A 113,064-nucleotide genomic window follows, 5' to 3' on the forward strand; every position below is an offset into this window, starting at 1 on the left:
CGTCCTGCGCCCCCGGCGCCAGGGCCGGCGACGGGAAGACGTGCCGCGCCTCACCGCCGGACCACCAGACGCCGACCGCGAACACGGCCGCTGCCTCCAGCAGTCCGGCCCGGTCCAACCCGCCGCAGTCCACCGGTGTACACCCCATCGAGACCACCAGCCCGGCCACCACCGCACCGGCCTCCGGACCGTCCGCGCAGTACGGAACGCCGAGCGGCGCACCCTCGAAGCCCGGCCGCGGCATCGTCCAGATGCTCTCGTGGCAGATCCCGAACACCTTGGCCACCCGGGCGTCCGGCGCCACCGCGGCCAGCCGCCGGGCCACCGAGTCACCGGCCCCCGCCGTGGTCAGCGCCGGCCCGTGCGCTCCGGGGGCCATCGGCACCGTGCAGTCCAGCAGGGTCCGTCCGGCCAGTTCGCCCGCCAGCGGCGCGACCGACGACAGCGCCGCCTCCGCCGGCACCGCGACCAGCACGGCCTGCCCGAACCGCGCCGCCTCCGCCGGCCCGCCACCGCCCGACGCCCCGATCGACGCAGCGACCTGCCGAGCCGCGGCCTCGTCCCGCCCGCCCACCAGAACCTCGTGTCCGGCCCGCACCCAGGCCCCGCCCAGCGCCGTCGCCATGGCGCCCGTACCGAGAATGCCGATCCGCATGGTCCACTCCTCGTGTCGTCCTGCCCGTCACCGGCGGCCGCCCTCCGCGTACCGCCGTGCCCCGGACGCTAGCCGGGCCGATGCACACCGCCCGGTACGCAACGGGTCCGGCAGGATGAGCACATGAGGAGCGAAGGGGACACCGGGGACGGGACGGTCGACGACCTCGGCGGCGGCGTGTTCGCCGCGGACTGCCGAGCCCGGCTGGCCTTCGAGGTGATCGCCAATCGCTGGGACAGCGTGGTGGTGTACGTCCTCGGCGAGCGCGGGCCGATGCGCCCCCGGGCCCTGCTCGACCGGATCGGCGGGATCAGCCCCAAGGTGCTCAACGAGACGCTGCGCCGCTTGGAGTACAACGGACTGGTGGAGCATCGCCGTTACGCGGAGGCCCCACCCCGCGTCGACTACTCGCTCACCGAGGCGGGCGCCGCCCTGATCGGCCCGATCCGCGCCCTCGGCGTCTGGGCCGCCGACCACGGCGACGCCGTCCTCGCCTCCCAGGAGCGGCACACCGGCACAAGGAGCTGACGCACTGACTGACTGACTGTCACGCATGCCACCCTCGCCTTACGCACACGACGATCCGGAGGGTGGCCCCATGGACACGGAACTGGACGAACTGGAAGTCATCACCCTCTTCGTGGCGGACGTCCCCGCCGCGAAGGCCTTCTACCGGGAGGTCTTCGGCCTCCCGGTGGTCTACGAGGACGACGCCTCGGCGGTCGTCCGGCTGCGGAACCTGCTGGTGAACCTGCTGGCGGCGGAGCAGGCGCCGGAGCTGGTCAAGCCCGCGCCGGTGGCGGCGCCCGCCACGGGGGTGCGGGCGCTGCTCACCGTCCGGGTCCCGGACGTGGACACGGTCTGCGCCCAACTGGCCGAGCGTGGCGTCGCGTTGCTGAACGGTCCGGTGGACCGGCCGTGGGGCCGGCGGACGGCGGCCTTCGCCGACCCGGCCGGCCACGTGTGGGAGGTGGCCCAGGACCTCGGCTGAGCCGTGCGAACCGGAGCACCACGACACGGACCACCTGCAGACGCGACGACGGGGACGACGGTGGTCCGCACACCGTCGTCCCCGTCGTCAACCCGGCCGGCGGGCACCCACCCGCGGCCGGGCCACTCGGACGTACCCCGGGCCGGTCCTGCCCAACTCAGGCCCGACCCGGCTCAGGCCCGAGCTAGTTGACGTTGACCGCGGTCCAGGTGGCCGCGACCGCGTTGTACTCCGTGCTGTTCGCGCCGTACAGGTCCGAGGCCGCGCTGAGGGTCGCCGCACGCGCGCCCGCGTAGTCCGTGGTGGACGTGAAGTACGTGGTCAGTGCGCGGTACCAGATCTGCGCGGCCTTGTCCCGGCCGATGCCCGCGAGCGTCGAACCGTCCGCCGTCGGGCTGTTGTAGTTGAACCCGTTGATCGTCTTCGCGCCGCTGCCCTCGGACAGCAGGTAGAAGAAGTGGTTCGCCACACCGGACGAGTAGTGCACGTCCAGGTTGCCGACGTTCGGGTCCCAGCTGTCGGCGGACTGGCCGTCCTTGCTCGGCTGGTCCATGTAGCGCAGCGGGCTGCCGTCGCCGCGCAGGTTGATCAGCTCGCCGATCCAGTAGTTCGGCGGGTTCGAGGGCAGGTTGGCGTACCACTCGACCATGGTGCCCATGATGTCCGAGGTGGCCTCGTTGAGGCCGCCGGACTCACCCGAGTAGTTGAGCGCGGCCGTGGCGGCGGTGACGCCGTGGGTCATCTCGTGGCCGGCCACGTCGATCTCGGTCAGCGGGGCGGCGTCGCCGTTGCCGTCACCGTACGACATGCAGAAACAGTCGTCGCTCCAGAACGCGTTCACGTAGTTGGAGCCGTAGTGCACCCGGCTGAGGGCGCCGACGCCGTCGTTGCGGATGCCGTTGCGGTTGAAGGTGTTCTTGTAGAAGTCCCAGGTGGTGGCGGCACCGAACTGGGCGTCCACAGCGGCGGATTCACGGTTGGCCGCGGTGCCGTCACCGAAGCTGTTGCTGGTGTTGGCGAACAACGAGCCGCTGCCCGTGGTCCCGTTGCTCATATCGGTGGTGGACTGGCCACCGCGGCCGGCGTCCTTGAGCTCGAACTGCGAGCCGTTCTGGTTGGTGTTGAGCTGGACCTGGCCGACGAAGACGCCGTTGCCGGTGCCGGCCGCGGTCTCGATCTTCTCGTGCGTGGAGAGGACCTGACCGCTGGCGGCGTCGGTGATCAGGATCTGGCTGCTCGGGGTGCCGTCGGAGCGCATGCCCTCGACCGTGGTCCGGTACGCCAGGCGCGGGTTGCCGTCGGTGGCCCAGACGACCAGCTCGGGCTTGCCGGTCTGGTGGACGTCGGAGATCGGGGCCTCGTCGGAGTCGACGGTGACGCCGACGGTGGCCTTGACCGCGCCGGTGGCCTGGTCGGCGGCCTTGTCCGCGGGGATCTGCGGGGTCAGGCTCGGCAGCGTGATCTGGGCGGAGACCGCCTTGTTCACCGACTTCACGGCGCCGTCGGCCTTCTGGTGGACGACCAGGTCGCCGCCGATCACCGGAAGGCCGGCGTAGGTGCGCTCGAAGCGCAGGTGCCGGGTGCCGTCCTTGTCGACGACGGCGTCCTTCGCGACCAGCTTCTCCTGGTCACCGAGCGCGAGCGCCTTGGCGATCGGGCCGGACTGGCCGTTCGCCACCGCGAGGACGGCGGCGTGCTGCTGGACGGCCTGGGCCTGGAGCGACGGAGCAGCCGGCGACGCCTCGGCGACGGAGGTGCTCACCTGGATCACACCGGTCAACATGGCCGTGGCCGACAGAACGGCGACAGCTGCGAGCTTTCGCTTCACGTACGAGTCCTTCCGGGAAACCGCGTGTGGGCGCGGTCGCACCGCGTCCCGGGGGCCGGGGTCGGCACCTGTGGGGCGGAACGGGCGCTGACGTGCTGAATCCCCGTGCGGTCGAGCGGCTCGCCACCGAGGGGTGGGGGTGGGGGCTACCGCTGAGGGATGACCAGAAGCATGACAATCCAGCAGGTGAAATGACAGGTCTGCCTCAGTTATTGGCCAGGTCCCGCCAGTTGGTAAAGCAGGTCAAGTGGCAGTCAAATCGGGGCAATTCACCCCACTGAATGATGGGTTCCGACCCGAACAACGGCCGACCGCCTGCACCGAAGGCCAACCGATCGTCAAACGCGAGCCAAGTGATCATCTTCGATCATCAACCGGTCGACTTTTACAAGTGTGTAGATGTTTCCATACATATCCTTGACCATCGGGTGGCGAGGTCTCGCCACCGGCGCCCCTTGTCCCGCCGGGCGGGCGTCTGCTACCAGGGGTATCGCGGGCCCCACCCCTCGGACGGCGGCCGAGTAATCGCCCGACTACCGTACGGTGTAACGCAGTTGGCGCATGACGGCGCGGTCCTGCGTCACTGCTGGAACCGCCACTCCTGCGCCGGGTTGCCGGGTGTGCAGGTGACCATGGTGATCTCGTTGCCCGGGCCGTTGTTGGTCATGCAGGACTGGTTCTGGTAGTCGCCCAAGGTGTACGAGCCCGCTGAACTGCCGTTGCGGACCGTCCACCTGGTGAGGAAGCTGAACCCGTTGTTCAGCACCACCTTGCCGTCCATGGTCTGGACGAGCATCGGGCCGCCGTTGTTGCAGGCGTTGAACACGATCCAGGCGCCGGGGTCGGTGGAGCGCACCCAGCCGTACTGTGCGGCGCCGCCGAGCACGATCGGGTTGTCGCCGCTCAGGTTGTCGTTGCGCAGCCCGATCGGGCGGCCCTCCCTGGCGCTGACGATGGTGCTCCAGTCACTGCCGCCGCAGGACGCGGGCCGGGTCGGAGCCTGCGGGGCGGGCGGATTACCGCCGCTGGTGGTCTGGCTCGGCGGTTGCGGCTTGGGATCGGCGGGCGGGTTGGCCGGGCCTCCCCCGCTGCCTCCTCCACTGCCGGAGCCGGCGGGCGGGTTGACCTGGCCGCCCGAGGAGCCGCCGGAGGCCGAACCGCCGCCGGAATTGGAGTTGGAGCCGGAGTTGTAACCGGAGTTGGAGCCGCCGGCAGCGGAGTTGACGCCCCCGCCACCGCTCCGGCCCGGCTGGACGCCCCCTCCCCCGCTCACCGCGCCGCCGTTCCCGCCCTGGGCCTGGGCCGGGACGGGAACGTTCGGCTGTCCGCCGGGCGGCGGCTGGTCGGCGGCCGGGGCGGCCGACGGGGTGTCGGTCGGCTGCGGGGTGACGGGCGCGGTGGTGGCGACCGCGGGAGACGTGGTGGTCTGGGCCGCCGGGACGGTCACCACCACGGTCGGCTGGGCGGCGGGCGGCACGGCCGTGTCGGAGGCGCCGGGGCTGCGGTCGATCAGCAGGGCGGTCGCCGTACCCATCGAGATGACGATCGGGATGATGATCGGCACCAGCAGGGTCCGCCGCGAGCGGCGCTTGCCCGGTTCGGTCTCCGCCTGCGGATCGACCTTCACCACCTGGTCCGCCCCGGCGACCCCGGCCCCGGCCACCGCAGCCCCGACCGGCGCCGCCCGCAGGTCGATCGTCCCGCTGTCCGCCGCCTTCCACGGCGCCGCAGGTGCGCCGATCGCCGCCCGGGCCGCGGCCGCCATCTCCGCGGCGCTCGCGTACCGGTCCTCGGGGTTCTTGGCCAGCGCGGTGGCGACCAGCTCCCGCACGGCCGACGGGAAGGTCTCCGGAAGCTCGGGCACCGGCTGGTTGACGTGCTTGAGCGCGACCTGCAGCGGCCCCTCGCCCAGGTACGGCACCTGACCGACCAGCAGCTCGTAGCAGACCACGCCGATCGAGTAGAGGTCCGAGGCCGGCCCGGTGCCGGCCGACGCCGCCTGTTCGGGGGACATGTAGGCCGCCGTGCCGATGATCGCGTACGGGGCGGTGAGCTTGGTGCTGGCGATCGCTCGGGCGATGCCGAAGTCGGTGATCACGACCCGGTCGTCGTCGCGCAGCATCAGGTTGGAGGGCTTGATGTCCCGGTGCACGATCCCCCGCCGGTGGGCGGCATGCAGCGCGTCCAGGGCGTCGGCGAGCAGGCCGAGGGCGCGCTCGGCGCTCATCGGCCCGCTCTCCGTGAGCGCCTGGTTGAGCGGACGGCCCTCGATCAGGTCCATCACGATGTAGGCGCAGCGCTCGTTGCCGTCCCCGTCGCTCTCCCCGTAGTCGTGGACGTCCACGATGCCCGGGTGGTCGATCGCGGCGACCAGCTGGGCCTCCCGGCGGAAGCGTTGGACGGCGGTGCCGTCCTCGAACAGATCGGCGCGCAGGATCTTGATCGCGACCTGCCGTGCGAGTACCTGGTCGTCGGCCCGCCAGACCGCGCCCATGCCCCCGCCGCCGAGCTTTTCGACCAGCGTGTACCGACCGCCGAGCACGGTGCCCGCGCTAATCATCGGCCCTGTCCCCCCAGGTGTCGTGACCCGCCCCGACGGGTCGTCGGCACACAGTGTGCCAGAGTGTGCCGCGAGCCCAGCAGGCGCTGCACGTAAGAAGATTGGGCACTTCTCTCAGGCCTACCGGACGTTTCGGGCGTGGTCGGACACCTCCAGGACGGCCGCGTTGACGGCATGCGGCTTGTCGGCGTGGACGGCGTGCCCGGCGCCGCGCACCACGATGTGGTTGCCCCGGACCGCATCGGCCGCGATCCGGGACTGCATGGCGGTCCAGCGGGCGCGCAGGGCGCGCGGCAGTCCCTCGGTCGCACTCAGCACGGCCACCGGCACCTCCGGCAGCCGTCCGGCGGAGCGCCGTCGGCGCAGTTCGGGGACGGCGACACCGGTCAGCCGGTTCTCGGCGAGGACGGTGCGCCGCTGGTGCGGGTGGGCGACGACGGCCGCCTCGGCCCGGGCGAGCGCGTCCTCGCCGCCCGGCCCGGCGGGGGTGAGCGCCATCCGGAGCAGCCAGAGCCGGTTCAGCACCACCTCGGCGGCGCAGATGGCCGGCGGCCGGAACTCCTCGTGGGCCGGGTCCACCAGCACCAGGCCCGCCACCAGCTCCGGCCGCTGCCAGGCGAGGAGTTGGGCCAGCTGACCGCCCCAGCTGTGCCCGACCAGCACGGCCGGGCCGGCGTCCAGGTGCCGCACCAGGGCGGCCAGGTCCCCGGTCTGCGCCTCCAGGGTCAGGCCGTGGGCACGGTCGGGCTCGCTGGCGCCGAGCCCGGGCCGGTCGTACGCCACGACCCGGACGTGCTCGGCGAGTTCGGGCAGCACCGGGGCCCAGGTGAGCGAGGAGGTGCCGCAGCCGGCGATCAGCACCACCGGCGCGCCGGCGCCCGTTCCGGCCTCCACCCAGCGCAACGCCCTCCCGTCGCGGTCGAGTTCGCCCGGCCGCAGCTCGACCGGGGTGCGCTCGGCCATGGCCCGGGCGATGGCTTCCTGGACGTCCCGCAGGCCCCCCGGCCCGGCTGGCGCTTGCCACTTGGTCTGCACGTTCGGTCCCCCTGGATCCGTCGGTGTCGCTCCCGCCGTATCATGGCGGGAATCCGACGCTGGCTGCCCGACGGTACCGGCGTTCAAACCTCGTCTGGACGGCGGGCAAACGGAGGACCAACAAACCGGCGGACGTCAGGCGGGCAGGGTGCGCTTCAGCAGGGAGAGCAACGCCTTCCAGTGCCGGGCGTCGGCGGCCGCGTCGTAGCGGGTGGTGTCGGCCTGGGTATAGCCGTGCGGGGCGCCCACGTAGACCTCCGTCGTGTGGCGCACCCCGGCCGCGGTGAGGGCCTGGTCGAGCCGGGAGATCTGCTCGGGCGGCAGCGACTCGTCCTGATCGGCGTGGCCGAAGTACAGCTCGGCCGTGATCCGGTGGGCGCCCGGGTGGGGGCTGTCCGGGCGCTCGGTGGCGAGGTTGCCGCCGTGGAAGCCGGCCGCGACGGCGATCCGGTCCGGGTGGCTGGCGGCCGTACGCAGCGCCAGCAGGGCACCCCGGCAGTAGCCGGTGAGGCCGATCGGGCCGTCCTGGACCAGCGGGGACTCGGCGAACCAGCGCAGGAAGGCGTCGGCGTCGCGGGCGGTCGCCTCCGGGGTGAGGGTGGCCAGCAGCGGGACGATCCGGTCGAAGATCTCGTCGCACTTCTCGATGTCGATCAGCTCCGGCAGCTCGACCAGTGGCGCGCAACCGTTGCGGTAGAAGGCGTTGGGGACGAGGACGGTGTACCCGGCCGCGGCGAGCCGATCGGCCATGCCCTTCAGGTGCGGGCGGAGCCCGAAGGCATCCATGTAGAGCAGGACTCCGGGGTGGGGCCGGTCGTCGTCGGGGTGGGCGAGGTAGGCGTCCGCGGTGCCGTCCGCCGTCGGGATGTCCACGAGGGTTCCGCGCACGGTCATGGTGAGGGCTCTCTCTCCTGAGGGTTCGCGGGCAGCGTATCCGGTGCGCCCTTCGGGAGGCCGACGTCGCCCGGCCGGCCGCTCGGGAACGCCCGTACGGCGGTGCGGCGTTGACCGGGCATGGGGTGGATCGTGAGCGTGGCGTGCGTGGTGGCCGTGGCGGTCGGGCTGGCGGTGCTCTCGGCCTGTCAGATGCGGGGCGAGTCCTCGCGACGCCGTCGACCGCGCGCACCCGGGGTGGGAGTGGGCGGCGGCGGTGGCCTGGAGGAGCTGCACGCGCTGTTCAGCCCGGGCAAGCGGATACAGATCGAGCAGCGGCGGGAGCAGCTGGCACTCCGGGACGACGCGGAGGCGGGGGCGCCGCCGCACTTCGGGGTGGACCTGGAGCGGGGTGTGGCGGTGCTGCCTCGCGCCAGGGGCGACGAAGGGGACGGGCGGTAGGACCGCACACCTGGCGGCGGGCCCGCGGACGGGCCGTCAGAGTCGGCGTAGCCGCTCCTCGTCGCTGGTGCGCGGGCAGGTCAGGCAGGCGACGGCCTCGGGCTTGACCGCGTAGTAGAGGCAGCAGCCGAGCCGGGTACGGGTGTGGTGTTCGCGGCCGTCGGGGGTGCGCAGCCGACGGAAGTCGGCGGCGCCCGGGAGCGGCAGGGTGCCGCCGGGCAGCAGGGCCCCGGCGGCGGCGACGGCGTCGTCCTCCACGGTCGCGTCCCCGACGGTCGCGTCGCGGGCGCCGAGCATCCGGCCGAGGTACCAGACGGCCGAGGCGAGGTCGTCGGTGACCATGCCCCAGAGGGCGCGGTCGCGACGCCGGGTCGGTCGGGCGAAGGCGGCGAGCACCGGTTCGAGGTGGGCGACCACGGCGGCCCGCAGTTCGGCGCGCAGTTCATCGTCGCCGGGGAGGTCTCCGTGGAGGTCGCCGGCGAGGGCTGCATGTCCGCCCGGGCGCAGTGCGAGCCGGCCGGTGGGGGCGTGCAGCCAGAGGTCGGCGGGATCGACGGCGGGGACCCGCCGGGCGAGGTGCCAGGGGCCGGCGATGAGCAGGCAGGCCGACCAGACGTAGTGGTGGAGCAGCCGGGAGGCGGTGACGTGCGGGCGGGGGGCGCGGCCGTGCTCGGCGGCGATGCGGTCCTCCGCTCCGGCCAGGACGGCGGCCAGCGCCCTTTCGTCGGTGGCTAGTTGGGCCCCGGAGTACCAGCCGTCGGCGGCCGAGGGGTCGGGCTCGACGGGGTCGAGCAGGCGCAGCTCCAGCACCGGGCAGAGCTCGCGCAGCCGCTCGTAGTCGCCGACCAGGGCGGACGGCCGCGCTTGGGCGAGTACGGGCAGGGGTGTTCCGGGGACCATCGGCACTCCCGAGATCGACTTCGAAAGATCGATTAAGGTGAGCCTCACCTTACAATGCCTCAGTAGACCCGCCCGACCACCTCACGTCACGGTCGAGCGGTCCACCTGAGCGGGCGACTCGACCTTGACGAAGTTAGGTAAACCTAACCTAATATGTCGACTCGTGTTGAGAACCGACCCGTCGGCCACCCCGGCCCCGGCGACGCCACGTTCCTCGGCGGCACAGCGATCGTTGCTGCTGCTCGTCGGCGTGTGCGCGCTCGTGCTGTGCACGGCCCTGAGCCTCACGCTGGGCTCCCGATCCATCCCGCTGTCGACCGTCGTCGACGCCCTCACCGGCGCCGCCCACGGCGGTGACGCCGATGTGGTGACGGGCCTTCGCGTCCCGCGCACGCTCATCGGGCTGGCCGTCGGGGCCGCGCTCGGCGTCGCCGGGGCGGTCGCCCAAGGCGTCACCCGCAACCCGCTGGCCTCGCCGATCACCCTCGGCATCAACGCCGGCGCGAGCCTCGCCGTGGTCGCCGCGATCTACACGCTGGACCTCTCCCGCCCGGTCGAGTACGTCTGGTTCGCCTTCGCGGGGGCGGCGGTCGCCGCCGTCGCCGCGTACACGATGTCCCGGCGCGGCGGGGACCTCGACCCGGTTCGGCTCGCACTCGGCGGCACCGTGCTCACCGTGGTGCTCACCTCCTGGACCTCCGCGCTGATGCTGGCCAGTCACCGCACCCTGGACGAAGCCCGGTTCTGGCTGGCCGGCTCGATCGCCGGGCGGCACCTGGACACCCTCACCCCCGTGCTGCCGTTCCTGGCACTCGGACTGCTGGGCGCCTTCGCCGTCTCGCCCGCGCTCAACGCGCTGGCCCTGGGCGACGAGACCGCGCAGTCGCTGGGCGTGCCGGTGGCCCGGATCCGGGTGGTGGGCGGACTGGCCGTCGTGCTGCTCGCGGGCAGCGCGGTCGCCGTCGCCGGGCCGGTGGCGTTCATCGGACTGGCCGCGCCGCACCTGGTCCGCCCGCTCCTCGGCAACGACCACCGCTGGCTGCTGCCCGGCTGTCTGATCGCCGGTCCGCTGCTGCTGCTCAGCGCCGATGTGCTCGGCCGGCTCGTGGTGCGGCCCTCCGAGATCGAGGTCGGCATCGTGACCGCCTTCCTCGGCGCTCCGCTGCTCGCGGTGCTGGCCCGGAAGGTGGCCAAGTGACGACGCTCGCCGTTCCGATGGGCACCATCGCGCGCCGCCGGGCCCGCACCGCCGCCTGGTCGCTGGTGGCCGTCGCCCTGCTGGTGCTGCTCACCGGCATCGCGCTCGGCACCGGTCAGGTGAGCATCTCCGTCTGGGACGCGCTGCGCGCCCTGGTCGGGCAGGGCGAGCCCGGGAACGTCCTGGTGGTGCAGCAGTTCCGGGCGCCGCGCGTGGTGTCCGCGCTGATCGCGGGCGCCGGCCTGGCGATGGCCGGCTCGATGCTGCAGCGGCTGTTCCGCAACCCGCTGGCCGCCCCCGACACCATCGGCATCACCGGCGGCGCCTCCTTCGGCGCGGTGCTGATGCTCGCCACCGGCGCCTCGCAGCAGCTGATCCCACTGGCCGCCGTCGGCGGCGGACTGCTCGCCGCGCTGCTGCTCGGCGGCTTCGCCTGGCGCTCGAAGATGGCCGTCACCCGGCTGGTGCTGGTCGGCCTGGCGGTACAGCAGGGCCTGGCCGCCGCCGTGAACCTGATGATCGTACGGTTCCCGGCCGAGCTGGCCTCCTCCGCGATGCAGTGGACCACCGGCTCGCTGTACGGACGCAACTGGACCGAGGTGTGGATCGGAGGCACCGCCATCGCGCTGACCGCCGGGGCCGTCCTGCTCTGCCAGCGGCGGGTCTCCGTCCTCGACCTCGGCGACGACTCGGCCGGCGGTCTCGGCCTCCACCCCGCCCGGGACCGGCTCTGGCTGCTGCTGCTCACCATCACGCTCGCCTCGCTGGCCGCCGCCCTCACCGGACCGGTCGCCTTCGTCGCACTCGCCGTCCCGCACCTGGTGCGGCTGCTCACCGGACCGCCCACCCTCGGCACGCTCGGCCTCACCGCGCTCACCGGCGCCGTGCTGCTGCTCTCGGCCGACCTCCTCGTGCTGCACGTGATCCCCGTCCACGGCCTGCCGGTCGGTGCCGTCACCGCCACCCTCGGCGCGCCCTGGCTCCTGGTGCTGATGATCCGCCAGAGCCGGCTTCCCCAGAGGAGCAGCTGATGACCAGCTCGGCCACCGACCAGGCCGCCACCGCCACCCCGGCCGCCACCGACCAGGCCGCCACCGCCAGCCAGGTCGGCGCCACCCGGGTCAGCGCCAACCGGCTCGCCGCCCACGGCCTCGGGCTGCGCTACGGCGATCGGACCATCGTCGACGGGCTCGACCTCGAACTGCCCGGCGGCGCCGTCACCGCGATCGTCGGACCGAACGCCTGCGGCAAGTCCACCCTGCTGCGCGGACTGGTCCGGTTGCTCGACCCGGCCGCCGGCACCGTCACCCTGGACGGCGCCGACATCCACCGCATGCCCGCGCGGACCCTCGCCAAGCGGATGGGCCTGCTGCCGCAGCAGCCGGTCACACCCGAGGCGGTCACCGTCGAGGCGCTGGTGCGGCTCGGGCGCTACCCGCACCAGCGGATGCTCAGCCCGTGGTCCAAGGCCGACCAGGCGGCGGTCGAGGACGCACTGGAGCGCACCGGCACCGCCGAACTGCGCGACCGGCAGGTCGACCGGCTCTCCGGCGGGCAGCGCCAGCGGGTGTGGATCGCGCTGGCGCTCGCCCAGGAGACCGACCTGCTGCTGCTCGACGAGCCGACCACCTTCCTCGACCTGCGGCACCAGCTCGACGTGCTCGACCTGGTCGCCGACCTCCACGCCGAGGCCGGGCGCACCGTGGTCATGGTGCTGCACGACCTCGGGCAGGCCGCCCGGTACGCCGACCACCTGGTGGTGCTCAAGGACGGGCGGCTCGCCGCGGCCGGTCCGCCCGCCGAGGTGCTGACGGCCGAACTTGTGGAGGCGGTGTTCGGGGTGCCGTGCCTGGTCGTGCCCGACCCGGAGACCGGCACTCCGCTGGTCGTGCCACGGGCCCGGAGGCGGGCCGTCGCCGCCTCCGCCTGAACTTCCCGCCCCCGAACTTCCCACTCCCGAACCCCCAGCCCCGAACTCCCGTCCCCGTCCCCCTGCTCGACCCGATCCAAGGAATCCCCGATGAACCGCCGACTCCCCGTCGCCGTCCTCGCCGTCACGCTGTCCGCCACGCTCCTCGCCGCCTGCGGCAGCAACGGGGACGCCACCAAGTCCGGCGACCCCGCGTCCTCCGCCTCGGCCGGCACCGCCGCCGGGTTCCCGCGCAGCGTCAAGCACGCCGCCGGAACCGCCGAGATCAAGTCGCAGCCCAAGCGCGTCGTGGTGCTGGACAGTGGCGAGCTGGACGACGTCACGCTGCTCGGCATCACGCCGGTTGGCGCGGTGTCCCCGCACATGAAGACCGAGGGCGGGTTCCCGAACTACCTCAAGGACAAGATCAAGGACACCAAGGACGTCGGCCCGATGAACGAGCCGAACCTCGAACTGATCGCCTCCCTCAAGCCCGACCTGATCCTGTCCTCCAAGGTCCGCCACGCCAAGGTGTACGACCAGCTGAACGCGATCGCGCCGACCGTGCTGGCCGAGACCACCGGGTTCCCGTGGAAGGAGAACCTGGCGCTGTACGCCCAGGCGCTCGGCAAGGAGGACGAGGCGAAGAAGGCGCTGGCCGACTACGAGGAGCGGGCGCACAAGCTGGGCGAGGCGATCAAGGCGAAGTACAACGGGACGATGCCGACCGCCTCGGTGGTCCGCTTCGTAGCCGGCCCGACCCGCCTGTACGCCAAGGCCTCGTACAGCGGTGTGGTGCTCAAGGACGTGGGCCTGGCCCGCCCGGCCTCGCAGGACGTGGACAAGAACATCATCGAGGTCAGCGCCGAGCAGATCAGCCAGGCCGACGCCGACCTGGTGTTCGTCACCACCGCGGACGACCCGACCAAGACCAAGGAGAGCGAGGTCCAGCAGACCCCGGTCTGGCAGGGCCTGAACGCCGTCAAGAACGGCAAGGTCTTCAACGTTCCGGACGAGACCTGGATGTCCGGCATCGGTGTCCAGGCCGCGGACGCGATGCTCGTGGACATCGCCAAGGCGGCGGGCGTGGACGCACCCAAGTAACCGCCGACAGATCACTGATGACAGATGACAGATGACGGCGAACAGATAACAGATTTCAACATCTGTCATCCGTCATCCGTTCGCCGTCCTCCGTCCGTCACCACGCCCCCAAGGACAACCCCATGCGGCTCTACCTGCTCGCCCTCAACCCCACCGACTCGGTCACCCACGGCTTCCTGCCCGCCGCCGCCCGGCTCGGCCTCGACGTCACCGTCCTCACCGACCACGTCGAGGACCACCAACGCGCCTACACCGAAGCCGGGTTCCCGTACGAGTTGCTGGAGTGCGACGTCCAGGACTTCCGCGAGGTGATCGGGGCGATATCCCAACACCACGCGCCCGACGTGGTGTTCAGCAACAGCGACCACCTGCAGACCCAGACCGCCCTGGTCGCCGACTACTTCGACCTGCCCGCCAAGGCCTGGAAGGCCGCGCTGCGGGCCAAGAACAAGGGCGAGCTGCGCCGCCACCTCGCCGAGACCGGCCTGGACCGGGTCTGGTCCGCCGAGCTGGCGCCCGGCCAGGACCCGGCCGGGCTCACCCCACCGTTCCCCTGCATCCTCAAGCCCCGCGAGGGCGTCGCCAGCGAGGACGTCACGCTGGTCGCCGACACCGACGAACTCGCCCTGCGGGTCAAGGAGATCCGGCGGCGCCGCCCGGGCGCCACGCTGGTGGTCGAGGAGTTCCTGGCCGGCGAGCTGTGCACCCTGGAGACCCTCGGCGACGGCCGCGCCCGCCACGTCCTCGGCGGCTTCCGCACCCGGCTCTCCCCGCCGCCGGACTTCATCGAGGAGGTGCTGACCTTCACCCCGGCGCACCCCCGATCCGTGGTCGACCAGGTGCTCGCCCAGCTCGACGCCCTCGGCGTCGGACTCGGCGCCTGCCACACCGAGTTCGTCCTCCAGCCGGACGGCCGCGCCCGCCTCATCGAGGTCAACTACCGTGCCATCGGCGACCAGTGCGACCTGATGCTCGCCGAGATCCTCGACCTCCCGTACTTCGAGCTGGTGCTGCGCGCCCACCTCGGCGAGGACCTGCCCACCGACCTCGGCGCGCGCACCGGCCGGCGGGCCCGCCACGAACGTGTCTGCGCGGACCGGGCCGGCACCCTGACCGTCGCGCCGGAGCCGCTGTTCGAGCGGCGGGCCGACGGGGTCACGCTCTCCTACCGCCCGGTGCGCGAACTCGGTGCCCGGCACGAGCTCTACCGCACCAACCGCGACTACCTGGGGATCGTCTGGGCGGTCGGTCCGGACCAGGACGCGGTGGACACCGCCGTGGCGGAGTTCATCACCGCCAACCGCTGGGAGATCGCCTCATGACTCCAGCCGACAGGACGCCCGCCCGCCCAGCGCCCGCCCACACCGCACCCGCCCACACCGCGCCCGCCGGCCGCACACCCGCCGACACCAGCACGCCCCTCGGCGGAACCTCCGCCGACCGGCTGACCCTGCGCGTGCTGTCCGCCCTGCTGCGCGAGGACGTGCTCGGCCTGCGCTCGGACGGCGTCCTGGAACAGCGGGCCGACGGGCCCTGGCTGCGCAACGCGACGCTCGCCCTGCCGGTCGCCCCCGAGGGCTTCCAGGGCGACCACGCGGCCCGGCTGCCGGAGTTGGAGGCGGACGGCGTCCGGCTCACCGAGCTGCCCGCCATCCTCGCCCACCTGGCCGACCGCGCCGATCCGCTGGACCGGCCCGGCCACCTGGCCTTCGCCGAGGAGTGCCGCCAGACCCTGGCCACCATGCGGCTGCACGACCAGGTCCGCCCCGGGGTGCACGCCGCACTCGCCGAGCGCTACGGCAAGGACACGGCCGACTGGACGGGCCCGCGTGCCTCGCTCGGCTTCGAGGCCCTCGCCGCCTTCCTCGACCACCCGGTCTACCCGACCGCCCGCGGCCGCTCCGGTCTGACCGAGCCGCAACTTCGCTCCTACGCACCGGAGTTCCACCCGAGCTTCGAACTTCGCTGGCTCGCCGTCCCGGCCGAGCGGCTGACCGCACGCGGCGACGGGCCGCTGCCCGCCTGGTGGCCGAGCGCCGAACAGCTGGGCGTCCCGGGCAAGTTCCTCACCGTCCCGGTCCACCCGCTCACCGCGGGCGAGGACTTCGAGCGGATCGCGCCTGGCGCGGTGCTCACCCCGGACCCGTACCTCACCGTGCTGCCGACGCTGTCCATGCGCACCGTCGCCGTCGCCCAGGACCCGACCTGCCACCTCAAACTCCCGCTGGCCACGGCGACCCTGGGCCTGCGCAACCGGCGCACCATCAAGCCGGTCGCCCTCGTCAACGGGGCGGTCGGACAGCGCCTGGTGGAGGCCGTGATCGCCCGCGAGCCGCGCTTCGCCGGGCGGGTGCTGCACGTCGACGAGCAGTGCTACGCGCACGCCGACGACGAACTGCTGGCCGTACTGCTGCGCCGCTACCCGGTCGGCCTCGACGACGCCGTCACCGTGCCGCTGGCCGCCCTGCTCGCCGAGGCCCCCGACGGACGGCTGGTCATCGACCACCTGGCCGACCGCTTCCACGGCGGCTCCGTCCCCGCCCTGTACGAGGAGCTGCTGCGCCTGCTGGTCGACTGGCAGACCGCCCTGTTCGGCCACGGCATCGCCCTGGAGTCGCACCAGCAGAACACCTCGCTCGTCCTGGACGACACCGGCCTGCGACTGCTCTACAAGGACAACGACGGGCCCCGGATCAACACCGCCAGGATCGGCGAACTCGCGCCGCTGGCCGCCGAGTTCCGTGACCCGAGGATCCTCGGCGAGCAGGACCGCGCGCTCACCGACCTGTTCACCACGATCACCGGCCACCTGTGCGCCGCCTCGCTCGCGTTCGGCCTCGCCGCGCACGACCGGGTACCGCTGGAGCTGAGCCTGCAGCTCCTGCGCGACCTCCTCGGCGAGGCGGTCGACCGCCTCGGCCCCGCCGGGCGACCGCTGCGCACCGAGCTGCTGGACGCCGAACGGCTGCCCGTCAAGGCCATGGTGAGCGCCGGCACCCTGCTCAGCAAGGAGCGCAGCGGCGCCGCCGACATCAACAAGCACTACACAGACGGCCCCAACTACCTGCTGCCGAGGGACGGTTCACGATGACCGTCGAACCGCTGGCGCGGCCGGCCGGGGCGGTCGGACTGGACCGGCGCCAGGTTCACGCCGTCGCGGCCTGCTACTTCGTCGCCTCCTTCGCCGCCCTCGGCCTGCCGCCCTTCCTCGCCGAGATCCTCCCGGGCCTCGGCGACCAGGACGGCCGGTGGGCGGGCCTGCTCTACATCGTGCCGACCGTCTTCACCGCCCTCGGCGCGCCGCTGTGGGGCCGACTGGCCGACCGCTTCGGCCAGAAGCGGCTGCTGCTGCGCGCCCAACTCGGCCTCACCGTCTCCTTCCTGCTCGCGGGGGCGGCCGACAGCCTGCCCGCGTTCACCATCGCGCTGGTGCTCCAGGGATTCCTCGGCGGCACCTTCTCCGCCACCAACGGCTACCTCGCCTCGGCCCTGGACGGTTCCCAGCTGTCCAAGGCGCTGACCCTGATGCAGGGCAGCGCCCGGGCCGCCCTGGTCGCGGCGCCGATCCTGGTCGGCGCGCTCTCGCCGTGGATCGACCCGCACCGGCAGTACCTGCTGATGGCACTGCTGCCGATGACCGCCGCCGTCCTGCTCGGCTTCCTGCCCGAGCCGGCCCGCCCCCGCGCCGTCCGGGCGGTCGGGGACGCGAGCCAGGCCGCCCCGCCGGGCTCGCTCAAGCTGCTCTACACCTTCGAGTTCGCCTTCGTCTTCGCCACCATCATCTCCTTCCCCTACCTGATCACCCTGGTGCAGCAGCGGCTGCCGGGCGTCAACGGCACGGTCGCGGGCTTCCTGTTCGCGCTGCCGCACCTGGTCTACCTGGTCGCCGCCGGACGGGTGCACGCCGCCGTCGAGGCGCGGCCCCGTACCGGGCTGGCGGTGGGCTTCGCCCTGGTCGCCCTCGGGCTGGCCGGACACGCCCCGGCCCACTCGCTGCTCACCTTCGCCCTGACCCGGGCGGTGCTCGGGCTCGGCATGACCTTCGGCCTGGTCTGCCTCGCCGTCCTCGCCGCCGAAGCCGCCCGGGGCCGCGCACCGGGCCGGATGTTCGGCACCCGCGAGACCGTCTCCAAGTGCGGTGCCGTCGCCGCCGGACTCGCCGCCGCGCTGGCCAACGGCAGCGGCGGACCGGCCGCCCCCGTCGTCACCGGCACCGCCGCCGCACTGACCGCCGCCCTGCTCGCCCTCCTGACCCGTAGGAGCCCCCGATGACCGCCCGTACGGCCCACCCGCAGTCGGCCGCCGCCACGACCGGCCTCCCCACCGCCCGACCGGCCACTCCTCCCACCATGCTTCCCACCGCGCTCCCCACCGCCGAGGAGGCAGTGGTCCACACCCTGCTCAACTGCCTGCTGCGCGAGGTCTCCGCGCCCGAGCACCAGACCGCCGTCGACGAGGGACACCTACTGCTGCGCCTGCCCCGCCGCGGCACCCTGCTGCGAGTCGCCCTGCGCCGCACCTCCCTGCTCGGCGCGCACCGCTTCGCCGGGCCGGTCTTCGAGGAAGTCGCGGACGGCTGGCGGGAGTTGGGCTGGCGCGAGCTGGCCGAGTACGCCCAGGACGAGCTGGAGCTGCGCACCGGCACGGTGAACGAGGAGTTCCTCGACCAGGTGGCGTCCAGCCACCACGGCGTGCGCCAGGGCCTGGACGGGCGCCCGGCCGCCGGGGACGACCGCTACCTGGAGTCCGAGCAGGCCCTGCTCTTCGGCCACCGCTTCCACCCGGCCCCCAAGTCCCGCTCCGCCGCCCGGGGCGACTGGAACCGGTACGCGCCCGAGTCCCGCGCGGAGTTCCAGCTGCGCCACCTCGCCGTCCGCGCCGAGTTGCTCGCGGAGGAGTCCCTGGACGAGGACGCGAGCGCCCGGCTGGACGGCCTCGGTGACGTCCCGGACGGCTACCGGCTGCTGCCCGCCCACCCCTGGCAGTACCAACTCATAGGCGACCACCCGCTGTTGCGCGCGGCCATGGCCCGCGGCGACGTCCTGGACCTCGGCCCGCGCGGCGAGCGCTTCGCCGCCACCGCCTCGGTGCGCACCCTGCACGGCGCGGACGCCTTCCTCAAGTTCAGCCTCAACGTCCGCATCACCAACTGCCTGCGCAAGAACGCCGCTTACGAGCTCACCGGCGCCGTCGCGCTCACCCGACTGCTGGCCCCCGCGCTCACCGACCTCGCCCGGAGCTTTCCCGACGCGGCGATGCTGCGCGAGCCCGCCTTCCGCACCCTCGCCCTGCCGGGCGCCGACGGCCGCCCCGACCGGGCACTGTACGAGGGCTTCGGCCTGATCCTGCGCGAGGGCTTCGGCGGCCTGCTGCGGCCCGGCGTCACCCCGCTGCTCGCCGCCGCCGTCGCGGACGAGCACCCGACCGGCTCGGCGCACATCTCCCGGCTGCTGGGCGACGGTTCGGACGGCGCGGCCGCCCTCGACTGGTGGCGCGCCTACCTGCGTCTGCTCCTCCCCCCGGTGCTGGCCGCCTACTTCGACCACGGCGTGGTGCTGGAGCCGCACCTGCAGAACGTGCTGATCGGCGTCGACGCCGACGGCCGCCCGGCCCAGGTGCTCTTCCGCGACCTGGAGGGGACGAAGCTGGTGCCCGAGCACAACGCCGACATCCTGGCCGCCCTCCCGCCCGAGGTGGCCGGCCCGATGACGTACGACGCCGAGCGCGGCTGGGACCGGGTGGTCTACTGCCTGCTGGTCAACCACGTCGCCGAACTGCTCGCCGCCCTCGCCGACCGGCACCCCGAGCTGGAGGGCGCGCTCTGGCAGGCCGTCCGGGACACCCTGGAGGAGTACGCCGCCGCGCACGGCCGCCCGCCCCGGCTGCGGGCCCTGCTGGCCGGCGTCCCGCTGCCCGCCAAGGCCAACCTGCTGACCCGCTGGGAGCGCAAGGCCGACCGCGAGGCCGGGTACGTCCGGCTGCCCTCCCCGCTGGCCGGCTCGGTGCTCGCCGAGGCCGCCCGCATGACCGCCCACCTTCCCGCCGGGAGCACCCTCCGATGAGCAGCACCGTCCACGGCCACGTCGCCTCCCTCGCGGCCGACCGGCTGCCCGCTTACGTCTACGACCTGGCCGCGCTGCGCGCGCACGCCGCCGCCGTCCGGGCCGCGCTGCCCGCGCGGGTCGAGCTGTACTACGCGGCCAAGGCCAATCCGGAGGCGCCGCTACTGACCGCGCTGCGCGACGCCGTCGACGGCTACGAGGTCTCCAGCGGCGGGGAGTTGGCGCACGTGCGGGCCGCCGTGCCGGACGCGCCGCTGGCCTTCGGCGGGCCCGGCAAGACCCCGGACGAGATCGCCGCCGCCGTCGGCGCCGGGGTGCACCGCTGGCACGTCGAGAGCGAGCAGGAGCTGCACCGGCTCGCCGCCGTGCTCGCCGACCGGCCGGAGACGGTCGTGGACGTGCTGCTCCGGGTCAACCTGCCGGTGGTCACCGACGCCCTGGACGCGGTGCCGCTCGCGATGGGCGGACGCCCGACGCCGTTCGGGCTCGACCCGGACCGGGCGGAGGAGTGCGTCCGGCTGCTCACCGGCGGCGGACCGCTCGGACGTCGGCTGCGCCTGCGCGGGGTGCACGCCCATCTGGCCAGCGGGCTGGCGGCGGCGGAGCAGCTGTCGGTCGCCGAGCAGATCGTCGCCTGGTCGGCCGAACTCGCCGAGCGGCACGGCTTCCCGCTGGCCGAGGTCAACATCGGCGGCGGAATGGCAGTGGACTACGACGACCCGACGCAGCGCTTCGACTGGACGGCCTTCGGCGAGGGCCTGGCCAAGCTGCTCGACGCCCACCCCGGGCTCACCCTGCGGATAGAGCCGGGCCGGGCGCTGACCGCCTACTGCGGCTGGTACGCGACCGAGGTGCTGGACGTGAAGCAGAGCCACGGCGAGGACTTCGCGGTGGTCCGCGGCGGCACCCACCACCTGCGCACCCCCGCCACCCGCGGACACTCCCAGCCCTTCGTGGTGCTCCCGGTGGACGGCTGGCCGCACCCCTGGCCGCGCCCCGCCGTCACCACCGGGCGGGCGACCCTGGCCGGGCAGCTCTGCACCCCGAAGGACGTCCTCGCCCGGGCGGCGAGCGGCGCGGACGGCCTGCGGGCGGCGGACCGGGTGCTGTTCGCGATGGCGGGCGCGTACGCGTGGAACATCTCGCACCACGAGTTCCTGATGCACCCGCGCCCGGGGTTCCACTACCTTGGCGCGTGACGGCGCGCGGGCGACCGCTGACCGCCGAGAGTGACGTCCGACAGCTGACGGCTGACAGCTGACAGAGTTCAGATGACAGATTTCAATATCTGTCATCTGTCAGCTGTTCGCCGCCCCCGTCCGCCGCAATCCCCTCCGCGCACTCGTGCGACAGTGGTAGACAGCGAAGGGAGCGCGAACGTGCTGATGGACAAGGTGGCGGAGATACTCGCCGAGGCGTCGGCCGAGGCGGTGGAGCCGCGCTTCCGGGCACTGGCCGCCGGCGAGGTGATGGAGAAGGCTCCCGGCGAGGTCGTCACGATCGCCGACCGCGAGGCCGAGGCGATCATCGCCCGTCGTCTGACCGAGCTGCTCCCCGTCCCGGTCGTCGGCGAGGAGGCGGTCGCCGCCGACCCCTCGCTCGCCCAGGCCATCCACGACGAGCCCGCCGTCTGGCTGGTGGACCCGGTGGACGGCACCTCCAACTTCGTCGCCGGCCGCCCCGACTACGCCGTGATGTGCTCCCTCGTCCGCTCCGGCCGGACCGTCGCCTCCTGGATCTGGCAGCCCGCCACCGCCACCGCCTACCGCGCCGAACTCGGCGCCGGCGCCTGGCGCGACGGCGAACGCCTGACCCGCACACCGGCACCGGCCGGCGCCGCCGAGCTGACCGGTGTCCTGAAGAGCCGCTTCCTCGCTCCGGAGCAGCGCCGCCACCTGGAAGCCAACTGCTCGGCCTTCGGCGAGATCTCCCCCGGCCGGAGCGCCGCCGGGGTCGAGTACCCGGACGTCGCCGAGGGCCGGTTCGACTTCATCTTCTACTGGCGCACCCTCCCCTGGGACCACGCCCCTGGCTCCCTGCTGCTCACCGAGGCGGGCGGCGTCGCCGCCCGCCTGGACGGCAGCCCCTACCGCCCCGAGGCCCCCGGCTGCGAGGACGGCCTCCTGGTCGCCGCCGATCCCCACACCTGGGAACTCACCCGCGGCATCCTGCTGAGCGACTGACCTCACCCGGACGAGCCCACTACCCCGCCCGTTCCCCCGCGACCTTGCGCCCCGCGCCGACCACTTCCCGCAGCAGCGCGCCCACCTCACCCGCCGTCGTGTGCGGGTTGAGCAGGGTGAGCTTCAGCCGCAGCCGCCCCGGCCCCTCGCCCGGCAGCTCGGTGCGCCCGACCACCGCCCGCCCGGTGCGCAGCAGCAGCCGGCGCAGCTGCCCGTTCAGCTCGTCGACGGCCGCCTCGTCCGTCATCCCCGGTGGCCGGTAGCGGAACAGCAGCACGGTGAGCACCGGCTCGGCGTGGAGTTCGAGCGAGGGCTCGGCGCGGACCGCCGAGGCGGCGGCGAGCGCCAGTTCGTGGCAGGCGTCCACCAGTCGGCCGAGCCCCTCGCGGCCGAGGGCGCGCAGGGTGACGGCCAGTTTGAAGGCGTCGGCCCGGCGGGTGGTGCGCAGCGAGCGGCCGAGCAGGCTGGGGTAGCCGGCCTGCTCGTCGTCCACCGGGTTGAGGTACTCGGCGCGCCGGGCGAGCGACACGTACGTCTCCGCCCGGCGGACCAGGAAGGTCCCGGCGGCGGCCGGCTGCCAGCCGAGCTTGTGCCAGTCGAGGGAGACCGAGTCGGCGCGGGCGATGCCGTCCAGCAGTGGGGCGAGCCGGTCGGAGAGCAGCGCGCCGCCGCCGTACGCGGCGTCGACGTGCAGCCAGGCGCCGTAGCGGCCGGCCAGGTCGGCGGCGGCGGCCAGCGGGTCGATCGCGCCGGTGTCGGTGGTGCCCGCCGTGGCGACGACGGCGATCGGGGTCCGTCCGGCCCAGCTGACCTCGGCCAGTGCGCGTTCCAACTCCTCCGGCCGCATCCGGAGTTGGCGGTCGACCGGGACGCCGACCACGGCCCGTTCACCGAGTCCGAGCAGGGCGGCGGAGCGCTGGACGGAGAAGTGCGCGGCCTCGGAGGCGAGGATGCAGGGTCGTACGCCGGCCGGGATCCCGTCCAACTCGACGATGCCGTCGAGCTTCTGGTCGCGCGCCAGCATGAGCCCCATCAGGTTGGACTCGGTGCCACCCGAGGTGAGGACGCCCGCCGAGCGCGCCGGGTCGTAGCCGACCAGCGCGGCGAGTTCGGCGAGCAGCGCGGTTTCGAGGGCCGTCGCGGCGGGGGCCTGGTCCCAGGAGTCCTGCGAGGGGTTGAGCGCACTGACGGCGAGGTCGGCGGCGGTGGCCACGGCGAGCGGCGGGCAGTGCAGGTGGGCGGCGCAGGCGGGGTCGGCCGGGTCGGCGGCGCCGTAGGCGAGCAGCTCGGTGAGCCTGGCCAGCGCGCCGCGCCCGCCGGCCCCGGCCAGACCGTCGGCGACCAGGGCGGCGATCTCGGCGGGGCTGCCCGCGGGCAGCGGGCCGGAGCGCAGCGCGGTGCCGGTGTCGAGCGCGTCGAGGACGGTGGCCAGCAGCGGCCCGAGCGCGCCGGGCCCGTCGGCCCCGCCCGCGAGCGCGTCCAACGGGACGTCCTCGCCCGGGAGTTCGGGTACCGCGCCGGGCTCGGCGGTCACGCGCCACCTCGGGGGGACGCGGCGGCCGCGATCGCCTCCGCCAGCCGGTCGAGCACCGCGGCCACCTGCTCGTCGGTGATGGTGAGCGGGGGCAGCAGCCGCAGCACCGCGTCGTGCCGTCCGCCGAGTTCCACGATCAGGCCCCGCGCCAGGCACGCCTCCCGTACCCGCACGGCGAGCGCCGGATCCGCCGGATGCGCCCCGCAGGCGTCGGCCTCGGCCGCCGGGTCGACCAGCTCGACGCCGAGCATCAGCCCGCGCCCGCGCACATCACCGATCACCGGCAGTTCGGCGGCGAGCTCCCGCAGCCGGGAGGCCATCCGGGCGCCGACCACGGCGGCCCGCTCGGCCAGCCCGTGCGCGGCGACGTACCGCAGGGTGGCGGCCCCGGCGGCCATGGCGAGGGTGTTGCCGCGGAAGGTGCCGGTGTGGGCGCCCGGCCGCCAGCCGTCGTAGTCCTCGCGGTAGACGACGACGGCGAGCGGCAGGCTGCCGCCGATGGCCTTGGAGAGCACCATGGCGTCCGGGACGATGCCGCTGTGCTCGACCGCCCACATCGCGCCGGTGCGCCCGACGCCGGTCTGCACCTCGTCGACGATCAGCGGAATGCCGCGTTCGGCGGTGATCCGGCGCATCTCGCGCAGCCAGCCGTCGGGCGCGGGGACGACCCCACCCTCACCCTGGACGGCCTCCAGGATCATCGCGGCGGGCGGCACGACCCCGCCCGAAGGGTCGTCCAGCAACCGTTCCACATAGGTCGCGGCGAGTTCGGTACCCGTGTCCCCGCCGACCCCGAACGGGCAGCGGTAGCCGTACGGGTAGGGCAGCCGGACCACTTCGCCGCCGCTCGGCAGCGGCTCCTTGACGGCGACGTTGCCGGTGAGCGCGAGGGCCCCGGCGGTCATGCCGTGGTAGGCGCCGGTGAAGGCGAGGGCGCCGGGGCGACCGGTGGCGGTCTGCATCAGTTTGAGCGCGGCCTCGACGGCGTCCGTCCCGGCCGGTCCGCAGAAGTGGACCCGAGCGCGGGCGGCGAACTCGGTGGGCAGGCTCTCGAACAGCGCGCTGGTGAAGTCGTCCTTCTCGGCGGTGGCGAGGTCGAGCAGGTGCAGCGGGGCGCCGCTGTCGAGGGTGCGGCGGATCGCCTCCAGCACCACGGGGTGGTTGTGACCGAGGGCGAGCGTGCCGGCGCCGGAGAGGCAGTCCAGGTAGCGCCGCCCGTCGGCGCCCTCGACGGTCATGCCGTTGGCCCGGACCGGGACGATCGGGAAGGAGCGGGCGTACGTCCGGGCGGCGGACTCGCGAACGCGCTGGCGGCGCAGGATGGCCTCACCGGAGGGCGGGGCCCCGGCGGCGGTGGCCCCGGAGGCGGCCTGGGCGGGTACGGCGGCAAGCGACAAGGCGAACCCCCAGAAGAAGTTAGGTAAGCCTAACTTTATCGCTCATGACCTGGCGGAATACCCCGGGGCACCCCAGAACCACCCGAGCGGGTGAACCTCCCCCGGCATGACTGGCGCCACCCCCGACCAGCGCAACGAGCGCCGCGCCGAAAGGTCACGCCCGACCCTTCCACCGGTAGCACAGCTCCGGTCGCCCGACGTTCCCGTACTGCGGCTCCCGCACCGCCCGCCCGGTGTCCACCAGGTGTTCGAGATAGCGCCGCGCCGTGATCCGGGAGACCCCGGCGGCCGCGCCCGCGGCGGCCGCCGACAGCCCGGTCGCGGCCTCGCGCAGGACGGACGCGACGGAGTCCAGGGTGGGCGCGCTCAGCCCCTTGGGCAGGGTGCTGCGCTCGGGCGTGCGGAGCAGCGCGAACGCCTGGTCGACCTCGTCCTGCCCGGTCGCCTCGCCGGCTCGCCCGAGGCTGTCCCGGTAGCGGGCGTAGCGCTCCAGCCGGTCGTGCAGGGCGGCCGCGCTGAACGGCTTCAGCAGGTACTGCACGACCCCCGCCGAGACCGCCTGCCGCACCATGGCGAGGTCGCGGGCCGAGGTGACGGCGATGACGTCGGTGCCGTGCCCGGCGGCGCGCAGCGTGCGGCAGAGCTGGAGGCCGTGGCCGTCCGGCAGATAGAGGTCGAGCAGGATGAGGTCGACAGGCGTCCCGGCGGCGCGCGCCTTCTCCAGGAAACGCAGCGCTTCGGCGCAGCTGTGCACCGTCCCGGCGGCGTGGAAGCCGGGCTCGCGCTCCACGTAGAGGGTGTGCGCGGCGGCGGCCACCGGGTCGTCCTCGACCACCAGCACGGAGATCCCCGCCCGGGCGCCTTCGGTCGCCGTCACGCCAGGGCCCCTTCCCGCCCCCGGGCCCGACCGACCAGCGGCAGCCGTACGGTGAGCACCGCGCCGCGCTCCCGCCCGACCTCGACGGTGCCGCCGTTGCGCCGGGCGGCCTGGGCGACCAGCGCCAGCCCGAGGCCGTGCCCGTGGCTGTCCTGCTTGGTGCTCCAGCCGCGCCGGAAGACGTCCTGGACGGCGGACGGGTCGATGCCCGCCCCGGTGTCGGCGACCCGCAGCAGCAGACAGGCGTCCGGGGAGTCCTCGCCGTCGATCCGGGCGGTGACGGTGACCTCCGGCGGGGCCGGGCTCTGCGCGGCCCCGGCGATCGCGGCGTCCACGGCGTTGTCGATCAGGTTGCCGAGCACGGTGATCAGGTCCCGGGCGGAGAGGCCGGGCGGGAGCACCCCGTCGTCGATCCGGCTGTCCTCGGTGAGGGTCAACTCCACGCCCCGTTCCGCGGCTTGGGCCGCCTTGCCGAGCAGCAGCGCGGCCAGTACCGGCTCGCTGACCGCCGCGACCACCCGGTCGGTGAGCTGCTGGGCGAGTTCGAGTTCGGCGGTGGCGAACTCCACCGCCTCTTCGTGGCGGCCGAGTTCGATCAGCGAGACGACCGCGTGCAGCCGGTTGGCGGCCTCGTGCGCCTGCGCCCCGAGCGCCTCGGTGAAGCCGCGCACGGAGTCCAACTCACCGCTGAGTGACTGCAGTTCGGTATGGTCGCGAAGGGTCACCACCCGGCCGAGGCCGGTGCCGATGACAGAGGTGTTGAGCACCACGACCCGCTCGGCGGTCAGGTGCACCTCGTCCCGCACCGGCGCCTCGCCGAGCACGGCCGCCACCAGCGCCTCGGGCAGGCCCAGCTCCGCCACCGGCCGTCCGTCCACCTCGCCGGCCAGGCCGAGCAGTTCGCGAGCGGCGTCGTTGCAGAGCACCACCCGGTGCGAGCGGTCGAGCAGGATCAGCCCCTCCCGCACCGAGCGCAAGGTGGCCTGGTGGTACTCGTAGAGGTGGCTGAGCTCGTCCGGCCCCATGCCGTGGGTGTGCCGCCGCAGCCGGGAGTTGGCGAGGTAGGTGCCCACTGCGCCGAGCGCGAGCGCGGCCACCGCGACCCCGACCAGGGCCAGCAGCGGGCCGCCCAGCTGGGCGGAGATCGACTCCAGCGTCAGGCCGACGCTGACCAGCGCGACCACCCGGTGCCGGTCGTCCCACACCGGGGTGACCACCCGCACGGACGGGCCGAGCGTGCCGGTGTAGGTCTCGCTGCGGGTCTGGCCGGCGAGCGCCCAGTCGATGTGCCCGAGGTAGCGCTTGCCGATCTGCTCGGGCAGCGGGTGGGTCCAGCGCACCCCGTCGGTGTCCATGACGGTGATGAAGGAGACCCCGGCGTCCTGGCGCACCTGCTCGACGTACGGCTGGAGCACCGCGGTCGGGTCGGACCCGGCGACGGCGGACCGGACGGACGGCGAGTCGGCGACGGCATGGGCGACCGAGGTGACCTCACGGCGGGCCGCGTCCTCGGTGCGCTCGGCGGTGAACAGGTACGCGAGCACCGCGCCGCCCGCGACCACGGCGGCCACGATGACCACCTGGACGACGAACAGCTGCCCGGCCAGGCTGCGGACCAGCCGGCGCGGCAGGGGGAGCCACCGGCGGCGCGGGCGGGCGGAGGCGGTGCGCACGGACATGCCTGCCAGTGTGCACCACGCCCCCGGGGCACCCCAGGGGTCGGATCACCCGCTTCGGCGGGGGACGCCGGGAACCCCGTGACCGAGCGACCGTGAACTCTATGAACGCAAACGTGACCTCCGTCACGCCCGAGCCCATAGTCGGAGCGGCCCACCACCCGGGGCCGCCAGGACTGCAGGGCGAAGGAGCCGCAGATGTCGATCGCTGGAGCCGCAACGGCGGGGGGACCCAGACGCAAGGACCGGACCCACTACCTCTACCTCGCGGTGATCACCGCCGTGGTCGCGGGTGTGGTGGTCGGGCTGGTCGCCCCCGGCTTCGCCGTGGAGCTGAAGCCGGTCGGCACCGGTTTCGTCAACCTGATCAAGATGATGATCAGCCCGGTGATCTTCTGCACCATCGTGCTGGGCATCGGCTCGGTCACCAAGGCCGCCAAGGTCGGCAAGGTCGGCGGCCTGGCCATCGGCTACTTCCTCGCCATGTCGACCGTCGCGCTCGCCATCGGCATGGCCGTCGGCAACCTGCTGGAGCCCGGCGACGGCCTGCACCTGACCGCCGCGCTCGCCAAGTCCGGCCACGCCCAGGCGGCCGCCGGCGGCGCCCAGTCGACCACCGACTTCCTGCTCGGGATGATCCCCGACACCCTGTTCTCGGCCCTCACCCAGGGCAAGGTCCTGCAAACCCTGCTGGTCGCCCTGCTGGCCGGCTTCGCGCTGCAGGCGATGGGCCCGGTCGGCGCCCCGGTGCTGCGCGGGATCGAGCACCTGCAGCGCCTGGTCTTCCGGATCATGTCGATGATCATGTGGGTCGCGCCGATCGGCGCCTTCGGCGCCATGGCCGCGGTGGTGGGGGCCACCGGCACCGCCGCACTGAAGAGCCTCGCCGTGATCATGATCGGCTTCTACGTGACCTGCGTGCTGTTCGTCGTCGTGGTGCTCGGCGCGCTGCTGCGCCTGATCGCCGGAATCAACGTGTTCGCGCTGCTCAAGTACCTCGGCCGCGAGTTCCTGCTGATCCTGTCGACCTCCTCCTCGGAGAGCGCGCTGCCCCGGCTGATCGCCAAGATGGAGCACCTGGGCGTCAGCCGCCCGGTCGTCGGCATCACCGTGCCGACCGGCTACAGCTTCAACCTGGACGGCACCGCCATCTACCTCACCATGGCCTCGATCTTCATCTCCGAGGCGATGGACAAGCCGATGTCGATCGGCGAGCAGCTCTCGCTGCTGGTGTTCATGGTGATCGCCAGCAAGGGCGCGGCCGGGGTCACCGGCGCCGGGCTGGCCACCCTTGCGGGCGGGCTGCAGTCGCACAAGCCGGCGCTGGTGGACGGGGTCGGCCTGATCGTCGGCATCGACCGCTTCATGTCCGAGGCCCGGGCGCTCACCAACTTCGCGGGCAACGCCGTCGCGACCGTACTGATCGGGCACTGGACCGGCGAGCTGGACGCCGAGCGCGCCCGCCGGGTGCTGGCCGGCGAGCTGCCGTTCGACGAGCTGACCCTGGTCGACGCCCACGACGCCCACGACGCCCACGACGTCCACGGCGCCCCGGGCGCAGCCGAGCCCGAGCCCGAGACCCTGGCCGCCCAGGGCGCGGCAGCAACCGCAGCCGCCGCTGTCTGAGCGGCCGTTCCTCGACTCCCCGGTCCGGCGCTTCCACCAACCCCCGGAAACGGCGCCGGGCCGGGGTTCCTTATGTCCGCCGCCGCGGTCAGAACTCCTGCGAGCCGCTGACCGCCCAGGCCACCCCGCTCGCCGGGTCCTCCAGCGCGAGGTGCAGGTGGCGCAGCCCGGCGGCCGGCTCCTGCCAGGTGAAGCAGCGCATCCGGGCCACCAGGGCGTTCACCTCGGTCCGGTCCGGCCCCTCCGCACCGGCCATCGCGCCCAGCGCCCGCCAGAGGCCCAGCCGCCCGTGCGCCCCGCCGTGGGTGCGGCCCACGGCGGCCGCCTGCACCAGCGCCGGGCAGGCGAGCGCGAACGGCAGGTACCCGCCGACCACCCGACGGCGCCGGGCCAGCACGGCGGCCGCCAACTGGGCCTGGCCGCGGACGCAGACCACCTCCGCCCAGGGCGCGAGCGCGGACAGTTCGGCCAGCGCCCGGGTGACCCGCTGGCCGCCCAGCCGCCCGCCCGGTTCCGGCAGCTCGACCTCGACCAGGCCCTCCCGGCTGGCCGGCAGGGTCAGCACCGCGCTGCGCGCTCCCCCGCCGGGCAGGTACTCGCGCACCCGCGAGGCCTCGTCCCAGCCCGCCGCCTCCCACGGCTCCAACCGCAGCGGCACGCCGTCAGGGTCGGGCTCGGCCCCGTACGAGAGGTCCTCGCCGAGCAGCACCCGGGTGTGCGCGACCAGTCGGCGCACCGGGGCCGGGCCGAGCAACGGGGCCAGCCGCAGCCAGGAGTGCCGGGTCGCCAGGACCTCCCAGAGCGGGCCGGCGTCGTGGTCGGCCACCCCCGCGACCGTCCCCTCGCCGCCGTCCGCGTCGAACAGCCGGACGGCCAGTTCGGGCGGCGCCGAGTAGGCGATCAGGTGGCCGAGCGGCGCGGTCAGGTCCACGGCGGCCCGCTCCCCGGCCTGCACGACGGCGGCCGCCCGGCCCTGCCGGTAGGCGGCGAGCAGCTCGGGCCAGCGGCCGTCCTCGGCCAGGGCGCGCAGGCGGTGGTCCTCGTCCGTGATCACGATTTGAGCGTACGGGCCGGGGGCGCGCATCAGCCGACTTGCCGTCAGTTCGGTGCGTCGGTGGCCCGGTCGGAGCCTTGTCCGGAGTCCTCGGATGCCGTCCGGGCGGCATCCGGACGCCACCCCGGGCACCGCGCTCAGGCCCTGTGCCGACGCTCGTGCTCCAGGACCGCGCGCAGCCGGCCATGGGCGCGGCGCCGGGTGACGGCCAGGGTGCTGCGATGCAGACCGAGCAGTTCGGCGGCCTCGTCGACGGAGTAGCCGTCGAGGTCCACCAGCACCACGACCCTGGCCTGCTTGGCGGTCAGGAAGCCGAGCAGCCGAACCACCTCCCAGCGGGCCTGCAACTCGGCCATCCCGCCGGACGGCGGGTCGAGCGCGGACCGGCCGCGCTCCACCGCCTCGGCGAGCCCGGACACCTCGGGCAGCGCCACCCGGCGGCGCTCCCGGCGCCACTGGTCGCGCAGGATGTTGGTCATCGTGGTGAAGGCGTAGGCGTACGGCTGAGGATGGCTGAGGAACCGCTCCGGGCGGCGGGCGATCCGCAGGTAGGCGTCGTGGACGACGTCACCGGCAGCGAGCGGGTTTCCGGCGAGTATCGCGGCCGCCTGGTGGAGTCTGGGCAGAAGATCGGTGAACACCCGGTTGAAATCGGCGGATTGGCGCTCGGTAGGACCCGAACCGAAGCCCTTCCCATGCCCGCCCGCATGTCGTCCGCTGCAATCCGCCATGCCGCTCTCCCCGGAAATCGGCATCCTGAACGCCCAGTCGGGGCCGACCTCGGGCCGGCCAACCGGGCGAGTTGTGACACGAGTCACATCATAGGTCGTCGTCTCACGCTGCGCAGTCATTCGTGTGCAATTCGTCATCGACCGGGAGGGAGGCGGGAATTCACCTCACCCGCCGTTCCGCCTGCCGGGGCGCTCCGCCCGATGGCAACCGTTGAACGAGGAGAAGTGCCATGCGAGGCTGCATCGCCAGGAAGATCGCCACCTTCGGGATGGCCGCCGTAGCCGCCCTGGGCGTGCTCGGTTCCGCCACCCTGCCGGCCGCCGCGGCTCCGGCCGCCGACCAGACCATCACTCCCGGGGCCGCGGCGGCCTCGCCGCACGTCGTCGCCGCCCCCTACCACTGCGTGATCACCGCCAACTACGGCTGGCGCTGGGAGGGGTACTGCAACATCTACTCCGGCCAGCTGCGCACCATCACCTACTGCGCCAACGGCAGCTACACGGTCGGCCTGTGGATCGGCGCCCGGCCGCAGGCCTGGGCGGTGTGGGGCAACTGCCCGGGGTCCACCTGGACGAAGATCGTGTTCCAGTGGCACAGCTGAGCGGGTAGGCGATGACAGCTGACGGATGACAGATTTCGAAATCTGTCATCCGCCAGCTGAACTCTGTTCGCTGAACCCTGTTCGCCGACATCCGTTCGCTGAGATCCGCCAGCCGTCGTCCCACCCGACCGGTCGTCCCACCCGACCGGTCACCGCGCCGAGCCGGTCACCGGATCGGCGAGACCTCCTCGAGCAGCCGCGCGGTGTGCACCCGCCCCGCGTGCTCGACCAGGTTGATCAACACCTCCTTCCCCGAGGCCCGCTGACGCGCGTCGCACAGCACCACCGGCGTCCCGGCGTCCAGGTCCAGCGCGCGGGCGACCTCCTCCGGACCGAACTCACGCGTCCCGGCGAAACGGTTCACCGCGACCACGAACGGAATGCCCCGGTGCTCGAAGAAGTCCACGGCCGGGAAGCAGTCGGTCAGCCGCCGGGTGTCGGCCAGCACCACCGCACCGAGCGCGCCCTGCGCCAGCTCGTCCCAGAGGAACCAGAACCGGTCCTGCCCCGGAGTGCCGAACAGGTAGACCGCCAGGCCCTCGCGAATGGTGATCCGGCCGAAGTCCATCGCCACCGTGGTGGTGGTCTTGCGCTCGACACCGTCGAGGTCGTCCACCTCGCGCCCGGCTTCGGTCAGCCGCTCCTCGGTTCGCAGCGGCCTGATCTCGCTGACGGCGCCGACCAGCGTCGTCTTGCCGACCCCGAAGCCGCCCGCCACCAGGATCTTGAGCGCGAGCACGGAGTCGGCCGGGTCCACCGGGTCGGACAGTCGGCGGTCAGACGGCCGGCGGTCAGACGGCCGGCGGTCGGACGGGTGGTCAGAGTGCACGGAGTCCATGGATGACCTCCTGGAGGATGCGCTCGTCGGGGAGCAGGGCGGGCGGGACGGGGCGGCTGACCCGGACGAGCCCGGCGGCCAGCAGGTCGCCGAGCAGCACCCGCACGACGCCCACCGGCAGGTCGAGGTCGGCGGCCAGCTCGGCCACGGACAGCGGCGTGCCCCGGCACAGGCCGAGGATGCGCGCCTGCTCCGGGCCGACCGGCGGCTCGGGCGTGTCCGGGGCGAGCGCCGGGTCGGGCAGGTCGGACACGACCACGGCGATCAGGTCGAACTGCCGCTCGCCCGCGCCGGTCCGACCCCTGGTCATCGTGTACGGCCGGACCAGTGGCCCGGCCTCGTCGTCGTACCAGCGGGCCCGGTGGGCGGCGGCGAGCGGGTTTCGGGGGCGTTCGCCGGGCTCGGCCCGCGGATGCTCCGGATGTCGCTGATGGTACGGATGGAACGCCGGCGCCGACTCGTACGGACGGTCCGGTTCGTACGGACGATCCGACGCGGACGGCTGGTCGGACCCGTACGGACGGTCCGGTCGGTAGGGGCGGTCCGCCGGGTACGGCCGGTCCGGTCGGGGCACCGGGCTCACCCGCCGTACACCACGCGGGGCGCGGCGCTCAGGTGCTCCCCGACCCGGCGGACCAGTCTGGCCATCTCGTAGGCGATCAGCCCGAGGTCGGCCCGGGCGCTCGCGAACACGGCCAGGCAGGTGCCCTCCCCGGCTGCCGCGACGAGCAGGTAGCCTCCCTCCAACTCGACCATGGTCTGACGGACTTCGCCCGCGCCGAAGTGCCGGCCGGCGCCCTTGGCCAGACTGTGGAAGCCGGAGGCGACAGCGGCGAGGTGCTCGCCGTCCTCTCTGTCCAGTCCGGTCGAGGTGCCCATGGCCAGGCCGTCGGCGGAGAGCATCACGGCGAACCGGACCTCAGGGGCGCGCTGGACCAACTCGTCCAGGAGCCAGTTCAGTTCCCCCGCGCGGTGGGTGGTGCCGATCACGGACGGTCTCCTTCGGGTCGGGGCGAGGACGGATGGTGGCGCGGCGGCCGGGGCCGGGCTGGGTCGGCCGGCGGGTCCTCGGGCCGCCGGCCGGGGCGCAGTCCGCGTGCCCAGCCGCTCTGGAAGGCGGACATCGCCGCGCGCGCCGCCTCCGGGCTGCGACCCGCGGGCGCCGGACCGGCAACCCCGGAAGCCCCGGCGGCGGCGGTCCGACGGGTACGCGGGGCCGGTCCGGCCGGAGCCTCGCGCAGTTGGGGCACCAGGCTCGCCTGCCGCACTCGACGCGGCAACTCCTCTGGCCCACTGCCCGGTTGGGATTCTCCGGCCGCCGGCGCGGCCGCCGTGCGGTACGGCTGCGGCGGACCGGACTGCGGACGGGCGGCGGCACCCGGGCCCCCGTCCGCAGCCGGTCCGGCCGTCCGGGCACCGGAGGCCCGGAAGGGGGTGCGACGCACCGGCCCGGGGTCGCCGCCCCGGACGCCGAAGGCCAGCAGTGCCCCGCCCTCCGGCAGCGGCCCACCCGCCGCCGGAAGCTCGATCTCCGTCACCCCGCCACCAGGGAAGGCCAGGCCCTCGGCCGGGAGGGGTGCGGGCTCCGGCCGCGTCGCGGCGGTCGGCGACTCCGGGAAGGCCCGGCCCTCCGGCACGGCCATCCATTCCGGGTCGGCCGGACCGGCCGGAGCAGTGACGACGTCCAACTCCGCCACCGGATCGAAGGATTGCGCCCCGCCGTGCCGCTCGTCGGCCAGCACCCCGGTGGGCAGCAGGACCACGGCGGTGGTGCCGCCGTACGCGGAGGTCACCAGCGAGACCCTGACGTCGTGCCGCCGGGCGAGCCGGCTGACCACGAACAGGCCGAGCCGGTCGCTGTCGAACAGGTCGGTCTGCTCGGCGGCGACGATCCGGCGGTTGGCGGCGGCCAGCGGGACCGGTCCCATGCCGAGGCCGCGGTCCTCGATCTCCAACGCGTAGCCGTTGCCGACCTGTTCGCCCCGGATGTGCACCCGGGTGTGCGGCGGGGAGAACCCGGTGGCGTTCTCGACCAGTTCGGCCACCAGGTGGGTGAGGTCGGCGACGGCGTGGCCGACCACGGCGGCCCGCGGCAGCGGGTGCACCTCGACCCTGGCGTACTCCTCGACCTCCGAGACGGCCGCGCGCACCACGTCCACCAGGGGGACGGGCCGGCGCCAGGCCCGGCCGGGGACGGCCCCGGAGAGGATGATCAGCCCCTCCGCGTGGCGGCGCATCCGGGTGGTGAGGTGGTCGAGACGGAACAGGTCGGCCAGCTCGGACGGGTCCTCGGTGCGCCGCTCCATGGCGTCCAGCAGGGTGAGTTGGCGGTGCACCAGGACCTGGCTACGGCGAGCGAGGTTGACGAACACCCCAGAGACCCCGGACAGCACCTCGGCTCGTTCCACCGCCGCCGTGACGGCCGCCCGCTGGACGGTGCCGAGCGCCCGGTGCACCTGGCCGATCTCGTCGTCGCGACCCACCGGGCGGGGCGCCTCGGCCTCGATGTCCACCTCCTCCCCCGCGCGCAACCTCCGGATCATGGCGGGCAGTTTGCGGCCGGCCAGGTCAAGTGCCGAGTTCCGCAGGCCGATCAGCTCGGTGACCAGGCCGCGGCCGATCTGTCCCGAGATCACCAGCGAGGCGACCACCCCGAGCATACCGAGCAGCACGGCGATCCCGGCCGGCGTGAACAGGCCCAGGGCGTAGGGGTTCTGGCGCTCGGCGGCGAGCCGTCCGGCCCGGTCCTCGACGGCGCGCAGGCCACCGGTCACGTTCCCGGCCACCATCGCCCACCGGTCGGCGGGCACGGCGGCGACGGCGGTACGGCCGTCGACGGCGGTACGGATCCTGTCCTCGAAGCCGACCAGCTCCCGGTGGTCCTGGCCGTCGGTGACGGCGAGCAGCGCGTCCCGGTCGGCGGGGCGCAGGTCGGCGGCCGTGCCCTGCTCGAACTCGCGCCGGGCGAAGACCGCGCCGGAGAACTCGCGCAGCTGGTCGTCGCCGAGCGTGCCGGAGAGCTGGGCGGTGCGCAGCAACGCGTCCTCGCGGGCGAGGAGTTCGCGGGAACGGGCGAGGTCCAGCAGCACCCGGGTGTCGGCGGCCGAGCTGCCGTCCTGCTGCGGGGCGACGGCGCCGGACACGGCGAGCGCCCGGTCCACGGCCGCGCCGTACGCGGCGTACGCCTCGGGCCAGCCGACGGTCCGGGCCAGCACCCGGGCGCGCAGCTCGGGCAGGGCGGCGAGGGAGGTGCCGAGGGCGTCCAGGCGGGCGGCGGCGTCGGCGCCCAGGCCCTGGGCGTCCGCGCGGTTGTAGCCCTGGCCCGGGTGACGGGGGTCGGGGAACAGCGGGGTGAGCGCCCGGTCGGTGGCGTCGGCGGCCTCGCGCAGGGCGCTCTCCCGGGTGGCGGACGGGGCGGAGGGCGCGGAAGGCGCGGAAGGCGCGGAAGGCGCGGCGCCCGGGGTAGCCAACAGCTGGCCGGCGGCGGCGCGTTCGGCCTGCAGACCGGCGACCGTCCCGGCGACGGGCGCGAGCAGGGTGCGCTGGGCGTCGCGCAGGCGCAGCAGGTCCCAGACGCCCTGGGCGGTGGTGACGGTCGCGAAGCCCCAGAGGGCGATGACGGAGACGACCGGGACCATCAGCAGGGCGATGATCCGGGCCCGGACGGTCCGGGGGCGCAGCCCGCGCAGCCAGGGCCCGGGGCGCGGTGGACGGGCGGGCGGCCCGGCGTGGGCACCCCGGCGCGCCCCGGGGGCGGTACCGCGGTCTTCTCGCATGGGTGAGGGGCCTTTCGGGCGGGGACTGGCGTCGGACGGGAACGGACGTCGACCGGAACGGACGTCGGCGGGGACCGGCGCCGGCCGGGGTCCGCCTCGGGCGCGGCCGCTCAGGCGGCGCGGTCGTGCTGCTCGGAGCCGTGGCGGTACGGGTCGGGGAGTCCCGCGCCCGGGAGCTCGACGTCGGGGTGGGCGGGTGGCGCCGGGAACTCCTCGATGGTCAGCTCGCCCGCCGCCAGGTAGCCGGCCCGCTCCTGGGCGGTCGGGGAGAGCGCGACGAAGGCCGAGGCGAGGAAGAGGAAGGAGCCGAGGCCGACGGCGAGCGGGAAGACGAACTCCATCGGGCTGACCCCGCCGAGGCCGGTGCGGGCGGGGTCCAGCTGGACGTGCACGGCAGCCATGCCGGTGTAGTGCATGCAGCTGACGGCGAGCCCCATGGCCAGCGAGGCGGCGACCGCCGCGTACACGTTGCGGATGGTGACGGCGGCCCAGAGCGCGGCGGTGGCGGCGCCGACCGCGACCAGCACGGACAGCGCGACCGTTCCCGCGTCGTAGCGCAGCCCGCCGTGCATCCGGACGGCGGCCATCCCGAGGTAGTGCATCGCGGCGACGCCGACCCCGGTGGTGAAGCCGCCGCCGAGCAGGGCGAGGCCCCGGTGTCTGCCGTAGGTGACGACGGTCAGGCCCAGGCCGGTGACCAGCACCGCGACGACCAGGCTGAGCACGGTCAGCGGCACGTTGTAGCGCAGCTCGGTGCCGTCCACGGTGAAGCCGAACATGGCGACGAAGTGCATGGTCCAGATACCGGAGCCGATCGCCGCGGCGGCGGTGACCAGCCAGTTCCGGCGGACAGCGCCGCCCGCGGCGAGGCCGCGCAGGGTGCAGCGCAGCCCGAGGGCGGCGCCGGCGGAGGCCATCAGGTACGAGAGGACGGGGGTCAGCCAGCCGAAGCTGAAGTGGTTCAGGGTGCCCATGGGACCTCCGGTCGACCGGTCGGGCCCGGACCGGTACGCGGTGCGCCCGGGCTCCCCCGGCCGGGCGGACTGCACGCGGGGCATATGCCATTCACATGTGCGCTTTCGACCTGGGGTGCGTGGGACGCTACCGAGGGGCCTGAATCGACCACCCGAAGATCCGAAAAGCTGCCCGCACGGCAGGGGTGATGTGTTCGAATGGCCCGGTCGTGTGCCCAGGTCCCGCCATGGAACCCGGCATGGAATCCGGCATGGAATCCGGCATGGAATCCGGCATGGAATCCGGCGAACGACCAACGACGGGCAGCGAACAGCGGACAACAGGCAGCGAACAACGAACAGCGGACAGATAACAGATTTCGAAATCTGTTATCTGTCCGCTGAAAGTTGAACGCTGAACCCTGAACGCCGAAACCCGACAGCTGTCGGCCGTCAGGCGTCAGTCCACCGCCGCCACCCGCATCCGCATCGCACTCGCCGCCCGCAGCGTGATGCCCTGCACGAGCGCCACCCGCTGGTCCACCACCTCCATCTCGAAGTCCCGCAGTAGCACCCCGAGGGTCAGCACCGCCTCCAGCATCGAGAAGTGCTGCCCGATGCACGCCCGCGGCCCCCCGCCGAACGGGAAGTAGGCGTACCGGTGCCGGGCCTTCTCCTCCTCCGGCAGGAACCGGTCCGGGTCGAAGCGCTCCGGCTCCACCCAGTGGTCCGGGTGCCGCTGGGTGACCAGCGGCGCGACCACGACCTGGGCCCCCGCCGGGATGACGTACCCGTCGATGACCGTCTCCTCGACCGCCCGCCGCCCGACCAGCGCCGCCGCCGGGAAGAGCCGCATCGCCTCCTTCAGCACCCGGGTGATGTACGGCAGCCGCTCCAGGTCCGCCGCCGTCGGCGCCCGCCCGGCCAGGACGGTCCGCGCCTCCTCCTGCGCGAGCTTGCGCTGCTCCGGGTGCTTGGCCAGCAGATGCAGCGCGAAGGCCAGCGAAGTGGCCGTGGTCTCGTGCCCGGCGAGCAGGAACACCAGGACCTGGTCCCGGAGTTCGGCCGGATCCAGCTGCTCCCCGTCCTCGCCGCGGGCCCTTCCGAGCAGCGTCAGCAGGTCGTCCGCGTCCTCGTCGCCACCCCCGCGCGCGGCCCGCTCGGCGATGATCCGGTCACAGATCTCGTACAGCGCCCGCTGCGCCTCGGCGCCGCGCCGATTTCCGGGCGTCGGCCAGTTGCGCGGAAACCGGACCGGTGCGAAGCCGCGTTCCTTGATGTACTCGCCGAGCGCCGGGAAGCTGCGGTCCACCACCTCCACCGCCTCCTCCACGTCGGCACCGAAGAGGATCCGCGCCACCGCGCGCAGCGCGAACCGCGACATCTCCTCCGCCGCGTCCACCACCCCGTCCGGCACGGCCCGCCACCGCTCGGCGAGCGCCTGCGCCTCCTGGGCGAGCGCGTCGGCGTAGCCGTCCACCCGGCGCCGGGTGAACAGCGGCTGGACCAGCCGACGCTGGCGCTGGTAGTCGCCGTCCTGGCTGGTGAGCAGCCCGTTGCCGACGCTGGTCCGCAGCTCGTCGTAGAAGCTGTTCTCCTTGCGGAAGTTGGCCGCCTCGGTGCCCAGCACCTGGTGGACGCCCTCGGGCGAGAAAACCCCGTAGAACTCGACGCGCAGGCCGGGCGGCCCGGCCTGGAAGCGCACCACGTCCCCGTAGTCGCGACGGGCCGCGAGGTAGGTGCGCAGCGGACGGCGGGTGAGGTCGAAGAGCGACCCGACCAGGGGGTTCCCGGCCGGTCCGGGTACGGCGGCTGCGGTGCTCATCGGCACTCCTTCTGCGCTGGCGACCCCTCAACCTTACTGACGGGTATTCAGCCGTGGAAGCGTCGGGCGCAAACGCGCGGGCGGGCGCGCACCCGGCCCGACCGCGCACCCGACCCGACCGCGAGCACCGAGCGCCCGACTCACTCGTACTCGGTGCCGCCCTTGCGCGTCAGATAGGCGTCGCTGACCACCTTGGCGATCGCCCGCCCGCCCAGCACCGGGCTCCAGCGCTCGGCGACCGGCCGGACCACCACGCCCTCGCGCAGGTGGAGTTCGCGCCCGGAGTGGGCCTCCCTGCCTTGCGCGTACGCCAGCACCGTCCCGGCGTCGAACGGCCCGCGCCACAGCTCGGGCACCAACGGCAGTTCGCCGTCCAGCAGCTCGGCGGCGGGCAGCCAGGTCAGCTGCCCGTCGACCACGGCCGACACGTCGAACGCGGCGTAACCGGGCCGTTCGGTGCGAGCGGAGGCCCCGTACGTCAGGTCCTGGACGCCCTCGCCGAACACCTCGCCGAAGATGCCGACCCGCTCGGCGCCCAGCCGCTCGGCCAGTCGGGCCGCCACCTCCGCGATGCCGTACCCGCGCACCGCCCGCCAGTACAGGTTTCGCCCGTCCTCGACCAGCGCCAGCCCCTGCGCGCCGATCCCCTTGGAGGAGACCTGCACCCCACCGGTGGCGGCGGTGTAGGTGACCAGGCAGCAACTGCCGTGCAGCTTCTCGGTCAGCACCACCGGCTCGCCCGGCTCGAAGACGTCCGGGTAGCGCTTGAGGTTCTCGACGTCCACCCAGGGCAGCAGGTCCGGCGCGCTGATCACCTCTCCGCTCATCGAAGTCGGCACCGGCGGCTGCCACTTGACGATCCCGAGCAGCTCGGCGAAGTCCTCGCCCCGGTCCGCGGCCCCGGCCAGGTCGGTGTCGGCGAGCGCGGCTGGCCGGCAGACGATGCCCTGGGAGAGCTCTCCGCGCAGCCGTACCGCCTTCACCCGGTTCGCCCGCGCACCGGCCAGCTTGCCGGTCAGACCGATCTCCTCGATCAACTCATCCGGGAGGACGGCCTGTTCGGGGATGTAGAGGGCGACGTCGCCGGTCCGGTAGGCGCCCTTCGCGACCACCGCACGGTAGAGGCCGACCTGCGCCAACTCCAGGGCATCGGCGTTCGGGTGCTCAAGAATGACCAGCCTCTCGGCTGTGACTCGAAGTGTGGACATGGGTGGACTCCTCCCCTGGGCTCGGCTGTTGGGCCCGGCGCGACCGCTCCTCGGTCGTACGGCCGGGCTGCGGACACTCTGGCCTTTCGACCGGCCTCGGTGCGACGCATTTTCCACGCCGGGACCACCTGCCACCCCGCCGAGCGGTCCGCCCCGCCGGACCGTCCGCGAACACGAACCGTCCGTGCACGTTTGAGCCTTCCCACAGTGGGCCCGAGCCCCTCCCCCCAGCCCGTCTGTGCGAAGCGACAGAGGATTTATCGCTCGCATCTGCGGCACTATGATCGCCGTCATGGCCGCATCTGCGGTCACACCTCCGCGCCCCTTCCGGCGCGAACCCTGGAGGGGAAGCACTGATGAGCACCCGCACCACCGCCAGCCGCAGACTCGCCGTCGCCGCTGCGGCGGTCCTCGCCCTCAGCCTCGGGGTCACCGCCTGCGGCAGCGACGGCGGTGCCACCTCCTCGGCCGCGAGCAGCAGCGCGAGGGCCACGGGCGACGCGACCGGCAACAGCAGCGCCCCGAAGGCCCACGGCGACATCACCGTGTTCGCCGCCGCCTCGCTCAAGGAGACCTTCACCGACCTCGGCAAGAAGTTCGAGGCCGCCAACCCGGGCACCAAGGTCACGTTCAACTTCGGCGGCAGCTCCGCCCTCGCCACCAGCATCAACTCGGGTGCCCCGGCGGACGTGTTCGCCGCCGCCAGCCCGGCCACCATGAAGACCGTCACCGACGCGGGCGGCGCCGGCGGCGAGCCGAAGACCTTCGTGAAGAACACCCTCACCATCGCCGTGCCCAAGGGCAACCCCAAGCACATCGCGGGCCTGAAGGACCTCACCGGCTCCGGCGTGAAGGTCGCGCTGTGCGCAAAGGAGGTGCCCTGCGGCGCCGCCGCCCAGACCGCGCTGAAGGCCGCGGGCCTCAACCTCACCCCGGTCACCCTGGAGCAGGACGTCAAGGGCGCGCTCACCAAGGTCGAGCTCGGCGAGGTCGACGCCTCGCTGGTGTACAAGACCGATGTGCAGTCCGATGCTGCGAAGATCGACGGTGTGGACTTCCCCGAGGCCGACAAGGCCGTGAACGACTACCCGATCGCCGCGCTCGCCAAGGCGCCGAACAAGGACGGCGCCGCCGCCTTCGTCGCCTACATCCAGTCGCCCGAGGCCAAGCAGGTGCTGACCACGGCGGGCTTCCAGGCGCCGTGAACAAGCGCACCACCGGCCGCGACGGCAGCCGTGCCGACGGCCGCGACGGCTCCGGGGACCAGGGCGCCCCGGCGACGGCAGGACCCGGGAGGGCCCTGCCGCGCCGCCGCCCGGGCACGCAGCGCGTCCCGGTCACGCTGCTGCTCCCGGCGCTGCTCGGGCTGGCGTTCCTGGTCCTCCCGCTGGTGGGCCTGCTGGTCCGGGCGCCGTGGAGCGGCCTGTCCGAGCAGCTCACCAGCACGGCCGCCTGGGACGCCCTGCGGCTGTCGCTGATCTGCGCGACGGCCGCCACCGCGGTCTCGCTGGTCCTCGGCGTCCCGCTGGCCTGGCTGCTCGCCCGCACCGAACTGCCCGGCCGGCGGGTGATCCGGGCGCTGGTCACCCTGCCGCTGGTGCTGCCGCCGGTGGTCGGCGGTGTGGCGCTGCTGCTGGTGCTGGGGCGGCGCGGGATCGTCGGCTCCTGGCTGGACTCCGCCTTCGGCATCACGCTGCCCTTCACCACCACCGGGGTCGTGATCGCCGAGGCCTTCGTGGCGATGCCTTTCCTGGTGATCAGCGTCGAGGGCGCGCTGCGGGCGGCCGACCCCCGCTACGAGGAGGCCGCCGCGACCCTGGGCGCCTCCCGGCTGACCGCGTTCCGCCGGGTCACCCTGCCGATGATCGCCCCGGGGATCGCCGCCGGGGCCGTCCTGGCCTGGGCCCGGGCGCTCGGCGAGTTCGGCGCGACGATCACCTTCGCGGGCAACTTCCCGGGCCGCACCCAGACCATGCCGCTGGCCGTCTACCTGGCCATGGAGTCCGATCCGGAGGCCGCGATCGCGCTGTCGCTGGTCCTGCTGGCGGTCTCCGTCGCCGTCCTGGTCGGCCTGCGCGACCGCTGGATGTCGACCCCTTGACCCGACCCACCCCCTGAACCGACCCCGAACCGAACGAACCGGCCCCTGAACCGAGATGCAGAGCCGAAATGCAGAGCCGAAATGCAGAGCCGATGAGCACCCCGAGCCCCGCCCTGGACGCCCGCCTCCGGGTGGACCGCGCCGCGTTCACCCTCGACCTCGCGCTCGCCGCCGCCCCCGGCGAGGTGGTCGCGCTGCTCGGCCCGAACGGCGCCGGCAAGTCCACCGCCCTGCGCGCACTGGCCGGCCTGCTCCCGCTCTCCGGCGGCCACCTGCGCCTGGACGGCCGCGTCCTGGAGGACCCGGCCCAGCGCCTGCACACCCCCGCCGAGGCGCGGCCGGTCGGCGTGGTGTTCCAGGACTACCTGCTGTTCCCGCACCTCAGCGCACTCGACAACGTCGCCTTCGGCCCGCGCTGCCAGGGCCGCCCGAAGCGCGAGGCCCGGGCCGAGGCCGCGGCCTGGCTGGACCGGATGGGCCTGGCCGAGCATGCCACGGTACGTCCGGGCCGGCTCTCCGGCGGCCAGGCGCAGCGGGTGGCGCTCGCCCGGGCGCTGGCCGTCCGGCCCCGGCTGCTCCTGCTGGACGAGCCGTTGGCCGCCCTGGACGCCCGCACCCGGCTCGACGTGCGGGCTCAACTACGGCGCCATCTGGCGGAGTTCGAGGCGGCGGCGGTGCTGGTGACGCACGACCCGCTGGACGCCATGGTGCTGGCCGACCGGCTGGTGGTGATCGAGGACGGCCGGGAGGTGCAGTCCGGCAGCCCGGCGGAGGTCGCCCGGCGGCCGCGCACCGACTACATCGCCCGCCTGGTCGGACTGAACCTGTACCAGGGCCGGGCCGAGGGCCCCCAGGTCACCCTCCCGGACGGCACGGTCATGGTCACCGCCGAGGAGCTGACCGGTCCGGCCTTCGTGGCCTTCCCGCCCTCCGCGGTGACCCTGTACCGGGAGCGGCCGCAGTCCAGTGCCCGCAACCTGTGGAAGGCCGAGGTCACCGGCCTGGACCTGCACGGCGACCAGGTGCGCGCCGAGCTGTCCGGGGAGCTGCCGATGGCCGCCGACCTCACCCCGGCCGCGGTCGCGGAGTTGGGGCTGGCGCCGGGGGCGGCGGTCTGGGCCTCGGTCAAGGCCGCCCAGACCCACGCCTACCCGGCCTGACCGCGCGGCCGGCCTGACCGCGCAGCCGGCCGGGCCCGCCGGGGTCATTCCGACGGCTCGACGAACCCCGACTCGTACGCCGCGATCACCGCCTGGGTGCGGTCCCGCGCGCCGAGCTTCGCCAGCACGCTGCTGACGTGTGTCTTCACCGTCTGCACCCCGAGGAACAGTTGCTCGGCGATCTCCCCGTTGCTGAGCCCGCGCGCCATCAGCCGCAGCACCTCCGCCTCGCGCTCGGTCAGCGCCGCCCGGGTCATGGCGGCGCGGGCGGTGGGGTTGCCGTGCCCGGCCGCCAGGCGGCGGATCGCGGCCGGGAACAGCAGCGACTCGCCCGCCGCCACCAGCCGTACCGCGTGGGCGATCTCGGCCGGGCGGGAGCGCTTGAGCAGGAAGCCGTCGGCGCCCGCGCGCAGCGCCTGGTAGACGTAGTCGTCGTTCTCGAAGGTGGTCACCACCAGGATCCGCGGCGGCCGCTCCCCCGACCCGTCGGGGCGCAGCAGCTCGCGGGTGGCCGCCAGTCCGTCCAGGACGGGCATCCGGACGTCCATCAGCACCACCTGCGGGCGCAGCGCGCGAGCCAGGGCCACCGCCTGCGCGCCGTCGGCCGCCTCGCCGACGACCCGCAGGTCGCCCTGGGCCTCCAGGACGGCCCGCATCCCGACCCGGACCAGCTCCTCGTCGTCGGCGAGCAGGATGTCGGTCATCCCGGCAATCCCCTTGGTCGGACCGTCAGCCACGAGATCATTCGTCACGAGCCCAAGCGTAGGGGCAGCCGCACATGCAGCACCCACTCCCCGCTGCAGTCCTGCGACGCCCCCGCCGTGGCCTCCCCGCCGAGCAGCGTGGCCCGCTCGCGGATGCCGCGCAGCCCCTTGCCGCCCTTGCGCGCCCCGGCGGCGGGATTTCGCGCCGCGACGCCCCCTCCGGCCGACATCGCGTTGGCGCAGCGCAGCTCCAACTGCCCGCCCCGGACGCCGATCCGTATGCTGATCGGCTCGCCGGGCGCGTACTTGAGCGCGTTGGTGACGCCCTCCTGGACGATCCGGTAGGACTCGCGGGAGAGCACCCCGGGCAGCTTCCCCTCCGACAGGTCGACCAGCGCCTCGACCTGGCTGCCGGCCGCCCGCGCGGTGTCGAAGAGCACGGGCAGCTGGTCGACCCCGGGCTGCTCGGTGGCCGCGCCGCCGGCCGCCCCCGCCGGGCTCTCGCGCAGCAGGACGAGGGTGCGTTCGAGGTCCTCCATCGCCTGCCGCCCGGTCTCCTCGATGACCTCGAGCGCCTTGGCGACGAAGGCCGGGTCCCCCACCTCGCGCGCCGCCCCCGCCTGAAGAACCGTCACGGTCAGGGCGTGGCCGATGGAGTCGTGCAGTTCGCGGGCCAACCGGTTGCGCTCCAGCAGCCGTTCGGCCCGCAGCTCCGCCTCCGCCAGCCGCTCCGCCGGGGACGGCCCCAGCAGCCTTGCGGCCATGACGAGTTGCAGGCGCCCCGCCCACACCACCAGCCAGCCGTAGCCGATCGCCAGCGCCGGGGCGAGCGGGAGGTACCACAGGCCGTGCGGCCCGGTCAGCAGGTTGAACGCCGGGGTGAGGCCCCAGACCGTCGCGAAGCCGATCACCGAACCGAGCACCACCCGCCCGATCAGCCAGCCCGCCGTGCGCCGCCGGTCGGCCCAGGTACGGGAGGGCTCGACGGCGATGTCCTCCTCACGGTCGGGCACCAGCAGCAGCCGCGCCTGCACGCCCTCGGCCCGGCGAGCGGCCGGGATGAGCGCGACCAGCGCGAGCAGGACGGTGTCCAACCAGACGGCCCCCGCCAGGATCTCCCCCAGGCTCTTCTGGTACGTCCCCGGGTAGACCAGCAGGACCACGCCGGCGAAGATCCACCCGACCAGCAGGTGCAACAGCCGGGCGTAGGTGGCACCGGCCACCAGCGGCGCGAGGAGCCTGGGCAGCACGTACCCGGGCGCTCCGCCCCTGAGTCGTCCGATCCGAGACACGGTCATTCTTGGCACCGGGCCATCCTGCCAGGTCAACGCCCCTCCCGCGGCCCCCCGCGGGGGCGTCCCGATCTCCCTCCCGGGAGGGAGGCGCGTCCCCACCCCGGCGGGATCCGCCCACCGGCCCCGCTCCGGTCGAATGGAATCACCGTCCGGGGCGCTGGCGGTGACCATCTGTGAGAAGGGAAGGGCAGCCGTGATCGAGATCCAGGGCCTGACCAAGGAGTACGACGGACGACGGGTCGTCGACGACCTGACCTTCGAGGTCCGATCCGGCCTGGTGACCGGATTCCTCGGCCCGAACGGCGCCGGGAAGAGCACCACCATGCGGCTGCTCCTCGGCCTGGACCGCCCCACCGCCGGGTACGCCCTGGTCGGCGGCCGCCCGTACGCCGAACTCACCACACCACTGCGGCAGGTCGGCGCGCTGCTGGACGCCCACGCCCTGCACGGCGGCCGGACGGCGCAGGGCCACCTGCGCTGGATCGCCGCGAGCAACGGCCTGCCGCAGCGGCGGGTCGGCGAGGTGCTGGCCCAGGTCGGACTGACGGAGGCGGCCGGGCGCCGGACCCGGGGCTTCTCGCTCGGGATGCGCCAGCGCCTCGGGGTGGCCGCGGCGCTGCTCGGGGACCCACCGGTGCTGCTGCTGGACGAACCGGTGAACGGCCTGGACCCGGAGGGTATCCGCTGGATCCGCACCCTGCTGCGCGACCTGGCGGCCGAGGGCCGGGCGGTGCTGGTCTCCTCCCACCTGATGACCGAAATGGCTCTCACCGCCGACCACTTGGTGGTGATCGGCCGCGGCCGGCTGCTCGCGGACGCCGCCACCTCCGAGTTCATCGAGCGCCACGGCCGCACCCGGATCCGGGTCCGCGCCGTCGATGCGGCCAAGCTGGCCGCCCTGCTCGGCGGGGACGGCCACGGCCTGGACGCCGTCGAAGTCGACGGCGGCGCCTGGGAGGTGGCCGGCGCCGAACCCGAGCGGATCGCCGCGCTCGCCGCCGCCAACGGCGTGGTGCTGTACGAGATCGCGGTCCAACAGGACTCGCTGGAGGAGGCGTTCATGCGAATGACCGCCGACAGCGTCGAGTTCCGGGCGGAGGCCGCCGCATGAATTCGCCGTCGTACTCCGTCAACGCCTTCCGCGCCGAACGGATCAAGCTCACCACGCTGCGCTCGCTCTGGCTGGCGCCGCTGCTCTCCGTCCTGCTCACCGCCGGGGTCACCGCGGCCGTCGGGGCGGCACTCGGGGACAAGGACCACCACATCACCGACGACCCGGGCGTCGGCATCTTCTACGGGCTCAACTTCGGCCAGGCGGTGCTGGTCGCCTTCGGCGTCCTGCTGATCGGCCAGGAGTTCAACACCCGGATGATCGACGTCTCGCTCGCCGCCGTCCCCCGGCGCGGTCGACTCTACGGCGCCAAGCTGGCGTTGGGCGCTCTGATCGGCCTCGGCGTAGGCGCGCTCGGCACGGCGGGCGCCTACGCCGGGTACGCGGCCACCGTGCCCGCCGACTGGCACGGCCCCGCCTTCGCCCGCGCGGCCACGGCCGGGGTGCTGTACCCGGCGCTGCTGGTGGTGCTCTGCCTCGGACTGACCGCGGTGCTGGGCAATCTCACCGCCGCCATGGGCCTGTTGGCCCCGACCGTGTTCCTGCTCTCGCCGATGCTGGCCGGCCTGCCCGTGGCGCGCCACGTCTTCCAGTTCCTGCCCGACCGGGCCGGGCAGTACGCGCTGCGCTACGCCGACGACTCGCAGAGCGCGTACGGGCACTGGACCGGACTGCTGATCATGGCGTCCTGGACGGCGCTGGCCGCCTACGGCGGCCTACGGGCGATGCGGCGGGCCAAGTGACCGTTCGCGAAGGAGAGATGAAGATGGGCCTCGGCAACGCCCTGCGCGCCGAACGGATCAAGTTCACCACCCTGCCCTCGCAGTGGGCCGCCCCGCTGACCGCCCTGGTACTCACAGTCGGCGCCACTTCGGCCGTCAGCGCCGCCGAGGGCGCCCCGGCTCCGGGCTCCGGCAAGGACCCGGCCAACATGATCTACTACGGCCTGCTGTTCGGCCACGTGGCGGTGGCCTGCGTCGGGATCCTGCTGATCGGGCAGGAGTTCAACACCCGGATGATCGACACCTCGCTCACGGCCGTCCCCAGCCGCAGCCGGCTCTACGGCGCCAAGCTCGCGCTCGGCGCCGGGCTGGGCCTGCTGCTGGGGCTGGCCTCGACGGCGGGCTCCTTCCTCGCCGTCGACGTCACCGCCGGCCTGGACTTCTCCACCCCGGGCCTGGCCCGCAGCTTCCTGGCCGGCGTGCTCTACCACCCGATGATGGTGCTGATCTGCCTCGGACTGACCGCGATGCTGGGCAACTTCAGCGCAGCACTCGGCCTGCTCACCCCGATGGTCTTCCTCGGCACCACCTGGCTGGGCGCGATTCCCGGCGTCCGCGAGGCCGGCCAGTTCCTGCCCGACCGGGCCGGCCTGTACGCGATGCGCACCCAGACCGAACCGGGCATCCACTACGGCCACTGGACCGGACTGGCGATCATGGCGCTCTGGACTGCCGCAGCGGTGTACGGCGGGTGGCGGGCGATGCTGCGGTACCAGGCCTCGGGCGCCTGACTGCGGGCCGGCGGACAGCGAACAGATAACAGATAACAGATAACAGATTTCGAAATCTGTTATCTGTTCGCTGTCATCTGTTACCCGCCACTCGCTACTCGCCCCCTACGGCCCGCCCCCTGCGACCCGTCACCGCAGCGCCGGATGGTCCGCGATCACCGTGCAGCTGCCCGGCGCGATCTCCGTGAAGCCGGCGTCCTGGACCACCGGCAGCCCGCTGCGGACCAGTTCCTCCCACGCCTCCGGCGAGGCCGTCCGAACCGCCAGCGCGAAACCCGCCTCCGCCCACTCCTTGCGCTGCGCGTCGTCCAGCCGCCACCAGGCCAGCTGGGCGGCGTGCCCGGTCTGCGCCATCGTCTTGCCCGCACTCATCTCCAGCTCCGGATTGAGCCATAGCACCGGCAGCCCCGGCTCGGGCACGCCGACCTCAGCCGTCTCCTCCAGATCCGTCCCGGAGACCTGGAGCTTGGCGAGCTCCTTCGGCCAGCCGTCCAGCGGAATCGGCGGGAACACCCGCACCTCCGCCTCGCGCCCCCGCAGCGAGATGCCCGGCAGCTCCCCGGCCCGGCGCCACTCCCCGCCCCGGGCCCGCCGGACCACCTTGCGGATCCGGGCGTCCTCCCAGGCCGTGACCTGCTCCGCCCACTCGCCCTCCGCCTCGGTCACCCGGGGGTCGGCGAGAAGCGTGAGCACCGCCCGCGCCGAGGTCTCCAGCGCGTCCGTCCGCCCCGGTGGCGTGGCCTTCTCCAGCCGGACGACCAGCGGCAGCACGTACTGCGGCCGCGCGTCACGACCCTCGGGTGCGGGAGCGTCCCCGGTGTCAGGTACGCCGCCGGGAGCGTCGTCGGGCGCGGAAACGGGGGCCGGGGCATCGAACGGAGAAGTCACCCGTCCAGCATGCCAGCCCCACCGACCCCTGCCTCGGCCCGCCCCCGGGCTCAGCGCAGCCGCTGCCGCAGCTCGTCCACCGCCGCCCGGATGCCCGCGCTGTACACGTCCTCCGGCAGCGCGTCCAGGCTCCGCACCGCTCGTTCGAGCTGCTCGCGCGCCAGGTCCGGCTCGCCGAGCTTGAGGTGGTCCGAGGCCAGGTTGAGGTGCAGCGAGGGATAGAAGGCGCGCACCTGGAGGGCCGACTCGTACGTCTGGGCGCGCTCGGCGGTCAGCGAGTCGGCGGCCGCGAGGGCCCGCCGGTCCCACTCCAGCTCGGCTCGCGGGTCGTCCTGCAAGTCGGCCAGATAGTGCGCCAGGACGCAGCGGTGGAACACGTCCCGCTCGCCCAGCGCCTCCCACAGCGCCTCGAAGCTGGCCCGCGCCTCGGCCGTCCGCCCGCGCTGCGCCGCCTGCACGCCGTCCAGCCCGAGCGCGACCCGGGCCAACCCCGGCTCGTCCCCGCCCGACTCCCCCGAGGACGGACCGGACACACCCGCACCACCGAACGAACCGAACGGACCGGACACACCAGACACATCGGACATATCCGCAGCCTAGCCGCCCACCCGCCGCCACGCCCGGCCCACCGGAAGGACCTCCGGCCGACGCCCGCTCAGCGCCGGTACCCGCGCTGCGGGTCCCGCTCCTCAGCGTCCTCGTACATCAGGAACCACCCCTCCGGGTGCGTCGCCGCCAGCAGCAGTTCGGTGCGCTGTTCCGCGCCCAGCTCCGGGTCCCCGTCGTCCGGCCCGTACACGCCGAACAGCTCGTCGTGGCAGCCGTCCCAGTCGTAGTCGTACAGGTCGGCCGGCAGATCACCCATCATGTCGGCCACCGACTCGGGTTGGGAGCCCAGCAGCGCCCGGGCGTCCACCAGCGCCATCCGCAGCGCGATCTCCTCGGCCAGGCAGCGCGGCAGCGGCCACTCGCCGAGTGCGAGGTCGTCGGCCAGGTCGTCGAAGGCCCGGGCCAGCGAGCGGCGCCAGCCCCGGTGGAGGCGCCAGGTGCGCTGGGGCAGCCGGGCGAAGACCGTCCAGTCGGTGTCCTCGGCCTCGACCACCGGGTCGTCCCCGTGCTCGTCGAGGTCGTCGTACGCGGCGTCACCCAGGCCGATCAGCTGGGCGTGCAGCAGGCAGGCGGTGCGCGGGGTGAGGGTCCAGTCGGCGCCCGCGCCGCCGTCCTCGTCCTCGCCGTCCAGCGGGAACAGCTCGGCGAAGTCCGGCGTGAAGTCCTCGGTGACGCTGATCTCCAGGGTGCCGCCGATCGCCTCCACGCCCGGGATGGCGGCCACCAGCCGGTCAGGGTGCAGCAGCGCGCCGAGCGCCGCGTTGGCGTCCTCGGCCACCTCGCGCAGCAGTTCCCGGCGCTGGCCGGCCGGGTCGATGCCCTCGAAGTCCAACTCCTCGACGGCCCTGATCGCGGCCGCGCGCAGCGCCGGCCAGTCGGTGATCCGCAGGCCCAGCACCACCGTCGCCTCGATCTCCGGCGCGTCGGAGTACTCCGCCGCGCCCGGCCCCTGTGGATGATCGCTTCGCTCGCCCATGGGGCTACGGTACGGCTTTTCGGCCGCCCGATCACCGGTCTGAACCAGCTTCGCGAAGCCTTCTCGGCCACGGCCCGGCCGCGCCTCTGTCACTCGGAGGCACGACCCGGCAGGATGGGCGCCATGGCTGACATCAACGAGTACGGCGGCGGGCAGGGCCCGAACGCCGACGTCCTGGTCGTGACCACCAACGACATCCCCGGTTTCCGGGTCGACCGCGTGATCGGCGAGGTCTTCGGACTGACCGTGCGCAGCCGCAACATCGGCAGCCAGATCGGCGCCGGGCTGAAGTCGCTGATCGGCGGTGAGCTGCGGGGTCTGACGAAGACCCTGGTCGAGAGCCGCAACGAGGCGATGCAGCGGCTGATCGAGCAGACCAGGGCGCGCGGCGGCAACGCGGTGCTTATGATGCGCTTCGACGTGACGGAGGCGGCGGACGTGGGCACCGAGGTCTGCGCCTACGGCACCGCCGCGGTGGTCTCCCCGATCGCCTGAACCGCCACCGGCGGGCCGCGGCAACGCGGCGTCGATGATGCGCTTCGACGTGACCGGGGCGGCGGACGTGAGCACCGGGAACAGCCGCCGACCCCTGGATGTTTCACCCGCGTGACTGTTTACGGTGCAACCAACAGCGTCCCGCGGCTTCCCGACGGACAGCGGCCCGACGCCCCGCAGCGGCGCGTGGACGTCCTGGTGGTGGGCGCCGGGCAGGCGGGCCTGTCCGCCGCCTACCACCTGCGCCGCCGCGGCTTCGCCCCCTTCCGGGAGGGAGCCGACGGCGGCTTCGTCGTGCTCGACGCCAACGCCTCCCCCGGCGGCGCCTGGGCGCACCGCTCGCCGTCCCTGCGGATGGCCACCGTGCACGGCTTCCACGACCTCCCGGACGCCGAGCTCCCGCCGACCGATCCGGAGGCCTCCGCGCGCGAGGTGGTGCCGGGGTACTTCGCCGCGTACGAGGCCCGGCACGCGCTCCCGGTCGTGCGCCCGGTCGCGGTCCGCGCGGTGCGTGCCGAGTCCGAGCGCCCCGACTCCCGCCTGCTGGTCGAGACCGACCGGGGCACCTGGTCCACCCGCGCGCTGATCAACGCCACCGGCACCTGGACCCGCCCCTTCCTCCCGCACTACCCGGGCCACTTCGCGGGCCGGCAGCTGCACTACGCCGATTACCACGGTCCCGAGGAGTTCGCGGGCCGGCGCGTCCTGGTGGTGGGCGGCGGCGCCTCGGCGATCCAGGTGCTGTCGGAGGTGGCGGCGGTGAGCGAGACGGTCTGGGTCACCCGCTCCGAACCCGTCTACCACGAGGGCCCGTTCACCCCAGAGTACGGGCGCGCCGTGGTCGCCGAGGTCGAGGAGCGGGTCCGCCAGGGCCTGCCCGTACGCAGCGTGGTGAGCGTGACCGGCCTCGGCCCCTCGGTCGCCTACCGGCGCGCCGAGGAGTTGGGCGCGCTGCACCGCCGGCCGATGTTCGACCGGCTCACCGAACACGGGGTCGCCTGGGGCGAGCAGGAGGTGGCGGTGGACGCGATCGTCTGGGCGACCGGCTTCCGCCCCGAGGTCGGCCACCTCGCGCCGCTCGGCCTGCGCTCCCCCGGCGGCGGCATCGCGCTCACCGGGACCCGCGCCACCGCCGACCCGCGCGTCCACCTGGTCGGCTACGGCCCCTCCGCCAGCACCGTCGGTGCCAATCGGGCCGGGCGCGCAGCCGTCAACGACCTGGTCAAACTACTCGGGGACCCGGCGAAGGAGCTCACCACCGTCTGAGGCGCGACAGCGGCTCAGCGGTCGTAGTCGACCGTCACCCGGTCGGTGAGCGGACGGGCCTGGCAGGTGAGGACGTAGCCGGCCGCCAGCTCCTTCTCCTCCAGCGCGAAGTTACGGCGCATCTCCACCTCGCCCTCGGTGACCAGGGCGCGGCAGGTGCCGCAGACCCCGCCCTTGCAGGCGAAGGGCAGGTCGGGGCGGGAGCGCTGGGCGCCGTCCAGGATCGAACGGTCGCGCGGGAGGGTGAGGGTGCTGCCGCGGCCGTCGAGGACGACGGTGACCTCGCTGCGCTCGCCGGGCGCGCCCTCGGCGTCGCCGTCCGCGCGGTCCCAGTCCTCGTCGCGCTCGGCGAGCGGCTCGTCCTCGGCGTGGAACAGCTCCTGGTGCACCCGCTCGCCCGGCACCGCCAGCTCGGCGAGCAGCTCCTTCGCCCCGGCGACCATGCCGAACGGGCCGCACAGCCACCACTGCCCGACGCCGGCGACGTCCACCAGCGCCGCGAGCAGGGCCCGGACCCGCTCCGGGTCCAACCGGCCGCTGAGCAGTTCGGCGTCCCTGGTCTCCCGGGAGAGCACGTGGACCAGCTGGAAGCGGCCGAGGTAGCGGTCCTTCAGGTCGGCCAGCTCGTCCGCGAACATCACGGTGTCACTGCGCCGGTTGCCGTAGAGCAGGGTGACGGTGGAGCGGCGGTCGGCGGCCAGCACGGAGGCGGCGATCGACAGCATCGGGGTGATGCCGGAGCCGGCCGCGAGCAGCACGTGGTCGGCGGGGACGCCGAGTTCGGGGGTGAACAGGCCGGACGGGGTCAGCACCTCCACCTCCTCGCCGGGCCGGGCCTCGCGCACCAGCCAGCGCGAGAACAGCCCGCCGGGCACCTCCCGGACGGCGATCCGCAGCGGACCGCCGACGGGGGCGCAGATCGAGTACGAGCGGCGCTCGTCGGCGCCGTCCACCACCTTGCGCAGGGTCAGGGTCTGCCCGGGGCGGAAGGCGTACTCGGCCGCCAGGCTCTCCGGCACCGCGAAGGTCACCGCCACGGCGTCGTCGCAGAGCCGCTCCACCCGGTCGATCGGCAGCCGGTGGAAGCTCGGGCGGCGGGCGGGGCGCACGGTGTCCGTGGCGGACGCGGCAGGGGTGGCTGCGGGAGAGGCGGCGGGCATTCAGATCTCCTTGACGCGTTCGAAGGGCTCACGGCAGGCACGGCAGCGCCAGAGCGCCTTGCAGGCGGTGGAGCCGAAGCGGGACAGCTCCTCCGTGTCGGTGCCGCCGCAGAGCGGGCAGGGCACGGGGGCCACGGCTCCGCTGCGGGTGGGCCCGAGGGTCAGCGGCACCGGACCGGCCCCGGCGGCACCGACGGCCGAGGTCGGACGCGGCGGAGCGATGCCCGCCTCGGCGAGCTTGCGGCGGCCCTCCGCGGTGATCAGGTCGGTGGACCACGGCGGGTCCAGCCGCAGCCGCACCCGGACGTCCGGGTACCCGGCCGCGCGCAGCCGGCGGTCGACGTCGGCGGCCATCTCGGCGACGGCCGGGCAACCCGAGTAGGTCGGGGTCAGCCAGGCGGTCACCGCGCCTCCGAAGCCGTCCACCTCGACCTCGGCCAGCACGCCCAGGTCGGCCAGGGTGAGCATGGGCAGTTCCGGGTCCGGGACGGCCGCGGCGACCGACCAGGCCAGGTCCCGGGTGGTGGTCACGGTGTCCGTCACCACGTCGCCCCCGGGTGTGCGCGGGCCAGCACCTGCAGTTCGGCCAGCAGCGGGCCGAGCGCCTCGGTGTGCACCCCGTCCCGGCCGGCCCGGCCGAGCACGGTGGCCAGCGGCGGGACGTCCGGCACCGTCAGCCCGGCCTCGGCGATGACGGCGCCGAGCGAGCGCAGCACCGGTTCGCGCAGCTCCGCCGGGTCGACGCCCACCCGCAGCTCCGCCGGGTGCGCGGTGAACAGTTCCTCCAGCAGCGGCCAGACCGCGTCCAGCCCGGCCTGCATCCGCTCCGCCGAGTACGGTGTGCCGTCGCCGAGGCGCAGCGTCCAGGCGCTGGCGTACTCGCGGTGGTAGGCCAGCTCCTTGACGCCCCGGGTGGCGACCGCGGCCAGCACCGGGTCGGGGTGCGCGCTCAGCGCCTCGTACAGGGCACCGCGGGCGGTGGCGAACAGCAGCAGTCGGGCGATCGAGTACGCGAAGTCGCCGTTCGGGGTCTCCACCAGGCGGACGTTGCGGAACTCGTGCTCCTCCCGCCAGTACGCCAGGTCGTCCTCGGTGCGGCCGGAGCCGTCCGCCTGCCCGGCCCGGGTGAGCAGCAGCCGGGCCTGGCCGAGCAGGTCGAGGCCGAGGTTGGCGAGCGCGACCTCCTCCTCCAGCTCGGGCGCCCGGGTGCACCACTCGATCAGCCGCTGGGCGAGGATCAGGGCGTCGTCGCCGAGCATCTGGCAGTAGTCGGCGAGGTCGGCGCCGTCCAGGCCGGCGGGCAGGGCGGTGTCCACGCCGAGCAGCGGGTCGGCGAAGCCCGTCCCGTACGCCCAGCGGCCCTCGCCCTCGGGGCCGGGCGTGGCATCGACGAGGCTGAGGTAGACGTGGTCGTCCTCGGTGGTGGACGTGGTGTGGTCGTGCACGGTGGCTCCCCCGTCAGATGTGCGGGACATCCTCGGGGATGTCGTAGAAGGTCGGGTGGCGGTAGACCTTGTCGCCGCTGGGCTCGAAGAACGGGTCGCGCTCGTCCGGGGTGGAGGCGGTGATCGCGTCCGAGCGGACCACCCACAGGCTGACGCCCTCGTTGCGGCGGGTGTACAGGTCGCGGGCGGCGAGCAGGGCCATCCGGTCGTCGCTGGCGTGCAGCGAGCCGACGTGGACGTGGTTCAGGCCGCGCCGGGGGCGCACGAACACCTCGTACAGCGGCCAGCCGGCCTTGGACTCAGCCGGGGACTCAGCCTTGGGCTCGGTCACTTTCCGTTCTCCTGTTCGGTGTGCTGCTCGGCGGCTGCGGTCTGTTCGGCGGCGCGCTTGGCGGCGTAGGCGACGGCCGCCTCGCGCACCCAGGCGCCGTCCTCGTGGGCGGCCCGCCGGCGGTCGATCCGCTGGGCGTTGCAGGGGCCCTGGCCGTGGATGACCCTGGTCAGCTCGGACCAGTCCGGCTCGCCGAAGTCCCAGCCGCCGCGCTCCTCGTTCCAGCGCAGCTCGGGGTCGGGAAGGGTGACGCCCAGGTGCTCGGCCTGCGGGACGGTCATGTCGACGAAGCGCTGGCGCAGCTCGTCGTTGGTGTGGCGCTTGATCCGCCAGGCCATCGAGCGGGCGGTGTTCGGCGAGTCGGCGTCCGAGGGACCGAACATCATCAGCGACGGCCACCACCAGCGGTCGACGGCGTCCTGGACCATCCGGCGCTGCGCCTCGGTGCCGCGCATCAGGGTCATCAGGAGCTCGTAGCCCTGGCGCTGGTGGAAGGACTCCTCCTTGCAGATCCGCACCATCGCGCGGGCGTACGGACCGTAGCTGCAGCGGCAGAGCGGGACCTGGTTGCAGATCGCGGCGCCGTCCACCAGCCAGCCGATCACGCCGACGTCGGCGAAGGTGAGGGTGGGGTAGTTGAAGATCGAGGAGTACTTCTGGCGACCGCTGATCAGCTTCTCGGTGAGCTCGGCTCGGTCGACGCCGAGGGTCTCGGCGGCGGCGTAGAGGTAGAGGCCGTGGCCGGCCTCGTCCTGGGCCTTGGCGAGCAGGATCGCCTTGCGGCGCAGCGAGGGGGCCCGGGTGAGCCAGTTGCCCTCGGGCTGCATGCCGATGATCTCGGAGTGGGCGTGCTGGGCGATCTGGCGGATCAGGGTGGCCCGGTACGCGTCGGGCATCCAGTCCCTGGGTTCGATCCGCTGCTCGGCGGCGACCACCGCCTCGAAACGGTCCTCCGGTGTCTGCGCGGGGACCGGCTCGGCCACCTCTGCTGTCACCACGGGCCCCTCTCCTGTTTCCTGCATCGGCCGTTTACTGCTTCGGCATTCCCTGCGTCGACGCCGCGCACCAACCGACTGACCGTTCGGTCGGTCCCATTCTGCGCGGTGGGGAGGAGGGATGGCAAGGGATGGCAAGGGACGGCGACGTACAGGCGGGACGACTGTGGGCGCGCGCCGGGTGCGGACAGGCACAGAAACAGATAACAGCTGACAGAAACTGAAATCTGTCAGCTGTTATCTGTTAGCCGTGTTCTGTCAGCTGTGGCCTGTTAGCCGTCTCCTGTCAGGTCGCCCCCCGCCAGCCGTCGCCGTCTCGGCTCACCCCTCCCCGCGGTCCCGCAACCGCGGCAGCGGCACCGCGAGCAGCGCCGCCAGCAGCGCGATCCGCGGAGCGAGCTCGTCCAGCCGGATGTACTCGTGCCGGGCGTGGGCGCCGGCGCCCACCGCACCGAAGCCGTCCAGCGTCGGCAGTCCGCGCGAACCCGGCAGGTTGGTGTCCCCGGCCCCGCCCGCCGGGGCGCCGTCCAACTGCTGCCCGAGCACCGCGGCGAGCGAACGCACGTGCCGCAGCAGCGGGTTGCCGGTCCGCTCGGGCCAGGCCGGGCGGCTGGACAGCACCTCCGTCCGCACCCGGGCACCCGGGCGCAGCGCGGTCAGCCGGGCGAGGTTGTCCAGCGTACGGCGCTGCGCCTCCGCGGTGGCGAACCGCAGGCCGAGCTCCGCCTCGGCTCGACCGGCCACCACATTGGCCCGCGAACCCCCGCTGATCCGACCGGCGTTGAGCTCGGTACCGGGCTGGCCCGCGAGTCCGCGGACGAGCACCAGCTGGTCGACGAGCTCGTCCACCGCCGACACCCCGTCGTGGGCGTCGTTGCCCGCGTGGGCCTCCCGCCCGGTCACGGTGAGCCGGACCCGGGTGCTGCCGCGCCGCGCGGTCTTCAGCCGGCCGTCCGGATGCGGGGGCTCCAGCCCCAGCGCCGCCGCCGCCCCGCGCAGTTGGCGCTCGACCAGGCGACGCCCGTCCGGGCTGCCGACCTCCTCGTCGGAGACCACGACCAGCCGCACGGTGCGGTGCGGCCGCTCCCCCAGGTCCGCGAGCAGCGCCAACGCGCCCTCCAGGATGGCGAGTCCGCCCTTCATGTCGACCACGCCGGGCCCGGTGAGCCGCCCGTCCTGCTCGGCCACCGGCCAGTCGGCCAGTGTGCCGACCGGCCAGACGGTGTCGTGGTGGCCGACGATCAGCAGATGCGGCAGCGTCTCGTCGCGCCCCTCCCACTCCAGGACGAGATGGTCACCGGCCGGCCCGGGTTCACGGCGGGCAGTGGCCCCGGTGACCCGAAAGCCAGCCGCCAACTCCTCGGCCAGTGCGTCGAGTCTGGGCGCGTCCCCGCTCGGCGACTCGATCCGCGCCAAGTCGGCGCAGCGCCGCCGGACGGCGCCGACGAGGGTACGGGCACGGGCGCTGAGCGCCTGCGGCAGGCCGGACAGCGCCGCAGTGGCACCGGCAGCAGCGGACTTGGCCGTCGCGGAGGTGCTGGAAGTGCTGGAAGCCGCAGAAGTGGCGGACTTGGCAGACGTGACAGACGTGACGGTAGCGGAAGCGGTTCCGGGCGCGGTTCCGGGCACAGTACCGGAAGCGGCAGCGGCACCGGCGGCCACCACGAGGGCCTCGCCGTCGGCGGCGGCCGGGACAGTCACCGGTACGCGGTCGGGTTCGGCGGCGGCACCCGGCGCGGCCGGCGACCCGACGATCTGGGGACTCAACGCTCGCCTCCGCGGCCGCCGCCGGTATTCAGCGGCCGTACCGGCTGACCGCTCCCGCCCGGGTGCCAGGCCCGCCCGGACCGCACCGGTCGGCCGGGATGATTCACGGCCGGTCGGAACGGCCCGTCTGGCCCAAGTGCGGTGGAACGGCTGGGCGGCGTGCTTGGCATTGCGTCCTCCTCGCTCGATCCGGTGCCCCGGTCCGCCCGGAGCCCCGTGCACGGCGGTCTCCTGGCAGCGGGCGCGGAAGCCGGACCGCCGCAGGGAAGCCGAGATGTGAGCCTAGAAGAACCGTTCGGTTTCCTGCGAGGTGGCCCTGCTCCCAGCGTGCCGGCACCGGCCCCAACCTGGCACACCCGTCGGACAACGGCGACGGGCGCTCGGCGCGCGGGCCCGGATCGGCACGCGGGCGCGGTCGCCGGATCGCGCCCATCTCCACCATGGACCCGCCGCCCGGGTTCGGCAGCGCAAACCGCCAAGGCACGGCATTTCCAGGCCGGATGGGTGACAGCGGCTCAGCAGGCGGTACGAACCGGGGGCACGCGGCGGCTCAGGGAAGCCCGCCGCGACGCCCGGCCTGACGTCCGGGGAACATCCGTGTGAACACCGTCCGGCACTGCGCCCCACCCCGCCCTCGCGCGCGCCCGTCGTCAGGCACCGTCCCCGACCACCCCCGCATCCCGTGCGAGCAGCGCGGCCTGGACCCGGTTGCCCACGCCGAGCGCGGTCAGGATCCGACTGACGTGCGCCTTGACGGTGCTCTCCCGCATCCCCAGCACGCCCGCGATCTCGGCGTTGGACAGCCCGTCGGCGAGTTCGCGCAGCACGTCGGTCTCACGCGGGGTGAGCCCGGCGACCCGGCTGCGGGCGGCGACCGACCGGGGCGCGCCGACCCGGTGGTACCGGTCGATCAGCCGTCGCGCGGCCGCCGGGTGCAGCATCCCCTGGCCCCCGGCGACCACGTGGACGGCCCGGGCGATCTCGGCGGGCGGGGTGTCCTTGAGCAGGAAGCCGTCGGCCCCGGCCGCGAGCGCCTGGTACACGTACTCGTCCAGGTCGAAGGTGGTGAGCGCGATCACCCGCGGGCCGTCCGGCAGTTCGCGCAGCCGCCGGGTGGCGGCGATACCGTCGAGCCGGGGCATCCGGATGTCCATCAGCGCGACGTCGATCCGGTGGCCGCGGGCGAGCTCGACGGCCTGCAGCCCGTCGGCGGCCTCGGCGACCACGGTCAGGGCCGGGTCCTGGGCGAGGAGGTCGACCAGACCGAGGCGAACCAGCGCGTCGTCGTCGACCACCATCGTGCGGATCATGAGGCGTCCTTGGGCTGCGGGATCGTTGGCTCCGGGGGCGGTGGCTGCGGGACCGATGGTTCCTGGGCCAGCGGCTCCGGGGGCGGCGGCTCTCCGGTCGGCGGCTCCGCGGTCGGTGGCCGCGGGATCGGTGGCCGCGGGGTCGGACCACCGCCGGGGGCGGGGAACGGCTGCGACGGGCGGTCCGGCGCGGGCAACCGGGCGGAGAGCCGGAAGCCGTCGGCGGCGTCCGGGCCCGCGTCGAGGTGACCGCCCAGTGCGCCGACCCGTTCACCGAGTCCGACCAGGCCGTACCCGCCGCCGGTGCCGGACCCGTTCGGCGACGTCCCGCCCGGACCGTTGCGGACCTCGACGGTGGTCGCGGGCCCGCCGTAGCCGACCCGGACGGTGACGGGCGCGGCGTGCGCGTACTTGCGGGCGTTGGTCAGCGCTTCCTGGACGACCCGGTGGACGGCCAGCCGGTGGGTGGTCGGTACGGCCTCCGGGTCGCCGGAGACGGCGAGTTCGACCTGCTGCCCGGCCTGGATCGCCTCGCCGACCAGCTCGGTGAGGTCGCGCAGGGCGGGCGCCGGGACACGGGTCGTCCCGGTCGGCCCGGGCCGCTCGTCCTCGGCGGCGGGCCACTCCGGCGGGTCGGCACGCAGGGCGCCGAGGACGTCGCGCAGGTCGTCGAGCGAGCGGGCGGCGGCGGTGCGCAGCAGTTCGAGGCGGTGGGTGAGCCGGTCCGGGTCGGCGGCGGCGGTCCCGGCGCGGGCCTGGTCGCGCAGCACCCCGGCGTGCAGCACCAGCAGACTGAGGCGGTGGGCCAGCACGTCGTGCATCTCCCGGGCGATCCGGGCGCGTTCGGCGGATCTGGCCTGCTCGGCACGCAACTCCCGCTCGCGGCGCAGCGTTTCGACCTGCTCGTGCAGGGTGCGGATCAGCACCCGGCGGCCGTGCAGCCACAGCCCGACGGACAGGACGGCGGCCTGGACGAGGAGTTGGGAGCCGATGGTGCCCGCCCAGCCGACCAGCGAGTCGGCGCCGGTCGCGCTGAGCACCGCAATCGCCGCGCCGCCGACCACCGCCGGTCCGATCCGTCCGAGGGAGGCGAGGTAGTAGACGCTGAACAGGGCCGGGAAGGCCCGGTTGAACAGGCCGCCGGTGAGCACCGGCAGGACGGCGGAGGCCACCGGGTAGCGGCGGGCGAACAGCAGGGACAGCGCGGCGAGCGCGGCCATGGCCGTCCGGGGCAGGCGCAGCGGGCTGTCGGTGTTCAGCCACTGGACGAGACCCTCCTCCACGGTGAGGGCGAGCACGCCGAGCAGCAGCAGTGTGTCGGTCCAGGGCCGGAGGTCCGGGCCGAACCAGCCGAGCAGGCCAGTGCGCATCAGGCTCCTCCCCTCCCGCCTCGTCCGTCCGCCTGTCCGTCCATTCGCTCGCTCGATGCTAGGGCGGGCGGCGACGCGGCGCTCCCGTCTCCCGGGTAGCCGCACCCTCGACTTTGGTCGGGGGGCGATGCCGCTCTCCGGCCGATTCCGGGCCCGCCCGGTCTCCCTAGCGTCGACGGCATGACGAACGGACAGCTCCGCCACCGCCCCGACTCCCTTCCGCCGCAGACCAGTTCGCACGGCGCACTCGGCTCGCCGCCCGGCGGGGACCACCTGCTGTTCCTCGCCGAGGCACTGCGCACCTTCCACGACACCGGCGCGCTGGCACCGAGCGGCGCGGAGCTGGTGAACGCGCTGGTGGTGCCGGCGACCAGCCGTCCGAACCGGCCGATCTCGGTGCTGGAGGTAGGCGCCGGGACGGGGGCGGTGACCCGGCGGCTGGCCCAGGTACTGCGCCCGGGCGACCGGCTGCACGTGGTCGAGGCGAACCCGCGGTTCGCCGAGCGGCTGCGGGAGGACCCGGTCCTGGCGGCGCGCCGACCGGGGGTGGGGCTGCGACTCTCGGCCTGCCGAGTGGAGGAGCTGCCGGAGGCGGGGGGCGAGGTCGCGGGGGCCGCCCCGGGCTCCGAGGAGCGGTACGACGTGATCGTGTCCGGCCTGCCGTTCACGAACTTCGAGCCGACCCAGGTCCGGGACCTCCTCGACCTCTACCTACGGCTGCTGGCGCCCGGCGGGGAGCTGACCTACTTCGGCTACCTCGGCACCACGACGGCACGCACGCTCACCTCCGGGCCCCGCCGGGTCGCCCGCCACCGGGTGGTGGCACGGCTGCTGCGACGCTTCGAGGCGACGTACGGGCTGGGCGAGCGCACGGTGTGGCGCAACCTGCCGCCCGCCCGGGCCTACCTGCTGCGCTCGCCGGGCGGACAGCAGGACTGGGCGCCGGCCCCGGCCCCGCCCGCCTCCGCCACTGCCCCTGCCCTCGCCCTTGCCCTCACTCCGGAGCCCGATCCGAACAGATGACAGTCGACAGATTTCAGATAACAGACGACAGACGACAGCGAACAGATTTTGAAATCTGTTCGCTGTCATGCCATAGTGAAACTTGGGTCACATCACCCGCGCCCCCCGGCGCCACACCCGTCCCTGGAGCACTCATGGCCTCGACCACCCGCCCCGCACAGCGCGCGCTCGGCACCTCCGGGCCCGTCACCTCCGCCCTCGGCCTCGGCTGCATGGGCATGTCCGACCTCTACGGCCCGGCCGACGAGGCCGAGGGCATCGCCACCATCCACGCCGCCCTGGACGCCGGAATCACCCTCCTCGACACCGGCGACTTCTACGGCATGGGCCACAACGAGCTGCTGATCCACGAGGCACTGCGCGGCCGCGACCGCGAGAGCGTGCAGATCAGCGTGAAGTTCGGCGCCCAGCGCGACCCGAACGGCCAGTGGCTCGGCTACGACGCGAGCCCGGCGGCCACCAAGACCGCGCTCGCCTACACCCTGCGCCGCCTGCGCACCGACCACATCGACATCTACCGCCCGGCCCGCCTCGACCCCAAGGTGCCCATCGAGGAGACCGTCGGCGCCATCGCCGACCTGGTGAAGGCCGGTTACGTCCGCCACATCGGCCTGTCCGAGGTGGGCGCCGACACCCTGCGCCGCGCCTCCGCCGTCCACCCGATCAGCGACCTGCAGATCGAGTACTCGCTGCTCTCCCGCTCGATCGAGGCCGCCGTACTGCCCGCCGCCCGTGAACTCGGCATCGGCATCACCGCGTACGGCGTGCTCTCCCGCGGCCTGCTCAGCGGCCACTGGGACCAGGACCGCCCGCTGGCCGGCACCGACTTCCGCGGCCAGAGCCCGCGCTTCCAGGGCGACAACCTGACCCACAACCTCACGCTCGTCGAGGCGCTGCGCCAGGTCGCCACCGCCAAGGGCGCGAGCGTCGCCCAGGTCGCCATCGCCTGGGTCGCCTCGCGCGGCGAGGACATCGTCCCGCTGATCGGCGCCCGTCGCCGGGAGCGCCTGACCGAGGCCCTCGGCGCGCTGGACGTCACGCTGACCGCAGAGGACCTCGCCGCCATCGACGCGGCCGTCCCCGCCGGTGCCGCCGCCGGCGACCGGTACGCTGCCGCGCAGATGGCGAACCTGGACAGCGAGCGCTGACCAGCGGAAACCTCCGCACCACCTGACCGCACGACCCTAAGGACGGCCCTCCCCGTGACCACGGACACCGCACTCACCGCCGAGCAGATCCTGATCGCGGCGGAGGAGGTCCTGCGTCGGTTCGGCCCGGCCAAGGCCACCGTCGTGGACGTCGCCCGCGACCTCGGCGTCAGCCACAGCAGCGTCTACCGCCACTTCCCCAGCAAGGCCGCCCTGCGCGAGGCGGTCACCCAGCGCTGGCTCGACCAGGCGCACCACGAGCTGGAGACCATCTCGACCGACGCCGGCGGCGCGGCCGAGCGCCTCAAGCGCTGGCTGAGCACGCTGTTCGCGGCCAAGCGGAAGAAGGCGCTGGACGATCCGGAGCTGTTCGCCACCTACATGGTGCTGGTCGACGAGAACAGCGGCACCGTGGCGGCGCACATCGACACCCTGGTCAAGCAGATCGCCCAGATCGTCCAGGACGGTATCGACGGCAAGGAGTTCAGGCTCGCCCACGTCCTCACCACCTCCCGCGCGGTCTTCGACGCCACCACCCCCTTCCACGACCCGGCCTATGCGCCCACCTGGTCCGAGCCGGCCGCGGACGAGCGCTTCGAGGCCGTCTGGAAGCTCGTTCTCGGTGGCCTGAAGGCGAAGTGACGCAGATCATCGGGTCCAGGCGCCGGCGTCCGGAGTGAAATCCGGTCGCCGGCGCCTCGGCCGTCGGGCAGACTGTCGCACACAGTTGATCTCACTCGGAGGATGACATGCGTGCGGCCGGCCCGGTCCTGGACAGCCTGCGGGGGCTCGCCCTCGGCGACGCCTTCGGCGATCGCTGGTTCTCGGTCCCGGCCGACGAGACGTCCGCCGCCCTGGCTGCCCGGCTGGCCCGCCCGGCGCCCTGGCACTGGACCGACGACACCGCGATGGCCCTCGTCCTGGTCCGCCACCTGACTACCCGCGGCGAGGTCCGACAGGACGCGCTGGCCGAGGAGTTCGCGGCGGAGTACACCCGCGAGTACGCACGCAAGTACGGTCCCTCGATGCACCGGGTGCTGCGCGGGATCGGCTCCGGCGGGGACTGGCGCGCCATCACCTCGGGCCAGTTCGAGGGTCAGGGCTCGCACGGGAACGGCGCGGCGATGCGGGTCGCCCCGCTGGGCGCCTGGTTCGCCGACGACCTGGACGAGACGGTCCGGCAGGCCGAACTCCAGGCGCTCACCACGCACTTCCACCCCGAGGCGGTCGCCGGGGCGGTGGCGGTCGCACTCGCCGCGGCGCTCGCCGTCCGCAGCCGGGGGCAAACCCCACCCGGCCGGGCCGAGTTGTTGAGCGAGGTGGCCGGGCGACTGCCGGACAGCGAGGTCCGCTCCGGTTTGCGGATCGCCGCCCGGATGCCGGGGCACACCAGCGTCCGGCACGCAGCCGCCGTACTGGGCTCGGGGCTGATGATCTCCGCCCCGGACACCGTCCCGTTCGCCCTCTGGTCCGCCGCCGGGCACCTGGACTCGCTGCCCGAGGCGATCTGGCACACCCTGGAGGGCGCCGGCGACATGGACACCACCTGCGCCATCGCCGCCGGGGTGGTCGCCGCCCGCACCGGGCTCGCGGACGTCCCGCCCGCCTGGCTCGCCGCCCGCGAGGAGCTGCCGGACTGGGTCGCCGAGGTGTCGACCGGGCCCTGAACCGAACGGTGCCCGGACGTCCCGGGAAGACGTCCGGGCCGGCCGCCGCCCCCCGGCGGGCCGCCCCGTCGGATCCGGGGCAACTCCGCGATCAGCGCCGCGAGTTGCCGAACAGCAGTCGGTAGGCGATCAGCAGCACCAGCGCGCCGCCGATCGCCGACACCCAGGTCGGCCCGTCGAAGAAGCGCGCCGTGATCGACCTGTGCAGGAAGTGCGACGCGATCCAGCCGCCGACGAAGGAGCCGGCGATGCCGATCAGGGTCGTCACGATCAGGCCGCCCGGGTCCCTCCCGGGCAGCAGCAGCTTGGCCAGGGCGCCTGCCACCAGGCCCAGCACGATCCACGCGATGACGCTCATCCGTCCATCCTCCCGTCCGCGGCGCGGCGGCCCCGTCCGCCCGCCCTGCCCGGAAGGACGCCGCCTCCCGCGGGCCCGGTTCCGCCGTCCGGGCGGGGCGCGCGCGAGCCGACCGTCCCGAGCCGACCGGTCCGCGCGTAGCGCCCTTCCGGCGCGCCGTCCAGCTCGGAACACCGAGGCCGCCCGCATCCTGGTCGCCGTTCACCCGCCCGCCGCGTGGCTCCCCGCGCCCGCGCGCCGCCACCCGCCGGACACCGCGCCGAGCCCCAGGTACAGCACCGACGCCGCCGCGAAGCCCACCGCCCAGCCGTAGTCGGCGAGCGGCTTGAGGAAGGGGACCACCCCGTCCACCGGGAACGGCCCCTGTTTGACCCCGTGCCCGTCGACGGCCGAGTACGAGCCACCGACCGCCAGCAGGCCGCCGACCAGCAGTGCGGTGACCGCCCGCCAGTTCCACCCGGCGGTGTACCAGTACGCACCGAACGGCCGGTAGAGCTCGACGAGTTGGAGGCGGGTGCGGCGCACCACCCAGTAGTCCGCGATCAGCACCCCGGCGACCGTCCCGAGCAGGCCGCCGACCACGCCCAGCCAGACGTAGATGTAGACGTGCGGGTCGGCGATCAGCCTCCAGGGGAAGATCGCGATCCCGACCACGCCGGTGATCAGCGCCCCGGTACGGAAGTTGATGAACCTGGGCAACAGGTTGGCCAGGTCGTAGGCCGGGGAGACGACGTTGGCGGCGATGTTCACCGACAGCGTCGCGACCAGGACGGTCAGCAGCGCGAACAGGACGGCGACCGGGTTCTCCATCTTCGCGGCCAGCTTGATCGGGTCCCACACCGGTTCACCGTAGACCGCCTCGGAGCCCGAGGTGACCAGCACCGACAGCAGCGCGAAGAACGTCATCGTCGTCGGCAGGCCGAGCGCCTGGCCGCGGATCTGGGCCCGCTGGCTGCCGCCGAAGCGGGTGAAGTCGGGGATGTTCAGCGACAGGGTGGACCAGAAACCGATCATCCCCATCAGCGACGGGAAGAAGACCTTCCAGAACCCGCCGTTCCAGCCGAGTCGGGAGGGCTGGGAGAGCAGGGGCCCCAGCCCGCCCGCCTTGACGGAGATCCACACCAGCAGGGCGAGCGCGCCGACGATGACGAACGGCGCCGCCCAGTTCTCGAAGCGCCGCAGCGTCTCCATCCCGCGGGCGATGACGGCCATCTCGATCAGCCAGAACAGCAGGAAGGAGAGCCACTGCGTCCACGGGTATCCGCCGAACTCCGACGCCGTGCGCCAGGATTCGCCGAACAGCTTGCCCGCCAGCAGGAAGATGCCTTCGCCCCCGATCCAGGTCTGGATGCCGAACCAGGCGCAGGCCACCGCCGCCCGGATCAGCGCGGGCAGGTTGGCGCCGCGCAGCCCGAAGGAGGCCCGGGCGAACACCGGGAAGGGAATGCCGTACTTGGTGCCGGCGTGCCCGGTGAGCAGCATGGGGACGAGCACGATCAGGTTGGCGAGCGCGATGGTCAGCACCGCCTGTTTCCAGTCCATGCCGATCGCGACCAGGCCCGAAGCCAGCGTCCAGGACGGGATGTTGTGGGCCATGCCGACCCAGAGCGCCAGGAAGTTGTACGTGGTCCAGGTGCGCCGCCGCACCGGGACCGGCCGCAGGTCGTCGCTGGTGAAGCCGTTGGGGGGCAGCACCCGGTCGGCCGGGTCGAGTTCGACCCGGCCGTCGGGGTGCTGCCGCTGTCCGCCGCCGGTCGCGGTGTCGGCCATGGGCAACTCCCGTCTGGCGCGGAGGGATCAGAGGTGGGGGATGACGTCCGTTCCGTAGGCGTCGATGGTGGACTCGACCGCGTCGTGCATGGCGTAGACGGCGAACTGGTCGACGCCGAGCGAGCGGAGTTCCGCCAGCCGGGCACGCTGGGCCTCCACCGGCCCGATGAGGCAGAAGCGGTCGACGATCTCGTCCGGGACGAAGGCCGTGTCGGGGTTCCCGGCCCGGCCGTGGTGGCTGTAGTCGTAGCCCTGGCGGCCCTTGATGTAGTCGGTGAGCGCTTCGGGCACCAGGTCGGAGTGCTCACCGTAGTGGCCGACCAGGTCGGCGACGTGGTTGCCGACCATTCCGCCGAACCAGCGGCACTGCTCCCGGGCGTGGGCCAGCGCGGCGGGCGAGTCGTCGGCGGTGACGTACGCGGGGGCGGCGACGCAGATGGTGAGCGAGGACGGGTCCCGGCCGGCCTCGGCGGCCGCGGCCCGGACCGCCTTGATCATGTACTCGGTGAGGTACGGGTCGGCCAGCTGCAGGATGAATCCGTCGGCCTGACGCCCGGTCAGCGCGAGCGCCTTCGGGCCGTACGCGGCCATCCAGATCGGCAGCTCCGCGCCGGGTCCCACCCATGGCAGGTGCATCTCGGCGCCGTCCACCTCGGTGGCGCGTCCCTCGGCCAACTCCTTGATGGCGTGCATGGCCTGGGAGAGCCGGTCGAGGGTGGCGGGCCGGCGTCCGGCGACCCGCATGGCGGAGTCGCCGCGGCCGATGCCACAGACGGTGCGGTTGCCGTACATGTCGTTGAGCGTGGCGAACAGGGAGGCGGTGACCTCCCAGGTGCGGGTGGAGGGGTTGGTGACCATCGGGCCGACGGTCAACCGCTCGGTCTCGGCGAGGATGCGACTGTAGATGACGAACGGCTCCTGCCACAGCACACAGGAGTCGAAGGTCCAACCGTGGCTGAACCCGGCCCGTTCGGCGCGGATCATCCGGTCGATGAGCAGGCGGGCGGGCGGGTCGGTCTGCAGGACGAGGCCGATGTCCATGGGTGGCTCCGGGAGGGGTGGGAGGGCGGCCCGGGGCCGGCGTGCGCCGCGCGGCCCCGGCCGGGAGAGGGAGGGGTTCAGGTCAGGTACTGGCAGGTGTCGCGGCGCAGGAAGGCGCCGTGCCCGGCCCGGCCGAGCCAGCTGCCGTCGTCCAGCACGACGGTGCCGCGGGAGAGCACCGTCCGTGCCCGGCCGGTGAGTCGGCGGCCCTCGTAGGCCGAGTAGTCCACGTTCATGTGGTGGGTGGCGGCGGAGACGGTCTGCACCGCGGTGGGGTCGTAGACGACCAGGTCGGCGTCGGCGCCCGGCGCGACGGTGCCCTTGCGCGGGTGCAGCCCGAACATCCGAGCCGGGGTGGTGCAGGCGATCTCGACCCAGCGCCGCCGGCTGATGCGCCCGTCCACCACCGCCTGGTGGAGCAGGTCCATCCGGTTCTCCACGCCGGGAAGGCCGTTGGGGATCTTCGAGAAGTCGCCGCGACCGAGTTCCTTCTGCCCCACGTAGCAGAACGGGCAGTGGTCGGTGGATACCACCTGGAGGTCGTTGGTGCGCAGCCCGCGCCAGAGCGCCTCCTGGTGCTCGCGGGGCCGAAGCGGCGTGCTGCACACGTACTTGGCGCCCTCGAAGCCGTCCGTTCCCTTCTCGGCGAGGTCGTCGGTGGAGAGGAAGAGGTACTGCGGGCAGGTCTCGCCGAAGACGTTGAGCCCGGCATCGCGGGCCCGGGCGAGTTCGGCGAGGGCGGAGGCGGCGGAGACGTGCACCACGTAGAGCGGACTGCCGGCCACCTGGGCGAGCTTGATGGCCCGGTGGGTGGCCTCGGCCTCCAGCAGTTCGCGCCGGACCTCACCGTGGTAGCGCGGGGCGGTGTGCCCGGCGGCGAGGGCCTGTTCGACCAGGACGTCGATGGCGATGCCGTTCTCGGCGTGCATCATGATCAACCCGCCGTTGGCGGCGCCGCGTTGCATGGCGCGCAGGATGCGGCCGTCGTCGCTGTAGAAGACGCCGGGGTAGGCCATGAACAGCTTGAAGGAGGTGGACTCGCCGGAGTCGACGAGCGTGTCCATCTCCTTGAGGACGGCGTCGTTGACGTCGGAGACGATGGTGTGGAAGGCGTAGTCGATCGCGCAGTTGCCCTCGGCCTTGGCGTGCCAGGTGTCCAGGCCCTCGCGCAGCGAGCCGCCGACGGGCTGGACGGCGAAGTCGACGATGGTGGTGGTGCCGCCCCATGCGGCGGCGCGGGTGCCGGTCTCGAAGGTGTCGGAGGCCGCGGTGCCGCCGAAGGGCAGCTCCATGTGGGTGTGGGCGTCGACGCCGCCCGGGATCACGTAGTGGCCGGTGGCGTCGATGACGGTGTCGGCGGTCCAGGCCTCGGCGGCGGCGCTGCCGGTGGCGGCCAGCGCGGCGATGCGTTCGCCCTCGATCAGGACGTCGGCGTGGAGTTCGTCGGTGGCGGTGATGACGAGGCCGCCGCGGACGACGGTGCGCTGCTGCGGGTCGCGGGTGGTCATCGCGGTGCTCCTCAGGCCTCGGCGATCGGTCCGTAGGCGTCGGGCCGGCGGTCGCGGTAGAACGCCCACTGCTGGCGGACCTGTTCGATCAGGTCGAGGTCGAGGTCACGGACGACGAGTTCCTCCTCCTTGTCGGAGGCGACGTCGCCGACGAACTGGCCGCGCGGGTCCACGAAGTAGGAGGTGCCGTAGAAGTCGTTGTCGCCGTACTCCTCGGTGCCGACCCGGTTGATGGCGGCGACGAAGTACTCGTTGGCGACGGCGGCGGCGGGCTGTTCGAGCTGCCACAGGTAGGCGGACAGGCCGCGGCTGGTGGCGGAGGGGTTGTAGACGATCTGCGCGCCGGCCAGGCCCAGGGCGCGCCAGCCCTCGGGGAAGTGGCGGTCGTAGCAGATGTAGACGCCGACCTTGCCGACGGCGGTGTCGAAGACGGGCCAGCCGAGGTTGCCGGGCTTGAAGTAGTACTTCTCCCAGAAGCCCTTGACCTGCGGGATGTGGTGCTTGCGGTACTTGCCGAGGTAGCTGCCGTCCGCGTCGATCACGGCGGCGGTGTTGTAGTAGACGCCGGTCTGCTCCTCCTCGTAGACCGGTACGACCATGACCAGGCCGAGTTCGCGGGCGAGTTCCCGCATCCGGCGCACGGTCGGACCGTCCGGGACGGCCTCGGCCCAGCGGTAGTGCTCGGGCTCCTGGACCTGACAGAAGTACGGGGAGTTGAAGACCTCCTGGAAGCCGATGATCTGCGCACCCTGGGCGGCGGCCTCGCGGGCGTACCGCTCGTGGAGCGCGATCATGCTCTCCTGGTCGCCGGTCCAGCGGGTCTGGACGAGCGCGGCACGGACGATCTGCGACATGGGTACCTCCGCAACTCCGCGGTCCGGCCGTGCGGTCGGGCCCGCGGTCTGAGGGTTGACGGGGCGGGTCTCTCCTGCGGTCCGCTCAGGGAGCCACAGGGGTCTACGTGCGTAGAAAGCGATCTGTAGACGGTAGGCCTGGCCTCGGTGGCCTGACAATACGTTGGCGGTAACGCGTCTGGGGCGATCTTGTTGCGCGGACACGCGGGTGGCCCTGGGTGGGATGAAACGCTGATCTACCCCGCACGCGCGCTCCTTACTCATTCGAGTGAAAGCGAGCGCCCAGGGTGCGGAATCGGCCGCCAGCGGGTAACACGCCGATGGACGTCACGACGGGCCGCCGCATCGGCGCCTGGAGGCGTGAACTCGGGTATCTGGCAGTCGAATCGAACGACGGCACGGCGACGACACGGGGTGGCATCGGGACCAAGGGGGTGGCGGGGATGGCAGCGCTCGGCAGGCGCGCGGAGCGTGCTTCGGATGCGGCGGGTACTTCGAGTGCGGCGGGTACTTCGGGTACTCCGGCTACGGCCGTGGGCGGCGGCCCGGTGGCGACGGGGCGGGCGCCCGCCCTGCCCGCCTGGGCCGGCCTGCTGCTCGCCCTCGGTGCGGTGCTGCCGCTCGTCCTCGGCTGGCTGCTGCACCACCGCCAGGCGCCGCGGGCGCGGGAGGTCGCCCTGCGGCTGGCCGGTTCCCGCATCGCCGCCGAGGCGCTGATCGGCGGGCGCACCGGGGACTACACGGCCGCCCTGCGCGCCGAGCTCTGGCCGGTCGCCGGGTACGGGTTGACGCTGGTGGCCGCTGCGCTGCTCGGCCGGTACGTGTTCGGCCGGCGGCGTGGGCGCGCCCTGGCGCTGGCGGTCGGCGGGGCCGGTCTGCTCGCGGCCGGCTGCGACCTCACCGGCAGCCTGCTGCTGCGCGTCGCGCTCGACCACCACGGCTCCGACACCCCCTTCGCGGTGGCGGCCGCGCTCGCCACCGTCGCGTGGCTGCTGCTCCTGCCGGCCGGGGTGGCCGCGGCGGGCGTGCTGCTGGTGACGGCCGCGCGGGCGGTGCGCGGACTGCTGTCCTCCGCGTCGAAGCCCGCGGTCGAGACGGACGGGACGGACGAGACGGATCGCCCGGCGCTGATCCCGCCCTGGCCGACGGCCGTCCGACACGACGGGCACGCCCGGTACGACGGGGACGGCGGGCAGTCAGCCGAGGGGCCGCCCGAGGCCCACACCCACTGGCGCGACGCCGCACGGGTGCCGCCCGGCCGCGAGCCCGCCGAGCTGGGCTTCTGCGCCTCGGGCGGCGGCATCCGCTCGGCCTGCGTCACGCTCGGCGCGCTCCAGGCGCTGCGCCCATGGCTCAAACGGGCCCGGTACCTGGTCTCCGTCTCGGGCGGCGGGTACACCGTGGGCGCGCTGCAGCTCGCGCTCAGCGACTCCGCCCCCGGCAGCCCGGTGCACGCCGTCTCGGGCCTGACGGCCGACACCGTGCTGGAACCCGGCTCCCCGGAGGAGGACCACCTCCGCCGGCACGGCAAGTTCATCGCCGATGGCGCCGGCGAGTGGCTGGTCGCCCTCGGAACGCTGCTGCGCGGCGTGCTGTCGGCGCTCACCCTGCTGCTGGCCGCCGTTCTGGTGCTCGGCCTCGGACTCAGCCGCTTCTACCGCGCCGTCCCGCTCACCGATCTGCACGCCCTGGCGGCCGTCGGTCTGCGCCACGCGGGCGCCGTGCCGGGCGAGTTGGCCTTCCGGCCGCCCGCGCTGGCCGGCCTCGCCGCACTGCTGGCCGCGGCGGCCGGGTGCTGGCTGCTCTGGCTGCTGGCCTTCCCGCCACTCGGCTGGCACGCACTGCTGCCGCGCACCCTGCACCGGCTCTACTCCGCCGCGCTCGCGCTGGCCGCCCTGCTGGCCGTCGGGGTGCTGGCGGTCCCCGGGCTGGCCTGGGGCGCCGTCCGCCTCCAACAGGCCCTGGCCGCCGGTCCGCGGCTGACCGGTGCCGGGCTCAGCCTGACCGTGGTGCTCAGCTATCTCGCCCTGTTGCTCGGCATACTCTGGCGCGACCGCCGGACGATCCGCAGCGGCGCGGCCGCGTTCGCCGGGGCGCTACGCGGCGCCGGCCGGCTCGGCGGCGGCCTGACCGCCAACCTGCCGCAGTACATCGTGGTCTGGGCGGCCCTCACCACACTGACGGCCTGCGCGCTGCTGGCCCTCGGCTGGGCGGTCGCCACCGGGTACGCCTGGCCGACGGCCGTGCAGGTGCTGCTGCCGCTGGTGCTCGCTGCGGTCGGGCTCAACCTCGACCAGACCTGGATGAGCCTGCACCCGTTCTACCGACTGCGACTGGCCTCCGCGTTCGCGGTCCGCCGGGTCACCGACGGCGGCCGGTCGTTCGCCCGCAGGTACGACTTCTACCGGGAGCAGACCTGGCTGAGCCACTACGCGGCCCGGCACCCCGACTTCCCTCAGGTGATCTTCTCGGCGGCGGCCAACCTCTCCGGCAACTCCCGCACGCCGCCGGGCCGTCGGGCGGTCTCCTTCTCACTCTCCCACGACTACGTGGGCGGTCCGGACGTCGGGTACGCCCGCACCGACCTGCTGGAGCGGCGCACCCGGCGACACATCGCCCGGGACCTCACCGTGCAGTCGGCGATGGCCGTCTCCGGGGCCGCCTTCTCCTCCGCCATGGGGCGCCAATCCCGCGTCTACCAGGGGCTGTTCGCGGCGACCAACGCCCGGCTCGGGACGTGGCTGCCCAACCCTGCGGTGCTCGGGCCGGCCTGGTCCGGCACCCGGGACTGGCGCCGCGCCGCGCAGCCCGCCGTCCGCCGACTCCCCTACCAGCTGCGGGAGCTGACGGGCCGGTTCCCGGCGGACGACCGCTTCCTACTCACCACGGACGGCGGCCACTACGAGAACCTCGGACTGGTCGAGCTGCTGCGACACCGGGTGCGGACGGCGGTGTGCATCGACGCCAGCGGGGATTCGGGCTACGCGGCCAACCTGGCCGCCGCGATCACGCTGGCCCGCGAGGAGCTGGGCATCGTGATCACCCTGCACCGGCCCGAGCTGCTGATCCCGGGCAGCGCCACCGCCGAGCGGGACGGCAGCGGAGCGCCCCTGCACGGGCTGGCGGCCCAGCTCTCCGACCGGCTCTCCGCCCGCGGGGTGATCACCGGCGACATCCGCTACCCCCGCACCGACGGCCTCCCGGAGTCCGACCGGCACGGCACTCTGATCGTCCTCCAGGCCGTGCTGACCGCTGACATGCCGTACGAGCTGCACTCCTACGCGGTGGCCAACCAGGCCTTCCCGAACGACGGCACCAGCGACCAGTGGTTCAACCACCAGCAGTTCGACGCCTACCAGACGCTCGGCCGCTACCTGGGCGAGCAGGCGGGGCCGGTGATCGAGCAGGCCCTGTCGGCCGCCGCGGACGACTCCGCGGCGCCTGTCCCCGCACAGTCGCCGGGCGGCGCGCCCCCGGCGTCGGGCGGCGCGCCCCCGGCGTCGGGCAGCGTGTCCTCGGCGCCGGGCGGCGCGCCCTCGGCGTCGTCCAAGCACTCGGCTGCGGCGCCGTCGGCCGCGGCTCCCCTGGCTCCGCGCCGTCCTGCCGAGAGTTAACAGGGCGCAACAGACGGGCGCCCCGGCTTGACTTCGTCCGACCGGCTCGGAAAAGATCCGGTGCATGGACTCCGGCGCCACTCTGGTCTGCCGCCTGCACGTCGATCTGCGACGCCAGGCGAGTTCCATCTGTGCCTGTTGACCTTGCTCCTCCCCGCCGGTCCCGCCCTGTGACCTCTGCCAGGGCCCGCGCCGTGCACCCGTACCCGCAGTTCTGACTCCTGTCGTACTCCCGCCTCGCCCGGCGGCACCATGCGTGCCGTGCCCGGTCGTGCCGGGTCGCTCCGCCGACTCGCGCCCGCCGGGCACCACCGCAGCCGCCGGACCCGGCCGCACCCCGCCGACGTTCCCGCCGCACCCGAGGACGCCCCCATGAGCCTGGACCTCGCCTCCGAGACCCCGACGCACACCCCCCAGACACCCGCCGCCGAGCGCGCCCGCGCTCCGCTGACCCCGAAATCCCTGCGGAGCATCGTCCGCGAGCTGGCCGAGCAGCCCGAGCAGTGGATCCACCTGGTCCGTCTCTCCACCGAGGAGCGCTGGTACCAGCGCCTGGTGGCCGAGGACGACCACGAGGTGTGGCTGATCAGTTGGCTGCCCGGTCAGTCCACCGGCTTCCACGACCACGGCGGCTCGCGCGGCGCATTCACCGTCGCGCTCGGCGAGTTGGAGGAGCTGTCCCTCGGCGGCCCGGAGCAGGGCCTGCTGATCCGCCGGGTCCCGGCCGGCACCACCCGCGCCTTCGGCCCCGAGTACGTTCACGACGTCCGCAACACCGCCTCCGGCCCGGCCGTCACCCTGCACGCCTACTCGCCCCCGCTCAGCTCGATGGCGCACTACGACCTGCGGGCCGGCGGGCTCGTCCGTACCTCGGAGGAAGGACCGGAGCAGTGGTGACCACGATCGACGACCTGGTGGCACGGGCCCGAGAGGGCGTCCACCGCCCCCGCGCCCAGGAGGCGCGCCTGGCCCAACTGGCGGGCGCGCTGCTGGTGGACATCCGTCCGGCGGCGCAGCGGGCGGCCGAGGGTGAGATCCCCGGCTCACTGATCATCGAGCGCAACGTCCTGGAGTGGCGGCTCGACCCGACCGGCAGTCACCGCATCCCCGAGGCCTCGGGTTACGACGTCGAGCTGATCGTGGTCTGCTCCGAGGGCTACGCCTCCAGCCTGGCCGCCGCCTCGCTGCGTGAGCTCGGGCTGCACCGGGCGACCGACCTGGACGGCGGCTTCGTCGGCTGGGCCACTGCCGGGCTGCCGACCCGTCCGGGCGGCTGACGTCGAGGCCCCGACAGGGGCGGGGACGAAGGGCTCAAGCCGGGCCTGAGCCGGGCTCCACGGCGCGTGCCGGACGGTAAATCACGGACAGGAGATGATGCAGGTCATAATCTGATCGGAGTTTCCGCCGGTCCGAAGCTGGGCAGCCACGCGGGCGGAAGAACGCCCGGGCGGTTGGACCCGCCGTCACACGAACGACCCGACCGAACGACCGAACGACACAGGCGCCGCCTCCCTGGGGCGCCCTGACGAGGAAACACCCCGTGATCAGATTCGAGGGCGCCGGCAAGCGCCACCCCGACGGCACGATCGCCGTCGAGGGCCTGGACCTGGAGGTCCCGACCGGTCGGATAACCGTCCTGGTCGGACCGTCCGGCTGCGGCAAGACCACGCTGCTGCGCATGGTCAACCGGATGGTCGAGCCCACCTCCGGCCGGGTGCTGTTGGACGACACCGACGTCGCCCAGCTGGAACCCGCCAAGCTGCGCCGCGGCATCGGGTACGTGATCCAGCAGGCCGGGCTCTTCCCGCACCGCAAGGTGATCGACAACATCGCCACCGTCCCCTACCTCCTCGGCTGGGACCGCAAGAGGGCCCGCGCCCGCGCCGCCGAACTGCTGGAACTGGTCGGACTCGCCCCGGAGACCGCCAGGCGCTACCCGTTCCAGCTGTCCGGCGGCCAGCAGCAGCGGGTCGGCGTCGCCCGCGCGCTGGCCGCCGACCCGCCGGTGCTGCTGATGGACGAGCCGTTCAGCGCGGTCGACCCGGTGGTGCGCGCCGGGCTCCAGGACGAGTTGCTGCGACTTCAGTCCGAACTGCACAAGACGGTGCTGTTCGTCACCCACGACATCGAGGAGGCCGTCCGGCTCGGCGACCAGGTCGTGGTGCTGCGCGAGCACGGCCGGATCGCCCAGCTGGCCGACCCGCACACCTTGCTGACCACGCCCGCCGACGACGGCGTGGCCGCCTTCCTCGGCCGCGACCGGGGCCTGCGCGGCCTCGGGCTGCGCCCCGCCACCGCCGTCCCGCTGCGCCCGGTGGGCGAGGGAGTCCGGTACGGGGGCTGGGAGTTGGCCCTGGACGACGAGCGCCGCCCGATCGGCTGGATCGACCGCACCGCCGTCGCCGCCGAGCTCCAGCCGGTGGCCGGATATCGCCCGGACACCGACACCCTGCGCACCGCCCTGGACGCCGCCGTGCTCTCCCCCGCCGGGGTCGCGGTCGCGCTGGACGCCGAGGGCCGGGCCGCAGGCACCGCGAGCCGCGAGGCGATCCTCGCGACACTCGCGCCCGCCGGCCGAACCACCGACGCCCTCAAGAAGCCCGTCGGCACCGGCGAGACCATCGACACCGGCAAGAGCCTCGACACCGGCAGGACCACCGACACCGGCAGGACCCCGGACAGCGGCATGACCCTCAGCACCGACCGGACGGACGGAGCCGACGGTGGACGATGAACCGATCGTCCGCTGGTACTGGATCGGCGACCACCTCGGCTACCTCGGCCACCTGCTCGCCGACCACGCCCTGATCGCGCTGCTCCCGGTGCTCATCGGCCTGCTACTGGCCGTCCCGCTCGGCCTGGCCTGCGCCCGGTTCCCCCGGCTGTATCAGCCGCTGGCGGCCGTGTTCAACATCGTCTACGCGCTGCCCTCGCTGGCCGTGTTCGTGGTGCTGATCCCCTACACCGGGCTCGCCACCCAGGCGACCGTGATGATCCCGCTCGCCTTCTACGCCCTCGCCGTCCTCCTGCCGACCACCGTGGACGGGCTGCGCGCCGTCCCGGAGTCGGTCCGGCAGGCGGCCACCGCGATGGGGTACGGACCCTGGCACCGGCTGGCCTCGGTCGAACTGCCCGCTGCCGTGCCGTACCTGATCGCCGGGCTGCGGGTCGCCGCGGTGTCCAGCATCTCGCTGGCCAGTGTCGGCGCGCTGGTCGGGCGCGGCGGGCTCGGCTACCTGTTCATCGACGGCTTCCAGCGCACCTTCCCGACCCCGATCGTGGCCGGCATCGTGCTGATCGCCGCGCTCGCGCTGGTCGTCGACCTGCTGCTGGTGGCCGCTCGGCGGCTGCTCGCGCCGTGGGCCGTCCGGGAGAAGGGAGCGGGCTCGTGAACTGGCTCAACTGGCTGAGCGACTTCTTCTCCGCCCCGGACCGCCGCAGCGGCCCGGACTCGATCGTGCACCGGGTCGCCGAGCACCTGCAGCTCTCCGGCGAGGCCCTGCTGTTCGCGACCGTCCTGGCCGTGCCGCTCGGGCTGCTGATCGGCTACACCGGGCGCGGTGTCACCGCGGTCACCGCGCTGGCCGGCGCCGCCCGCGCCCTGCCCACCCTCGGCCTGGTGACGCTCGCGGTGCTGCTCGGCGGGGTCGGCGACACCGCCGTGCTGATCCCGCTGGTCGCGCTCGCCGCGCCGCCGCTGCTGGTGGCGGCCGTCGAGGGGGTGCGGGGCACCGACCCGGATGTCCGGGACGCCGCGCGCGGCATCGGGCTGACCCACCCCCAGGTGCTCTTCCAGGTCTGCCTGCCGTCGGCCGCGCCGACCCTGCTGGCGGGCTTGCGCACCGCGACCGTCCAGGTGATCGCGACCGCCACGGTGGCCGCCTACGTCGGGCTGGGCGGCCTCGGCCGCTACGTCATCGACGGCCTGGCCACCCGCCAGTACGCGGTGACCGTGGGCGGCGCACTGCTGGTGGTGCTGCTCGCGGTCGGCGCCCAGCTGTTCTTCGCCCTGCTCGCCCGGTTCGCGCTCCCGCCCGGGATGCGCGCCCAGCGCCGGGCCCGCTGAAGCCCTCCTCTCCCATCCGCTCCGGAAGGACAACTGTCACCATGTCGACATTGAAGAGAAGCAGGCGTGCCGTCCTCCTCGGCACCCTCGCCGCGCTCGCCCTGGGCGCGACCGCCTGCGGCTCCTCCAGCAGCAACCCGCTCGACGGGGGTTCGACCGCCGCGGCGGCCGGCGGCGGCTCCGGGTCGACGGTCGTCGTCGGCTCGGCGAACTTCCCGGAGAACGTCCTGCTCGGCTCGATCTACTCGCAGGCACTCAAGGCCAAGGGCGTCAAGGTCGAGGAGAAGTTCAACATCGGCAGCCGCGAGGTGCTCTACGGGCAGCTGCAGAGCGGCAACCTGACCGTCCTGCCCGAGTACAACGGCGCGCTGCTCGCCTACCTGGACGCCAAGGCCACCGCCGTCACCACCCAGGACGTGAACGCGGCGCTGACCAAGACGCTGCCCGCCTCGCTGGCGATCCTCGACTCCTCGCCCGCCGAGGACAAGGACTCGCTCAGCGTCACCCAGGAGACCGCCGACAAGTACGGCCTCAAGAGCATCTCCGACCTCACCGCCAAGGCCGGCGAGTTCACCATCGGCGGCCAGCCGGAGTTCAAGTCCCGCCGCGAGCAGCAGTTCAAGGACGTCTACGGGCTCACCTTCAAGGAGTGGAAGCCCACCGCCGACACCACCGCGAACGCGCTCAAGGACGGCAGCATCCAGGTCGGCAACGTGTTCACCACCGACCCGAAGATCGTCCAGTACAAGCTCGTTCCGCTGACCGACCCGAAGAACGTCTTCGGCGCGCAGAACATCACCCCGCTGGTCAACAAGGCGGGCGTGGACGCCACCGCGACGGCGGCGCTCAACGCGGTGTCGGTCAAGCTCGACACCGCCGGGCTGACGGGGCTGATGAAGCGCGTCGCGATCGACAAGGAGGACCCGTCGGCGGTGGCCAAGGACTGGCTGAAGGCCAACGGCCTCGGCTGACGACCTGTACGACGACCGAGTCGTACGGCGAACGGCTCGTGCGGTGGACGGCGGCGCGGAGGCATCGGCTTCCGGACCGCCGTCCACCGCCCGTTGTCCGCCGCCCGCCGTTCACAGCCCGCCGTTCACCGTCAGGCGGGACCTTCCCTTCGGCGCCGCGAACATGACAGTGTGGCGCCATGCGCACTCGTCTCCTCGCCGCCACCCTCACGGCACTCGCCGCGGTGAGCCTCGCTGCCTGCTCCAGCTCGGGATCGAGCTCGGGCAAGGCCACCACTGCGGCCGGTTCCCCCACCACCACCGCCACCCCCTCCGACGCCTCGACCGGCTCGGCCGCCGCAACGCCCGCCACCTCCGCGCCCTCCGCGCCCTCCGCGTCTGCTACCGCCGACGGCGCCACCGGCGCACCCGCGGGCTCCTCGCCCGGTGCGGACGGGTCGGCCCCGGCCAAGCCCGCACCGCCTGCCGATGCCGGGCTGCCCGCCAAGCCGGACTCCGACCTGACCGGCAAGGTGGTCGCCGCGCTGAACGCCATCGACCCGGCGATCGTCGGCGGCAAGCCCGACCAGGTGGTGGAACAGGCCCGCAAGCAGTGCCAGTCGATGTACCAGTTCCCCAAGGACAAGGCAAAGCTGATCGAGCTGGCCAATCAGCACTTCACCTCGCCCGACCACCCGCAGGGCTTCGGCCCCGACACCGCCGCGAAGATCAACGACGCGCTGCGCACCACGCTCTGCCCGTCGCCGCGCTAGCGCGGTCCGCGCCCCCGAACCGCCCGGCGTCCTGAGCTCCGGGCAGCCGTGGCCGCGCCCCGCCCGCCGGGTGCGCGGCCATCGGCGTTCGCGGGCCGGGAAGCGCGGTTCACCCACCATCACGCCTGGGACCCCGCCCGCCACATTCTGCCGCTCCGCTTCCCGCTCATGCACGTCGCCTGCGAGCGGCGCACGGAACTCCTGGGCGAAGACGCATGGTTGACCGAGGCCGTCGACAAGCTGACGCCGCCGCACTGCCACCGGGAGACCACCGCCCTGCGACCGGCGGAGCGGACACCGGACGACCTGTGCCGCACCACCAGACGGTTCCTCCCCCACCACCCCGGCCGCCAATCCGCTCCGTTCGGCGGCCGGGGCCGTGTGCTGACGAACAGTTAGGACTCTTGACAGGCCAGTGGTCTAGTCCAAACATAAGCATGTCGATCCGACCGGGATGCACTGTGGGGGTGTGACCACCGGCGGCTGAGGCACCGCCCTGCCCTGTTCCGTTCCACCCCCGCTCCGTACGGCGTGCGCACGTTCGCACCGTCGCCCGCCTCCACGCGAGTCGGCGGGTTCCGCACGCCCTTGTGTCCGCACCGCCCCCCGGACCAGGGTCCGCGCGGCCGCCCCCACACGGCCGCCGACGCCCCGGCCCGCTCCCACCGCCCCAACGTCCTGCCCCACCAAGTCCGTTGGAGAATCCATGCGTCTTCGCAGAACCGTCCAGGCCGCGCTGACGGCCTGTGCCACCCTGGCCGCCTCGGCCGGCCTGGTCGCCGCCGGGACGGACACCGCCCAGGCCGCGACCCCGCTGCCCAGCCGGGTGTTCGCCCCCTACTTCGAGTCCTGGACGGGCCAGAGCCCCGCCACGCTGGCCGCGCAGTCCGGCGCCAAGTACCTGACCATGGCCTTCCTGCAGGCCGCCACCAAGGGCTCCTGCACCCCGTACTGGAACGGCGACACCTCCAAGCCGGTCTCCTCCTCGACCTTCGGCGCCGACATCGCCACCATCCGGGCCAACGGCGGGGACGTGATCCCCTCCTTCGGCGGCTACACCGCCGACAACACCGGCACCGAACTGGCCGACAGCTGCACCGACGTCAACCAGATCGCGGCCGCCTACGAGAACCTCATCACCACCTACGACATCAGCCGGATCGACCTCGACATCGAGGACAACTCGCTGACCAACACGGCCGGGATCGACCGCCGCAACAAGGCGATCAAGACCGTGCAGGACTGGGCCGCCGCCAACGGGCGCAACATCCAGTTCTCCTACACCCTGCCGACCACCACCAGCGGGCTGGCCGACAACGGCCTGGCGGTGCTGCGCAACGCAGTCAGCAACAACGCGCGGATCGACGTCGTCAACATGATGACCTTCGACTACTACGACGGCGCCACCCACGACATGGCCGCCGACACCCAGACCTCCGCGCAGGGCCTGTACAACCAGCTGGCCAAGCTCTATCCGTCCAAGACCCAGGCGCAGCTGTGGGGTTCGATCGGGATCACCGAGATGGTCGGCATCGACGACTACGGAGCGGCCGAGACCTTCACCGTGGCGAACGCCACCACGGTGTACAACTGGGCGGTGTCGAAGGGCATCAACACCCTGTCCTTCTGGGCGCTCCAGCGCGACAACGGCGGCTGCGTCGGCAAGGGCGGGGACGACTCCTGCTCCGGCATCGCCCAGAACACCTGGGACTTCAGCCACATCTTCGCGCCGTTCACCAACGGCTCGACGGCGACCAACGACTTCTCCGTGACGGTGAACCCGAACTCCGGTACGGTGGCGGCCGGTTCGTCCGCCTCGGCGAGCATCGCGACGGCGGTGACCGCCGGTTCGGCCCAGAGCGTCAACCTCTCGGTCAGCGGCGCCCCGGCGGGCGTCACCGCCACCGTCACGCCCGGCAGCGTCACGGCCGGCGGCAGCGCCACGCTCAACATCGCCACCACCTCGGCGGTGGCGCCCGGGAGTTATCCGCTGACCGTGACCGCCACCGCGCCCTCCGGCACCCGCACCACGACCTACTCGCTGACCGTCACCGGGACGACCCCGTCGACCGGCCTGGCCAACGGCGACCTGGAGACCGGGAGCCTGGCCCCGTGGACCTGCCAGAGCGGCGGCGCCGTGGTCTCCACCCCGGTCCACTCCGGCTCCTACGCGCTGCAGGCCGCGCCCGGCGCGAGCCAGACCGGCGAATGCACCCAGACCGTGACGCTGAAGCCCAACACCAGCCACACCCTGAGCGGCTGGGTGCAGGGCAACTACGCCTACATCGGCGTCAGCGGCGGTGCCACCGGGAGCACCTGGGCCAACTCCTCGGGCTGGACCAAACTGTCCGTCCCCTTCACCACCGGCGCCTCCGGCGCCGTGACGGTGTACCTGCACGGCTGGTACGGGCAGGGCGATGTCTACGGGGACGACTTCTCGATCTCCTAGTGGCCGTGGGCTGACGGCTGACGTGTAACAGATGACGGCTGACAGATTTCAACATCTGTCAGCCGTCATCTGTTCGCCGAAAGCCGTCACCCCGCCGCGGCCCGCAGCCGCCCCGGCCGGCACATCGTCACGTACGCCACCAGCGCCAGCACCCCGCACCCCAGCACCACCACCGCCAGCAGCACCGCCGACGGCCGTCCGCCGAGGCTGCTCAGCGGTGCGACCAGCGCGCCGCACAGGAAGTTGCCGGTGCCCAGCAGCGCCGAGGCCGTCCCCGCGACCTGCGGCTCGACCAGGCTCAACGCCTGGGCCGCCGTGTTCGGCAGGACCACCCCGAGGCTGCCCATCAGCACGAACAGCGGCGGGCAGAACCCGGCCAGCCCGAAGTCCCAGACCGTTGTCAGCAGCACCAGCGCCACCCCCGCCGCGGCTGCCGTGGCGAGCCCGCCCAGCATCAGCGCCCGTGCCGTGAAGCGCGGGGCCAGCACCCGCCCGTTCAGCTGGGTCATCACCACGATCGACAGCGAATTCAGCCCGAACAGCAGACTGTAGGTCTGCGGCGAGACCTGGTACACGTGCTGCAGCACCGTCGACGACCCACTGATGTAGCCGAACAGCGCACCGAAGGACAGCGAGCTGGTCAACGCCAGCCCCAGGAAGGGCAGTCGGCGCAGCAGCCGCCCCATGGTGCGCAGCGCCGCGCCCGCCCCGCCGCCGTTCCGGGCCTGCGGCGGCAGCGTCTCGCGCAGCGCGCCGAACGCGGCCAGAGTGAGCAGCAGTCCGAGCGCCGTCAGCGCGCCGAAGGTGCCGCGCCACGAGGTGAACCGCAACAGCTGTGCACCGACGATCGGGGCGAGGATCGGCGCCAGCCCGGATATCAGCGCGATCGAGGCGAGGAAGCGCAGCATCGCCACGCCCTGGAAGCGGTCCCGGGCGACGGCGCGCCCGATGACCAGCCCCGCCGACCCGGCCGCGCCCTGGACGAAGCGGGCGGCGATCAGCACCGACAGATTGGGCGCGAGCACGCACACCACGCTCGACACGGTGTAGACGACCAGCCCCGCCAGCAGCGGCGGTCGGCGCCCGAAGCGGTCGCTGAGCGGTCCGAAGAGCAGCTGACCGGCCGCGACCCCGAACATCGAGAAGGTGAGGGTGAGCTGAACGGCCGCCGGTTCGGCTGCCAGATCCTCGGCGATCGCCGGCAGGCCGGGGAGGTAGAGGTCGGTGGTGAGCGGGCCGAGCGCGGTGAGTCCGCCGAGGACCGCGATCATCGCCCGGCCGGCACCGGCCCGGCCGACGACGGGCGAGGTGTCGGATGCCGGTGCTGTCGATGCGGGAGCGGTTGATGCCGGTGCTGTCGATGCGGAAGCGGTCGACATGTCGTCGGCGGGGCCGACGGTCGGGCCGGGCATGGCTCTCCTAACGGACGCGGTGACGTGGGTTCGTTCGCGATCCGTCCTATCGCAGCCCCGGCGGGGGAACGACAGCAGGGGTGCGCCCGGGCGGATCCGCCCACCGGTCGATCGCGGCGCGCACGACTGTCGACACGCGCACGACGACGGCCCGCCCGCACCTTCCGGTGCCCGGCGGGCCGTTCCACTCCCTGGTCAGGACGGCTGATCCGGGATCAGCGCCCGGTCAGCACCCTCAGTGCTTGGCGACGCGCTCGGCTCGAAGGGCCGCCTGCAGCGTCGCGCCGTCCTGCCACGCGTAGAGCTGGTTGCCGGTGAGCGTCACATTGTAGTACCCGCAGGTACCGCTCGCCTTGGTCGCGATGCTCTCCGGGAACCAGCCCGCCTTGAGGGAGAGCGGCACCGGGTGCGGGCCCTTGCCCAGCAGCCCGGCGGTGCAGCCGGCGGGCAGCCGGCCCTCGGGGAGGGTGGCGCGCAGCAGGCGGTCGTCGCCCGAGGTGGACATCACGTACTTCACCGAGGAGGCGTTGTCGGGCAGCCAGGCGGGCATCGAACGGCGGTCGGCCTTGGCCTGGGACCCGCTCTCGTACGAGGCCTGCTCCTGATGGCGCCCGTCCCACCACTCGGACACCCGCGGGCCGATTGCCACGGCGGCCACGGCAACGGCCATGCCGGTGCCCGCGACTCCCAGCGCGACCTTGCTCACGATGCCCTTCATACCCGACTTCCCTCTCCGTGTCCGGTGCCGATGTGTCGGTTGCCGGAGTGACCGCGCTCGGCCCGTCCGGACCGTCCGGCGGAGCGGTCCGCCGTCCGGGTGTATCCATCCTGGCCCGGACCGCCCCTTCGGATCGTCACCACGAGGTCGCGATCTTGCACCCAACCCACGGGGTACCGTCTCCACCTTCAGGCGTATGTCCGGCGGCCGGTCCCCGAGGTACGGGCCGTTCGGGCCCGCGATCGAGCGTGACTCAATCGCGGGCCCGTCGCAGTCCGGCCTGCTGCACCCGGGGGGAACGGACCGCCCCGAACGGCCCGCCGGACGGTGCGACGGCAGGTCAGACCGTCGCGGACACCGGCCGGGCGACCGGGAAGGGGCGCCCGTCGAGGGTCCAGTGCGGGTCGATGGGACGCAGCAGGGAGGCGTACACCTGGGCGGCGACGTCGGGGTGGCGGATCTCGCCGGTGGGCGGGCCGGCCGGGATGTCGTGGCCGGCGCAGGCGACCCAGGCGGTCCGCTCCTCGACGGTGCGGCCGCCGTGGCCACCGGCGTCGACGTGCCCGTGGTCGGTGACGACGATGACGGTCCACTGCTCCTCGGCGTAGCTCGCCCGGCCGCGGACGGCGTCGAGCAGACGGCCGAGGCGCTCGTCGGCGGTGCGCATCGAGGCACGGTACTCCTCGCCGCAGCCGAGGAAGTGGGCGGTCTCGTCCACGGCTCCGAGGTAGACGAAGGAGGCCTCGGGGTCGGCGGTGGAGAGGACGTGGACGGCCTCCCGGGTGATCTCCTCGTCGACGGCCTCCCAGGCCTCGGGGGTGTCCTCGGCCGGGGCAATGTAGGAGAGCCGGCCGGGGGCGCGGAAGAGCGGGCCGCCGGACTCGTTGATCATCAGCGGGTCCCAGCCGGCCGCGACGAAGGTGCGGCGGCGGTCGCCGCGGTTGAGGCGGGTGGCGAAGTCGGGGAAGACGTCGAGCCGGTTGCCGCCCAGGTGGTTGCCCCAGACACCGTGCTTGGCGGGCTCGACGCCGGTCACGATGGTGGCCCAGCACGGCCCGGACATGGTGGGCGTGGTGTCCGCGACGGTGACCGGCACCAGGAACCCGGCTTCGGCGACCTCCTGGAGGCGCGGCATCGCCACCTCGGCCAGGTAGTCGTGGCGGACTCCGTCGATCCCGACGACGAGCACGCGGGGGCGGGGCCACTGGGCTGGGGACATGGCGGGGCTTCCTTTCGGTGGTGCGCACCCGGCCGCGCCCGCCGAGGGCGCAGCCGACCGCGCCATGCTTCACCGCCCGCCGTACCGATCGGCATCCTCCTGTCGAACGGAGGGTGTCCGCGAGGTGTCGGGAGGTCGCCGGTCGCCTGTCGCGTCAGCTTTCGGTCGGCCGTCGATCAGCCGTCGGCCGGGTCGGCTTTCGGTCAGCCGTCGGCCGGCGGGCGGACGAAGCGGCGGTCGGCTTCGGCGAGTTCGGCGGCCGGTCCGGCGGCGCGCAGCACCACGTCGAGCACCCGCTCCGGGTCGGCGGCGTAGCAGTGTGCGAACCAGGGCAGGTTGGCCTCGACCACGGCCCAGTGCTCGGCCGGGTCGTACGGGTCGGCGACCGGGCCGACGTCCAGGGCGACGGCGCTGGGCAGGGTGTCGCCGACGGCGTCGAGCAGGCGGCGTGCGAAGGCGGCGGCCCCGTCGGTCAGCGGCGCCGGGTCGAGGCGGCCGAAGCGGGCGTAGCGGCTACCGGTGAGCACCTCGCTGTCGCGGACGAACAGCCGGTACTCGGCGGCGAAGGTCACCGGTTCGCTGACCAGGACGGGGGTGTCGGCGCCGATCCGCTCGCCGGTACGGGGCAGCCGGGAGCCGTCCGGATAGACGGCGGGCGGGATCGACTTGTCGGCGGGCGGCTTGACGAAGGCGGGGTCGCGCAGCGTCCAGGCCTCGGCGAGGGTGGTGAGTTCGATCCGACGGCGGGTGAACTCCTCGGGGAGGCGGGCGAGCCAGTCGTCCTCGGGTTCGAGCAGGGCGAGGCCGAGCGGCGCGGCGATCCGGGCGGCGGCGAGCGGGCCGCCGTACCAGTGGACGGGCCGCCCGGCGAGCCGCCCGACCGCGCCCGGGCCGTCCAGGACGGCGGTGGTCAGGCCGCGCCGGGCGGCGGCCTCGGCGAGCAGGGTGGTGGTGCTGGTCCGCTGGGCGGAGGTGAGCAGGACCCGCCCCACCACATCCGCACCGGCCGTGCCGGAACGCGCCGTACCCGTACGCGGTATCACGACTGTGGCCGGAACTCGTGGACGACCTCGATCCGGCCGACGATGTGCCGGTTGAACTCCGCCAACTCCTCGGCGGGCACCCAGAGTTCGAGGATGGTCCGGCCGCCGGCCTGCTGCACGGGATAGCGGTCCAGGAAGGCGGTCTCGACCTTGAAGCGGGTCACGTAGCCGACGCCGGAGGCGGGCACGTTCCAGTCGCGGGCGATCCGGATCGCGTAGTCCTCATTGAGGACGGGGTAGAAGATCGGCTGCTCGGGCAACCTGGGCGGCCAGGCGCGCCAGTCGGCGGCCTCGACCAGCGCCAGTTCCTCGGGCCCGGTGGGGCGCCAGAGGGTGGTGGTCGGGGGCGTCCGGGTCGTCCCGGTGGTCTGGCCGTTCATGGCGGGAACGGTAGCCGGGCCGCGACGGGCCCGGCTACCGGATTTCCGCTGGTCGACGGGGCGGACGGGCCGTCAGCGGTAGGCGGACTCGCCCGTGATGGCCTCACCGAGGACCAGGGTGTGGATCTCACTGGTGCCCTCGTAGGTGAGCACCGACTCCAGGTTGTTGGCGTGCCGCAGCACCGGGTACTCAGTGGTGATGCCGTTGGCGCCGAGGACGGTACGGGCGATGCGGGCGATCTCCAGCGCGGTGCGGACGTTGTTGAGCTTGCCGAAGCTGATGTGCGGCGGGCGGGCGGCGCCCTCCTCCTTGAGCCGGCCGATCCGCAGCGCCACCAGGTAGGCCTTCTCGACCTCCAGCATCATCTCGACCAGCTTCTGCTGGGTGAGCTGGAAGCCGGCGATCGGGCGGTCGAACTGGATCCGGCTCTTGGCGTAGTCGAGGGCCGCGGTGTAGCAGTCGCGGGCGGCGCCGACGGTGCCCCAGAGGATGCCGTAGCGGGCCTCGTTGAGGGAGGAGAGCGGTCCGCGCAGGCCGGTGACCCCGGGCAGCACCGCGTCGGCGGGCAGCACCACCTCGTCGAAGGCGAGCTCGCTGGTGACCGAGGCGCGCAGCGAGAGCTTGCCGTGCACGTCGGTGGCGGCCAGGCCGCGGGTGCCACGCTCGACCAGGAATCCGCGCACGCCCTGCTCGGTCTGCGCCCAGACCACGGCGACGTCGGCGATGCTGCCGTTGGTGATCCACATCTTGCTGCCGGACAGCACCCAGTCGCCGCCCTTGCCGCCCTTCTGGACCGCCCGGGTGCGCATGTTGGCCGGGTCCGAGCCGAAGTCGGGCTCGGTGAGGCCGAAGCAGCCGATCAGCTCGCCGGCCGCCATGCCGGGCAGCCAGCGCTGCTTCTGATCCTCGGAGCCGAAGGCGTGGATCGAACGCATCGCCAGGGAGCCCTGGACGGACACGAAGCTGCGCAGTCCGGAGTCGGCCGCCTCCAGCTCCATGCAGGCGACCCCGTAGGCCACGGCGTCGGCGCCCGCGCAGCCGTAGCCGTCGAGGTGCATGCCGAGCACGCCGAGGGCGCCGAGTTCGGGGGCGAGTTCACGGGCCGGGAAGACGCCGCGGTCGAACCAGTCGCCGATGTGCGGGCGGATCCGCTCCTCGGTGAACTTGCGGACGGTGTCACGGATCAGCCGCTCCTCGTCGGAGAGGAGGTCGCCGACGGCGAGCAGGTCGGACGGGTCGATCCGGGGCGGCTTCGTCATTGAAGTTCCTTGTGCTCTCGGCGGAATATGGCGGAATATGCGGGATGTTCGGTGGTCGGCCGGGTGCCGGGTACCGGGAGTATCGCGCACGCGGCCGGACGTCGGACGGACGCGAAGGCGTGAGGAAAGCGACACGGGGACACGGGGAGGCGGAACATGGCGCGTTGGGCGCTGGTGGTCGAGGAGACGGTCGGCATCGGCAGGGACCGGACCTGGGGCAACAAAGTGCTCGGCGAGGTCGAGGGCACCCGCGAGGAGGCCGTCGCGGAGCTGCGGCGGATCGTGCCGACGTACACCCCGGATCACCCGATGAGCAGCCGGCGGAAGATGCTCCTCCGGGACGGGGACACCTATCTGCTGATCTCGCAGGGGAGCATGCGTGACTACCACTGCGTGTTCAAGGTGTGGGAAATGCTGTGGGACAGCAAGCGGCCGGAGGTGCAGGCGGAGCGGTTGACGGAGGAGTGACCGGCGCGTGCGGAGCACCCGGCGGCGGCGAACAGGCGGCGGCGAACAGATGACAGATTTCGAAATCTGTCATCTGTTCGCTGAAAGTTGTCAGCTGTTCGCCGCCGGCCGGCTGCCGCCCGCCGTCACGCCACCCCGCACAGCCGCAGCAGCGCCGCGGCCGCCGCGCCCGCGACGACCACCACCGGGAAGGGCGCCCGGCGCCAGGCGAGCACCCCGGCGACCAGCACCCCCGCCGGGCGCGCCCACCCCGCGAAGCCGTGCCCCTGGGTCAGCGCGCCGGTCGCCACCAGCGCGACCAGCAGCACCGCCGCCGCGACGGCCAGCAGGTGCCGCAGCCGATCCGAGAGCGCGAGCCGGTGCCCCAGCAGCGGCCCGGCCACCCGGTAGGCGTACGTCCCGACCGCCAGCAGCAGGATGGCGTGGAGCGGCATCATCGGACGTCCTCCTTCACGGCCACGACGGCGACCTCCGGCCCCGCCGGCTCCTTCACTCCCGGCCGCCCCGCGAACAGCAGCCCGACCAGGGCGAGCAGCACGGGCACCCCGGCCGGCACGAACGGCGTGGCCGCGACGGCCACGACCGCGCCCGCCACCGCCGCCGTGCGAGTCCCGCGGTCCGCGAGCGAGGGCAGAACCAGCGCGAGCAGCACCGCCGGGAAGGCCGCGTCCAGGCCCAGCACGTCCGTGTCGCCGATCAGCCCGCCCGCGAACCCGCCGAGCAGAACCGCGGCGTTCCACACCACGAACAGCGAGACCCCGCAGATCCAGAACACCGCCCGACGCCGCCGTGGGTCGCGCTGCCGCAGCACGAAGGCGGCGCTCTCGTCGGTGAGCAGCTGCGCCCCGAACAGCCTTCGCCACCAAGGGCCTTGGAGCACGTCGGCGACGGCGAACCCGAACGGCAGCAGCCGGGCGTTGAGTACCAGCCCGGTGGCGACGGCCGCCAGCGCGCCGCCGCCGGACAGCACCACGCCGACGGCCGCGAACTGCGAGCCGCCCGCGAAGACGAGGACGGAGAGAGCGACCGGCACCCAGAGGGGCAGACCGCCGGACACGCTGATCGCGCCGAAGGAGACTCCGACCAGGGCGTCGGCGAGGCAGACCAGGGCGATGTCACGGAGAGTGGCTTGTTCCAGTGTTCGGAGAAGCGAACGCATGTCCACCAGAGTGAACCTGCCGCCCGCAGTTCGTCAAGGCGAACGAAGAGACCGACATAACGAACGAACGCCGCCGCGGACGACCGTGGCAGCATGAACGGCACCAACCACCGAAGACCGACCGACACCGACGACCGACCGACACCGACGACCGACCGACACCGACGAGGGAGCCGGGAGAAAGCGTGAGTGGCGAACATGAGTGACCAGACCGCCCAGCCCACGGGCGCCAACGGCTCCGGCACGGAGCTGATCGGCCAGATCGCCGCCTCCATCCGGCGCGAGCGCGAGCGCAGCGGACTGTCGATGACCGAGCTGGCCCGGCGCGCGGGCATCGCCAAGTCGACGCTCTCGCAGCTGGAGTCGGGCGCGGGCAACCCCAGCGTGGAGACGCTCTGGGCGCTCGGGGTCGCGCTGAACGTGCCCTTCAGCCGGCTGGTCGACCCGCCGCGCCCGACGGTCAAGGTACTCCGGGCCGGGGAGGGCCCGGTGACCCACTCCGAGCAGGCCAACTACGCGGCCACCGTGCTCTCCTCCTGCCCGCCGAACGCCCGGCGCGACATCTATCGGATCGAGGCCCAGCCCGGCGAGACCAGGGCCTCCGACCCGCACATGCCCGGCACCGTCGAGCACGTGATGATCGGCTCGGGCCGGGCCCTGGTCGGCCCGACCGAGGCACCGGTCGAGCTGGGCCCGGGAGACTACATCAGCTACCCGGGCGACGCCCCGCACCTGTTCCGCGCCCTCGTACCGGACACCCTCGCGGTGATCGTGATGGAGCACATCTGACGAATCACCGCCCTCCTCCCCCGGACGCCCCGGGGCCGGCCTACTTCAACAGCCCGTCCAGGAAGGGGTTTCCGAACACCCGGTGCGGGTCGTACCGGTCCAGCACGGCGACCGCCTCGTCCCAGCCCGGCCCGCCCCCGGCGCGCAGGCTGTCGGGGATGACCCGGCCGAGCACGTCCGGGTCGGACCAGGTCGCGTCGGCGGTGTAGGCCCATCCCTTGGACCACTCGACCCGCAGGCCCGCCCGGGTGCCGTCGAAGGTGCGCAGCAGCCACTGTTCCAGGTCCCGGGCGAAGCGTTCCAGGCCGGGGGTGCCGGGGAAGGCGAGCACGTCGAGCCAGACCGCGGTGTCCCACTCCGGCCGGTCGGCCCGCGGCCGCAACGCGGACAGCAGCGGGGGCCGGGCGCCGGGGACGCCGGAGTACGCGGGGTCCTCCAGGCCGGTGACCCGGATCTCCACCGCGCCGTTCACCGGGAACTCACCCCTGGCCTGGTACTCGCCGAGCAACTGCCGGTAGTAGGCGGCAAATTCGCTGACCACCCACTGCAGGTCGGCGCGCTTGGCCAGGACCGCGTAACCGTTGGCGGTGACCCGCAGCGTGGTGGGCCGGACGTACTGCAGCAGGGTGCGCGAGGGGCCCCAGAGGTCGGAGCGCAGGCCGCCGGCGAGCAGGTGGGTGATCAGGTCGCCGGTGAGCAGGTCGCGCAGCAGTCCGCCGGAGAGCAGGACGTCGGTGAGGTCGCCGGTGAGCGCCACCTTGGCGATGAGGTACTGGAGTTGGCCGAACAGCGGGGCCGATCCCCAGGCTCCACTGATGATTTGCCCGGCCAGCTGGGCGATCGGCTCCGGAACGCTGTCCGAGAAGGGGTAGTTGTAGGGCTGGTCGACGGCCTTCGAGACGAGCGGCTTGGCCGGGGTGACGGTCCAGGTCTTGAGCCACGGGTACTCGGTGTAGGCGAACCAGATCGCCTCGACCCGGCCGTCGCGCTCGACGAAGTCGGCGAGGGTGCGCGGACCGCCGCCGCCCAGCAGCCCGCCGAGCAGCCCTCCGAGCAGTTCGCCGCCACTGCCACTGCCGGGACGGGCGAACAACTCGGTGGCCGGGATGTCGAGTCGGCTGACGCAGCGCAGCGGCCGGTCCGCCCCGGCCCGCAGCACCACCTCGGTGAGGAAGGCCCGGCCCAGATGCACCAGGAAGGCGGCGCTGTCGGCCTCGGCGCGGTCGAAGGTGCGCAGCGTGTAGCGGCCGGTGGCCGGGTCGAGGACGACGGCGGTGAGCCGGACCACCTGGTTGCTGACCGAGCCGTAGCCGTGCCCGTCCAGCCGCTGTTCACCGGCCGCGGGGGCGGCCGTGCCGTGGCCGCCGATGGCGAGCACGCCGCCGACGGTGAGGTCGCCCGGGGCCGGGCAGGCCGTCAGGCCGAGGCCGCGGTCGGCCAGGTGGGCGAGCAGCGCCTCCATGCTCGCGCCGGTCTGCGCCCGGACGGTGGTGGGCGAGTCGGCGGTGAGGGCGGTGAGGTGGCGGCTGGTGTCCAGGAGCAGGACGCGGGCGCTGTCAGGGGTCCCGTTGGCGACGGTGAGCGGCGCCCAGGTGTGCCGGTAGCCGGTGGCACGCAGCCGCCAGCCGTTGGCGTGCGCCCAGTCGGCGAGCGCCGGGACCTCCTCGGGGGTGCGCGGCGCGCAGGTCCACAGCTGGTCGGTGCGGATCTCGCCGGACCAGTTCTGGAAGACCCGCTGGAAGAGTACGGTGCCGGCGGGCAGGCCGGGCGGCACGGGCGTGGCGGCCTCGGCACTGTCCGGGCCGACGGTGCCCCGCAGCAGCCAGGCCGCGCCGCCGAGTGCAGCCGAGGCGCCGAGCAACCGCCGCCTGCTCAGACCGCTCCCCCGGCTGCTCCCCGACTCGTTCCCCGACTCGCCCGCTCCGCCGTTCACACCGTGTCCTGCGGTCATCCTGGTCCGCCCCCTGCGCCTGCGCTGGTGTCCTCCCGGGCCGTGCTGCGGCGTTCCGGGGCGGGCCGGTGTCCGCCCGGCCCGGTCAGGAGCGTACGAAGTGCCGTACGGCCGTTTGAAGCGATCCGGCCGGGATCTCACTCCTTCGAGTGATCACGGCCCGAACGGCTGCGGACCTCCCGTACAACGCTCGTCAGCCCGGCGCCGCGAGGGCGGCCTCCGCACGGCGCCACCACCGGTCGGCCGCCGAGCCCGGCACCCAGACCCGGTCCTTGCCGGGCTCTTCCGGGAACGCATAGGTTGATCTTGACCACCGACCCCCACCCGCCCGGAGCCTCGCCTTGCCCTCGTCCGCGTCGCTGACCGTCACCGTCGCCCAGCCCGTCTGCGCCGAGCCCGGCCGCCCGGACACCGTGTCCGTCAACGTCGAGCGGCACGCCGAGGCCGTCCGGGCGGCCGGGACCCGCCTGGTGGTCTTCCCCGAGCTGTCGCTCACCGGCTACGACCTGGCCGCCCCCGCCGTCGACCCGGCGGACCCCCGGCTCGCCCCGCTGGTCGAAGCCTGCGCCGCCACCGGCGCCCTCGCCCTGGTCGGCGCGCCGGTCGCGCAGGCGGACGGACACGAGGCCATCGCCACCCTGGCGGTCACCGGCGAGGGCGCCACCGTCGTCTACCGGAAGATGCGCCTGCACGGCGAGGGAGAACCCGACCGCTTCGCCCCGGGCGAGAAGCCCGTCGTACTGGAGCTGGACGGCCTGCGGCTCGGCCTCGCGATCTGCGCCGACGCCGCCGACCCGACCCACGCCGAGGAAACGGCCGTGCTCGGCATCGACGCCTACGTCGCCTCCGCCCTGTACGGCCCGGGCGCCGCGCAGGCCGAGCGGCGGGATGCCCACTGCCGGGCCCGCTCCACCGCGCACGGGATCCAGGTCGTGCTGTCCACCAGCGCGGGACCGACGGGCGTGTTCCCGGACAGCTCGGGCGGTTCCGGCGTCTGGGCGGCGGACGGGTCGCTGGTCGTCCAGGCCGGCACCGAGCCGGGCGAACTGGTCCGGGCCGAGCTGACCCGGCTGTAGCGGCGCCGTCGGCGGATCACCGGTGGATCATTCGGCCCCGGGTGGAAATACCCGGGGCCCGCGCGCGGCTGTCGTGGTCGGTGAATCAGTCGGTGAATCAGTGGATCGGCCGATCGGTACCGGATCGGCGGACCGGTGGACCCGTGACCGGGCCGAGCGGGCCCGTACAGGAGGTGCAGCGCGCGATGGGTGACGAGCGGGAGAAGTCGCAGGACTACCGGGTCGAGCACGACTCGATGGGCGAGGTGCGGGTGCCGGCCGACGCGAAGTGGCAGGCGCAGACGCAGCGGGCGGTGGAGAACTTCCCGGTGTCCGGCCAGCGCCTGGAGCGCGCGCACATCGCCGCGCTGGCCCGGATCAAGGCGGCGGCGGCCCGGGTGAACGCCCGCCTCGGGGTCCTGGAGGAGGAGACGGCGGGGGCGATCGCGGCGGCGGCCGAGGAGGTCGCGGAAGGCCGCTGGGACGACCAGTTCCCGGTGGACGTGTTCCAGACCGGTTCGGGCACCTCCTCGAACATGAACGCCAACGAGGTGATCGCCACCCTGGCCGGCGAGCGGCTGGGACGGCCCGTCCACCCGAACGACCAGGTGAACGCGAGCCAGTCGTCCAACGACGTCTTCCCCTCCTCGATCCACATCGCCGCGACCGCCGCCGTCACCCACGACCTGATCCCGGCGTTGGAGCACCTGGCGGAGTCGCTGGAGCGCAAGGCGGCCGAGTTCGCGCAGGTGGTCAAGTCGGGCCGCACCCACCTGATGGACGCCACGCCCGTCACGCTCGGCCAGGAGTTCGGCGGCTACGCGGCGCAGGTGCGGCACGGGCGGGAGCGACTGCTGGCGACGCTCCCCCGGGTCGCCGAACTGCCCCTCGGCGGAACGGCGGTGGGCACCGGCATCAACACCCCGCCCGGCTTCCCGGCGGCGGTCATCGAGGAGGTGGCCCGCGCCACCGACCTGCCGCTGACCGAGGCCCGGGACCACTTCGAGGCGCAGGGCGCGCGGGACGCGCTGGTCGAGCTGAGCGGTCAACTGCGCACGGTGGCGGTCGGGTTCACCAAGATCGCGAACGACCTGCGGTGGATGGGGTCCGGCCCGCGCACCGGCCTCGGCGAGATCAACCTGCCGGACCTGCAGCCGGGTTCGTCCATCATGCCGGGCAAGGTGAACCCGGTACTGCCCGAGGTGGTGCTGATGGTCGCCGCCCAGGTGGTCGGCAACGACTCGACGGTGACGCTGGCCGGCGCGAGCGGCAACTTCGAGCTGAACGTGATGCTCCCGGTGATCGCCCGCAACGTGCTGGAGTCGGTGCGGCTGCTCACCAACAGCGCCCGGCTGCTGGCCGACCGGACGGTGGACGGCATCACCGCCAACGTCGAACGGGCCCGCGAGTACGCGGAGTCCTCGCCCTCGGTGGTGACACCGCTGAACCGGTACATCGGGTACGAGGAGGCGGCGAAGGTCGCCAAGCAGGCACTGGCCGAGCGGAAGACGATCCGTCAGGTGGTGCTGGAGCGCGGGTACGTCGAGCAGGGCAAGCTCACCGAGGAGCAGTTGGACCAGGCGCTGGATGTGCTGCGGATGACCCACCCGTAGGCGCTTGCGCAGTCGCACTTCCGCAGTCGTGGGCGTTCCCGTCGGGCGCGCGCCGGGGCGTGGCGGGCTCGCGCCCTCCGCGCCCCGGACACGGGCTGTGGGGAAGATCAGCCCTTGGCGCGGCCGGCCCGGCCGAGCCGCATCGCTGCTCCGTTCGCTGTGATCGTGGCCATCGAGATCGCCGCGAGGCCGAGCAGGAACATCACGGCACCGGCGATGACGCAGGTGACGATGTTCCTGCCGAGCGCGACGGACCCGGAGACGGCCCAGGGGGAGAGGATCGTCCAGACACCGAGCGCGGTGGCCGCCCAGGCCCGCGCGTGCGTCCGTTCGTAGGCCGATCCGTAGCCGGCCATCAGCGCCGTGTAGGCCAGACCCACGATCAGGCAGGTCACGGTCAGGGTGCTGAACGCGCTGAAACCGACGATCCACGGCGATGCCGCCAGGAAGAGGCCGGCCAGTACGGCCAGGGCTTCGACGCCCTGGGCGCGGGGAGTCAAGGTGACCCGCTCGTAGTGCTCCCGGAGTTCGACGATGTCCGGGTGGTGCTCCATGCCCGTCGGCATATGGGTTGCCACCGATACCACCTCCATGTGGTTCGGACCAGGGAAGGGGCTTGCCCCGTACCTATTCTGGCGCTTCTCTACCGTTTTGCACCTGATAGTCGGGAATGATCAATAACCATCCGATCACGCCGGTGACCTGCGTCTCAACACTCCAAGGGCCCATTGCCTATGCAACTCGTTGCATAGCAGGATGCGGGCATGGCACTGGAGCACGCGATCCTCGTCTCGCTGCTGGAGCAGCCCGGCTCCGGCTACGAGCTGGCCCGGCGCTTCGACCGCTCCATCGGACGCTTCTGGACCGCCACCCACCAGCAGATCTACCGGGTGCTGCGGCGGATGGAAGCGGACGGCTGGATCGCGGCGGAGGAGGTCGCGCAGGACGGCCGACCGGACAAGAAGGTCTACTCGGCGGCCGGGCCGGGCCGGGCGGCACTGGCCGACTGGCTGCGCGAGCCGGTCGAGCCGGAGACCGTACGGCACGAACTCGCGGTCAAGATCCGCGCCGCCGCCTTCGACGACCCGGCCGCGCTGGTCTCCGAGGTCGAGCGGCACCGCGAGAGCCACGCCGCCCTGCTCGCCCGCTACCTGCACGGCGAGCAGCGGGACTTCCCCGACCTCACCGCCCTCGACACCCGGCAGGAGCTCCAGCACGTGGTGCTGCGCGGCGGCATCGAGTACGAGCGGATGACCCTCGCCTGGCTCGACGACGTGCTCGCCACGCTGCGCCGGCTCGCGGGCGAGCGGGCGGGTGGCGGGGAACAGGATTCAGATAACAGGGTCTGAAATCTGTTATCTGAAATCTGTCTGCTGAACTCTGTCTGCTGAATTCCGTTCGCTGAACTCCGTTCGCCGAGTCCTCACACCCTCGACCCCCGGGAGCCCCTGATGCTCTTCAACCCGCGCACCTACGACCCCGCGCAGTTCGACGAGCCGACCCGCCGTCTGCTGCGCGCGACCGTCGACTGGTTCGAGTCCCGCGGCAAGAAGGCGCTCATCGACACCTACATCGACCGCACCTGGTACGCCGACTTCCTCGAATTCGCCGCCCAGGAAGGCCTGTTCGCGGAGTTCCTGACCCCCGCCACGGCCGACCCCGCCAAGCGCTGGGACACCGCGCGGATCGCCGAGCTGAACGAGATCCTCGGCTTCTACGGCCTCGGCTACTGGTACACCTGGCAGGTCACCATCCTGGGCCTCGGCCCGGTCTGGCAGAGCGAGAACGAGGCCGTCCGGGCCCGCGCCGCCAAGCTCCTCGCCGAGGGCCACGTGATGGCCTTCGGCCTGTCCGAGCGCACCCACGGCGCCGACATCTACTCCACCGACATGATCCTCACCCCGGACGGCGAGGGCGGCTTCACCGCGACCGGCCCCAAGTACTACATCGGCAACGGCAACGTGGCCGGCCTGGTCTCGGTCTTCGGCCGCCGCTCGGACGTCGAGGGCCCGGAGGGCTACGTCTTCTTCGCCGCCGACAGCCGCCACGAGGCGTACCACCTGGTCAAGAACGTGGTGAACGCCCAGATGTACGTCAGCGAGTTCCGGCTGGAGGACTACCCGGTCCGCGCCGAGGACGTGCTGCACACCGGCCAGGCCGCCTTCGACGCCGCGCTGAACACCGTCAACGTCGGCAAGTTCAACCTCTGCACCGCCTCGGTCGGCATCTGCGAGCACGCGATGTACGAGGCCCTCACGCACGCCCACAACCGGGTGCTGTACGGCAAGAAGGTCACCGACTTCCCGCACGTGCGGCGGGAGTTGACCGACGCCTACGCCCGCCTGGTGGCGATGAAGCTGTTCAGCGCCCGGGCCGTGGACTACTTCCGCACCGCGTCCCCCGAGGACCGCCGCTACCTGCTGTTCAACCCGATGACCAAGATGAAGGTCACCACCGAGGGTGAGAAGGTCATCGACCTGATGTGGGACGTCATCGCGGCCAAGGGCTTCGAGGCGGACACCTACTTCGACAAGGCCGCCAAGGACATCCGCGGCCTGCCGAAGCTGGAGGGCACCGTCCACGTCAACCTGGCGCTGATCCTCAAGTTCATGGGCAACTACCTGTTCGCGCCCGCCGATTACGCCCCGGTGCCGACCCGTCTGGACGCCGCCGACGACGCCTTCCTGTTCCGCCAGGGCCCGGCCCGCGGCCTCGGCGCGATCCGCTTCCACGACTGGCGCGCCGCCTACGACCGCCACGCGCAGCTGCCGAACGTCGCCCGGTTCCGCGAACAGGCCGACGGTTTCTGCGAGTTGCTGCTCAAGAACGCGCCGGGCAAGGAGCAGCAGGCCGACCTGGACTTCCTGCTGGAGATCGGTCAGCTGTTCGCGCTGATCGTCTACGGCCAGCTGGTCCTGGAGCAGGCCGAGTTGACCGACCTGCCGGCCGACGTGCTGGACCAGATCTTCGACGCCCTGGTCCGCGACTTCTCCGCGCACGCCACCGAGCTGCACGGCAAGGCCTCCACCACCGAGGAGCAGGCCGCCTGGGCGCTGGCGAACGTGCGCCGCCCGGTCGCGGACGCCGAGCGCGCCGCGAAGGTGTGGGCGCGGGTCGAGGCGCTGTCCGGCGCGTACGAGATGCAGCCGTAGGACCGGAAGGACCGGAAGTACCAGTGAGACCCCGGGGGTGCCGGTCGGCGGACCGGCACCCCCGGACCGATCCGGGCGAGCTCAGCCGCCCCCGAGCCCCGTGCCGCACCCCGGGTGACCGCCTCGGCGCGCGTGGCGACGTGCAGCCGGGTCCGGCACCTCGGCCGCACGGGGGTGCCGCCCGTCCCGGTTCCGGCCCCGTGCCCACCCGTGTCCCGGGGCTCGGCAGGCACGGTCCCGGGAGTCCGCCCGGGCGACCCCGGCCCCAGCCCGGCCGGGCGCCCACGCCCGTCGCGGCCCCGTCCCAGCCCGGCGCCCGCACCCGTCCCGGCCCGACGTCGGCGCCCCGTCCCGGCCCCGCCGTGACGGGCCCGGGAGCGGCGTAGCGGATCGGCGTACGGTGGAACTCGGAGGCCGTGTCATGCACGTCACCGGAACCCACTTCACCGACCGCACCGACGCGGGCCGGCGCCTGGCCGCCCGCCTCAGCCACCTGGGCGGTGCCGACACCGTGGTGGTCGCGCTGCCGCGCGGCGGGGTGCCGGTGGCCGCCCAGGTGGCGGCGGCGCTCGGCGCGCCACTGGACATCTGCGTGATCCGCAAGCTCGGCGTGCCGTACCAGCCCGAGCTGGGCATGGGGGCGATCGGCGAGGACGGCGTGCGGGTACTGAACGAGCACGTCATCCGGCTCGCCGGGATCACCGACGACCAGCTGGCGGCGGTGGAGCGGAGCGAGCGCGCCGAGCTGGAGCGCCGGGCCCGCCGCTACCGGGGCGACCGTCCGGCCGCCGACCTGCGCGGGCGCACCGTGGTCGTGGTGGACGACGGCATCGCCACCGGCTCCACCGCCAAGGCCGCCTGCCTGATCGTCCGGGCGCGCGGCGCGGCCCGGGTGGTGCTCGCCGTGCCGGTGGCACCTGTGGACTGGACCGAGCGCCTGACCGAGGTCGCCGACGAGCTGGTCTGCGTCGACACGCCGTCCCCGTTCTTCGCGATCGGTGAGTTCTACGCCGACTTCTCGCAGACCGGCGACGAGGAGGTGCTGGCGCTGCTGGCCGAGGCCAGGGGTGAGCGGTCCCCGGAGCCCGCCGGGGTCGACCGCGAGCTGGTGCTGCCGGCCGCCGGGGTCCGGCTCGCGGGCCGGCTGATCGTCCCGGGCGGGGCGCGCGGCATCGTGGTGTTCGCGCACGGCAGCGGCAGCGGGCGGCACAGCCCGCGCAACCGGCACGTCGCCCGGTACCTGAACCGTGCCGGGCTGGGCACGCTGCTGTTCGACCTGCTCACCGAGGCCGAGGAGCCGGACCGGCGCAAGGTGTTCGACGTCGGCCTGCTGGGCTCGCGGCTGACCTCCGTCGCCGGTCGGCTGGGCGGGCTCGCGGAGACCCGTGGCCTGCCGCTGGGCCTGTTCGGTGCCAGCACCGGCGCCGCCGCCGCGCTGCACACCGCCGCCACGCTGGGCCCGGCGGTGCGCGCCGTGGTCTCCCGGGGCGGGCGCCCGGACCTCGCCGGTCCGCAGGTGCTGGGCGAGGTGAGCGCACCGACGCTGCTGCTGGTCGGCGCCCTGGACACCGTCGTGATCGACCTCAACCGGCAGGCCCGGGCCCGGCTGCGCTGCGAGAGCGAGCTGGTGGTGGTGCCGCACGCGAGCCACCTGTTCGAGGAGCCGGGCACGCTCGACCGGGTCGCCGAGCTGGCCGGGGACTGGTTCCTGCGCCACCTCCCGCCTGCCGAGTCGCCTTCCGGGTCACCTGCCGGGTCACCTGCGAACTCACCTGGCGGCTCACCTGCTGACTCAGCTGACGAGAGCCCGTAGCCGCCGGTTGCGCAGAATTCGTGCGACCACCGCTGCGGGGCAGCACATTTTGCGCAGCCCGAGGCGGGATTTCCTAATCAGCTTGTACACATTGAGCAGTAAAAAATCGACCTGTTGCCCAACCACTCGGACAGGAGCAAGCTCTGCGCCATCCGCACCGCGCATTTGTTCGCCGGGCGGCCGCGATCCACGCGAGCCACGCGATCCAGCACAAGCCTCAGCGCCGAGGCCCAGAGTGGAGGAACGAGCGATGACCACGCAGTCCCACGCCCTTGAGTTGACCCCCGAGGAGCGCGAGGCCGGTCTCGACACCGACCAGCTGCGCCGCCTCGTCGGCCTCGTCGAGCACGACGCCAGCACCGACCCGTTCCCGGTCACCGCGCAGGACGCGGTCGTCTTCGTGGTCGGCAACGCCACCCAGACCGCGCAGTTCTACCAGGTCGTGTTCGGCATGGAGCTGGTCGCCTACTCCGGTCCGGAGACCGGCCGCCGCGACCGCAAGGCGTACGTCCTCCGCTCCGGCTCCTGCCGCTTCGTGATCAAGGGCGGCGTCCAGCCGGACAGCCCGCTGCTGGACCACCACCGCCGCCACGGTGACGGCGTGGTCGACCTCGCCCTTGAGGTCCCGGACGTCGACAAGTGCATCGAGCACGCCCGGGCGACCGGCGCCACCGTCCTGGAGGAGCCGAACGACGTCTCGGACGAGAACGGCACCGTGCGCCGCGCGGCCATCGCCACCTACGGCGAGACCCGCCACACCCTGATCGACCGCTCCCGCTACAGCGGCCCGTACCTGCCGGGCTACGTCACCGCGAAGAGCGGCGTCACCCACCCGGAGGGCTCGCCCAAGCGCCTGTTCCAGGCCCTCGACCACGCCGTGGGCAACGTCGAGCTCGGCCGGATGGACGAGTGGGTCCAGTTCTACAACCGGGTCATGGGCTTCGTGAACATGGCCGAGTTCGTCGGCGACGACATCGCCACCGAGTACTCCGCCCTGATGTCCAAGGTCGTCGCCAGCGGCAACCACCGGGTGAAGTTCCCGCTCAACGAGCCGGCCATCGCCAAGAAGAAGTCCCAGATCGACGAGTACCTGGAGTTCTACACCGGCCCCGGCTGCCAGCACATGGCGCTCGCCACCAACGACATCCTGACCACCGTGGACGTGCTGCGCTCGCGCGGCGTGGAGTTCCTCAACACCCCGGACGCCTACTACGACGACCCGGAGCTGCGCGAGCGGATCGGCAAGGTCCGGGTGCCGATCGAGGAGCTGAAGAAGCGCGGCATCCTGGTCGACCGCGACGAGGACGGCTACCTGCTGCAGATCTTCACCAAGCCGATCGGCGACCGCCCGACCGTCTTCTACGAGTTCATCGAGCGCCACGGTTCGCTGGGCTTCGGCAAGGGCAACTTCAAGGCGCTGTTCGAGTCCATCGAGCGCGAGCAGGACCGTCGCGGCAACCTGTGATCGTCAGGACACCCTGACGGACGGTCGAGGAGGAGCACGGAGATGGCGTACTACCGGCAGCTGGGCAACATCCCGCCCAAGCGGCACACCCAGCACCGCACACCCGAAGGCGGGCTGTACTACGAGGAGTTGATGGGCGAGGAGGGGTTCTCCTCCGACTCGTCGCTGCTCTACCACCGGGGCATCCCCTCGGCGGTGGTCAACGCGGTGCCCTGGGAGCTGCCGGACCAGTCCACGGTGCCCAACCATCCCCTGCTCCCCCGCCACCTCAAGCTGCACGAGCTGTTCGCGGGCCAGGAGTGGAAGTCCGCGGACGTCGTGAACAGCCGCCGCCTGGTCCTCGGCAACGGCGACGTGCGGATCTCGTACGTCTCCGCCGGGGCCCCGAGCGAGCTGTACCGCAACGGGCTCGGCGACGAGTGCGTGTACGTGGAGTCCGGCTCGGGGACGGTCGAGACGGTCTTCGGCTCGATCGAGGTCGGCCAGGGCGACTACGTGATCATCCCCCGGGCCACCACCCACCGCTGGGTGCCCTCCGGGGACGAGCCGCTGCGCGCCTACTGCATCGAGGCGAACAGCCACATCACCCCGGTCAAGCGCTACCTGTCCAAGTACGGGCAGCTGCTGGAGCACGCGCCGTACTGCGAGCGGGACTTCCGCGGGCCGGTCGGGCCGCTCGTGGTCGACACCGCCGGGGACGTCGACGTTCTGGTCAAGCACCGTGGCCCGAACGGGGTTTCGGGCACCCGTTACACCGTGCCGCACCACCCCTTCGACGTGGTCGGCTGGGACGGCTGCCTGTACCCGTACGCCTTCAACATCCGGGACTTCGAACCGATCACCGGCCGGATCCACCAGCCGCCGCCGGCCCACCAGGTGTTCGAGGGCAACAACTTCGTGATCTGCAACTTCGTCCCCCGCAAGGTGGACTACCACCCGCTGTCGATCCCGGTGCCGTACTACCACGCCAACGTGGACAGTGACGAGGTCATGTTCTACTGCGGCGGCGACTACGCGGCCCGCAAGGGCTCGGGCATCGCCCAGGGCTCGATCTCGCTGCACCCGGGCGGGCACACCCACGGGCCGCAGCCGGGCGCGTACGAGCGCAGCATCGGCGTGGACTTCTTCGACGAGCTGGCCGTCATGGTGGACACCTTCCGGCCGCTGGAGCTCGGCGAGGGCGGACGGGCCAGCGAGGACGACAACTACGCCTGGACCTGGGCCGGTCGGGGGCCCGGGCGATGAGCGCCCCGGTCACCACGGGTGTGATCCCCGAGCTGCTCCGCGGGCTCTTCGACGACGCGGCGGTGTTCCCCCCGGGGAACCTGCCGGTCGCCGAGGCGGTGCCCGCCCACCGCGTCCACCGCGCGGCCTGGTACGCCGAGGCGGTCGGCCCGTTCCTCTGCGGGGCTGGCCGACTGGGCGAGTTGGCCGCCGTGGTGACGGGCGGCGCGACGCCCCCGGCCTCAGCTGCCGTGGCCGCCGCGACCGCGAGGGGCACGGAAAAGGCGGGCGCCACGCCGCTCAGGGTCGGACTCGTGCTGCCGGGGGGCAGCGCGGAGTTCGCCCCGGCGCTCGCCGCCGCCGCGCCGTTCGAGCTGGCCGGTGTCGAACTCGCCACCCGGGACGCCGCCGAGGCGGTCGCCGAACTGGACCGGCTGCTGCCGCCGCACGTACCGGCCGCCGTCGAGCTGCCGCGCGAACTCCTGCGCGGGGACGGGCTGGACGCGGTCCTGGACGTGCTGGTCGACAGCCCGTACCGGGCGAAGTTCCGCACCGGCGGGCTGGTCGCGGAGGCGTTCCCGGACGAGGACGAGCTGGCCGCCTTCCTCACCGGCTGCGCGCTGCGCGGCCTGCCGTACAAGTGCACGGCCGGACTGCACAACGCCGTCCGGCACACCGATCCGGAGACCGGCTTCGAGCACCACGGCTTCCTGAACGTGCTGCTGGCCGCGCAGGAGACCGACCGGGCGGCCGCGGCGGCGGTGCTGGCAGAGCGGGACGGCGAGGTGCTGGCCAAGGCGGCACGCGCGCTGACCGATCGTCAGGTTACGGTGATCCGTAACTCGTTCACCGCGTTCGGCACCTGCAGCATCGCCGAGCCGCTGGGCGACCTGGCCGCACTCGGCCTGCTGTCGTCGCCCGATCCACTGCCCCAGGAGGACCGTTGAGCACCACCCCCAGCAGCCCGCGCAGCTGGCTCGCCAGCGCCCAGGACTCGCCGTTCGGCGTGCACAACCTGCCGTACGGCGTCTTCACCGCCGCCGACCAGCCCGGTCGGCGCCGGATCGGCGTACGTGTCGGGGACTTCGTGCTGGACGCCGGGGCGGCCGCCCGCGCCGCCGGGGCGCCGTCCGTACTGCTGGCGGCGGACTCGCTCAACCCGCTGATGGCGGCCGGACGTTCGGTCTGGACGCAGGTGCGCTCCGACCTGACCGCCTGGCTGACCGACGAGTCCTTCCGCGAGGCGCTCTCGCCCGCGCTGCTGCCGGCGGACGAGGTCGAGCTGCACCTGCCGTTCGAGGTCGCGGACTACGTCGACTTCTACGCCTCCGAGCACCACGCCAGCAACCTGGGCCGGATCTTCCGCCCGGGCGCGGAGCCGCTCACCCCCAACTGGAAGCACCTGCCGATCGGTTACCACGGCCGGGCGGGCACCGTGGTGGTGTCCGGCACGCCGGTGGTGCGTCCGCACGGGCAGCGCAAGGCGCCGGCCGACGCCGCGCCGACCTTCGGGCCGTCGCGCCGGCTGGACATCGAGGCCGAGGTCGGCTTCGTCGTCGGCACGCCCTCGCAGCTGGGGCGGCCGGTCGTGCTGGACGACTTCCGCGAGCACGTGTTCGGCGTCTGCCTGCTCAACGACTGGTCGGCGCGCGACATCCAGGCCTGGGAGTACGTGCCGCTCGGTCCCTTCCTCGGCAAGTCCTTCGCCACCTCGGTCTCGCCGTGGATCGTGCCGCTGGACGCCCTGGAGCACGCCCGGGTCTCGCCGCCGGAGCGCGACGTCGAGCCGCTGCCGTACCTCGACGACCGGGGCAACGAGCCGTGGGGCCTGGACCTGGCGATGGAGGTCCGGCTGAACGGGCACCCGATCTCCCGGCCGCCGTTCGCCGCGATGTACTGGACCGCGCAGCAGCAGCTGACCCACATGACCGTCAACGGCGCCTCGCTGCGCACGGGCGACCTGTTCGCCTCGGGCACCGTCAGCGGGCCGGAGCCGGACACCCGGGGCGCGCTGATCGAGCTGACCTGGAACGGCGAGGAGCCGGTGAAGCTGCCGGACGGGACGACCCGGACCTTCCTGGAGGACGGCGACGAGGTCACCATCACCGCCACGGCCCCGGGGCCGGACGGCGCGGTGGTCGGGTTCGGCGAGGTGACCGGGCGGGTGCGGGGCTAAGGGCCCGAGGCTGACAGATTTCAGCGAACGGATAGCGGATAACAGCTGACAGTTTCATCTTCTGTCAGCTGTTATCCGTTGGAGATGTTGGTGATCCGCCCACCGTCCCCCAGCCGCTTCAGCCCGTGCTGCACGACGAAGAACGACGCCCGGATGTTGACCGCGAACACCTCGTCGAGCCGTTCCTGGACGGCGAGCAGGAATGACCCTGCGCACCGGCACGCCCCGAACGGCCTTGGGCGCACTGGTCCCCGGCGTACTCAACCCCGTTGGGCGACACGCATCGCCTGGCCGTAGCCGCCGAGCCACCCGGTCCCGGCCCAGCGATCACGACCGCCCCCCTCCCCGGTACGGTGGAGCGCGGAAGTCCACATCACCGAGGGACGGGAGCGGGTCCGATGGGCGTAGAGGTGGCGGAGGTCCGGGCCTTCCTGGACGAGAACGGCGACGGCGGCCTCGGCCGGATCGTGCTCAACCGCCCGCGGGCACTCAACTCCCTGACCCACGGCATGATCACCGCCCTGCGCGCGACCCTGGACGACTGGGCCGCGGACGGCCGGGTGCGCGCGGTCGTGCTGACCGGCGCCGGCGAGCGCGGCCTCTGCGCCGGTGCGGACATCCGCGCGATGCACGACGACGCCAAGGCGGGCGGGGCCGGCACCCGCGCCTTCTTCCGCGACGAGTACCGGCTGAACGCGCTGATCGCCGACTACCCGAAGCCGTACGTCGCGGTGATGGACGGCATCACGATGGGCGGCGGCGTCGGCCTGTCCGCGCACGGCGCGGTGCGGATCGTCACCGAGCGCTCCGTGGTCGCGATGCCCGAAACCCGGATCGGGCTCGTCCCGGACGTCGGCGGCAGCCGCCTGCTCGCCCACGCCCCGGGCGAGTTGGGCACCCACCTCGGGCTCACCTCGGCCTCGATGGGACCCGGCGACGCCCTGCTCTGCGGCTTCGCGGACCACTACGTCCCGTCCGCACGCCTCCCCGAGCTGCTCGACGCCCTCGCCGGCAGCGCCGATCCGGCCGCCGCCGTCGCCGCGCACGCCGAGCCCGCGCCGCCCGCCGAGCTCGCCGCCCGGCGCGAGTGGATCGACGCCTGCTACGCGGCCGACACCGTCGAGGAGATCGTCGAGCGGCTGCTCGACTCCGGTGTGCCGGAGGCGAAGGAGGCCGCCGGGCTGGTCCTCGGGAACTCCCCCACCGCCGTCAAGGTCACCCTGGCCGCGCTGCGCCGGGCCCGTACGCTGCCCTCGCTGAAGGCCGTGCTCGACCAGGAGTACCGCATCTCCTGCGCCGCGCTGGACGGCCACGACCTGGTCGAGGGCATCCGCGCCCAGGTGGTCGACAAGGACCGCAACCCGCAGTGGTCGCCGCGCGCGCTCGCCGAGGTGACGGAGGCGGACGTCGCGCGCTTCCTCGCCCCGCGCGGGGACGACGAGCTGGGCCTGGCCTGACCCCGGCCCGACCGGATCCCACCGTCTCCTCTCCCCGGAACTCCTGGAGCGCCATGACCCACCCGGGACCGGGAACTGCTCCGCGCTCGTGACCGGTGTCTCGCATGTCAAGACTGGCGCGAGGCGGGGCGCGTCGTAGATCGTTGGGTGGTCAGGGCGCGCCCGCGCGGCGCCGAACAGCGGAATGGGAGTCAACGGCGATGACCGAGACCTACGAGACGATCCTGGTCGAGCGCAAGGGACGGGTGGGCCTGATCACGCTCAACCGGCCCAAGGCGCTCAACGCGCTGAACACCCAGCTGATGAACGAGGTCGTGGCGGCCGCCACCGCCTTCGACCGGGACCCGGAGATCGGGTGTCTGGTCATCACCGGTTCGGAGAAGGCCTTCGCGGCCGGTGCCGACATCAAGGAGATGCAGGGCAACCACTTCCCGGACGTCTACCTGGACGACTGGCTGGGCCCCTGGGACCGGATCGGCGCACTGCGCAAGCCGGTGGTGGCGGCGGTGGCCGGCTTCGCGCTGGGCGGCGGCTGCGAGCTGGCGATGCTGTGCGACATCCTGCTGGCCGCGGACACCGCGAAGTTCGGGCAGCCGGAGATCAAGCTCGGTGTGATCCCGGGCATCGGCGGCTCGCAGCGGCTGACCCGGGCGGTCGGCAAGGCGAAGGCGATGGAGCTGTGCCTGACCGGCCGGATGATGGGCGCCGAGGAGGCCGAGCGGGCCGGCCTGGTTTCCCGGATCGTCCCGGCCGACCAGCTGCTCGACGAGGCGCTGGCCACCGCCGAGGCCGTCGCGGCGATGTCCACCCCGGCGGCGATCATGATGAAGGAGAGCGTCAACCGCGCCTTCGAGACCACGCTGGCGGAGGGTGTCCGCTTCGAGCGCCGACTGTTCCACGCGGCCTTCGCCACGGCGGACCAGAAGGAGGGCATGTCGGCCTTCGCCGAGAAGCGCCCGCCGAAGTTCGAGAACCGCTGACGGCGGAGGGCGGACGGTCCGCGGGGAGCGCCCGCCCGTTGACGGCTGACAACTGACGGATGACGGCTGACGGATTTCAGATGATGAAATCCGTCAGCCGTCATCTGTTCGCGGCCATCCGTTCGCGGCCATGTGTTCGCGGCCATCTGCCTGCGGTCCGCCGTCACCCGCCCGCCGTCACCCGCCCCCGGCCGCGCGCCTCACCCCTCCTCCACCAGCACCGTGTTGAGCCGTGCCAGCCCGCTGCGGGTGGCGGCGACCACGATCCGGTCGCCCGGGGTCAGCTGGCGGGTGCGGTCCGGGAAGTTCCACTGCAGGTGCGTGCTGCGCGCGAAGCGGACGGCGATCACTCGGACGCCGCCCGGGTCCTCCAGGTCGTGCCGGTTCAGACCGATCAGCCCGCTGCCGTCCTCCACCGCCAGCTCGGCGATCAGCAGCACGTGCCGGAACACCGACAGCGTCCCGCGCACCTCGCTGCCCATCAGGGCGGCGGCGAAGGCCGGCGCGGCCAGGTAGGACACCGACCGGGAGGCCGCGTTGTCCAGCGTCTTGTAGAAGTGGCCGGCGAAGTTGTCGTCGAACAGCCGCACCACCACCCGCACCTCGGGATTGCCGTGCCGCGCCTCCAGCGCCGCCTCCAGGTTGGTGGCGTCGTCCCCGCTGACCGCGACCACCGCCCGGCTGTGCTTCAGCCGGGCGCGGCGCAGCTGTTCCTCGAACGGCCCGTCGCCCAGCACGACCGGGAGGCCGAGCGCCCGGACGGCGGCGATGCCGCGGGCCTGCGGGTCCCGTTCCATGCAGACCACCGGCACGCCCAGCTCGTGCAGCTGGGTCGCGACGCGCGTACCGACGTTGCCGAGCCCGATCACGATCACGTGGTCCCGGGTGCCCGCGCTGGGGTTGCGGGGCAGCCCGCGCCGTCCGGAGCCGAGCACCTCGACCGCGATGGCGGTGGCGACCGGCGCGAAGGTGATCCCGCAGATGGTGATGACCACCTGGGCGACCCGCTGCCAGATCCCGCCCGTCCCGGTCCCGGCGGCGATGTCGGCCTGCTGGTCGGGCTGGGCGGCGCCGGCCAGGTCGAGCAGCGAGATGTAGACGGTCCAGCCGAAGTCCCGGTTGAGGTACCAGAGCACGCCGAAGGCCATCAGCACCGCGGCGAGCGCGGTGAGCAGCACCAACCGCATCCGGGCGCTGGTGAAGAACCGCATGGTGTCGAGCAGCCGCCAGCGCAGCCGTCGTACCCAGCTGATCGGCTCCCGGGGTTCGACGGGCAGCGCCTGCAGCGCGGCTCTCCCGCCCGGCGCCTCCTCGGGCTCGGCGGTCGGCACCACCGGTTCACGGTGCGCCCCGCCGCGGAGGACCGGTCCGTCGTCGCCGAACTCGCGGGCGAGGCGGACGAACTGGGCCGAGTCGCCCTCCTGTTCCGGCAGCAGGCGGATCTTGCTGAGATCCTTCCGGTCGATCTGGTCGGCGATCACGCAGATCCGGTCGGAGGTGATGGCGTCGTCGAAGGCGATGTGCAGGTACCGTCCGTCGACCTCGACCGCGTTGGGTCGTCCGAGCGCGGCGGCGGCGAAGGCCGGGGCGGCGGTGGCGGAGCCGGAGAGCGCGGCGCCGTTCTTGAGCAGCCGTTGGATGTTCTCGCCGAGTCGCTGGTTGAACATCCGGAACACGATCCGGATGTCCGGGTTGTGGTCCTGGGCGCTGAGTGCGGCGTGGATGTTCTCCTGGTCGCTGCCCTCGACCAGGGCAAGTCCACGGGCGGTGCCGATGGACACCGCACGCAGCGCTTCCTCGGTGACACTCGGGTACTCGACCACGGCGGCGACTCCGGGGAGTCGCTCGATCTGCGGCGCGTGGTCGCGGGTCCGGTCGGCGACCAGGACGACGACCGGAACCTCGTAGTGCTCGACGAGTTCCAGGACCAGCCGGTGTGCCAGCGCGTTGCCCCCGCAGACGATGTAGTGCTGGCTGATCGGCTCGACCGGAGGGGTCCCCCACCCTTCAGAAGTCATACCGATGGATGATATCGACAGCGAGTGACCGGAGGATGTCATTCCGGCAACTGTCGGAAGTCACTCGAACGGACCTACCCAACGCGCGGCTTGACGGCGGAACGATGAGGCTGGGGTGCGTTCTCCGCCCCCAGCCCCGAGGAGTAACCCACCGTGGCCCCTCCGATCATCACCCCCGACGGCACCCCGGTCCAGGGCCCGCTCGGCATGCTCGCCAGGGCCGCCTGGCAGATGCTCCTGGCCGCCGGTGTGGCCTCGCTCGCCCTCGGCATCGTCGTCTTCTCCTGGCCCCGGGAGACGCTGCTGGTGGTGGGCGTGCTGTTCGGCCTCTACCTGCTGGTCATCGGCATCGTGCAGCTGGTCGCCGCGTTCGGCACCCACACCGCCACCGCGATGCGGGTGCTGGCCTTCATCAGCGGCGCGATCAGCGTGCTGCTCGGGCTGCTCTGCTTCCGCAGCGCGGCGCAGTCGCTGCTGCTGCTCGCGCTCTGGATCGGCATCGGCTGGCTGTTCCGCGGCATCACCCAGTTCGTCGCCGCGGTCTCCGACCCGCTGATGCCCGCCCGCGGCTGGCAGGCCTTCGCGGGTGTGGCCAACACCCTGGCCGGTGTGCTGCTGATCGTCTGGCCGGTCGGTTCGATCTCCGCGCTCACCGTGCTGGCCGGGTGCTGGCTGCTGATCCTGGGCGTGGTCGAGATCGCGACGGCCCTCCAGATGCGCAGCCGGGCCAAGCGGATCCCTTCGGGGGCCTGACCGGCCGCCAGGCCGCGGCCGCGCGAGATGGCCACTGTTCGAGGAGGCCGCCACCACTCCCGGCGCCGCGCTACCCCCTCCGCCGCTACGGCCGAGGCGCGTAGCCGAGCCGGAAGGTGGCGGTCTCCAGCCTTTCCGGGCTGAGCCGGACGTCGGTCAGCCGCTCGGCGAGCGCGAACGCGGCCTCGGTGTGCAGCTCGTAGCGCTCCCCGTCCAGCTGGAAGCCGCAGGCCGTCAGCAGCTCCGGGGTGCCCGGGGCCTCGGCGTCCGTGCCGTCCCGCTGGTCGACGAAGAGTGGCTCGAAGTCCAGCCGGCAGGTGCCGTGCTCCCACCAGTGGAAGCGGTCCGCCGCGTTGACGTTCCGGAAGTGCGAGACCAGCCGGGTGCCCTCACCGAGCCGGGGGACGACCTCGTACAGGCTGCCGAGGTAGCCGTACGGCTCGACCGCGAGCGCCCAGCCGTCGAGCTCGGCGACGGCGACGAGGATGCGGTCCTCGTCCAGGTCGAACAGTTCCTCGGCCTCCTCGTCCTCCCCGTCGCCGAAGGTCTCCCAGGCGGCGAGCACCGCGTCCAGCCCGGTCACCTCCCGGCCGGTCAGGGCGTCGAAGCGGCGCAGCAGTTCCTCGGCGCCGACCCCCTGGACCTGGGTGAGGCAGTAGGCCTCGCCCAGGACGGGGTAGCGCTTCTCGAACCAGGCGTAGTCGGTGGCGTGTGCGGCGGTCATGCGCAGGATGCTGCCAGACCCCGCTGACAGCGCCCTCCGCGCCCCTGGTCGCTCAGCGCCAGACCGGCGTGTCCGTCCCCCAACGCCCGGGCGGGCGGGCCCAGTCGACGGGCGCGCCCTCGTAGCCGATGGGCGGCAGGGCGTGCCGCAGCCGTCCGTACGCCGAGTCGGTCTCGGTGAGCCGGCTCGCCGGGTCGTACGGCTCGGTGCCCGGGCGCGGTGCGGCCTTCGGCTCGGGCTCGATGCCGTGCAGCAGCCAGGAGGCGGTGCCGGCCAGGGAGAAGCGCAGGTGGCGGCCGCCGGGGCGGTCGGTGCGCTGGTCGGTGAGGGCGCGCAGGACGGCGGCGGCGAGGAGGTAGCCGGTGCCGTGGTCGAGGGCCTGGGCGGGCAGGACGCCGGGGCGGCCGTCGGGGGCCGCCTCGTGGGCGGCGATGCCGACGCCGGCCTGGACCAGGCTGTCGAAGCCGCGGCGGCCGGCCCACGGACCGGTCCAGCCCCAGGCGCAGACCTGCGCGAGGATCAGGTCGGGGCGGCGGGCGAACAGCGCGTCGGGGGCGAGGCCGTGGGCGTCCAGGGATCCGGGGCGGTAGCCGGTCACGACGACGTCCGCGGTGTCGAGCAGGCCCTCGAAGACCGCGCGGTCGGCCGGGTCGGCGAGGTCCAGGCGGGTGGAGCGCTTGCCGAAGCCGGTGTCGGTGTGGGCGTCCTCGGCCTCGGGCAGCCGGGGCGAGTCGATCCGCAGGACGTCGGCGCCGAGCAGGGCGAGGGTGCGGGTGGCGACCGGTCCGGCTATCACCCGGGTGAGGTCGAGGACCCGGATCCCGGCGGCGGGCCGGTCCACCGGGGCGGCGCCGAGCGGACGGGCCGGCGCGGACCTTGTCTCCCGGCGCTCCACCAGGGGGTGCACGGCCGCACTCACCGGCGCGACCGCCACGGCGAGCGCCCCCACCGCGTACGCGCGCTCCTGCACCTGCTCGGCCGGCAGCTTGCCGAGCGCCTCGGCGAGCTGGTCGGGCCCGGCGTCCGGGGCGAGGTCGAGGACGGCGAGCAGCCGGTCCCGGTGGTGCGGGTAGTTGGCGTGGGTGCGGACCCAGCCGTCGGCGGTGCGCCAGAACCCGGAGTGCGGGGCGAAGCTGACGGGCGTACGGCCGTCGATCGCCAGGTGCCGCTCGCTGACGAAGGCGGTGGCGACGGCCCCCTCGTCCACCCGGACGGCGGGGACGGGCCCGCCCGCGCGGTGCGCGGCCAACTCGGCGGCGGCCAGCGAACAGGCGGCCACGGTGGCGCGGGCGAGCCGGCGCACCGGCAGGCCGGAGGGCAGGACGTCCTGCGGGCCGCGGAAGCCCACCCGGTCCAGGAGTTCGGCCGGTCCGCCGAGGGCGGCCCAGGCGTCGGCGGTCGGACGGTCAGCAGTTGGACGGTCGGCGGTCGGACGGTCGGCGGGCCCGCCCTCGGACGGCATCGGACGATCTGTCATGTCCGGCATTGTGCTCCGCTTTCCCGCGTTCCCGCCGTGACGTCCGCCACTGGGCGCCGACCACCCTCCCCGCCGCGCGGCCCGCCGTCCGGTTCACCGGCATTCGCACTGGTCAGGACGGGTTCGACGGGGAAGCAGGGCAGGCCGGGCGGCCAGCCGGTGGTCCGCGTGTAGGGTGCGAAGCAGCGGCCGGTTCCGGCCGTAGGCACGGGGGCTGAGTGACAAGGGGGACGAATGCACAGGATCCGCCGTCTCGACCTGGGCTACTTCGTCCGGCCGGCCTCCGAGGTGGGCGGCCCCGAGCCTCGGGTGGAGCCGGTGCTCGCGTACCTGGTCCGGGGCCCGGAGGGGCTGCTGCTGTTCGACACCGGGATCGGCGCGGGCTCGCTGGAGACCGAGGCGCACTACCGCCCGGTCCGCCGCCCGCTGCCGGAGGCGCTCGCCGCGGCCGGCGTCTCGGTCTCGGACATCGACCTGGTCGTCAACTGCCACCTGCACTTCGACCACTGCGGCGGCAACCCGCTGCTCGCCGGGACGCCGGTCCTGGTCCAGGCCGAGGAACTGGCCGCTGCCCGACGCGGCGACTACACCATCGACGCGCTGGTCGACTTCCCCGGCGCCGTCTACCGCGAGCTCGACGGCGAGACCGAGATCTGGCCCGGCGTCCAGGTGCTGCCCACCCCCGGACACACCGACGGCCACCAGTCCCTGCTGGTCGAGCGGCTGGGCGACTGCACGGTCCTGCTGGCCGGGCAGGCGTACGACTTCGCCACCGAGTACGGGCAGGCGGTGCTCGCCCGGCAGGCCGCCCGTGAGGGGGCGGCCGCGCCGCTGCCCGGGTACCGCGCCTGGCTGGACCGGGTGGCCGAGCACGGGCCGCGCCGGGTGCTCTTCGCGCACGACCACGCGGTCTGGGAGCTCGCCTGACGGATCGCCGGGGACGCAGACGCGGGCCCGGGCGAGGACTCGGACGAGGGTTTCGAGCGAGGGCCCGGGCGAGGACTCCAGCCCGGGGCCGGGGGAGGACTCCAGCCCGGGGCCGGGCGAGGGCTCAGAAGGTGAACCGCAGCGACCGGACCCGGTGGTCGAAGCTGGACGGGACGAGTTCCGGCGCGCCGACCGACCGCGCGTCGGGCAGCCGGGTGAACAGCTCCCGCAGCAGCGCCGTCATCTCCTGCCGGGCC

Annotated in this window: 104 protein-coding genes (2 of these 104 cut by a window edge); 52 read left to right on the plus strand and 52 right to left on the minus strand. The window is 73.4% G+C overall.

The window, feature by feature from the left end; all coding sequences use genetic code 11:
* Positions 1-655 carry the 5' portion of an NADPH-dependent F420 reductase gene (locus tag ACIRYZ_RS03675; protein ID WP_402939016.1) on the minus strand. 11 nt of this gene lie to the left of the window's left edge, so the window shows 655 of its 666 coding nt (coding positions 1-655); it begins with the start codon at positions 653-655; its stop codon lies off the left edge, out of view.
* A 123-nt stretch (positions 656-778) separates the two neighbouring features.
* On the opposite strand from ACIRYZ_RS03675, the gene ACIRYZ_RS03680 reads away from it, so the two are divergent.
* Positions 779-1,183, plus strand: coding sequence for a winged helix-turn-helix transcriptional regulator (locus ACIRYZ_RS03680; protein WP_402939019.1), 405 nt, complete (start codon positions 779-781; stop codon positions 1,181-1,183).
* A gap of 70 nt (positions 1,184-1,253) precedes the next feature.
* Positions 1,254-1,646 (plus strand): VOC family protein, encoded by a 393-nt coding sequence (locus tag ACIRYZ_RS03685; protein WP_402939020.1) that lies wholly within the window; start codon positions 1,254-1,256, stop codon positions 1,644-1,646.
* Positions 1,647-1,830: 184 nt separating this feature from the next.
* On the opposite strand, the gene ACIRYZ_RS03690 is transcribed toward ACIRYZ_RS03685, so the two are convergent.
* The 4 genes from ACIRYZ_RS03690 to ACIRYZ_RS03705 form a co-directional block, all read right to left on the minus strand.
* Positions 1,831-3,429: a M4 family metallopeptidase gene (locus tag ACIRYZ_RS03690; protein WP_402939519.1), complete on the minus strand. Its 1,599-nt coding sequence runs from the start codon at positions 3,427-3,429 to the stop codon at positions 1,831-1,833.
* A gap of 625 nt (positions 3,430-4,054) precedes the next feature.
* Complete coding sequence (locus ACIRYZ_RS03695) at positions 4,055-6,034, minus strand: serine/threonine-protein kinase (RefSeq protein WP_402939022.1); 1,980 nt, start codon at positions 6,032-6,034, stop codon at positions 4,055-4,057.
* A gap of 120 nt (positions 6,035-6,154) precedes the next feature.
* Positions 6,155-7,069, minus strand: coding sequence for an alpha/beta fold hydrolase (locus ACIRYZ_RS03700; protein ID WP_402939025.1), 915 nt, complete (start codon positions 7,067-7,069; stop codon positions 6,155-6,157).
* Positions 7,070-7,204: 135 nt separating this feature from the next.
* Positions 7,205-7,963 carry a dienelactone hydrolase family protein gene (locus ACIRYZ_RS03705; protein WP_402939027.1) on the minus strand — a complete coding sequence of 253 codons (759 nt, stop codon included), beginning with the start codon at positions 7,961-7,963 and terminating at the stop codon, positions 7,205-7,207.
* 132 nt (positions 7,964-8,095) lie between these two features.
* Between ACIRYZ_RS03705 and ACIRYZ_RS03710 the strand changes: the two genes are divergently transcribed.
* Positions 8,096-8,404 carry a DUF6191 domain-containing protein gene (locus ACIRYZ_RS03710; protein ID WP_402939029.1) on the plus strand — a complete coding sequence of 103 codons (309 nt, stop codon included), beginning with the start codon at positions 8,096-8,098 and terminating at the stop codon, positions 8,402-8,404.
* 36 nt (positions 8,405-8,440) lie between these two features.
* On the opposite strand, the gene ACIRYZ_RS03715 is transcribed toward ACIRYZ_RS03710, so the two are convergent.
* Positions 8,441-9,304, minus strand: a complete 864-nt coding sequence (locus ACIRYZ_RS03715; RefSeq protein WP_402939032.1) for a (2Fe-2S)-binding protein — start codon at positions 9,302-9,304, stop codon at positions 8,441-8,443.
* Between the two features lie 232 nt (positions 9,305-9,536).
* Between ACIRYZ_RS03715 and ACIRYZ_RS03720 the strand changes: the two genes are divergently transcribed.
* The 10 genes from ACIRYZ_RS03720 (at position 9,537) to ACIRYZ_RS03765 (ending at position 21,760) form a co-directional block, all read left to right on the plus strand.
* Positions 9,537-10,502 (plus strand): FecCD family ABC transporter permease, encoded by a 966-nt coding sequence (locus tag ACIRYZ_RS03720; RefSeq protein ID WP_402939521.1) that lies wholly within the window; start codon positions 9,537-9,539, stop codon positions 10,500-10,502.
* Between the two features lie 17 nt (positions 10,503-10,519).
* A complete protein-coding gene (locus tag ACIRYZ_RS03725; RefSeq protein WP_402939524.1) occupies positions 10,520-11,533 on the plus strand; it encodes a FecCD family ABC transporter permease in 1,014 nt (337 codons plus the stop codon).
* The gene (locus tag ACIRYZ_RS03730) at positions 11,533-12,432 is read left to right on the plus strand and encodes an ABC transporter ATP-binding protein (protein WP_402939034.1); all 900 of its coding nucleotides are present in this window, start codon (positions 11,533-11,535) and stop codon (positions 12,430-12,432) included. Before ACIRYZ_RS03725 ends, ACIRYZ_RS03730 begins: the two co-directional genes overlap by 1 nt.
* A 90-nt stretch (positions 12,433-12,522) precedes the next feature.
* Positions 12,523-13,515: an ABC transporter substrate-binding protein gene (locus ACIRYZ_RS03735; RefSeq protein ID WP_402939037.1), complete on the plus strand. Its 993-nt coding sequence runs from the start codon at positions 12,523-12,525 to the stop codon at positions 13,513-13,515.
* 122 nt (positions 13,516-13,637) lie between these two features.
* The gene (locus ACIRYZ_RS03740) at positions 13,638-14,837 is read left to right on the plus strand and encodes an acetyl-CoA carboxylase biotin carboxylase subunit family protein (RefSeq protein ID WP_402939040.1); all 1,200 of its coding nucleotides are present in this window, start codon (positions 13,638-13,640) and stop codon (positions 14,835-14,837) included.
* The gene (locus ACIRYZ_RS03745) at positions 14,834-16,606 is read left to right on the plus strand and encodes an IucA/IucC family protein (RefSeq protein WP_402939043.1); all 1,773 of its coding nucleotides are present in this window, start codon (positions 14,834-14,836) and stop codon (positions 16,604-16,606) included. The genes ACIRYZ_RS03740 and ACIRYZ_RS03745 overlap by 4 nt, the downstream gene beginning before the upstream one ends.
* Positions 16,603-17,787, plus strand: coding sequence for an MFS transporter (locus tag ACIRYZ_RS03750; protein ID WP_402939045.1), 1,185 nt, complete (start codon positions 16,603-16,605; stop codon positions 17,785-17,787). Before ACIRYZ_RS03745 ends, ACIRYZ_RS03750 begins: the two co-directional genes overlap by 4 nt.
* Before the next feature lie 77 nt (positions 17,788-17,864).
* Positions 17,865-19,577 (plus strand): IucA/IucC family protein, encoded by a 1,713-nt coding sequence (locus ACIRYZ_RS03755; RefSeq protein ID WP_402939527.1) that lies wholly within the window; start codon positions 17,865-17,867, stop codon positions 19,575-19,577.
* Positions 19,574-20,776, plus strand: coding sequence for a type III PLP-dependent enzyme (locus ACIRYZ_RS03760; protein WP_402939048.1), 1,203 nt, complete (start codon positions 19,574-19,576; stop codon positions 20,774-20,776). Before ACIRYZ_RS03755 ends, ACIRYZ_RS03760 begins: the two co-directional genes overlap by 4 nt.
* Positions 20,777-20,962: 186 nt before the next feature.
* The gene (locus ACIRYZ_RS03765; protein ID WP_402939529.1) at positions 20,963-21,760 is read left to right on the plus strand and encodes an inositol monophosphatase family protein; all 798 of its coding nucleotides are present in this window, start codon (positions 20,963-20,965) and stop codon (positions 21,758-21,760) included.
* Positions 21,761-21,779: 19 nt separating this feature from the next.
* Here the strand turns inward: ACIRYZ_RS03765 and ACIRYZ_RS03770 are convergent, their stop codons facing one another.
* The 4 genes from ACIRYZ_RS03770 to ACIRYZ_RS03785 form a co-directional block, all read right to left on the minus strand.
* Complete coding sequence (locus tag ACIRYZ_RS03770) at positions 21,780-23,294, minus strand: pyridoxal phosphate-dependent decarboxylase family protein (RefSeq protein ID WP_402939050.1); 1,515 nt, start codon at positions 23,292-23,294, stop codon at positions 21,780-21,782.
* Complete coding sequence (locus ACIRYZ_RS03775; protein WP_402939053.1) at positions 23,291-24,691, minus strand: diaminobutyrate--2-oxoglutarate transaminase; 1,401 nt, start codon at positions 24,689-24,691, stop codon at positions 23,291-23,293. Before ACIRYZ_RS03775 ends, ACIRYZ_RS03770 begins: the two co-directional genes overlap by 4 nt.
* Positions 24,692-24,845: 154 nt before the next feature.
* A complete protein-coding gene (locus ACIRYZ_RS03780) occupies positions 24,846-25,568 on the minus strand; it encodes a response regulator (protein WP_402939056.1) in 723 nt (240 codons plus the stop codon).
* Entirely contained in the window at positions 25,565-27,247 is a 1,683-nt protein-coding gene (locus ACIRYZ_RS03785; protein WP_402939058.1) for an ATP-binding protein, read from the minus strand. Before ACIRYZ_RS03785 ends, ACIRYZ_RS03780 begins: the two co-directional genes overlap by 4 nt.
* 195 nt (positions 27,248-27,442) lie before the next feature.
* Between ACIRYZ_RS03785 and ACIRYZ_RS03790 the strand changes: the two genes are divergently transcribed.
* On the plus strand, positions 27,443-28,870 hold the full coding sequence (locus tag ACIRYZ_RS03790) for a cation:dicarboxylate symporter family transporter (RefSeq protein WP_402939061.1): 1,428 nt from the start codon (positions 27,443-27,445) through the stop codon (positions 28,868-28,870).
* Between the two features lie 88 nt (positions 28,871-28,958).
* Here ACIRYZ_RS03790 and ACIRYZ_RS03795 read toward each other — a convergent pair whose 3' ends face one another.
* Positions 28,959-29,924, minus strand: coding sequence for a hypothetical protein (locus ACIRYZ_RS03795; RefSeq protein WP_402939064.1), 966 nt, complete (start codon positions 29,922-29,924; stop codon positions 28,959-28,961).
* Between the two features lie 137 nt (positions 29,925-30,061).
* Complete coding sequence (locus ACIRYZ_RS03800; protein ID WP_402939067.1) at positions 30,062-30,565, minus strand: RNA polymerase sigma factor; 504 nt, start codon at positions 30,563-30,565, stop codon at positions 30,062-30,064.
* Between the two features lie 320 nt (positions 30,566-30,885).
* On the opposite strand from ACIRYZ_RS03800, the gene ACIRYZ_RS03805 reads away from it, so the two are divergent.
* Positions 30,886-31,257 (plus strand): hypothetical protein, encoded by a 372-nt coding sequence (locus ACIRYZ_RS03805; protein WP_402939070.1) that lies wholly within the window; start codon positions 30,886-30,888, stop codon positions 31,255-31,257.
* Positions 31,258-31,423: 166 nt separating this feature from the next.
* On the opposite strand, the gene ACIRYZ_RS03810 is transcribed toward ACIRYZ_RS03805, so the two are convergent.
* From ACIRYZ_RS03810 to ACIRYZ_RS03840, 7 genes are all read right to left on the minus strand, one after another.
* Entirely contained in the window at positions 31,424-32,095 is a 672-nt protein-coding gene (locus ACIRYZ_RS03810) for a GTP-binding protein (protein ID WP_402939073.1), read from the minus strand.
* Positions 32,076-32,423 carry a DUF742 domain-containing protein gene (locus tag ACIRYZ_RS03815; protein ID WP_393024629.1) on the minus strand — a complete coding sequence of 116 codons (348 nt, stop codon included), beginning with the start codon at positions 32,421-32,423 and terminating at the stop codon, positions 32,076-32,078. The genes ACIRYZ_RS03810 and ACIRYZ_RS03815 overlap by 20 nt, the downstream gene beginning before the upstream one ends.
* 251 nt (positions 32,424-32,674) lie before the next feature.
* Entirely contained in the window at positions 32,675-33,085 is a 411-nt protein-coding gene (locus tag ACIRYZ_RS03820; protein ID WP_387614128.1) for a roadblock/LC7 domain-containing protein, read from the minus strand.
* Positions 33,082-35,871 carry a nitrate- and nitrite sensing domain-containing protein gene (locus ACIRYZ_RS03825; RefSeq protein ID WP_402939076.1) on the minus strand — a complete coding sequence of 930 codons (2,790 nt, stop codon included), beginning with the start codon at positions 35,869-35,871 and terminating at the stop codon, positions 33,082-33,084. The genes ACIRYZ_RS03820 and ACIRYZ_RS03825 overlap by 4 nt, the downstream gene beginning before the upstream one ends.
* Positions 35,872-35,981: 110 nt before the next feature.
* Positions 35,982-36,845 carry an MHYT domain-containing protein gene (locus tag ACIRYZ_RS03830; RefSeq protein ID WP_402939079.1) on the minus strand — a complete coding sequence of 288 codons (864 nt, stop codon included), beginning with the start codon at positions 36,843-36,845 and terminating at the stop codon, positions 35,982-35,984.
* Positions 36,846-37,284: 439 nt separating this feature from the next.
* Positions 37,285-38,649 carry a cytochrome P450 gene (locus ACIRYZ_RS03835; RefSeq protein ID WP_402939082.1) on the minus strand — a complete coding sequence of 455 codons (1,365 nt, stop codon included), beginning with the start codon at positions 38,647-38,649 and terminating at the stop codon, positions 37,285-37,287.
* Between the two features lie 140 nt (positions 38,650-38,789).
* Complete coding sequence (locus ACIRYZ_RS03840) at positions 38,790-39,857, minus strand: RNA ligase (ATP) (RefSeq protein WP_402939084.1); 1,068 nt, start codon at positions 39,855-39,857, stop codon at positions 38,790-38,792.
* 356 nt (positions 39,858-40,213) lie between these two features.
* Between ACIRYZ_RS03840 and modA the strand changes: the two genes are divergently transcribed.
* The 3 genes from modA to ACIRYZ_RS03855 all read left to right on the plus strand — a co-directional run bounded on the left by modA (position 40,214) and on the right by ACIRYZ_RS03855 (position 43,118).
* Positions 40,214-41,062 (plus strand): molybdate ABC transporter substrate-binding protein, encoded by an 849-nt coding sequence (modA, locus tag ACIRYZ_RS03845; protein WP_402939086.1) that lies wholly within the window; start codon positions 40,214-40,216, stop codon positions 41,060-41,062.
* On the plus strand, positions 41,059-41,958 hold the full coding sequence (locus ACIRYZ_RS03850) for an ABC transporter permease (protein ID WP_402939089.1): 900 nt from the start codon (positions 41,059-41,061) through the stop codon (positions 41,956-41,958). The genes modA and ACIRYZ_RS03850 overlap by 4 nt, the downstream gene beginning before the upstream one ends.
* 92 nt (positions 41,959-42,050) lie before the next feature.
* Positions 42,051-43,118, plus strand: a complete 1,068-nt coding sequence (locus tag ACIRYZ_RS03855) for an ABC transporter ATP-binding protein (RefSeq protein ID WP_402939092.1) — start codon at positions 42,051-42,053, stop codon at positions 43,116-43,118.
* A gap of 44 nt (positions 43,119-43,162) precedes the next feature.
* Here ACIRYZ_RS03855 and ACIRYZ_RS03860 read toward each other — a convergent pair whose 3' ends face one another.
* A complete protein-coding gene (locus tag ACIRYZ_RS03860) occupies positions 43,163-43,822 on the minus strand; it encodes a response regulator (RefSeq protein WP_402939532.1) in 660 nt (219 codons plus the stop codon).
* Positions 43,823-43,866: 44 nt separating this feature from the next.
* Positions 43,867-45,072 (minus strand): sensor histidine kinase, encoded by a 1,206-nt coding sequence (locus ACIRYZ_RS03865; RefSeq protein WP_402939095.1) that lies wholly within the window; start codon positions 45,070-45,072, stop codon positions 43,867-43,869.
* A gap of 238 nt (positions 45,073-45,310) precedes the next feature.
* Here ACIRYZ_RS03865 and ACIRYZ_RS03870 point away from each other — a divergent pair, with 238 nt between their 5' ends.
* The 3 genes from ACIRYZ_RS03870 to ACIRYZ_RS03880 are packed head-to-tail and all read left to right on the plus strand — an operon-like array spanning position 45,311 to position 47,741.
* Positions 45,311-46,228, plus strand: coding sequence for an ATP-binding cassette domain-containing protein (locus tag ACIRYZ_RS03870; RefSeq protein ID WP_402939097.1), 918 nt, complete (start codon positions 45,311-45,313; stop codon positions 46,226-46,228).
* Entirely contained in the window at positions 46,225-46,971 is a 747-nt protein-coding gene (locus ACIRYZ_RS03875) for a hypothetical protein (protein WP_402939100.1), read from the plus strand. Before ACIRYZ_RS03870 ends, ACIRYZ_RS03875 begins: the two co-directional genes overlap by 4 nt.
* A gap of 17 nt (positions 46,972-46,988) precedes the next feature.
* Positions 46,989-47,741 (plus strand): hypothetical protein, encoded by a 753-nt coding sequence (locus ACIRYZ_RS03880; protein ID WP_402939103.1) that lies wholly within the window; start codon positions 46,989-46,991, stop codon positions 47,739-47,741.
* A 129-nt stretch (positions 47,742-47,870) separates the two neighbouring features.
* Here ACIRYZ_RS03880 and ACIRYZ_RS03885 read toward each other — a convergent pair whose 3' ends face one another.
* From ACIRYZ_RS03885 to ACIRYZ_RS03895, 3 genes are all read right to left on the minus strand, one after another.
* The gene (locus ACIRYZ_RS03885) at positions 47,871-48,629 is read right to left on the minus strand and encodes an aminoacyl-tRNA hydrolase (RefSeq protein WP_402939106.1); all 759 of its coding nucleotides are present in this window, start codon (positions 48,627-48,629) and stop codon (positions 47,871-47,873) included.
* Positions 48,630-48,679: 50 nt separating this feature from the next.
* Complete coding sequence (locus ACIRYZ_RS03890; protein ID WP_402939108.1) at positions 48,680-49,216, minus strand: hypothetical protein; 537 nt, start codon at positions 49,214-49,216, stop codon at positions 48,680-48,682.
* A 68-nt stretch (positions 49,217-49,284) separates the two neighbouring features.
* Positions 49,285-50,214 (minus strand): hypothetical protein, encoded by a 930-nt coding sequence (locus tag ACIRYZ_RS03895; RefSeq protein WP_402939111.1) that lies wholly within the window; start codon positions 50,212-50,214, stop codon positions 49,285-49,287.
* 123 nt (positions 50,215-50,337) lie between these two features.
* On the opposite strand from ACIRYZ_RS03895, the gene ACIRYZ_RS03900 reads away from it, so the two are divergent.
* Both ACIRYZ_RS03900 and ACIRYZ_RS03905 read left to right on the plus strand, forming a co-directional pair.
* Entirely contained in the window at positions 50,338-50,709 is a 372-nt protein-coding gene (locus ACIRYZ_RS03900) for a YbjQ family protein (protein ID WP_393024186.1), read from the plus strand.
* A gap of 186 nt (positions 50,710-50,895) precedes the next feature.
* Positions 50,896-51,975 carry an NAD(P)-binding domain-containing protein gene (locus ACIRYZ_RS03905; protein WP_402939535.1) on the plus strand — a complete coding sequence of 360 codons (1,080 nt, stop codon included), beginning with the start codon at positions 50,896-50,898 and terminating at the stop codon, positions 51,973-51,975.
* 14 nt (positions 51,976-51,989) lie between these two features.
* Here the strand turns inward: ACIRYZ_RS03905 and paaE are convergent, their stop codons facing one another.
* The 8 genes from paaE to ACIRYZ_RS03945 all read right to left on the minus strand — a co-directional run bounded on the left by paaE (position 51,990) and on the right by ACIRYZ_RS03945 (position 60,353).
* On the minus strand, positions 51,990-53,135 hold the full coding sequence (paaE, locus tag ACIRYZ_RS03910; RefSeq protein ID WP_402939114.1) for a 1,2-phenylacetyl-CoA epoxidase subunit PaaE: 1,146 nt from the start codon (positions 53,133-53,135) through the stop codon (positions 51,990-51,992).
* Complete coding sequence (gene paaD, locus ACIRYZ_RS03915) at positions 53,136-53,666, minus strand: 1,2-phenylacetyl-CoA epoxidase subunit PaaD (protein WP_402939116.1); 531 nt, start codon at positions 53,664-53,666, stop codon at positions 53,136-53,138.
* An 8-nt stretch (positions 53,667-53,674) separates the two neighbouring features.
* Positions 53,675-54,610 (minus strand): 1,2-phenylacetyl-CoA epoxidase subunit PaaC, encoded by a 936-nt coding sequence (gene paaC / locus ACIRYZ_RS03920; RefSeq protein WP_402939119.1) that lies wholly within the window; start codon positions 54,608-54,610, stop codon positions 53,675-53,677.
* On the minus strand, positions 54,594-54,911 hold the full coding sequence (gene paaB, locus ACIRYZ_RS03925) for a 1,2-phenylacetyl-CoA epoxidase subunit PaaB (RefSeq protein ID WP_355670425.1): 318 nt from the start codon (positions 54,909-54,911) through the stop codon (positions 54,594-54,596). Before paaB ends, paaC begins: the two co-directional genes overlap by 17 nt.
* Positions 54,908-55,846, minus strand: a complete 939-nt coding sequence (paaA, locus tag ACIRYZ_RS03930) for a 1,2-phenylacetyl-CoA epoxidase subunit PaaA (protein WP_393024617.1) — start codon at positions 55,844-55,846, stop codon at positions 54,908-54,910. The genes paaB and paaA overlap by 4 nt, the downstream gene beginning before the upstream one ends.
* Before the next feature lie 381 nt (positions 55,847-56,227).
* Entirely contained in the window at positions 56,228-57,673 is a 1,446-nt protein-coding gene (locus ACIRYZ_RS03935) for a M20 family metallopeptidase (RefSeq protein WP_402939123.1), read from the minus strand.
* A gap of 650 nt (positions 57,674-58,323) precedes the next feature.
* A complete protein-coding gene (locus ACIRYZ_RS03940) occupies positions 58,324-58,983 on the minus strand; it encodes a response regulator (RefSeq protein ID WP_387614174.1) in 660 nt (219 codons plus the stop codon).
* Entirely contained in the window at positions 58,980-60,353 is a 1,374-nt protein-coding gene (locus ACIRYZ_RS03945; protein WP_402939126.1) for a sensor histidine kinase, read from the minus strand. Before ACIRYZ_RS03945 ends, ACIRYZ_RS03940 begins: the two co-directional genes overlap by 4 nt.
* Before the next feature lie 180 nt (positions 60,354-60,533).
* On the opposite strand from ACIRYZ_RS03945, the gene ACIRYZ_RS03950 reads away from it, so the two are divergent.
* The 4 genes from ACIRYZ_RS03950 (at position 60,534) to ACIRYZ_RS03965 (ending at position 64,191) form a co-directional block, all read left to right on the plus strand.
* Positions 60,534-61,376: a class I SAM-dependent methyltransferase gene (locus tag ACIRYZ_RS03950; RefSeq protein WP_402939129.1), complete on the plus strand. Its 843-nt coding sequence runs from the start codon at positions 60,534-60,536 to the stop codon at positions 61,374-61,376.
* Positions 61,377-61,510: 134 nt separating this feature from the next.
* On the plus strand, positions 61,511-62,524 hold the full coding sequence (locus tag ACIRYZ_RS03955) for an aldo/keto reductase (protein ID WP_402939132.1): 1,014 nt from the start codon (positions 61,511-61,513) through the stop codon (positions 62,522-62,524).
* Positions 62,525-62,578: 54 nt separating this feature from the next.
* Positions 62,579-63,166: a TetR family transcriptional regulator gene (locus ACIRYZ_RS03960; protein ID WP_402939135.1), complete on the plus strand. Its 588-nt coding sequence runs from the start codon at positions 62,579-62,581 to the stop codon at positions 63,164-63,166.
* Between the two features lie 107 nt (positions 63,167-63,273).
* A complete protein-coding gene (locus ACIRYZ_RS03965) occupies positions 63,274-64,191 on the plus strand; it encodes an ADP-ribosylglycohydrolase family protein (RefSeq protein ID WP_402939137.1) in 918 nt (305 codons plus the stop codon).
* A 91-nt stretch (positions 64,192-64,282) separates the two neighbouring features.
* Here the strand turns inward: ACIRYZ_RS03965 and ACIRYZ_RS03970 are convergent, their stop codons facing one another.
* From ACIRYZ_RS03970 to ACIRYZ_RS03990, 5 genes are all read right to left on the minus strand, one after another.
* The gene (locus ACIRYZ_RS03970; protein ID WP_380609509.1) at positions 64,283-64,549 is read right to left on the minus strand and encodes a GlsB/YeaQ/YmgE family stress response membrane protein; all 267 of its coding nucleotides are present in this window, start codon (positions 64,547-64,549) and stop codon (positions 64,283-64,285) included.
* A 201-nt stretch (positions 64,550-64,750) separates the two neighbouring features.
* Complete coding sequence (locus ACIRYZ_RS03975) at positions 64,751-66,319, minus strand: NCS1 family nucleobase:cation symporter-1 (protein WP_402939144.1); 1,569 nt, start codon at positions 66,317-66,319, stop codon at positions 64,751-64,753.
* A gap of 27 nt (positions 66,320-66,346) precedes the next feature.
* Positions 66,347-67,360, minus strand: a complete 1,014-nt coding sequence (locus ACIRYZ_RS03980) for a TIGR03842 family LLM class F420-dependent oxidoreductase (protein ID WP_393024156.1) — start codon at positions 67,358-67,360, stop codon at positions 66,347-66,349.
* A gap of 77 nt (positions 67,361-67,437) precedes the next feature.
* On the minus strand, positions 67,438-68,868 hold the full coding sequence (gene hydA / locus ACIRYZ_RS03985; protein ID WP_402939148.1) for a dihydropyrimidinase: 1,431 nt from the start codon (positions 68,866-68,868) through the stop codon (positions 67,438-67,440).
* A gap of 11 nt (positions 68,869-68,879) precedes the next feature.
* Positions 68,880-69,722, minus strand: coding sequence for a nitrilase-related carbon-nitrogen hydrolase (locus ACIRYZ_RS03990; protein WP_387614196.1), 843 nt, complete (start codon positions 69,720-69,722; stop codon positions 68,880-68,882).
* A gap of 533 nt (positions 69,723-70,255) precedes the next feature.
* Between ACIRYZ_RS03990 and ACIRYZ_RS03995 the strand changes: the two genes are divergently transcribed.
* From ACIRYZ_RS03995 to ACIRYZ_RS04040, 10 genes are all read left to right on the plus strand, one after another.
* Positions 70,256-73,336 carry a hypothetical protein gene (locus ACIRYZ_RS03995; protein WP_402939151.1) on the plus strand — a complete coding sequence of 1,027 codons (3,081 nt, stop codon included), beginning with the start codon at positions 70,256-70,258 and terminating at the stop codon, positions 73,334-73,336.
* A gap of 64 nt (positions 73,337-73,400) precedes the next feature.
* Positions 73,401-73,478, plus strand: coding sequence for a putative leader peptide (locus tag ACIRYZ_RS04000; protein WP_107086570.1), 78 nt, complete (start codon positions 73,401-73,403; stop codon positions 73,476-73,478).
* A 119-nt stretch (positions 73,479-73,597) separates the two neighbouring features.
* Positions 73,598-74,233 carry a cysteine dioxygenase gene (locus ACIRYZ_RS04005; protein WP_402939154.1) on the plus strand — a complete coding sequence of 212 codons (636 nt, stop codon included), beginning with the start codon at positions 73,598-73,600 and terminating at the stop codon, positions 74,231-74,233.
* Positions 74,227-74,613 (plus strand): rhodanese-like domain-containing protein, encoded by a 387-nt coding sequence (locus tag ACIRYZ_RS04010; RefSeq protein WP_402939156.1) that lies wholly within the window; start codon positions 74,227-74,229, stop codon positions 74,611-74,613. The genes ACIRYZ_RS04005 and ACIRYZ_RS04010 overlap by 7 nt, the downstream gene beginning before the upstream one ends.
* A 263-nt stretch (positions 74,614-74,876) precedes the next feature.
* Positions 74,877-76,070, plus strand: coding sequence for an ABC transporter ATP-binding protein (locus tag ACIRYZ_RS04015; protein WP_402939159.1), 1,194 nt, complete (start codon positions 74,877-74,879; stop codon positions 76,068-76,070).
* Positions 76,060-76,728 (plus strand): ABC transporter permease, encoded by a 669-nt coding sequence (locus ACIRYZ_RS04020; protein WP_393024141.1) that lies wholly within the window; start codon positions 76,060-76,062, stop codon positions 76,726-76,728. The genes ACIRYZ_RS04015 and ACIRYZ_RS04020 overlap by 11 nt, the downstream gene beginning before the upstream one ends.
* Complete coding sequence (locus ACIRYZ_RS04025; protein ID WP_402939162.1) at positions 76,725-77,402, plus strand: ABC transporter permease; 678 nt, start codon at positions 76,725-76,727, stop codon at positions 77,400-77,402. Before ACIRYZ_RS04020 ends, ACIRYZ_RS04025 begins: the two co-directional genes overlap by 4 nt.
* Before the next feature lie 41 nt (positions 77,403-77,443).
* Positions 77,444-78,373 carry an ABC transporter substrate-binding protein gene (locus ACIRYZ_RS04030; protein ID WP_402939165.1) on the plus strand — a complete coding sequence of 310 codons (930 nt, stop codon included), beginning with the start codon at positions 77,444-77,446 and terminating at the stop codon, positions 78,371-78,373.
* A 179-nt stretch (positions 78,374-78,552) separates the two neighbouring features.
* On the plus strand, positions 78,553-79,125 hold the full coding sequence (locus ACIRYZ_RS04035; RefSeq protein ID WP_402939168.1) for a hypothetical protein: 573 nt from the start codon (positions 78,553-78,555) through the stop codon (positions 79,123-79,125).
* A 706-nt stretch (positions 79,126-79,831) separates the two neighbouring features.
* Positions 79,832-81,574 carry a glycosyl hydrolase family 18 protein gene (locus ACIRYZ_RS04040; RefSeq protein ID WP_402939171.1) on the plus strand — a complete coding sequence of 581 codons (1,743 nt, stop codon included), beginning with the start codon at positions 79,832-79,834 and terminating at the stop codon, positions 81,572-81,574.
* Positions 81,575-81,660: 86 nt separating this feature from the next.
* Here ACIRYZ_RS04040 and ACIRYZ_RS04045 read toward each other — a convergent pair whose 3' ends face one another.
* The 6 genes from ACIRYZ_RS04045 to ACIRYZ_RS04070 form a co-directional block, all read right to left on the minus strand.
* Entirely contained in the window at positions 81,661-82,845 is a 1,185-nt protein-coding gene (locus ACIRYZ_RS04045) for a multidrug effflux MFS transporter (RefSeq protein ID WP_402939174.1), read from the minus strand.
* A 376-nt stretch (positions 82,846-83,221) separates the two neighbouring features.
* A complete protein-coding gene (locus tag ACIRYZ_RS04050; RefSeq protein WP_402939177.1) occupies positions 83,222-83,704 on the minus strand; it encodes a hypothetical protein in 483 nt (160 codons plus the stop codon).
* Between the two features lie 340 nt (positions 83,705-84,044).
* Positions 84,045-84,923: an alkaline phosphatase family protein gene (locus tag ACIRYZ_RS04055; protein ID WP_402939179.1), complete on the minus strand. Its 879-nt coding sequence runs from the start codon at positions 84,921-84,923 to the stop codon at positions 84,045-84,047.
* 203 nt (positions 84,924-85,126) lie between these two features.
* Entirely contained in the window at positions 85,127-85,918 is a 792-nt protein-coding gene (locus tag ACIRYZ_RS04060) for an ATP-grasp domain-containing protein (protein WP_402939181.1), read from the minus strand.
* Positions 85,919-85,962: 44 nt separating this feature from the next.
* Complete coding sequence (locus ACIRYZ_RS04065; RefSeq protein ID WP_402939183.1) at positions 85,963-86,346, minus strand: ADP-ribosylation/crystallin J1; 384 nt, start codon at positions 86,344-86,346, stop codon at positions 85,963-85,965.
* Between the two features lie 72 nt (positions 86,347-86,418).
* Positions 86,419-87,606, minus strand: a complete 1,188-nt coding sequence (locus tag ACIRYZ_RS04070) for an acyl-CoA dehydrogenase family protein (RefSeq protein ID WP_402939186.1) — start codon at positions 87,604-87,606, stop codon at positions 86,419-86,421.
* A gap of 156 nt (positions 87,607-87,762) precedes the next feature.
* Here ACIRYZ_RS04070 and ACIRYZ_RS04075 point away from each other — a divergent pair, with 156 nt between their 5' ends.
* Entirely contained in the window at positions 87,763-88,074 is a 312-nt protein-coding gene (locus tag ACIRYZ_RS04075; protein ID WP_402939189.1) for a hypothetical protein, read from the plus strand.
* A 125-nt stretch (positions 88,075-88,199) separates the two neighbouring features.
* On the opposite strand, the gene ACIRYZ_RS04080 is transcribed toward ACIRYZ_RS04075, so the two are convergent.
* Together ACIRYZ_RS04080 and ACIRYZ_RS04085 are read right to left on the minus strand one after the other, a co-directional pair.
* Positions 88,200-88,508: an AzlD domain-containing protein gene (locus tag ACIRYZ_RS04080; RefSeq protein WP_402939538.1), complete on the minus strand. Its 309-nt coding sequence runs from the start codon at positions 88,506-88,508 to the stop codon at positions 88,200-88,202.
* Positions 88,508-89,233 carry an AzlC family ABC transporter permease gene (locus tag ACIRYZ_RS04085; RefSeq protein WP_393024106.1) on the minus strand — a complete coding sequence of 242 codons (726 nt, stop codon included), beginning with the start codon at positions 89,231-89,233 and terminating at the stop codon, positions 88,508-88,510. Before ACIRYZ_RS04085 ends, ACIRYZ_RS04080 begins: the two co-directional genes overlap by 1 nt.
* A gap of 198 nt (positions 89,234-89,431) precedes the next feature.
* Here ACIRYZ_RS04085 and ACIRYZ_RS04090 point away from each other — a divergent pair, with 198 nt between their 5' ends.
* Positions 89,432-90,022, plus strand: a complete 591-nt coding sequence (locus ACIRYZ_RS04090; RefSeq protein WP_387614249.1) for a helix-turn-helix domain-containing protein — start codon at positions 89,432-89,434, stop codon at positions 90,020-90,022.
* Between the two features lie 40 nt (positions 90,023-90,062).
* On the opposite strand, the gene ACIRYZ_RS04095 is transcribed toward ACIRYZ_RS04090, so the two are convergent.
* The gene (locus ACIRYZ_RS04095) at positions 90,063-91,973 is read right to left on the minus strand and encodes a cholesterol oxidase substrate-binding domain-containing protein (protein ID WP_402939193.1); all 1,911 of its coding nucleotides are present in this window, start codon (positions 91,971-91,973) and stop codon (positions 90,063-90,065) included.
* A 341-nt stretch (positions 91,974-92,314) separates the two neighbouring features.
* On the opposite strand from ACIRYZ_RS04095, the gene ACIRYZ_RS04100 reads away from it, so the two are divergent.
* A complete protein-coding gene (locus ACIRYZ_RS04100) occupies positions 92,315-93,049 on the plus strand; it encodes a carbon-nitrogen hydrolase family protein (RefSeq protein ID WP_402939195.1) in 735 nt (244 codons plus the stop codon).
* A gap of 185 nt (positions 93,050-93,234) precedes the next feature.
* Positions 93,235-94,641 (plus strand): class II fumarate hydratase, encoded by a 1,407-nt coding sequence (locus ACIRYZ_RS04105; protein WP_402939198.1) that lies wholly within the window; start codon positions 93,235-93,237, stop codon positions 94,639-94,641.
* A 107-nt stretch (positions 94,642-94,748) separates the two neighbouring features.
* On the opposite strand, the gene ACIRYZ_RS04110 is transcribed toward ACIRYZ_RS04105, so the two are convergent.
* On the minus strand, positions 94,749-95,219 hold the full coding sequence (locus ACIRYZ_RS04110) for an SPW repeat protein (RefSeq protein ID WP_402939201.1): 471 nt from the start codon (positions 95,217-95,219) through the stop codon (positions 94,749-94,751).
* 186 nt (positions 95,220-95,405) lie between these two features.
* Between ACIRYZ_RS04110 and ACIRYZ_RS04115 the strand changes: the two genes are divergently transcribed.
* From ACIRYZ_RS04115 to fahA, 7 genes are all read left to right on the plus strand, one after another.
* Positions 95,406-95,990 carry a PadR family transcriptional regulator gene (locus tag ACIRYZ_RS04115; RefSeq protein ID WP_402939204.1) on the plus strand — a complete coding sequence of 195 codons (585 nt, stop codon included), beginning with the start codon at positions 95,406-95,408 and terminating at the stop codon, positions 95,988-95,990.
* Between the two features lie 102 nt (positions 95,991-96,092).
* Positions 96,093-97,793, plus strand: a complete 1,701-nt coding sequence (locus tag ACIRYZ_RS04120) for an acyl-CoA dehydrogenase family protein (RefSeq protein ID WP_402939207.1) — start codon at positions 96,093-96,095, stop codon at positions 97,791-97,793.
* Positions 97,794-98,214: 421 nt separating this feature from the next.
* The gene (locus ACIRYZ_RS04125; RefSeq protein ID WP_402939210.1) at positions 98,215-99,606 is read left to right on the plus strand and encodes a phosphoribosyltransferase family protein; all 1,392 of its coding nucleotides are present in this window, start codon (positions 98,215-98,217) and stop codon (positions 99,604-99,606) included.
* A gap of 250 nt (positions 99,607-99,856) precedes the next feature.
* On the plus strand, positions 99,857-101,071 hold the full coding sequence (hppD, locus tag ACIRYZ_RS04130; protein WP_380609539.1) for a 4-hydroxyphenylpyruvate dioxygenase: 1,215 nt from the start codon (positions 99,857-99,859) through the stop codon (positions 101,069-101,071).
* Between the two features lie 42 nt (positions 101,072-101,113).
* Positions 101,114-102,316 (plus strand): homogentisate 1,2-dioxygenase, encoded by a 1,203-nt coding sequence (locus tag ACIRYZ_RS04135; protein WP_402939214.1) that lies wholly within the window; start codon positions 101,114-101,116, stop codon positions 102,314-102,316.
* Positions 102,313-103,242 carry a hypothetical protein gene (locus tag ACIRYZ_RS04140; RefSeq protein WP_402939217.1) on the plus strand — a complete coding sequence of 310 codons (930 nt, stop codon included), beginning with the start codon at positions 102,313-102,315 and terminating at the stop codon, positions 103,240-103,242. The genes ACIRYZ_RS04135 and ACIRYZ_RS04140 overlap by 4 nt, the downstream gene beginning before the upstream one ends.
* Complete coding sequence (gene fahA, locus ACIRYZ_RS04145) at positions 103,239-104,471, plus strand: fumarylacetoacetase (protein ID WP_402939218.1); 1,233 nt, start codon at positions 103,239-103,241, stop codon at positions 104,469-104,471. Before ACIRYZ_RS04140 ends, fahA begins: the two co-directional genes overlap by 4 nt.
* Before the next feature lie 71 nt (positions 104,472-104,542).
* On the opposite strand, the gene ACIRYZ_RS04150 is transcribed toward fahA, so the two are convergent.
* Entirely contained in the window at positions 104,543-104,716 is a 174-nt protein-coding gene (locus ACIRYZ_RS04150) for a hypothetical protein (RefSeq protein WP_402939221.1), read from the minus strand.
* A 153-nt stretch (positions 104,717-104,869) separates the two neighbouring features.
* Between ACIRYZ_RS04150 and ACIRYZ_RS04155 the strand changes: the two genes are divergently transcribed.
* Positions 104,870-105,928 (plus strand): enoyl-CoA hydratase/isomerase family protein, encoded by a 1,059-nt coding sequence (locus ACIRYZ_RS04155; RefSeq protein ID WP_402939224.1) that lies wholly within the window; start codon positions 104,870-104,872, stop codon positions 105,926-105,928.
* A gap of 200 nt (positions 105,929-106,128) precedes the next feature.
* Positions 106,129-106,908: an enoyl-CoA hydratase gene (locus ACIRYZ_RS04160; RefSeq protein WP_402939226.1), complete on the plus strand. Its 780-nt coding sequence runs from the start codon at positions 106,129-106,131 to the stop codon at positions 106,906-106,908.
* A gap of 200 nt (positions 106,909-107,108) precedes the next feature.
* Here the strand turns inward: ACIRYZ_RS04160 and ACIRYZ_RS04165 are convergent, their stop codons facing one another.
* A complete protein-coding gene (locus ACIRYZ_RS04165; protein ID WP_402939229.1) occupies positions 107,109-108,926 on the minus strand; it encodes an NAD-binding protein in 1,818 nt (605 codons plus the stop codon).
* 153 nt (positions 108,927-109,079) lie between these two features.
* Between ACIRYZ_RS04165 and ACIRYZ_RS04170 the strand changes: the two genes are divergently transcribed.
* Positions 109,080-109,679: an HdeD family acid-resistance protein gene (locus ACIRYZ_RS04170; protein WP_402939231.1), complete on the plus strand. Its 600-nt coding sequence runs from the start codon at positions 109,080-109,082 to the stop codon at positions 109,677-109,679.
* An 85-nt stretch (positions 109,680-109,764) separates the two neighbouring features.
* On the opposite strand, the gene ACIRYZ_RS04175 is transcribed toward ACIRYZ_RS04170, so the two are convergent.
* Positions 109,765-110,403, minus strand: a complete 639-nt coding sequence (locus ACIRYZ_RS04175) for a DUF6461 domain-containing protein (RefSeq protein WP_402939234.1) — start codon at positions 110,401-110,403, stop codon at positions 109,765-109,767.
* A gap of 52 nt (positions 110,404-110,455) precedes the next feature.
* A complete protein-coding gene (locus ACIRYZ_RS04180) occupies positions 110,456-111,880 on the minus strand; it encodes a CoA transferase (RefSeq protein WP_402939237.1) in 1,425 nt (474 codons plus the stop codon).
* Positions 111,881-112,114: 234 nt separating this feature from the next.
* Here ACIRYZ_RS04180 and ACIRYZ_RS04185 point away from each other — a divergent pair, with 234 nt between their 5' ends.
* Positions 112,115-112,807, plus strand: coding sequence for an N-acyl homoserine lactonase family protein (locus ACIRYZ_RS04185; protein WP_402939240.1), 693 nt, complete (start codon positions 112,115-112,117; stop codon positions 112,805-112,807).
* A 124-nt stretch (positions 112,808-112,931) separates the two neighbouring features.
* Here the strand turns inward: ACIRYZ_RS04185 and ACIRYZ_RS04190 are convergent, their stop codons facing one another.
* Positions 112,932-113,064, minus strand: partial view of a cytochrome P450 gene (locus ACIRYZ_RS04190; protein ID WP_402939243.1) — the 3' portion only. 1,145 nt of this gene lie beyond the right edge of the window; only the last 133 of its 1,278 coding nucleotides appear in the window; its start codon lies beyond the right edge, outside the window; its stop codon occupies positions 112,932-112,934.

It is taken from the genome of Kitasatospora sp. NPDC101155 (assembly GCF_044768305.1).
Taxonomy (GTDB): domain Bacteria; phylum Actinomycetota; class Actinomycetes; order Streptomycetales; family Streptomycetaceae; genus Kitasatospora.

Bases quoted from the DNA above. Each gene is read 5' to 3' on its own strand.
- ACIRYZ_RS04160 (WP_402939226.1), top strand. From the start codon at position 106,129: ATGACCGAGACCTACGAGACGATCCTGGTCGAGCGCAAGGGACGGGTG.
- ACIRYZ_RS04135 (WP_402939214.1), top strand. From the start codon at position 101,114: ATGGCGTACTACCGGCAGCTGGGCAACATCCCGCCCAAGCGGCACACC.
- ACIRYZ_RS03855 (WP_402939092.1), top strand. From the start codon at position 42,051: ATGAGCACCCCGAGCCCCGCCCTGGACGCCCGCCTCCGGGTGGACCGC.
- ACIRYZ_RS03950 (WP_402939129.1), top strand. From the start codon at position 60,534: ATGACGAACGGACAGCTCCGCCACCGCCCCGACTCCCTTCCGCCGCAG.
- ACIRYZ_RS04180 (WP_402939237.1), bottom strand. From the start codon at position 111,880: ATGACAGATCGTCCGATGCCGTCCGAGGGCGGGCCCGCCGACCGTCCG.
- ACIRYZ_RS03900 (WP_393024186.1), top strand. From the start codon at position 50,338: ATGGCTGACATCAACGAGTACGGCGGCGGGCAGGGCCCGAACGCCGAC.
- ACIRYZ_RS03760 (WP_402939048.1), top strand. From the start codon at position 19,574: ATGAGCAGCACCGTCCACGGCCACGTCGCCTCCCTCGCGGCCGACCGG.
- ACIRYZ_RS03965 (WP_402939137.1), top strand. From the start codon at position 63,274: ATGCGTGCGGCCGGCCCGGTCCTGGACAGCCTGCGGGGGCTCGCCCTC.
- ACIRYZ_RS03835 (WP_402939082.1), bottom strand. From the start codon at position 38,649: ATGAGCACCGCAGCCGCCGTACCCGGACCGGCCGGGAACCCCCTGGTC.
- ACIRYZ_RS03750 (WP_402939045.1), top strand. From the start codon at position 16,603: ATGACCGTCGAACCGCTGGCGCGGCCGGCCGGGGCGGTCGGACTGGAC.
- ACIRYZ_RS03705 (WP_402939027.1), bottom strand. From the start codon at position 7,963: ATGACCGTGCGCGGAACCCTCGTGGACATCCCGACGGCGGACGGCACC.
- ACIRYZ_RS04085 (WP_393024106.1), bottom strand. From the start codon at position 89,233: ATGCGTTCGCTTCTCCGAACACTGGAACAAGCCACTCTCCGTGACATC.
- ACIRYZ_RS03895 (WP_402939111.1), bottom strand. From the start codon at position 50,214: ATGGGCGAGCGAAGCGATCATCCACAGGGGCCGGGCGCGGCGGAGTAC.
- ACIRYZ_RS03980 (WP_393024156.1), bottom strand. From the start codon at position 67,360: ATGGACATCGGCCTCGTCCTGCAGACCGACCCGCCCGCCCGCCTGCTC.
- ACIRYZ_RS03825 (WP_402939076.1), bottom strand. From the start codon at position 35,871: ATGCGAGAAGACCGCGGTACCGCCCCCGGGGCGCGCCGGGGTGCCCAC.
- ACIRYZ_RS04125 (WP_402939210.1), top strand. From the start codon at position 98,215: ATGCACGTCACCGGAACCCACTTCACCGACCGCACCGACGCGGGCCGG.
- ACIRYZ_RS04000 (WP_107086570.1), top strand. From the start codon at position 73,401: ATGGACTCCGGCGCCACTCTGGTCTGCCGCCTGCACGTCGATCTGCGA.
- ACIRYZ_RS03725 (WP_402939524.1), top strand. From the start codon at position 10,520: ATGGGCACCATCGCGCGCCGCCGGGCCCGCACCGCCGCCTGGTCGCTG.
- ACIRYZ_RS03875 (WP_402939100.1), top strand. From the start codon at position 46,225: ATGAATTCGCCGTCGTACTCCGTCAACGCCTTCCGCGCCGAACGGATC.
- ACIRYZ_RS04050 (WP_402939177.1), bottom strand. From the start codon at position 83,704: ATGAAGGGCATCGTGAGCAAGGTCGCGCTGGGAGTCGCGGGCACCGGC.
- ACIRYZ_RS04035 (WP_402939168.1), top strand. From the start codon at position 78,553: ATGCGCACTCGTCTCCTCGCCGCCACCCTCACGGCACTCGCCGCGGTG.
- ACIRYZ_RS03745 (WP_402939043.1), top strand. From the start codon at position 14,834: ATGACTCCAGCCGACAGGACGCCCGCCCGCCCAGCGCCCGCCCACACC.
- ACIRYZ_RS03840 (WP_402939084.1), bottom strand. From the start codon at position 39,857: ATGTCCACACTTCGAGTCACAGCCGAGAGGCTGGTCATTCTTGAGCAC.
- ACIRYZ_RS04030 (WP_402939165.1), top strand. From the start codon at position 77,444: ATGTCGACATTGAAGAGAAGCAGGCGTGCCGTCCTCCTCGGCACCCTC.
- ACIRYZ_RS03970 (WP_380609509.1), bottom strand. From the start codon at position 64,549: ATGAGCGTCATCGCGTGGATCGTGCTGGGCCTGGTGGCAGGCGCCCTG.
- ACIRYZ_RS04165 (WP_402939229.1), bottom strand. From the start codon at position 108,926: ATGACTTCTGAAGGGTGGGGGACCCCTCCGGTCGAGCCGATCAGCCAG.
- modA (WP_402939086.1), top strand. From the start codon at position 40,214: ATGAGCACCCGCACCACCGCCAGCCGCAGACTCGCCGTCGCCGCTGCG.
- ACIRYZ_RS04075 (WP_402939189.1), top strand. From the start codon at position 87,763: ATGGCGCGTTGGGCGCTGGTGGTCGAGGAGACGGTCGGCATCGGCAGG.
- ACIRYZ_RS03955 (WP_402939132.1), top strand. From the start codon at position 61,511: ATGGCCTCGACCACCCGCCCCGCACAGCGCGCGCTCGGCACCTCCGGG.
- ACIRYZ_RS04040 (WP_402939171.1), top strand. From the start codon at position 79,832: ATGCGTCTTCGCAGAACCGTCCAGGCCGCGCTGACGGCCTGTGCCACC.
- hppD (WP_380609539.1), top strand. From the start codon at position 99,857: ATGACCACGCAGTCCCACGCCCTTGAGTTGACCCCCGAGGAGCGCGAG.
- ACIRYZ_RS04070 (WP_402939186.1), bottom strand. From the start codon at position 87,606: ATGACGAAGCCGCCCCGGATCGACCCGTCCGACCTGCTCGCCGTCGGC.
- ACIRYZ_RS03715 (WP_402939032.1), bottom strand. From the start codon at position 9,304: ATGGTCCCCGGAACACCCCTGCCCGTACTCGCCCAAGCGCGGCCGTCC.
- ACIRYZ_RS04155 (WP_402939224.1), top strand. From the start codon at position 104,870: ATGGGCGTAGAGGTGGCGGAGGTCCGGGCCTTCCTGGACGAGAACGGC.
- paaC (WP_402939119.1), bottom strand. From the start codon at position 54,610: ATGTCCCGCACATCTGACGGGGGAGCCACCGTGCACGACCACACCACG.
- ACIRYZ_RS03830 (WP_402939079.1), bottom strand. From the start codon at position 36,845: ATGGGCACCCTGAACCACTTCAGCTTCGGCTGGCTGACCCCCGTCCTC.
- ACIRYZ_RS03785 (WP_402939058.1), bottom strand. From the start codon at position 27,247: ATGTCCGTGCGCACCGCCTCCGCCCGCCCGCGCCGCCGGTGGCTCCCC.
- ACIRYZ_RS03945 (WP_402939126.1), bottom strand. From the start codon at position 60,353: ATGCGCACTGGCCTGCTCGGCTGGTTCGGCCCGGACCTCCGGCCCTGG.
- ACIRYZ_RS03880 (WP_402939103.1), top strand. From the start codon at position 46,989: ATGAAGATGGGCCTCGGCAACGCCCTGCGCGCCGAACGGATCAAGTTC.
- ACIRYZ_RS03890 (WP_402939108.1), bottom strand. From the start codon at position 49,216: ATGTCCGATGTGTCTGGTGTGTCCGGTCCGTTCGGTTCGTTCGGTGGT.
- ACIRYZ_RS04105 (WP_402939198.1), top strand. From the start codon at position 93,235: ATGGGTGACGAGCGGGAGAAGTCGCAGGACTACCGGGTCGAGCACGAC.
- ACIRYZ_RS03810 (WP_402939073.1), bottom strand. From the start codon at position 32,095: ATGGACTCCGTGCACTCTGACCACCCGTCCGACCGCCGGCCGTCTGAC.
- ACIRYZ_RS04175 (WP_402939234.1), bottom strand. From the start codon at position 110,403: ATGACCGCCGCACACGCCACCGACTACGCCTGGTTCGAGAAGCGCTAC.
- ACIRYZ_RS04185 (WP_402939240.1), top strand. From the start codon at position 112,115: ATGCACAGGATCCGCCGTCTCGACCTGGGCTACTTCGTCCGGCCGGCC.
- ACIRYZ_RS03765 (WP_402939529.1), top strand. From the start codon at position 20,963: ATGGACAAGGTGGCGGAGATACTCGCCGAGGCGTCGGCCGAGGCGGTG.
- ACIRYZ_RS04115 (WP_402939204.1), top strand. From the start codon at position 95,406: ATGGCACTGGAGCACGCGATCCTCGTCTCGCTGCTGGAGCAGCCCGGC.
- ACIRYZ_RS04095 (WP_402939193.1), bottom strand. From the start codon at position 91,973: ATGACCGCAGGACACGGTGTGAACGGCGGAGCGGGCGAGTCGGGGAAC.
- ACIRYZ_RS03755 (WP_402939527.1), top strand. From the start codon at position 17,865: ATGCTTCCCACCGCGCTCCCCACCGCCGAGGAGGCAGTGGTCCACACC.
- paaE (WP_402939114.1), bottom strand. From the start codon at position 53,135: ATGCCCGCCGCCTCTCCCGCAGCCACCCCTGCCGCGTCCGCCACGGAC.
- ACIRYZ_RS03685 (WP_402939020.1), top strand. From the start codon at position 1,254: ATGGACACGGAACTGGACGAACTGGAAGTCATCACCCTCTTCGTGGCG.
- ACIRYZ_RS03990 (WP_387614196.1), bottom strand. From the start codon at position 69,722: ATGTCGCAGATCGTCCGTGCCGCGCTCGTCCAGACCCGCTGGACCGGC.
- ACIRYZ_RS03860 (WP_402939532.1), bottom strand. From the start codon at position 43,822: ATGACCGACATCCTGCTCGCCGACGACGAGGAGCTGGTCCGGGTCGGG.
- ACIRYZ_RS04055 (WP_402939179.1), bottom strand. From the start codon at position 84,923: ATGTCCCCAGCCCAGTGGCCCCGCCCCCGCGTGCTCGTCGTCGGGATC.
- ACIRYZ_RS03690 (WP_402939519.1), bottom strand. From the start codon at position 3,429: ATGTTGACCGGTGTGATCCAGGTGAGCACCTCCGTCGCCGAGGCGTCG.
- ACIRYZ_RS04090 (WP_387614249.1), top strand. From the start codon at position 89,432: ATGAGTGACCAGACCGCCCAGCCCACGGGCGCCAACGGCTCCGGCACG.
- ACIRYZ_RS03735 (WP_402939037.1), top strand. From the start codon at position 12,523: ATGAACCGCCGACTCCCCGTCGCCGTCCTCGCCGTCACGCTGTCCGCC.
- ACIRYZ_RS04065 (WP_402939183.1), bottom strand. From the start codon at position 86,346: ATGAACGGCCAGACCACCGGGACGACCCGGACGCCCCCGACCACCACC.
- ACIRYZ_RS04080 (WP_402939538.1), bottom strand. From the start codon at position 88,508: ATGCCGCTCCACGCCATCCTGCTGCTGGCGGTCGGGACGTACGCCTAC.
- ACIRYZ_RS03975 (WP_402939144.1), bottom strand. From the start codon at position 66,319: ATGGCCGACACCGCGACCGGCGGCGGACAGCGGCAGCACCCCGACGGC.
- ACIRYZ_RS04120 (WP_402939207.1), top strand. From the start codon at position 96,093: ATGCTCTTCAACCCGCGCACCTACGACCCCGCGCAGTTCGACGAGCCG.
- ACIRYZ_RS03805 (WP_402939070.1), top strand. From the start codon at position 30,886: ATGCGAGGCTGCATCGCCAGGAAGATCGCCACCTTCGGGATGGCCGCC.
- ACIRYZ_RS04045 (WP_402939174.1), bottom strand. From the start codon at position 82,845: ATGATCGCGGTCCTCGGCGGACTCACCGCGCTCGGCCCGCTCACCACC.
- ACIRYZ_RS03790 (WP_402939061.1), top strand. From the start codon at position 27,443: ATGTCGATCGCTGGAGCCGCAACGGCGGGGGGACCCAGACGCAAGGAC.
- ACIRYZ_RS04140 (WP_402939217.1), top strand. From the start codon at position 102,313: ATGAGCGCCCCGGTCACCACGGGTGTGATCCCCGAGCTGCTCCGCGGG.
- ACIRYZ_RS03740 (WP_402939040.1), top strand. From the start codon at position 13,638: ATGCGGCTCTACCTGCTCGCCCTCAACCCCACCGACTCGGTCACCCAC.
- ACIRYZ_RS03680 (WP_402939019.1), top strand. From the start codon at position 779: ATGAGGAGCGAAGGGGACACCGGGGACGGGACGGTCGACGACCTCGGC.
- ACIRYZ_RS03730 (WP_402939034.1), top strand. From the start codon at position 11,533: ATGACCAGCTCGGCCACCGACCAGGCCGCCACCGCCACCCCGGCCGCC.
- ACIRYZ_RS03940 (WP_387614174.1), bottom strand. From the start codon at position 58,983: ATGATCCGCACGATGGTGGTCGACGACGACGCGCTGGTTCGCCTCGGT.
- hydA (WP_402939148.1), bottom strand. From the start codon at position 68,868: ATGACCACCCGCGACCCGCAGCAGCGCACCGTCGTCCGCGGCGGCCTC.
- ACIRYZ_RS03695 (WP_402939022.1), bottom strand. From the start codon at position 6,034: ATGATTAGCGCGGGCACCGTGCTCGGCGGTCGGTACACGCTGGTCGAA.